We start from the raw sequence: 84,174 nt of genomic DNA, 5'->3' as shown, positions 1-84,174 counted from the left end.
CTCACGCTGGGTGATGTTGTCAGGCGAATTCGCTACGAACATCGAGGACAGATGCTCGTATATGTGTACGAGAGTGCTCTTCAAAAGAAACCTCTATTCGACATTTTACGAGATCTGAACCACCCTGCATAAGGCTAAAAATCGTATCTCGCTACAAGTCTGTCCATTTTCTACCTTACTCGAATGAATTTGCAACACTCAAGTTATTTACTCATCGTTGGAGAGATTAAACGTTTTGAGTTAAAGGAAATCTCTTAATTTTCAGGAAACTCATACGATAGGAGTTAACCGGCATGACATTAAAGCAAACGGAAAGGGAAGCCCCCCTTTATATAAAAGTGCATCCAAGAGATAACATTGCCATCATCGTTAATACGGGCGGGCTGCCTAAAGGGACGAAATTTCCTTGTGGTCTCGAACTGATCAGCAATGTTCCCCAGGGGCATAAAGTAGCGCTGAATGATATTAGTGAAGGTGAACCCATTATTCGTTACGGAGAAATAATTGGCTTCGCTTTAAAAGTGATTGCAAAAGGGAGCTGGGTCGAGGAGTCTCTGGTTCAATTGCCGACCCCGCCCCGTTTGGAGGAGCTGTCTATCGCCAGTCAAGTGCCAAAGCTGCTCCCGCCTCTCGAAGGCTACACGTTTGAGGGATATCGCAACGAGGATGGCAGTGCCGGAACGAAGAATATACTGGGGATTACAACCAGTGTGCAATGTGTTGCCGGTGTGCTGGAATATGCCGTAAAGAAAATCAAAGAAGAGCTTCTGCCCAAATATCCGAATGTCGAAGATGTCGTAGCATTAACACATAGCTATGGCTGCGGGGTGGCAATTAACGCTCCGGATGCCGTGATTCCGATTCGAACCCTGCAAAATCTGGCGCAAAACCCGAACTTCGGCGGGGAGCTTATGGTTGTCGGGTTAGGGTGTGAGAAGCTGGTTCCCGAAAGATTGGTGCCGGACGGAGACATGGGCAAGATTGTGTCCTTACAGCAGCACGCCGGATTTATTCCCATGGTCAAGTCCATTATGGACATGGCTGAAGCCCGGCTGGATAAGCTGAATCGGCGTCAACGTGTCACATGTCCCGCTTCCGATCTTGTAGTCGGTTTACAGTGCGGCGGAAGTGATGCCTTTTCCGGGGTTACCGCGAATCCGGCAGTAGGTTTTGCCGCGGATTTATTAGTACGCGCAGGCGCTACGGTCATGTTTTCAGAGGTAACGGAAGTCAGGGATGCCGTTCATTTATTAACTCCCCGGGCAGTCAATGAGGAGGTCGGCCGGGCCCTGATTCGCGAAATGCAATGGTATGACGAATATTTACAGCGGGGGCAAGCAGACCGGAGCGCCAATCCCTCACCCGGGAATAAAAAGGGCGGGCTTGCCAATGTTGTGGAAAAATCGCTCGGGTCGATTGTTAAATCCGGTACCAGCCCCATTGTTGGTGTTTTATCTCCCGGCGAAAGGGCCGCAGAAAAGGGCTTAATTTTTGCGGCAACACCTGCCAGTGACTTTGTATGCGGAACTTTGCAACTAGCCTCTGGCATCAATTTACAGGTGTTCACTACGGGCAGAGGTACGCCATACGGCTTGGCTGTAGCTCCTGTGATTAAGGTTTCTACCAGAAATTCTTTGGCAGAGCAATGGCATGATCTCATTGATCTGAATGCGGGCCGAATCGCAACCGGAGAAGCGACCATAGAAGACGTGGGTTGGGAATTATTCCACTTCATCCTGGATGTTGCCAGCGGGCGCAAGAAGACATGGGCGGATCATTGGGGGATTCACAACGATTTGGCACTATTTAACCCAGCTCCTGTTACCTGAAAAATAATTCGTGAGAGGAAGAGTGCAGATGGATACAAACTGGATTCGGGGAGTTATCCCGCCAATTGTGACACCGGTAGATGAAAATGAACTTGTGGATGAACAGGGGCTTCGAGGTGTGGTGGAGCATGTTCTTGCCGGAGGGGTACACGGGATTTTATCACTTGGCAGCAATGGAGAGTTTTATGGTCTGGACCGTGAGCAGCAGGAAAGAGCCGTTCGAACGACCATTGAGCAGGTCAACGGCAGAGTTCCCATATACATGGGAATTGGCGCAATTACGACGAAAGAATGTGTGACACTGGCAAGAATGGGGGAGGCCCTGGGGGCACAAGCATTGACGATCCTGCCGCCTATGTTCCTCACGCCTACGGAGGAAGAATTGTACCAGCATTTTCGCAAAATAGCGGAAGCAACACCTCTTCCTGTACTTCTATATAACAATCCGGATCGTGTAGGAAATAATATTTCCGCGAACCTGATTGAAAGATTAGCTGATATCCCAAATCTGGTTGGCGTGAAAGACAGCAGCGGGGACATGACCTTGACTGCAGAATATATACGCAGGACCCGAAGCAAAGACTTTAAAGTAATGGCTGGCAGAGATGTCATGATTTTAGGTTCTTTGGTTTATGGAGCTGTGGGTTGTGTAGCATCAACAGCCAACATCGTGCCGGCTCTCGTAGTAGAAATATATGATAAGTTTATAAATGGAGATTTGCAGGGCGCCCTTGAAGCACAGTTTAAGCTGGCGCCACTCCGGATGGCGTTTAATCTGGCCAGCTTTCCTGTGGTTACGAAAGAAGCTATGAATCTGATTGGTGTGCCCGTAGGTGCTTCAATCCTTCCCAATACGGCTGCTTCTGAGGTGAATCGAGATAAACTGAAAAACATTTTAACAGATATGGGTGCGCTCTGATATTCAATTTTGAACCTTTGGAGGGAAAGTTGATGAAGATAGGATTTATTGGGCTGGGAATTATGGGTAAACCGATGAGTCAAAATTTGATCAAAGCAGGTTATGAACTGGTCGTACTTGAGACCAATAAAGCGGCGGCAGAGCTGGTGGCAGCAGGCGCTTCGGCCGCATCTACACCCAAGCGTGTAGCGGAGCTGACGGATATCGTGATTACCATGCTGCCCAATTCCCCACAGGTGAAAGAGGTTGTGCTTGGCACAGACGGAATTATCGAAGGAGCAAGGCCGGGCACGGTGGTGATCGACATGAGCTCTATTGCTCCTTTGACCAGTCAAGAGATCGCGGCAGCGCTGGCGGAAAAAGGCATTGAAATGCTTGATGCTCCAGTCAGCGGGGGAGAGCCCAAGGCGATTGAAGGTACGCTTTCCGTCATGGTCGGAGGGAAACAGGAAATTTTTGATCAATGTTATGATGTGATGAAGGCCATGGCCGGCTCGGTTGTTCGTACAGGCGATATCGGCGCGGGTAATGTAACGAAGCTTGCGAATCAGATCATTGTGGCTATTAATATTGCGGCGATGTCGGAGGCTTTTGTTTTGGCCAGTAAAATCGGTGTTCAACCGGAGCTCGTATACCAGGCTATTCGCGGGGGGCTTGCAGGCAGCACGGTATTGGATGCGAAAGCGCCGCTTGTCATGGAGCGCAAATTTGATCCCGGTTTCCGGATTAATCTGCATATCAAGGATTTAAGCAATGTTTTGGAAACGTCCCATGAGGTAGGTGTGCCGTTACCGCTGACGGCCAGCGTCATGGAAATGATGCAGGCATTGAAGGTGGATGGCCTTGGAGACTGCGACCACGGCAGCCTGGTTCAATATTATGAAAAACTGGCCAAGGTTGAAGTGAGAAAATAGGTGGATCAAAAGTGATCACAGAGCACCCGGATTGCAATCAGTCTGTACTACACACTGTTGCGGTCCGGGTTTGTTTATTCGTTAAACGATCTTTAAAAGGAATATAATCGTCCACCCGCGTCTCTAAACAACGTTTTATCATCGACGAAACGTGTTTATGTATATTTATCGTCTGGCAAAAGAAATGGTACATACAGGATTTGTATGGACAGGTACATGCGCAAGTGAGAAAATAGTCATCATGATAACTACTCGTGAAAGGAATGAGATGTTTTGATACGATTCGGCATCATCGGAACTAACTGGATTACGGAGCGCTTCATTCAGGGGGCGCTTGAAACCGAGCAGTTCGCTTTGACCGCTGTGTATTCTCGCACTGAAGAGAAAGGCAGAGATTTTGCTGCCCAATACAATCAGCCTGAGGTATTCACGGATTTGCAGGAAATGCTTGAAAAAGGCAGCATTGATGCTGTTTATATTGCAAGCCCGAATTCGCTTCATGCGGAGCAGGCGATCCTGTGCATGAATCATGGCAAGCATGTTCTGTGCGAGAAGCCGATGGCTTCGAATGCGCGCGAGGTGCGGGAGATGATCGCCACAGCGGAGAAGAACAATGTGGTGCTGATGGAAGCTCTCAAATCCACACTCATGCCGAACTTTAAAGTGATACAGGAAAATCTATTCAAGCTTGGCCCGATTCGCCGCTATTTTGCAGGTTACTGTCAGTATTCCTCCCGTTACGATGCTTATAAAGAAGGAAAACTGCTGAATGCGTTCAATCCTCAATTTTCCAACGGTTCATTGATGGACCTGGGCATTTACTGTCTTTATCCAATGGTCACACTGTTCGGAAAGCCTGACTTGGTGAAGGCTACCGGTGTCATGCTGGCTTCCGGTGTGGACGGGGAAGGAAGTCTGGTCATGCGCTACCCGGATATGGAGGGTGTGGTGATGCACTCCAAAATCTCCAACTCCTATCTTCCTGCGGAAATCCAGGGTGAGCTCGGGACGATGGTCATTGACAAGATCAACCAACCGTATGATGTGAAAATTCATTACCGGGACGGCAATGTGGAAGACCTGACCAAACCGCAAATTCATGAGCCGATGTATTATGAAGCTCTGGAGTTCATCGAAATGATCAAGTGTGGTGACCGGGACAGCAAGATCAATTCCCATGCCAGCTCGCTGGCGGTGGCCGAGGTCATGGAGGAAGCGAGACAGCAGATTGGGCTCCGCTTTGCAGCCGACGAGGCATAGGGATATAATAGGGAAAATGTGGAGCAGCAAGGGGCGGAGAGCATGTACAAAACAGTCCAGGTAAAAAACGTTGTCATCGGGGAAGGCGAACCCAAGATATGCGTGCCGATCATGGGGGAGACTCTGTCCAGGCTGATCGAGGAAGCGGAGCAGTTGCGCACGCTTGATCTTGATATCGTGGAGTGGCGTGTCGATTTTTACGAGCATGCGGATGATCTGGAAATGGTGAAGAAAGCGCTGAATGAGTTGCGCGCCAAGCTCGGGGATATTCCGCTGCTGTTTACTTTCCGGACCACCGATGAGGGAGGGCAGCGGTCTATTGCTCCTGCTGACTATGTGGCTTTGAATGAAGCAGCCGCGGCTACGGGGCAGGCAGACTTGATCGATGTGGAATGGTTCAACAAGGAGCAGCACGTGCCCGAACTGGTTGAGGCGGCTCATGCGTCCGGGGTGAAGGTCATTTTGTCCAATCATGATTTTGACAAAACCCCTCCGGCAGAGGAGATCGTATCCAGACTGCGCAGAGCGCAGGAACTGGGCGCGGATATCGTGAAAATGGCAGTCATGCCGGGAAGCACGGCGGATGTCCTCACACTGCTGGAGGCTACGCGCGTCATGCGGGAGCAGCATGCCGATCGTCCGCTCATTACGATGTCCATGACAGGCCGAGGGATGATCAGCCGTCTGGCTGGCGAGCTATTCGGTTCGTCCGTTACCTTTGGCTCGGCTGGCCGTTCGTCCGCTCCGGGGCAGGTTCCGGTCGGCGAGCTGCGGGGCATACTGTCGCTCCTTCATCGGGAGTTGACGAAGGGATAAGATCATTTGAGCGTGTGCCCAATGTGAAGAAGAACCGCATCCCTTCTTCACTCAGTACCGAATATATTGGCGTCTGCCGACAGCAGCGAGCACCGCTCTTTCGTTTGTTTCGGTCTGCAACGGCGCTATCTCCACATTCAGGTTGTTACCCGGGGCGAAACCGGATAAGTAATTGAAATCCGGGTGAATGATCTGATCCGTCAAATAAGCCGAAACGATGCTGCCAGGCCAGCGACGGCTGTTCAGTGTGCGAATAATATGTTCCGCAGTGCGGATGCCTATACCATGCCCGTAATAGGAGTACTCATCAAGCTTGACGACGTTTTCGCCCTTCCATTCAGGCGTCCGGGGTGATACTTCGGGATTTTTGAAATACATGATATCGCCTGGAACCGCCTGGCTGCTGCCTTGGGATTCAATAAGCTGCAAATCGCTGTCATAATGCCAGTCATAGAGCAGCATGTCGGCGAACAAGCGGTTAAACTCGCTCTCATCGATGGAATCCAGCACGGCTTTATAGAGGACTATGACCATGGCGGTGGCGCACTCGAACCCGTATTTCCTGCCTTCTATAAATAGGTTGCGTATCCCTTCAGCAGGGGTAATCTCCGGTCTGATCTGAAATCCGCCTTGGGGAGTGCGTATCCAGTATCGTTCGTTACAGTAAGCGCGCTCAAAGGTGGAGAAAGAGGCGCCGCTGCGGTTTAACGCTTGCGCCGCCGCGACGATTGCGCTGCGCAAGGACGTTTCAAATGAGAATCTTGCCATCTGTATGTTCTGCCCCCGATCCGTTAGTGTGCAGATGTTTTGCTAACATCCTATGTAGGCGGATACCGCGATGTGAGGAAAAGCCGGTTTTTGACGGGGCAGACTTTTTTTAACTCCTGGCGTTTAACTTATTCCGGGTCTCCTTGATGAGCCTTGTCATTTGGGCATAACCTTCTTCATAGATCTGTTTGCCGCGCTGATCCTCGGCATTTGCAGCCTGCTTTTTATACTCCTCCTGACATGACTCAAGGGCGACCAGCAGTGAATTGGATTGAGCAGGCTGGCCGGACTGCAGTTTGTCATCATACAAGTCAAGGTGCAGGCGGCCATTCGATTCCACCTGTGCGAGAAACACATCGCTTAGCTCTACTCCACGTTTGCCCAGTTCGGATTGCAGCCATTTCTTGTCCTTGCTCGCTTCGGATAGTTCCCGCTCCTGGATCTCACCGTCCACTACGATGCTTTGCGGCTCCTTTTCGGGAGCCAGGGCAAGCCCGATCATTTTCGGAGTAAGCGGCTGATTCTCCTTGGTCAGCAAAATGTTGATTTCGCCGCTGTTTTCCATGACGGCAAACTCCACATCTGCCACTTTGAAGGCGCCCTTTCTGCGCAACTGGCTCATAAGCTCATCCATAGTAACGCGTTCTTTTCTAAGATGATCCTCCAGTACCTTTCCATCTTTTATCAGAACGGTTCCGGTTCCATCTACGGTATCTCTGAACTTTTTACTTTTGATTTGAACATATTCGATGACCAGAGAGACGAGACTCCATACAACGAGCGAGATGACGCCAAGATACCAGGTTTCACGGCTTTCAAGCGGAATGTATGCGGCAAGGCTGCCAATCGTAATCCCGGTGATGTATTCGAACAGAGAGAGCTGCGACACCTGCCTTTTCCCGAGCAGCTTGGTCATTACGAACAGTACAACAATGGCAACAAGCGTATGCAAAATGACTAGAGCCCACTGTGGCATAGATGAAGTACCTCCTGTAGATTACCTTGATGTCAAATCTAAGGATATCCATGGGAGGTGAGGTTTAAACGTGTGCTTAGTCGGCTCCAAGCCTTCTTGGAAGTCCTTGTAGTGTGTAAAATTTTATTACGCAGAGCTGCCCAGCTTCACCTGCGGCTTGCCCGCAGAATTCAGGCGGCGTTCAAGTGCTAGGCTGCCAATCGCTCCCGCCATTCCGGCCAGGGCAATGACCGCGGATACCCAGGGCAGGTTGTGCAGTCCCATGTACGTGATGACCACACCACCGAAAAAAGCGCCGCTGGCGTTGCCGAGGTTCAGCACGGAGTGGGTGCTGGTCGTAGCGAGCAAAGGAGCCTCGGACGCCAGGTTCATGATGCGAACCTGCAGTCCAGGCATCATGCCAAACGCGGCGACTCCCCAAATAAAGACGGTGATGATCGCCAGGGCTTTGCTCTGGAGAGCAAAGGTCAACACAGCCAGAATAACGGCCAGTACGCCAAAGTTGACGATCAGGGACGGCATCAGCTTCCAATCGGCCAGTCGTCCGCCAACGATATTCCCAATGGTTACTCCGATGCCGAACAAGACCAGAATCCACGTGATGCTTGCTTCGGCAAAACCGCTGATGTCCATCAGCAGTGGTGTAATGTAGGTAAAGACCGCAAACAGGCTGGCACAGGCAAATGCCCCCGTCAGCAGCATCAGCAGCACCTGCGGATTCACAAGGCTTCGGATTTCCTGGGCAATACTTGTGTGCTGATCCTGTCGCATGACCGGGATAAAGCGTATAATCCCCACAAGGGAGATTAACCCCATAATAACGATAGCAGCGAAAGATGCACGCCACCCTAACTGCTGTCCGATGAATGTGCCAAAAGGGACGCCGATTATGTTGGCGACGGTCAGGCCGGACAAAACCATTGACACTGCCCCGGCCCGTTTCTCTGGACGGACAAGGCGGGCGGCCATCAGAGAACCGACACCGAGAAAAGTGCCGTGAGCAAAGGCCGTTCCTATACGCGCAGCAATCAGAAAGCCGTAATTGGGCGCGATGACAGACAAGGCATTGCCAACAATAAAAATGATCATCAGCAGACATAACAGCTTTTTCTGCGGCACTTTATGGGTGAGGATCGTCAGAACAGGCGCGCCGATAGCAACGCCGATGGCATAACTGGTGATCAGCTGCCCGGCTTGGGGAATCGTCACCCCTAAATCCTGGGCCACATTGGGGAGCAGACCCATAATGACAAATTCAGTCATTCCGATGGCGAAGGCCCCAAGCGTCAGGCACAGCAAAGAGAAGGGAAAGCGCTCTTTTCCCTTTACATTTTGAGGTCTGGTATTCATGGAAGAGTCATTCTCCTATCCTTTTTTTGTATGTATCTGTTGGTTTCTGTTTAGTATAGCATTTGACAGCCCGTCGTGGATAAAGGAAACGTAAAAATTTGAAGAACCTGTGGCGGTTGGACTGCATGCAGGCTGAAATTCGAAAGCTGGGCCAATCAATGATATGATAATTACATAATCGTTTGCCGCCTAATTAGCACGGATAAGATTTTTGTACAGCTATCCGGCACCATGGCACGCGCTTTACAAGCAAAGGAGATTCCGTATGGGTGAACAAGCACAGATAGAACAGTTCAAAAAGATTAAAACCGAGTTAACACGTTTTCTGATGATGTACAAATTTGCGCTCGATGAAATTGAAACCAAAGTGGAAATTCTTAAGGAAGAGTTTCAATCCCTGCATGATTACAGTCCGATTGAGCATACCAAATCCAGATTGAAGTCCCCGGAAAGCATTATGAAAAAAATATACCGGAAAAACAGCGGCTTATCGCTTCATGATATCAAAAAGAACATTAAGGACATTGCCGGTCTCCGCATTACCTGCTCTTTCATTTCGGACATTTACAGGGTCAAGAGCATGCTTGAAAATCAGGATGATCTCACGATTCTGGAAATCAAGGATTACATCCGCTACCCCAAGCCAAACGGGTATAAAAGTCTGCATATGCTGGTGGAGGTTCCGGTGTTTATGTCGGACCGCCAGGAACGGGTGTGCGTAGAAATTCAAATCCGGACCATAGCGATGGATTTCTGGGCCAGTCTTGAGCACAAAATCTTTTACAAATACAATCAGTCCGTTCCGGAGCATCTCCTGCAGGAGCTGAAGGATGCCGCAGACGCCGCAGATGAACTGGACCGCAAAATGGAACGCCTCCATACTGATATCAAAGAGATCAAGGAGAATAACGCGCTGCAGATGGAAGATGAATTCGGCAGTATTCTCGTCAACAACCGACAGTTCAGGCTGCCTGCGGCTTTTCTGGACCTGATCGGTGAAGGGGAGCGGGGGATCAAATGACAGCCAAAGTGGTTCATCATATTACTGAATTAATCGGGGACACTCCCTGCGTTCGGTTGGGCAGGCTGACAGGCCCTGAAGATGCCGAAGTCTACGTCAAGCTGGAAATGTTTAATCCGAGCGGCAGCGTGAAAGACCGGGCGGCTTATAATTTGATCGTTCAGGCGGAGAAGGACGGGCTCCTTCTCCCTGGCGGAACGATCATTGAACCGACAAGCGGCAATACGGGAATCGGGCTCGCCATGAACGCCGCCGCCAAGGGTTACCGGGCGATCCTGGTCATGCCGTCCAATATGACAAAAGAACGGATCAACATCTTGAAGGCCTATGGAGCCGAGGTGGTGCTGACTCCGGCGGAGGAACGCATGCCCGGCGCAATCCGCAAAGCACAGGAGCTGGGTGCGGAAATTGAAGGCAGCTTCATTCCGCAGCAGTTCGAAAATCCGGCCAATCCCGATATTCATCGTACCACGACCGCCCTTGAAATATTGGAGCAGATGGAGGGAAGGCTGGATGTATTCGTGGCCTCATCCGGCACAGGAGGCACAATCACAGGCACCGGCGAGGCGCTGCGTGAACATCTGCCGGAGATCCGGATCGTGGTGGTCGAGCCGCAGGGCTCGCCGGTGTTGTCCGGAGGAAAGCCTGGCCCTCACAAGCTGGTGGGGACAAGTCCCGGCTTTATTCCCGCCATCCTGAACACCGGGGTTTATGATGAAATTGTCCAGGTTGCGGATGAGGATGCGCTTGCGACTGTGCGGGAGCTGGCTGCCAGGGAAGGGATTTTGATCGGTCCCTCCGGCGGTGCTGCCGTATGGACGGCTCTGCAGGAAGCGCGGCGTCTCGGCAAGGGTAAACGGGTGCTGTGCATCGCTCCTGATACTGGCGAGCGATACATAAGCATGGGGATTTTTGGCTGAATATTCCCGATGTAAACGTTTTAATTAATTCATGACAGCCTGCTCTGGTTGGGTGTAAGATAGAATGGATCGTGAATCCATTCTATACTTATCCCAATCGGAGGAGGAACAGATGCACTATGAGAATCATGCCAATTGAGAAGCGGGGGATTTCGGACAGCCGCCTTGTACTGGGATGCATGCCGTTTGGCGGCGGCTGGAATAGTGAGCCTATCACGCAAGAGCATATAAAGGAAGCTGAAAAAGCGGTGGAAGCCGCGCGCTCCATCGGCATTACGATGTTCGACCACGCCAATATCTATACCAGGGGCAAGGCAGAGGAAACGTTCGGGAAGGTTCTGAAAGCGCAGCCAGGGCTGCGGGAGCAGATTGTAATACAATCCAAGTGTGGCATCCGCCTGGCAGAGGGGGATCTGCCGGGCATGTTTGATTTCTCCTACTCGCATATTCTTGAATCGGTAGAAGGGTCCCTCAAACGACTGGGTACCGACTATCTGGACGTACTGCTGCTGCATCGCCCTGATCCGCTGGTGGAACCCGAGGAGGTGGCGGTTGCCTTCACAAAACTGAAGGAATCCGGTAAAGTCCGCCATTTTGGTGTTTCCAATATGAGCGTGGGACAGATTCAGTTTCTGGAGCGCAGTCTGTCCATGCCGCTGGTCGTGAATCAGCTGGAGATGAGCCTGGCGCATCTGCACTTCCTTGACGAAACGGTGCATGTCAACCAGCAGGCCGGCACGGCTGTGCGGTTTGCAGAAGGCTTAATGGAATTTTGCCGCACGAAGGATGTCCAGATTCAGGCCTGGGGACCGCTTGCGCAGGGGCGCTTCTCCGGCAGAGCGCTGCCGGATGAGCCTGAGCATATCGTGCGGACGGCAGAGTTGGTCAAGCGTTTAGCCGAGGAAAAGGGTACGACGCGGGAGGCGATTGTGCTTGCCTGGCTGATGAAGCATCCGGCCTTGATCCAGCCTGTCATCGGCACGGCGAATCCGGAACGTATAACTGCTTGCCAGGATGCGGAGCGTCAGGCAGAGCTGATGACCCGGGAAGAATGGTACACCCTGTACGTCAGTGCAAGAGGGAAAGCCTTGCCATAATGCAGCCTGCTTTGAAACAGGGGGAGCCTTACCTTTGACCTCCTTTTAGACTGTTGTAAGACGCTCCGAGAACGAAGCATTCCTACAATCGCTGTATGGAATGTTTGGCAGCAGGTCTTCATAATGCAAAAAATGAACCCCGAAGCGGCAAAAGTTGCTGCTTACGGGGTTCATTAACGAGGAAGTCAATGATCTGGATGTTATATCAGCTTGGCCCATATACGCCGAATTCATACAGGGAATATCCGTACGGCGTGCCTCTGGCTGTGCCCAGCATCCGGACATAGTGGGCATTGGACGCCTGAAAGTTAATCGTCTCCGTGCCGCCTTGTCCGCTGGTCGTGGAATACACTGTCGTCCAATTGACAGGATTTCCGCTGTCCGTCGATACCTGGATTTGGTAGCTGGCAGCATAGGCAGCTTCCCAGTTCAGAACGACCTTGTTGATGCTGCGTGTGCTTCCCAGATCCACGTACAGCCACTGCGGGTCGATGCCTTCCGTGCTGGCCATAAAGCTTTACCTCCTCTATACAGAACGTTTGTTCTTATTTTTTTATGAGTATACTATATTCCGAAGGAGTATGGAAGCCTGTTGAAGCGGTAATGCATTCCGGGATTATTAACATTCAAGTTTTAGAGACTGACAGGTTGACAATTAGGGTATAGTTTTATATAGATAAAAGTACGACTGGAGCGGCCCAAGCTCCGAAAATTCCGTAATAGGGGGAGAAACAGATGCAGAACAAAGCAGACCGCCTCAAGGCGGCCCGGGTGCCGGAGCGTCCTGAGCTGGATGCGGAGAAGGCGCGCCGCTTGCCTCCCGGACAGACGCTCACCGAGAGCTTTCCCATTCTGCATGAAGGAGCGGTGCCTGAATATGATTTGGCCGCATGGGATTTGCGCATTTTCGGGGAGGTGGAGGAGGAGCGGACGTTTACTTTTGATGAGCTGCAGGTGCTGCCTATAACGCGGACGGTCAGCGACATTCATTGTGTAACCCGCTGGTCCAAGTTCGACACCCCTTGGGAGGGTGTGCGCTTCACGGATTTGATGAAGGAAATTAAGGTAAAACCTGAAGCCAAGTACGTCATGATTCATGCCGATCCGGATTATGAAACCAATCTGAAGCTCGCGGATCTGATGAAGGACGACGTGCTGCTGGCCTGGAACTATGACGGCAAGCCGCTGACCGCCAAGCATGGCTGGCCGCTGCGTCTGGTTGTGCCTGCATTTTATTTCTGGAAAAGCGCCAAATGGATTCGCGGGATCGAATTCATGCAGGAAGACCGACCTGGGTTCTGGGAGCGCAATGGCTTTCATAATACGGCCGATCCATTCAAGGAGCAGCGCTTCTCGTCAGATGAATATTACATGCCTGAAGATGAATGGAAGTATGTTGAGGCGGATTGATGCACGTATGATAAAGCAGACTGATGAAGAAAGGTGATGCCTTAAGGTTAAGGCATCACCTTTTTTTGTGCACGCAGTTTTGCTAAAATGAAAAAGAAATCGATTACATATCTTTTATGGATAACTTGTAGTGAGTGTAAGATCATCACTTTGAGGAGGCGGAGAGATGGGACAGAATGATGGGGAAAAAGTGAAATGGGGCATTATCAGCACCGGCTGGATTGCCGGCAAATTTGCGGATGATTTTGCTCATGTGGCGAATGGGGAGCTGTATGCAGTCGGCTCCAGGTCATTAGAAAGCGCCAGCGAATTTGCGGAGAAGTATCAAATTCCCCAAGCCTATGGCAGCTATGAGGAATTGTTAAGCGATCCTGAAGTGGATGCCGTATATATCGGAACACCTCATCCTTTTCACAAGGAAAATGTGCTGGACGCTCTGAATGCGGGTAAAGCGGTGCTGTGTGAAAAGCCTTTTACGATTAATAGCGGTGAGCTGGAGGAAATGATCAAGCTTGCCAGGGAAAAAAATCTGTTCCTGATGGAGGCCATGTGGACCCGCTACCTGCCGACGATCCGCAAGGTACGGGAATGGCTGGATGCCGGCAAGATTGGTGAGGTGCGCCTGCTGAAAGCCGAGTTCGGTTTCCGATCCGGCTGGAATCCGGAGGGCAGACTGCTGAACCTTGAACTTGGCGGCGGAGCATTGCTGGATGCGGGAATTTACCCGGTATCCTTCGCTTCCATGATCTTTGGTTATCAGCCGGAGGACATTTACAGTAAGGCTCATATTGGCGAGACGGGTGTCGATGAGGAGTTCTCGATCATGCTGTCTTACAGCGGTGGCCGGACGGCGATGCTGAACGGAGCGGTGCGTCTTGGCCTGACCAATGACGCTTATATCCATGGAACCGAGGGTTATATTCGTATTCCGTCCTTCTTGAATTCCAAAACGGCGGAGCTGCATGTCGGCGGCCAAGAGACGGAAACCTTCCAGGATGACAGGGCTTCGACTGGCTATGCCTTTGAGGCGGAGGAGGTAGGCCGCTGCCTGAGCGAAGGCCTTACCGAGAGCCCAACGATTACACTGGAGGAATCGCTGGGCATTATGAGACTGCTGGATACGTGCCGCAGCCAGTGGGGACTTCGTTATCCGGGAGAGAGCTGAATCTGATTTCAACCCAATGCTTTCAAGCTGCGCCTGTCGCAATGGGAAGCAGCCGCCCGACCGGGTTGGACTTGCGGCTGTGAATATGCTGCTGCGCGAAATCAACGGCTCCAAGCGGGTCAGCGATCTTAAATTTAAGCCGGAATTATTGTGAGACAATCGACGGCGGCGTGAAAATAATAGCAAATAACCTGCCACGGGAGATGAGTTCCAAGGGCAGGTTATTTTTATAGATAATTTTCTTTTTTTCTATTTATTATAATATACACCAATGCAAAAATGTTCCCTTATCCCAATGATCTCCTTGGAACTTATCTCCAAATACAAGAGGGAAATATGCATTATTTGGTATATACCAAATATAGGATATAAAATTCATTCGTACGAACATTTCCCCCGTAAACATAAATTAAAAAAACAAAAATAATAATTTATAAAATTCGATAAAATGATAAAAAATAAATTATATCGAATTCGGATTGACTAGTATCCTTTAAATATCTATAATTTCATTATTCGATAAATACATAAATAATTGAGGTGTTGAAATTTATGAAGGCTATCCTTAGCATGATCCCGCAGTTGATACGAGCCTCCTTTGAAAACGACATGCGAACAGTTGAAGCCTGTGCACTCACAATAGTACGAAGACTTAAGAAAGAGGAACCTGCAATAGCAGAAGAAATTGCAAAGGCAATTTCTTATCATGGTGTAGGTGCATCAGTAACAAGGTCTATAGGCATTGATCCTCCTCCGACAGATCGCGATACTTTCATGTCTTTAGCAAGAATCGATGAGCCCGTTCTTGTAGAACCAAGAATTGTGTTAAATGAAGAAAACGAAGAGCTTGTTCATCGATTCATTCGAGAGCGTACATTATCTGAGAAATTGCTTGCTGCAGGAGTAAAGCCACCGACAAGTCTCCTTTTATATGGACCGCCAGGGGTGGGGAAAACCTACTTAACTTCCTTACTTTCTTATAAGCTAAATCTGCCCTTAATAACATTGGACTTGGCATCTTCGATCTCAAGCTATTTAGGGAAGACGGGGCAAAATTTAAAAAAAGTTATTGAATATGCTCAAAACATTCCATCAATTCTTTTTCTGGATGAGTTTGATGCTATAGCCAAACGAAGAGATGATCCCTCTGATTTAGGTGAGTTAAAAAGAATTGTTAATGTCCTTCTTAAGGAGCTCGAGAACTGGCCAAGTCAATCCATAGTTGTGGCTGCTACTAATCACGCGGACATGTTGGACAAAGCTATATGGAGGAGATTTGATAGAGCAATGGAAATAGGTCTTCCTGATTTCGTTGGGCGAACGACACTATGGTCTTACTATTTAGGATCTTATTTAAACACAATGGATGATAACTTTTTAAAAGTTCTTGCCAAAGTAACGGAAGGGCGAAGTGCTGCAGATATTTCTCAATTGTCCGAAAGGATCATAAGGCAAATAATCGTTGATGATATCGAACCAATAGAGGCTGTTATATATCAACTAAAATACGTATCAGAAGATAATAAGTTCAACAGCTTATTTGCAAAAACAGCAAAAGAACTACTTGGCAAAAAAGTTACACAAAAGACTATAGCTAAGTGGCTTGGAATAAGCCCTTCTACCCTTAGCCATCATTTAAATACAAACAAGGAGGAATAATATGTCTGGCGATAACCAACGTTTTTTGCCCATTTTAGGTTATGGTGAGAATCTTATAGAGCCGGTTAGACCTGGATCAGGTGGTGGCGAAGTTAACTATCCAAGAACTTTTGCAGAGGCTAGACAACGAGTTAAGCAACAAGTTTCAAATCTAAGGAACACTATTGACAGGATCCCTCCTGAAAAAAGATTAGAGGAGGTTGTTGTTACATTTAGGTTAAACCATAAGTTCCTTGCAAAGTCTTACACCCCTAACACACTATTTAAAGATATAAATGTTGAAAACATTGGTTCTCGCCGTTGGGTCTATTCTGATGAAAAAGAACAGAAAGAAGTTAGTTACAGCAAGATGCACTTTGTGCGGGCCACCCCTGCCAACCTCATCAGATTAGAAGAATTCTTAGATCAAAGTGAGGTTTCAATAAAAGAAGCTTTTAAGAAGGATATCCAAAAAATAGAAGACATTTCCTTGCTTTCTCCAGATGAAGTCATTGTTGGGTTTGAAGATGATTGGGAGCAAGGTAAGGTAGAAATGGTACTACATCCTTTTGAAAAAGAAACGGAAATTGCAATTGAAAAATTCAAAAAAATACTTACTGATAATGGTGTCCCATTAGAATCGTTAAGAATTAAAAACTACATTAATGGCCCAACGTTTATCAGTGGTAACCTTAATAGAAAAGCTTTAGAAGCCATAAATGATTTTAATCCTTTAAGGACTGCTCATCCAATAAGAATAAGTTCTTTTCCCGAAATGAGAACAATTAGAATTGAACCGAATGCGCCAGAGCCTCCGATGGGAAATGTACGTTCATCTATAAAAGTGGGAATGTTTGATGGTGGTGTGGACACGACTAATCCTTTACTAATGAATCATATTAACGATAATAATGTATTAGATACAGAGCCCTCTGTTGATGGAATAGCACATGGGACGGCTGTGGCCGGATGTATTCTTTACGGTCCACTGAATGCTTACGGGAAAGGTACCCAGGTACCTCAACCACTTGTTTCGGTTGAAAGTTTTCGGGTTCTCCCCTTAAAAGACCCAAATGACTATGAGCTCTATGAAGCAATCGATATAATCGAAAATATTGTACCTTCTAGGCATGACATTGATGTTTATAATCTATCTTTTGGTCCAAATGGAGCAATCCTTGATGATGATATATCTAGGTTTACATATGTACTTGATGACTTAGCATGGAACTATAGAAAACTATTTGTTGTTGCGGTTGGAAATGACGGTGATTTAGAGAAGCCCTTTAATCGCATTCAAGCACCTGCCGATATCGTAAACGGGCTTGGTGTAGGCGCGTATGCTTATGATTTTTCTAGTGGAGAAGTGATTAGAGCCTTATATAGTTCAGTTGGACAAGGGAGAGAAGGGTGTAAGGTGAAACCGGATATTGTTGGTTTTGGTGGCGATGAAAACAGACCAATTCATCTTATTTCTACTACTCATGGACAGAAGCATTTAAGTATGGGAACAAGCTTTTCAACTCCAATAATTTCTGGAATGGCGGGAGAAATTTTAGGGCGATGTGATAGATTCGATCCATTGGTTGCCCGGGCGTTATTGATTCATTCAGCTAATAATCCTAAGGGAGTCTGCGATGAATTGGGTTATGGATATATTGATCAAACGGTGGATCAGATTATAAATTGTTCTGATAAACATGTAACTATTGTTTATAGTAGCTCCATCCTCCCAACAAATTATGCAAAACTTCCAATTCCTTATCCCATAAACGCTAGAGACGCAGGGATGGTTGAGATAAAATACACAATAGCCGTCTTATCTAAAGCAAATCCGCTTCACATTGAGGACTATACCGAATCAGCTATAGAAGATACTTTCTATCCGCATGATAAAAAGTATCGATATACTCTTAATAAAAAGAGTTTTACTAGGCATGTACATGATGATGAAGATGAAATTCAAAACCTTCTCGAAAAGGGTTTTCAAAAAAGTACACTTCCCGTATCGAAAAGCCCACATAGTTATCAAACAGAACTGGCACGACGCGGTGAATTAAAATGGGACACTGTCGTCCAAAGATGGGATAGAATGCGGGCAACATCTCTGGAAAATCCATTTTTAGTTCTTCATGGAATGGGGCGTAACGGTGGAAACGAAAGGATGGATTATGCTGTTATTGCGACTATATCAGCCCCTCGCTATGAAGGGAGCTTATATCAAGATATTCTTAATGAATATAGACAATTACAGCCAGTACAAATGCGTGCAGTTAATGAAATTTTAGTACCAGTTCAATAAACGAAAAAATAACCTTACTCTCCGAAGGTCAGTAAGGTGGTTAATCACATTTATTTCGACTTGAACAGTAAGGGGTAAAAAAAGATCTTAAGATTGGGATAGCTATAAACAAAAGAAAAATATCTTTGTCCAATTATGGCATTTTATCCTATAATCAGACAGAAGGGAGGGCATAAAATGAGTCTTAAAAAAACAGATAACTCCGTAACAAAGAAAACAGTTTCTCCGCCGCCCAGGGCAAGTGAAACAAGGTCTGCAGACAAGCCTACTGTCGCAGCTCCGCCAATTAAGAAATAGAAACTTCATGGGAATCGGTGGATTCTTCGGTGGTGGACTCTTCTGATTCCCTGAATTTCTGATCAGCTTTTTCATACTCTTCAATATCATAAATAATAACATGAACTCCTGAATCAATATCAGTAAATACTTGCGAAATAGGAACTTCATATTTTTCCACTATCATTTTACAATGTTCAATATAAAGAAGTCCAAATGCTATTTTGGTCTCGAAGGGCCTAGCCACCTTCTCTACGGCTCCAATTATGTCAGGAGTAATTGAACCGATTTTTGCTATACCTACAACTTGTTTTTCACTCCCCAGAAATATTTCTTCCCAAACTGATGCAGATTTTGAAAGCCCTGCCTTTCCGACAGACAGGCGTATTAAATTGACGAGGAAGCGTTGAGTTGGATAAAAAACCCATGCATATATACAGGCTATTAGGAAACTTGTTGCTAAACTGATTCCAAAAAACTGTCCAATAAATATTAAGCTCCCTGAAGCTTTAAGTAATCCATCTAATGTCCAAATGGCTTCTTTGAAGAATGACATTATCCATACAGTTGTAATAATAACAGGTATCCAGGCGAGTGCTGCAATAGCAGCAAATTCAGCTGTTGTATGTTTGGCGACAGGATTTACTCCGATAAGTTGAATCCAGAGATATAACATAAATCCAGGAAGAATAAAGACTATCGTGCTCAGCAGGCTCTCCATAAAAACGCCCCTTTCCATCTAGTACCCATTTTATTCTCGGAAGCATCGTTTGTGCAATCCTTATCGTTGCCAAGCCAGCTGGTTTTGAATTATAGACACTTGAATGCATCCACGCTCCTTTAGATATATACCTCACATGATCATTGTTGTTGCAAAAATTATAGGCAATCAGCGTAAACTATGAGGCTAATGGGCAGGGAAAATGCCCAGATAAATTCATATCTGTTCGGCGAGAGAAATGATATTTACTTTACATAAATTAAATAATTTTCCTATTATTAATCTATATATGTTTTGGGGGCAAAAAGTCGAGAACAGGTAAACGCGTCTGTTCTCGACTTTTGTGCCAATCTGAAATCGGAGGAGATTGGCGATTTTTGATTAGTATTTTAAGTAGGGGTATGCTCGAGGCGGCTCCGAGAACGAAGCGATTGGAGGAATGCTTCATTCTCGGAGCGTCTTGTTGCGGGCCCCGTTACCCCTTCACTGCTCCCGCAACCATACCTTTCATAATCTGCTCCTGGAAAATCAGATAAATCACGATGGTAGGAACAACAGCGATTGCCATGGCGGCCATGGTGAGTCCGTAGTCTGTCCCGAAACCGTCGGAGAAGATGGATAGGCTCAGCGGCAGCGTCTTGAGCGCCTGCGAGTTGATGAACACAAGGGCAAAGGCGAACTCGTTCCAGTAACGGAGGAAAGCGAGGATCGCTACCGTCGCCATGCCGGGCACGGATAACGGCAGAATGATGCGTAAGAACAATCCCCAGTAGCCCATGCCGTCGATCAGCGCGGCTTCTTCAACCTCTTTCGGAATGGAGGTCATATAGGCCGCGATGAGGAAGATGGCGAGAGAAAGCTCGAAGGCTGTGTAGGGCAGAATCAGCGCCCAATGCGTATTGAGCATGCCGATGTTTTTCAGCATGATGAACAGCGGGACAAGTGTGCTGTGAATCGGGATGAGCATGCCCAACAGGAAGTAAGCCACGATGGCGCCCTGCAGCCGGAATTTGAAGCGCGACAGGGCGAACGCGCACATCGCCCCGAGGATCAGCGTCAGGAGCATAGCCAATACGGTCACGACGGCGGAATTGATCATGGCCTGCCCCATGCCCGCCAGTTTCCACGCACGGATCATATTGTCGAAGGACGGTGCCTGCGGCAGTGCGAAAGGATGGGTGAAAAATTCCTCATTGGTCTTAAAGGCGCTGATAAAAAGCCAATACAATGGATAAAGGGTCAATAGCGCATAGAATGCCAGCAGGACATTTCGTATCCAAAGCGAAACCGGTTGCCGCTTCCTGCTGCCCCCTTGCCGGGCAATCGGCAGCCCGGAAGTGAGATCAAGTTGTTGTTTCATTAGGCATCAGCTCTCCTTCAGCTTGTTTCGGTTCATCAGAATCTGGCTGAGCAGGATCAGAAGAGCGCTGAGCACAACAATCAATGTGGAAATCGCCGAACCGTAGCCATAGCGATACACGGCGAACGTGCTGTTGTACATATAAGTCGCAAGCAGCTCGGTCGTGTGCGCCGGGCCGCCATGGGTCATGACGAATACCTGGTCGAACGCCTTGAGGCTGCCCGCGATACACATAATCACAGCCACCTTGATCGTATTCCAGATCATCGGCAGCGTAATGTAGAACAGCTTCTTCGGTCCTGTGGCCCCTTCAAGCAGTGCGGCCTCCTCTACCTCGGAGGGCAGATTTTGGATGGCAGCGATAAAAATAATCAGATAAGGACCGATGTTGGCCCAAATGATCGGCACCGAGAGCGCGTACATATTGATGTCCGGATCGGACAGCCAGGGCTGCGCCCAGGACTCCAGGCCCACAGAATTCAGCAGCAGGTTCAAAATGCCGATTTGCGGGTGGTAGATATACTTCCAGATCAGCCCGATGACGACGGTGGACAGCACCATCGGCATGAACACGGCGGAGCGGATGACACGGTAGAACCAGCGGTTGCGGAGCAGCAGCAGCGACAGCACAAGGGCAATTGGAACCTGGCCGAACACCGATGCGCAGACGATGATAATGTTGTTCTTGAACGAGCGCCAGAACAGCGGGTCCTGAATTACCGCAATGTAGTTCGACCAGCCGGCAAACTTGGCAGTACCGATCCCGCTCCAGTCAAAGAAGCCATAGTAGGCTGACCAGATGATAGGGACGATGACAAAAAATCCATAGAGAATAATGGAAGGCACCAGACATAATAAAAGAAAGCCTCTTAAACGCGCGGCGGCAGTGCTCATAACCTCCTCCTCCTTTTTCTGTTTTACCCAATGTGCGGTATTTGGCCGGTCAAGTGCAAGCCGCACCCGGAGGGGTGCGGACCGATTTTTTTGTATTTTCAAAAAAAGGTTACTTGCCTGTAGCGGCTTCTTGAGTGGTTTGCAGCTTCTCCGCCACAGAGGCGGGTTCTCCACCCAGCATAATTTCCTGCAGCCCGTTGTTGACGGCCTCACCGCCGGCAGCGGACAGATACAGATCATATACAGGGCTGAATTGGAGCGTTTTGACCAGATTGAACGCTTCATAGAACAAAGGAGTAACTTTGGATTCATCGATTTCCACATTATACATAACCATGGAATCGCTTTCCGCGATCGCCTTTTGCGCATCCGCATTGCTCAGCTTGTAGAACAGCTCCTTTGCCAGCTTCAGCTTTTCTCCTTCGAGATTGGCGTTAAGCACAAAGCCGCCGCCCGGACCGCCGGTAATGGTGTTGGCCTCGCCGAGACCGTTCGGCATGGCCGGGAATAGCGTAATGCCCACCTTGTTCATTTGCTCCTCGGAGGCGGCAGCGGCCCAGTTGCTGATGGACCAAGCGCCGTTCATAATCATGGCAGCATTGCCCTGGATGAACTGCTGCTCAGCCTGCGTATTATCCAGGCTGTTAGCGCCTTCCGGGAAGGCTCCTGTGTCAACCAGCTGTTTAAAATATTTTAAAGACTCCAGGAACTGCGGATCCGTGAAGGCAGCTCCATTGCCATCCTTGGCTTTCATGAACCAGTCAGTGCCTGTTACACGGTCTGCCAATACGCCGAACAAGGTCGATTGAGCTACCCATGGCGCCTGATTGCCAAGCTCAATTGGCGTAATGCCTGCTGCTTTGAATTTTTCAATGGCTGCCAGCAGTTCTTCCCAGGTAGTAGGGGCTGCAACGCCGTTTTGTTCGAAAAGTTCTTTGTTATAGAAGAGGAAGGAGGTTGCCGACATGGCGACAGGTACGGAATAAGTTTCGCCATCGTAGGTGTAGATATCGGTAGCACCAGGCAGGAATCCGTCAGCCCAATCTTTGTGCTCTTCCAGTACATCGGTGATCGGCTGAATCAGGCTGGCCTTCTGGAACTCATCCGTGAAGCTGCCTGCATAGGTAAGGAAGAGATCCGGCATTTCCTTGGCGGCTGCCACCGTTTGAATCCGTTGACGGTAAGCATCGGTAGGGATAGGCTGCGAATCCACCGTCACATCTGGATGCTCCTGCTGAAATTCGTCGATCAGCCGGCGCATCGTTTGCGCACGAAGATCGTCACCGGAATAGTTGTGCCAGATGGAAAGCGTGATTTTTTCACCGCTGCCGCCGCTACCGGTATTTCCAGCAGTACCTGTGTCACTGCCGCCGCTGCCCCCGCAACCGGCCACGACCAGACACAGTGTAAGTACAGCAATAAGAGCTTTGAACGTTTTTGTCATGTTTTCTTACCTCCATCCGTAAATGTTTCTCCTATAATATAAAAAACTCCCACCTGCAGGTAAGGGGGGAGAGTTAAGGGGAGGGGGGATAAATTTCAGCAGTTGCTGCGGTATTCAGACGGAGTGAGTCCGGTATGGCGTTTAAAAAGCCGGGTGAAATACTTCATGTCCTCATAACCGACGCTTTTGGCGATTTCCTTCACGCGCAGGGAGGTCCCCGACAGCGCGGTCATCGCTCTTTCCATCCGTTCGGCCGTAACAAACTCAATATAGTTTCTTCCAGTCTCGCGTTTGAACAAATCGCTCAGATAATTCGGATGAACATGGATGTGGGCGGCGACTTGCTGCAGCGTGATGTTGTGGACAAGGTTGCCGCGGATAAAAGCGATAGCCTCTTTAATGTACCGGTTGGTGCTGTCAGACCATGTCAGATAAATGTCCATCATTTCCTCCAGATGACGGGTAAGCACTCCCTCGGGATTGGCGAGCAGCGTTTCCAGTGACGGCAGCCGCAGCCCGGCAGCCGGCATTTCAACACCGCTATCCCGGGCGGATCGCTCCAGCCAGCGGTAGCCTGTCATCAGCAGCAGCTGGATATAGGCGTGAAAGGATTCGGGAGTAGCCTGCGGATTGGTCCGAACCGCCGTGCATAATTCCTCAGCAAGCAAGCGCAGGCTGTCCCGTTCCCCGCTCTTGAGCGCTCGTATGAAGCGGGCCTCATCTTCCGGGGAGCGGGCCAAATCGATTCCTTTCCGGCCCTGTATCTGGTCGGACGCCACCAGCTTATTGTCATGGGCGAACCAGCGGTAAGTATGGATCTGCTTGGCCTGGATATAGGAAGAATGGAGCTGGTTCAAGCTTTGAACAACCGGCCCGGCGGAAATGAACAGGCACAAGCCCACCTCCTGCTCGATGTGCTCGGCTGTCTCCAGGAGCCGCTCATTAGGATTCTGAGCTCCGTGGAGATTAATGACAGCCAGCATTTTTTGCCCTTTCCGAAGGCAGACGGAGGGAAGCTGGCTCTTTAACTGCTGCTCCACCGAGGACACCATGCCATCGGTCAGGCTGTCTTGCTGACCGGAGAGCAGCGATATCATCAGCACCTGCAGGGGCGGCAAGGGCTCGTCCAGGAGCTGCTTTATTCCAGGCAGCAGGCTGTTCAGCCTGTGCAGCTCGCCGTTTGCGGGCACGCGGCCGTTCAGCAGCAGGTCTTCGAGCACGCTGATTTGCCGCGGTTTATCGCCCTCCGTCTTGTTGGCGGGACTTTGCCCGGGTCTGTTGAGGATACGGCTGCGCGCTTTTACGGCGGCGTTGATGATTTCCTCAGGACTGCTCGTTTTTAATATATAATCAGCCACTCCATAGCGAATTGCCTGCTGTGTAAATTGAAATTGGTCATGAACGGAGAGGACTACGATCTCGGTCTGCGGATAGGCCTCTTTAATTTCAGCGGTCATGTCCAGGCCATTTTTGCCGGTCATTTGAATGTCGGTAAACACAATCTCGGGCCGCTCGCCCGGGAAGCGGTTGAGCGCTTCTTCCGCAGAGGCGGCAGGCTTGAGTAATGTAAATCCGTGTTCTTTCCAGGGGATTACAGTGCTTAGCCCGTTGCGTATGATGACCTCATCGTCCACAATCAACAACTTCATGCTTCATCTCCTCCAATGCAGGGAATGGTAAACGAAATCCGGGTGCCGCGGCTTTGCTCGCTTTTGATATGAAGGCCCGTATTTTCGGCATAATGCATCGCGAGACGGCTATGCACGTTGCGCAGTCCGTAGCTTCCGCTTCCGGAGCGGGGGTGTCTGCCCATTGATAGAGAAGAACGAAGTTGTTTCAGTACCTTAGGGCTCATGCCTGCCCCGTTATCCTGAACAGTAAATTCCATCCCTCCGCCTGATGCTCTTACTTTGATGCTTATGCGGCCATGCTCCCCGGTTTGCAGCACACCGTGCAGGATTGCGTTTTCGATCAAGGGCTGCAGCAGCAGCTTGAGCATTTTTTGGTGCCTGCAGTCGGGATCGACTTCGAAATCTACTGTAAATTGCTGCGGGTAACGGATGGATTGAATCTGTACATAACTCTCCACATGGGCGATTTCCTGCTGTACCTCGCAGAACTCCTCGCCCTGGTTCAGGCTGAAGCGCAGAAAGCTGCTCAGCGAGTCCACCATCACTGCAATGCTGCTGTCCCTGTTCATCAAGGCCATCCAATGGACGGAGGCAAGCGTGTTGTAAAGAAAGTGAGGATTGATCTGAGCCTGCAGTGCAAGCAAATCAGCTTCCTTTTTGCGGGCCTCATTCTCCTTGACCTGTGCGGTCAGGCGCCGGATGCGGCGGCTTAAGCGGTTATAGCTGATAATAAGCTGGCCAACCTCATCCGTCGAGGGGACGGGAAGCTTATCCTCCAGATTGCCCTGCTTCAGAAATACGGACAGCCGGTGCAGCGGTCTCGTAATGGTGGAGATCAGAAAAAGCAGAATTGCCGCAATGATGAAGGCGGCAGCCGCGATGACCAGGGCGGTCAGACGGAGCAGGTACTGGTTCTCGCTGCTGTACTGTGCGAAAGGAATGACGCCCAGCAGCGTCCAATCCGTATTGGGCATTTTATAATACATCAGGGTCTTCTGGTCACTGCCCTTCCCATAATTCAGGAAGCCGGAGGCCGTCTCCGACAGATTGATGCCGGGGAAGAGTGCGGTCAGTTCCCTCGCCCCGGATACCTGTTCCTGTCCTGCGATGATGCGGTGATTTCCATCCAGCAGCAGCACATATCCATCACCTTCCATACCGGATTGATGAAGATAGCGGGAAATGACTTTCTGGTTCAGGCTGATGGCAAGGAAACCGAGCGGTTGGTACGTGTAGGTGCTGCGGATCGGCCGGGTCAGTGTAATCGTGCTTCTGGCAGCCGCGCCTTCTTCTCCCGAAGGAATGGACCAGAGCTTTTCGGGTGGAGCTTCTTGGGGGAGCCTGCTGTCCTCCGGCAGGACAAATGTGCGTCCCGCAAACTGTTTTGCTGAATAAGATATGACTTCCTTGCTGTCGTCCGGAATGATGCTGATGTTGGCGATGTAATTTTTGGAGAAGACCAGGTTGGTAAGAAAAACGATGATGGAGGTGCGCAGTACGACATTGCCGCGAGAAGCACGCAAATACTGCTGTACATCTTCATCGCCGATCAGGAAAATGGACATGCTTTCGACATCCTTAACCATCAGCTGGAGCTGGGTATCGAGCTGGCGCAGAATATTCATGCCTGTAAGCTTGGCTTTTTCTTCCGAGAGGGAGGATGCGGTAGCGTATGAAAAAAAGCCTAAAGATATAATCGGAATGATCATTGCCAGGATTAATATAAAAGATAGCTTTCTCTTTAATGACCGGCCAAGCCATCTGTTCATTCGACCCCTCCTTTCATCAAACGAAGCAGCAGGATAGATTAACGTTATTAAAATTAACATAAATATTCCCGATATGATTCCGAAAAAAATAATATGTCATGAATAATAACATTATTCTCGTTTTTTTGCAGAGGAACTTGTAAATAAAATATTCGTTGAGGGGGGTATCATGTCTGATTTTCCCATGACACTGGAATAGGCCAATCCTCTCCCTTCATAGGATAGTAGTAGTGTTATCTTATGTGAGGAGGGACCAACATGCAGATTCATGTTGTCCAGGCCAATCAGACGATCTACGGCATTGCTGCAGCATACAGCATCCCTTATGAGGATATCGTTCAAGCAAATGAACTGCCGAACCCGGAACGTCTCGTGGTCGGACAAACTCTGGTGATTCCGATCGCGGGCAGCTATTATTGGGTCCAGCCCGGCGACAGCCTGTGGTCGATTGCCCGGCGGTTTGGTATGACTTATCAGGAGCTGGCACGCGTGAACGGGATTTCTCCAGGCCAGACACTGTCTGCCGGGTTTCGGCTGTACATCCCGCCCCGTTCCAGGGTGAGCGCCGAATTCAACGCTTACGTGGAGCCAAGGGGGGAAGCGGTTGCTCCGGGGCTGGTGGAAGGAGCGCGGGCAGCCGCACCACATTTGACGTATTTGGCACCATTCAGCTTTCAAGCGCTCAGGGACGGAACGTTAAAGGAGCCGCAGCTGAACGATTTTCCGCAGATCGCCCGCGCCAACCGGGTTGTGCTGATGATGGTCATTACGAATCAGGAGAACGACCAGTTCAGCAGTGAGCTTGGACGTATTTTGCTGAACGATATTCCCGTTCAGAACCGGTTTTTGGACAATATCGTGGCTGCCGCCAGCCAATACGGATTTCGGGATATCCATTTCGATTTCGAATTTTTGCGGCCGGCCGACCGGGAGGCATACAATAACTTCTTGCGCAAAGCCAAAACGCGCTTTCAACAGCAGGGCTGGCTGATGTCCACCGCGCTTGCCCCCAAAACCAGCGCCACACAGGCGGGGCGGTGGTATGAAGCTCACGACTACCGGGCACATGGGGAAATTGCCGATTTTGTCGTGATCATGACCTATGAGTGGGGGTACAGCGGTGGTCCGGCCCAGGCCGTGTCCCCAATCGGTCCGGTAAGAAGAGTCATCGAATATGCGCTGACGGAGATGCCTGCCTCCAAAATCATGATGGGGCAAAATTTGTATGGGTACGATTGGACCCTGCCGTTTGTGCAAGGAACTGTGGCGAGGGCGGTCAGCCCGCAGCAGGCGATCGGGATCGCTGCCGACAATAACGTGGCGATTCAATACAGCGAAAGAGCGCAGGCTCCGTTTTTCCGCTATACGAACGGGGAGGGCCGGGAGCATGAGGTGTGGTTTGAAGATGCCCGTTCGATTCAGGCCAAATTCGATTTGGTCAAAGAGTTGGGTCTGCGGGGGATGAGCTATTGGAAGCTGGGCCTGAGCTTTCCGCAAAACTGGCTGCTGATCGAAGACAATTTTGACGTGGTGAAAAGGGGCTGAATCCACCGCTGTATCCGGCAGATGACACTTTGCAGACGATGAGCTCAAGACGGGCACAGCATTCTGTGCTTCGTCTTTTTTTGTACTAATATATTTAAAATAGTGACACAGATTATATCATGTCCTATAATTTAGAGGTGTACGGACGATATAACAGTATTATAAATAAGTAATACAGTGTGCCAGCTTGACGGAAGGAGGAGAGGCTTATCATCTCACTGGAGCATGTCAGCAAAACTTACCGCATGCCAGAAGGTCAGCTGGAAGGGGTGCGGGACGTTTCTCTTCATATTCCGAAGGGAACGATTCACGGCATCATCGGCGTCAGCGGGGCGGGTAAATCCACGTTGCTGCGGATGGTCAATCTTCTGGAACGTCCGGATCAGGGCAAGGTCTTTGTCGGGGAGCAGGAGATGACGGCTCTGTCCGCCCGGCAGCTGCGGGAGTCCCGGCGCTCGATCAGCATGATCTTTCAGCAGTATAATCTTGTGCTGAACCGCACTGTCAGCCGGAACATTTCTATGGCGATGGAGCTTGCCGGGGTGCCAAAGCCGGAGCGGCTCGCACGCATCGAGGAATGTCTGAGATTTGTAGGACTGGAGGATAAGGCGCAGCAGTATCCCTCCCGGCTGAGCGGCGGACAGAAGCAGCGGGTTGCAATTGCAAGAGCTTTGGCCAACGGTCCGAAGGTGCTGCTCTGTGACGAGCCGACTTCAGCGCTGGATCCGCAGACGACCGCGGATATTTTGGAGGTACTGCATCATATAAACCGTTCCTACGGTGTGACCATCCTCATCGTGACCCATGATATGAGCGTCGTGAAGAAGATATGCAGCCGGGTGTCTGTCATGGAGCAGGGACAAATTGTGCGGACGGTAGCAGCGGATGAACTGGAGGCAATAGGCAATGCTTGAGCAGATGATGGCGGATGTCGTGAAGTATCAGTCCGAAATCTGGCAGGCCATCGGCGAAACCTTCGTCATGGTCGGCATTTCAATACTGGCCGCACTGCTCGTAGGTCTTCCGCTGGGGACCGTTTTGTTTTTGTGCAGAAAGGGACAGCCCTATGCGAATCGCCTGCTGTTCACGGTCCTGGACACCTTTGTAAATATTGTCCGCTCATTTCCGTTTCTGCTGCTGGTTGTGTTTTTGATTCCATTTACACGTCTGATCGTCGGAACTGCGCTGGGCACACTGGCTGCGGCCGTGCCTCTGGCTGTGGTGGCAATTGCCTACTACGCGAGACTGGTGGAGCAATCTCTGCTGGACGTTCCGCGCGGCGTGATGGAAGCTGCCTCTTCCATGGGTGCGTCGACGATTCAGATGATCGTGAAATTCCTGTATGTGGAGGCGCGCTCCGGGCTCGTCCTGGGACTGACCACGGCGACGATCAGCTTCATCTCCTATTCCACAGTTATGGGGGTTGTCGGTGGCGGAGGCGTGGGAGACTTTGCCATCCGGTACGGGTATCAGCGCTTTGAGACAGAAATTATGGTATTTACCATCATCATTATGATTATTTTGGTGCAGTCCATCCAATTTGCCGGCAGCGCGCTGTCCAGGCTATTGGATAAACGGTAACCGGGAGACTTGTGCCTGAACTGGAAAAAGATAAACAGATGGGGGTTATTTCATGCGAAATATGAAAAATAAAATGCTGCTGATGCTGCTTGCGGTCATGATGCTGATTGTAGCAGGCTGCGGGCAGCAGTCCGGCCAATCCGGGACTGCAGGAGGGAAGGCCGATCAGGCTGCGGGAGCCAAGGAGGAAACGACGCTGAAGGTAGCGACGCTGATTCCGCCGATGACCGATGTGCTTGAACTGGTGAAGCCGCTGCTCAAAGAGGACGGCATTAACCTGGAGATTGTGGTGCTGTCCGACAACGTGCAGCCGAATACGGCTCTGGCCGGCGGTGAAGTGGACGCTAACTTCTTCCAGCACGTCCCTTACATGGAACAATATAATGAGGCAAACGATTCACAGCTGGTAGGTATACAGCCGATTTACCACGCGATTTACGGCGGGTATTCCAAGCGCTTCAAGAAGATTGAGGACCTGCCGGAAGGCGCGACCCTCGCCATGGCGAATGATCCGTCCAATATCGGTCGTTCGCTGGTCATGTTTGAGAAGAACGGCCTGATTAAACTGAAGGACGGCGCAGGCATCAACGCCACCCAGGCGGATATCGTGGAAAATCCACAGCACTTCAAGTTCAAGGAAGTCGATCTGCTGATGCTGGCCCGTACGCTGGATGATGTCGATCTGGTGGCCATGACCCCCGCTTATGCCGCTCCGCTTGGCCTGACGCCAAAAAAGGATGCGCTGATCAAAGAGGATGTGGACTCCAAGTTTGCAATCACGCTGGTAGCGCGTGAAGATAACAAGGATTCCGACGCCATCCGCAAGCTGGCGGAACGTATGAGCGGTCCGGAAGTGAAGAAGTTTTTCGAGGATAATTACGCCGATATTGCAATTCCGGCATTTTAATTTATAGTGTCCATAAATTACGTCCGCTGCGAAAGGCCTAACCCGGCTTTTGTGGCGGATTTTTTTGATTATGAAATGAATCAGCCAACTTATACAGACAATACAGTGAGATGAAGGAAAATCGAGACCAGGTACATAAGCTCATTTTTAACGTCTATTGCTCAAAAGATACGGTAGTGCTGATTGCCGTCAACGTATCGGCGGACAGCCGGGAAATTACCGTAAGGCAGGGCACAAAATCCTTTGCCTACACGCTGCCCTCACACGCGGCCGTTACATTCACCTGGCAGCCGCAGGACTGAGTAAGATCTGTTGCTCAAGTGGCCTGGAATTCCAACAGACAAGCTCGGATGAGGAAAATCACCATGCCACGCGCAGATGTGAAGGACAAATCGTATGCACCTTGAACATCGAATCGTCAACGTCTGATGAAACAAAAGAATGAAGAATCTTCACTAAAAAAAATTGACAAGATCGAGATATTTTTATATAACTTAAATAGTTATAACCATTATGGTTATATTTAAAAAAAAAAAATTTTGGAGGTAACATGAAAATCACAGATCATTTTATCCCGGTTTTTACCGAACAACTGGATTCGACCGTTACTTATTATGAATCTCTTGCTAATCAGCCTATGGATCGAAGATGGGATATTCCCGAAGCTGGCTTGTCTTTAGCCACAGTATATCCTTACGTCATTGTATCTGGAAGTCCGGAGGCCTTGGAGCCTGCTAGATCACTCCGTGCCGTAGTGTACGTTGATTCCATGAACGAATTGAAGGACGAATTAAAAAAGCAAAATACCCTTATCATTAGGGATCAGCATGGTCCTATTGGCCCAAGCATTTTTGTACAACATCCTGATGGCAGTTTTATTGAATATGTTGAGCCTGCACAGGCTGCTGTTTGACTGGCGTAAATTTAAAAAATGTAAAATAAAGCTGCTCCACGGCATATAGGGAGCAGCTTTATTTTACATTCGATTTTGTCCGTAATTGCTCAACAATCTGAGCCAAGGTAACAGAAGCCAGTTCACGCTCCATTGCCATCTGCGCATGAGAGAATTGTGGTACAAGAACCGATTCAATGTTCATTCCTACAGAGCAATTGGGGTCAGGGTCCTTATGAAAATTGAAAAGCTGATTTCCTTCCACAGATTCGACCGCCCGGAAGATATCCAGTAGGGTTAATCTTTCGGGAGATACTTGAAGGGAGGCCCCCGCAACTCCAGATTTTGTTTCAATATACCCTGCTTTTTTGAGCTGGGCCATGATTCGTCTAATTACAACAGGGTTACTATTGATGCTTCGTGCTATTCGATCGCCTGTACTATATAGCGGATCCAACGTGATCATCGAGAGAATATGGACTGCCATCGAAAAACGACTGCTAATTTGTTTCAACTACTCACCCTCTTTTCTACACAGTATAGTTCCAATTAAATAACAGGTCAATTGACAAACGGTTCAGCTGCCAAACAAGAACTTAAAAGTCAACTCCAGCAATAGATTGCCGGTTCGCCCAGTTATATCAGGCTTGTTTGCCGATTTCATGTTGCGAAAGTTGAGATAATGCGCCATTGAAATTTGGGGTCAACAGCGAATGATTCGTTCTCAGAGCCCCTTCGATGAGCCTGGGGGCCGGAAGGCTGAAAACGTTCTGGCGTGTGACACTTCCGCTGATCAAGCCGGGCATTATCGCGGGCACGGTATTCTCCATTGTGGAATCCTTTGGCGAGGTGTCGATCAGCCTGTTCGTATCCTTACCGGGAAATACAACCGTGCCTGTGCGGATTTTCAGATATATTGACCAGACCTTTGATCCGTCCGGGACGCACGCTGGCGCTGCGGGCCGATATCGATGCGCTGCCGATCCATGAGGAGAATACATTTGAATATGCCTCCACGGTAGAAGGGGTCATGCATGCCTGCGGCCATGACAGCCATGCGGCCATGCTGCTTGGCGCGGCATATATTCTGTCACAGCACCGGGAAGAGCTGCAGGGCGAGGTGCGGTTTATTTTCCAGCATGCCGAGGAACAGATTCCCGGCGGGGCACAGGAGCTTGTGGATGCCGGAGTCATGGAAGGGGTCGACGCCATCTACGGCCTGCACCTGATTTCCTGGCTGGATACCGGCAAGATCGGTCTGCTGTCCGGGCCTGTGATGGCAGGCCACGATGGCTTTGTTATCACAGTAAACGGTTCCGGCGGCCACGCGGCATATCCCCACCAGGTCGTGGACGCGATTGCTGTCGCGGGACAGCTGATCAGCCATCTCCAGCATGTGGTTGCGAGACATACCGATCCGCTGAAAAATGCCGTCCTGTCGATTACGCATATCCATGGCGGCGAAGGCTACAATTCTTTTCCGGAGCAGGTTAAAATGGGCGGCACCTACCGTTCGTTCGATCAGGCGGAGCGGGAGAAGATGCCGGGGCTGATGCGCCGTATTATTGACGGCGTGGCCGCCGCGCACGGTGCCACCTGTGAGCTTGATTACCGTTTCGGCTACCGTCCGCTGTACAATGATCCGCAATTGGTGGAGCTGGCGCGTTCGGCTGCCGCGGAGCATTTTGGCCCCGAGGTAAACGAAGAGATGCTGCCAACGATGGGGGCGGAGGATTTCTCGGCATATCTGCAAAAAGCGCCGGGCGCGTTTATCTACATCGGCTCGCGGAACGTAGCGAAAGAAAGCCATTTTCCGCATCATAATCCCCGTTTTACGGTGGACGAAGATGGGATGGATACAGGCTTGAAGCTGCTTTTACTGCTGGTAGGGAAGTGGCAGGAGCGGTAATACACGATTTTGAATTATGAGTCGGCATTATGCCGGCCATTTAGTTCCCGTTAGGGCATATTTGTTACCTTAAGTATGCTGTATAATAATGGAGGCTAACGCCAAAAAAGCCTTAACGTGTACGTCAATTTACTCTAATCTAACGTTTTCCTTTGCGATCCAAAAGAGAAAGCAAGAAGAAAACTCCCACAGCAATCAAAACAAAATAAAGATATTCAAACCAATTTACTTTATTTAATGTGTCTCTAAACAGACGGTAAATCACTGCAACAATCACGGATGTAATCACACCAATGATCAGTTTTGTAATCTTTTGTTTCATAAGCTATTCTTTGTAACCATCCAACCATATTTCGATGGTGATGGGCTTCCTTTCACATGCTTTGTTCTGTTGCTATATAAATAAGCAGGCCCTAACTTATGTTGGTTTTTACTTTTTATCTAAAAATGTCCATGATTAAAGGATAACATTATTTCCCGTTTATGAAAATTACATTTATATACTCTACTATTGCATTTTGCTTCAAAATAATATAAGCAGAAAAATAGACCGCTGACTCCAACTCAGGAGAGAGCGGTCTATTCACATTATAGGGCTGGCGGCTCATCTGCTTAGCCTTATTCTCTTTCCTTCAGAGCATCGGCTGCCAGCATCTGCAGCACCGTATTGTCCATCGGCGGGTTATGCAATCCTGCCCGCACATCGCGGTAATAGCGCTCCAGCGGCAGCTTTTTGGACAAGCTGGTGCCCCCTACAATCCGCATCGCCAGATCAACGACCTTCAAGGCGTTGTGGGTTACGGTGTATTTAGCTAGGCCCAGTTCGGGACGCATTTCGGGGCGCAGCGCTTCATGGCGGTCCCAGCGGTCTGCCGTTGCATAAAGGAGACAACGTGCTGTCCGCAGTTCGGCTTCCATTTGCCCGATGGACTGCTGCACGAGTGGAAGACCGGCAATCGATCCCTGAATGGAGTTGGGCTTGTAATTTGCAGCAAAATCTACCGCGAAATCCCTTGCCGCCAAAGCAATGCCCATATAGCATGCTGGGATATGCAGGAGCCAGCCGGAGCCTTCGTCCATTCCTTTGCCGGGAATGCGGGCATTGTCAGCCGCAAAGGCCTGGTCGAGCACGACATCATGGCTGCCGGTGCCGCGCATGCCGAGCGTATCCCACGTTTCTTCAATTTTTACCCGGTCGCTGACATACACCAGAAACTCGCTTACGGTATCCTCTTCCGGGAGGTAGGCGGTCACGACAAACCGGTCAAGAACAGGGGAGAGCGTACTGAACGTTTTGCGGCCGGTGATCAGCCAGCCGCCATCGGTGCGGACGGCGGTCGTCTCCGGTCTGCCGCCCCGGCTCGGACTGCCGGATGAAGCCTCGCTGGCAAATACGTTCAGCATGGCGCCCTCTTCTACGACAGCACGGCAGAAGTCGGCGAACAGCGCTTTCGGCCATTTGCCTGACGTTCTCAAGTACAGCATCTGCCCAAGATGCCAACCGACGCCAAGCGCTGTGGAGCCGTCTCCGTAGGCCAATCTTTCCTGTGCCTGAACCATCTCATAGAGCGAGATCTCATCCCCTCCAAAAGCCTTCGGCAAGGTAAGCTTCAAATATCCGGCATTCCGCAAGTCGGCAAAATTTTCAAACGGGAAAGAACCATCACGGTCATGCTGGGCAGCTCTCTCAGCAAACGAGGCGGCCAGTTCATCGATTTTCGCAACCCTCTGCTGTTCAGTCTCGTTCCGTATGTATTGATCACTAAACCGGCTCATATTTGTGATCCACTCCTTCAATGTGTCTGTGGAGGTATCCTGCAGCAACCTCTTATACAACGATTTTACCACAGCAGAGAGATTAATCCCCATAATAAAACTGACTAATCCAGTCCAAGAAGGCGGTTTTATACTGCTCTTTCATTGTTGGTCACGATGTTTTCCGTTATAATCAGCTGTGAAGGTCATGAAGAACATGCCGCTTTCGTACAGCATATCCCGGGCTGAGGTTCGAGGAAATGCTGTGAGGAAGCGTTTTTTTGTTTGTAAAGATTCGAAAAGGAGGAGCGGGGAGTGGCACGATTCGAGCAATACTATGAGGCCTGGTTAAGTAGCCAGCTTGAAATGGAGGTTAACCCCAGAAGGAAGGAGCGGCTTAGCCAAGGTTTAGGGCATGGAACAGTGGAGTTTCTGCGGAAAGTCTGGTTCCCTGCAATAGGAAGCCTGAACCATTTATTCCCGGAATGGGAGGTCAGAGATTTTAGTAACGGGTACCGGTATTTGGACTTGGCGTATATGCCCGGGGATGCCAAAGGAGGAATTGAAATCCAGGGATACGGGCCACATGCCAGGGACCTTGATGTCAGGAGGTTTAAGGATTTATGCCGTCGGCATTGTCTGCTTGCATTGGATGGCTGGACTTTTCTTCCGATTGCCTATCCTTCGATTGTGGAAGAAACAAAGCAGTGCCAGCAACTGGTGCTCGCTTTTATTGGCAGGTTTGTCGCGACGGATGTACCTTCCACTTTAACATGGCTGGAGGCGGAAACTCTTCGATATGCCAGACGTCAGCTTCGGCCATTCACTCCTGGAGAGTTGACTGCGCATTTGAAAGTAACCAACCGGCACGCCAGGCGGATTTTGCAGGGGTTAGTGGAAAAGAAACTGCTTGATAAGGCCAGTGGTTCGCAGCGTATTCGCACCTATCAGCTTCATCTGTAACAAGGATGATTGAAACCGGACTGGAAAGTCCCTATTCGTTAAAAATACGGGGGATTGCCTAATATTGCGGACTGAGATGCATCTATTTGATCAAAATATTACTCTACGGCAGCAATTCGGGGCGAATAAAGGCTATACGGTCCGCAATAGTGGCGTTTTGGGGCGAAGAGCAGCAAATAGGGGCGCTCCAGTCCGTTAAGCTCACGGCAAGCCCCCTTAGTTTCGGTTCCCTCAAGGATCGGTTCCGCCAACCTCTTCAAGTGGTCTGCCGGGTATATCTTCACCATCTTCGAATGCTACTCGCCCGGACGATATCTTACCATCCGTCATGGATACCGGTCAGGCGCATACCAAAGTACCCCTGCACATCTCTTGCCGCCACTTATGCTAAAATAGACAAAACAGGTTTTTTCCCGAAAGGATTCATTAAATATGAGTTTTCAGTTGACCAAACGGGTCATCAAGGAGCTGTGTGGCCGTTTCTCCTACGAACGGGGAGAGGCTTATCAAAGTGCAGGCAGGGTGCGTTTTACAGCAAATCATCCTGACAGACACTTCTATGAAGCTGATGTGCGTGGCACAAGCTTATACCAGGTAACCGTGAATGTGGAGGATGGCGATGTGCACGCGCAGTGTACTTGTCCCTCCTTTGAGTCATATGACCAATATTGCAAACATATTGCCGCTGTGCTGCTGGAAATTCATGACCATGAGCATGACGGCCGCCCGCCGGTCCGCTCCTACGAGTCCGCGTTATTCCCGGAGAACCAGCAGGATCAGCCAGGCCGGATGACAGAGCGTTACACGAGTCGTGAAGCGAGGGACAACAGCCCTTCGGTGGATAAGCGGCTTACAAACAGCGTCCTGAATCTGTTCTCGGACAAGCCGCAGCCCCCGCCGGGCATGCGTCCACTGTTCGAAACGCGGGAGCCGCTGCAGGCGGAGTTTATCTGCAGACCGTTTCCTTACGCCTACCGCAAGTACATGTTCGGCATCGAAATGAAGGTCGGCCCGAAACGGACATATGTCGTACAGAGAATCAGGGAGTTTCTGCACGCCGTCGGTCGGCGCCAAAGCTATGTGTTCTCCAAACACTTTACGTACGATCCGGAACGGCACAGCTTTCCGGACGAATATGATGCCGTCATCCGGCAGCTGCTGGACATTTATCAACATGAACAGATGTACCGCGAGACATCGGGCACTTACACCGGAAGCGCCAAAAGCGTCAGCGGCGACCGCATGCTGCTTGTGCCGCCATCTGTCTGGCCGGCCATACAGCAAGCACTGTCGCGCATCCCTGACGTGCAATTCGAGCATGACGGAACGATGTATCAAGGGGTTGAGATTTCCCATGATCCGCTGCCGCTTCAATTTGATTTCGACCAGTCGGACGGAGAGGGTTATTTGATGAACGTAGATGGCCTGAACGACCTGCTGGTCATGGAGGATTACGGGCTCGCTGTTTGCGAGGGCAAGCTCATGCGGATGAAGCCCGAGCAAGCAGGGAGGCTGGCAGAGCTGAAGCGGATGCTGGAAACCCGTGGCAAGCACCGCCTCAGAATCGCGCCCGAGCAGATGGAGGCCTTCATGGATAAAGTCGTTCCCGGTCTCATGAAGCTTGGCACCGTCCATATTGCCGAAGCTGTAACGGAGCAGGTGGTGCAGGAGCCGTTAAAAGCCAAGCTGTACCTGGACCGTGTCCGGGGCAAGCTGCTGGCTGGACTTGAATTCTGTTATGGCGAAGTCGTTATCAATCCGCTGGAAACGGACAGCCGCAGGCTGAACCCGGGGCGCATCCTGATGCGGGACACGGCGCAGGAGCGCCGCATTCTGGAGCTGCTGGACAGCAGCTCTTTTGCGACGACGGACAGCGGTTATGTCATGGAGGATGAGGATGCGGAATTTGATTTCCTGCACCATGCCGTGCCGCAGCTGGAACGGCTGGTGCAGGTTTATGCGACGACCGCCGTCAAAGTCAGGATCGCTCCCAAGCCCGTGGCACCTAAAATTCGCGTCGATGTGGACGAGCGGACGAACTGGCTGGAATTCAAATTCCATATGGACGGTATTCCTGAATCGGAGATCCGCGCTGTTCTGCAGGTCTTGGAGGAGAAGCGGCGGTATTACCGTTTGCCGAACGGAGCGCTGCTGCCGCTGGAGGGCGAGGAACTGCAGGAGATTGTCCGCTTCATGAATGAAGTGGGAATCCGGAGGAGCGATCTGGAGGAAAACGATATCCGTGTCCCGCTCCTGCGCGGGCTGCATCTTATGGAACAGAACGACAACACAGTCCAACTTCAACTTGGCAGCACGCTGCGGCGTCTGCTGGAGGATATCCGCAATCCTGACAAGCTGGAGTTTCCCGTGCCGGACAGCCTCGCCGGGGTACTGCGGGACTACCAGCGTGTCGGTTACCGCTGGCTGAAGACACTTGCCCACTATAGCTTTGGCGGGGTACTGGCCGACGATATGGGGCTTGGCAAGACATTGCAGAGTATCACGTATATCGTTTCGGTCCTGCCGGAAATCAGGGAGCAGAAGCTTCCGGCTCTGATTGTAGCGCCAGCTTCCCTCATCTACAACTGGGCGAGCGAGCTGCGGAAGTTCGCGCCGGATATCCGGCCCGTGATCGCCGACGGCAGCCGCACGGCCCGCAGCAGCCTGGTGCGCGACGCCTATCGGGCGGATGTGATCATTACTTCGTATCCGCTGCTGCGTATGGATGTGGACCTGTATGCGGAACAGCCGTTCCATTCGCTTATCCTGGATGAAGCGCAATCGTTCAAAAATCATTCCACCCAGACAGCGCACGCGGTGAAGGCGGTACAGGCACGCCACCGTTTTGCCCTGACAGGCACACCGGTGGAGAACCATCTGGAAGAGCTGTGGTCGATTTATAACGTTGTGTTCCCCGAGCTTTTCCAAAGCCGCAAGGATTTCAACGATCTCACTCGCGAACAGATAGCGAAGCGGGTGCGGCCATTTCTGCTGCGCCGCCTGAAGACCGATGTATTAACGGAGCTGCCCGAGAAGATTGAGACGATGCAAACTTCCAGCCTGCTGCCGGATCAGAAGAAGCTGTACACGGCCTATCTGGCGAGACTGCAGCAGGAGACGCTCAAGCATTTGAATGAAGAGGGCTTCCAGAAGAGCCGTATCAAGATCCTTGCCGGTCTTACGCGGCTGCGCCAAATTTGCTGCCACCCGGCGCTGTTCGTAGAGGATTACCGGGGCAGCTCTGCCAAGTTTGAGCAGCTGCTGGACATCATCGAGGAATGCCGCAGTGCGGGCAAACGGGCGCTGATCTTCTCCCAGTTCACCCAAATGCTCGGACTGATCGGCAGAGAGCTTGGCTATCAGGGGGTGTCCCATTTTTATTTGGACGGCCAGACACCAGCCGCTGAGCGTGTCGAGCTGTGCAACAGGTTTAACGCGGGCGAACGCGATATGTTTCTGATCTCGCTGAAGGCGGGGGGCACCGGACTGAATCTGACGGGCGCGGATACGGTTATTTTGTATGACCTGTGGTGGAATCCGGCTGTAGAGCAGCAGGCTGCCGACCGCGCCCACCGGATGGGACAGAAGAACATCGTACAGGTGATCCGCCTGGTCACGCAGGGCACGGTGGAGGATAAAATGTACGAGCTGCAGCAGAGAAAGAAAAATCTGATCGAAGAAGTGATCCGTCCCGGCCAGGAGGAGCTGTCTTCAATGTCTGAGAAAGAAATCCGGGAAATTCTCATGATATAAATATGAAGGCGGGTGAGAAGCGATATGATTAAAAACCTGCTGGTATCAGGATACAGGGCGCACGAGCTGAACATCTACAGCCAGAAGCATGAAGGCATCGCCTATATCCAAAAAGCGCTGACCTCCAAGCTGATTCCACTGGCCGAGGAAGGGCTGGAATGGGTGATTACACCAGGACAGTACGGCGTGGATTTGTGGGCGTGTGAAGCGGTCATTACATTGAAGGAGCAGTACCCTGATCTCAAATGCTCGATTTTGGCGGCACACGCGAATATGGATGAAAAGTGGAAGGATGACCGCAAAGAATATTTTCAGCACATTCTGCGGGGTATCGATTACTTCGGGCTGGTCAGCAAGCAGCCGTATCAGGGCGTATGGCAGTTCAAGGCCAGGGATGCGCTGCTGTTGCGCAAGACCGACGGCATCCTGCTGGTGTATGACGAAGATGCCGGCGAGGGCAGTCCCCGCTTTATGAAGGAAGAGGCCTTGAAGAAGCAGCAGGAGGAAGGCTACGTCTATATGAGCATCAGCTCGGAGGATATCCAGAGCATAGCCGATGAGGAGCGTTTGTATCTGGAATGAAGGTGCGAATAGCAGCCTGATTTTAACATGTTTCCGTGAGAAGTCCCCTTCCTCTAAGCGTACGCTTCCGAAGTAAGTTTTGTTCGAAGTTTACTCGGGAAGCAGCGCCCACAAAACTTTGAGGAGGGGATGAATCTCGGTTAGGCGAAGCCTAGATGCACTGGTCTATGGTATGAGGCGCGCTTTCCTGGTCGAATGATTGTGTGGTATGATAGGAATATATGTTCTCGTTAAGGCGGTGACTCTTCGTGCAAATCACGTATCAATTTCGCCTCTACCCGACCCCCGAACAGGAAGAACGCATGATTCGAACGTTGATCTTGTGCCGGAAGCTGTACAATCGGGCGAAGGAGCAACGGGACACCGTCTACAACCAAGAGGGCAAAACCGTCACCTACGCCATGCAGCAGAATGAATTGCCCGCCTTCAAGAAGGAATTTCCCGAGTATAAAGAAGTTCATTCGCAAGTGCTGCAAGATTGCCTGCGGCGTTTGGATGATGCCTATCAGCGGTTCTTTCGCGGCGATGCGGGTTTTCCTCACTATAAGTCAGCCGACCGATATCTCTCCTTTACATACCCTCAGCCTGGTGCGGTAAGCAAGGCGGTGGAGCAGCTGAAAGTGAAGAACATGATCCGTAACCGCCGACTGTCTAAAAGCATCTCGGATGCCGGATGGCGAAGGTTCATCACGTATCTGTCGTATAAAGCAGCAAGACAGGGGAAGCGACTCGTACAAGTGCCCGCCCACGGCACATCGCAAACCTGTATCTGCGGTGCGGAAGTGCCAAAAACGTTGGCGATCCGGCTTCATGAATGCAAAGCATGCGGACTGGTGCAGGACAGGGACATCGTTCGGCCCAGGTCATTTTGCAGCGGGCTTTGGGCATCGTAGCATGATAGACCGAATACCGTAGGGAGGGTTTGCCCCGAACGGGATGCGTGCCGCAGCGAACGCTTGTGGAGATCCAGTCAGACCTTTCCTGCAGAAAGGCAGCGATCGTTGAAACAAGAAGCCCCCGCCTCTTCAGGTGGTGGGAACATTCACATAATGCAAGAGAGACCTGTTTGAATTTTGGCGACAAAATCCGGACAGGTCTCTTTTTTTGCCTGACTATGCTCTCACTGAAGATCGGAAATTAATCATTAACTTTCACCGGACTCAGACTTGAAGTTAATAATCAAGGTTTGCTGCATGTGCAGTTATTCCCGCACTAATCCTTCCCCGCTACTTACTGTCATCCTTCGTAACCAGCTTGATGGGCACCGGAATGCTGCTTTCAACCTGCTTGCCCTGCAGAATCTCGGCGGCCGTTTGCACCGCCTTTTGGCCGATCAGGTCAAATTGCTGTGCGACTGTGGCGGACAGCTTGCCGTCCTTGACGGCCTGCAGCGCGTCCGCGCTGCCGTCAAAGCCGACCACCAGGATATCTCTGCCCGTAGCCGCGATCGCTTCTACAGCGCCCAGGGCCATTTCATCGTTTTGGGCAAAAACGGCTTGAATATCCGGATTGCCCTGCAGCATATTTTCCATGACGTTCAGGCCCTTCGTCCGGTCGAAATCCGCCGCCTGCTTGGCAACGACCTTCAATTTTGTATCCGCAACGGAGTGGAAGCCCTGGCCGCGTTCCCGCGCGGCGGACGTGCCCGGAATGCCTTCGAGCTCCGCAACGACCGCGCCTTCGCCAAGCTGATCCACAATGTATTCTGCGGCCATTTTACCGCCGCCGACATTGTCTGAAGCGATGAGGGAGGCAACCTCGCCTTTATCCGCGGCCCGATCGATGGTTATGACAGGGATGCCGACCCCGTTGGCGGTTTGTACAGCCGCCGAGATGGCCGATGAATCTGTAGGATTGATGAGCAGAGCATTGACCCCTTGCTGAATCAAATCTTCTACGTCATTGTTTTGCTTGGCCGGATCATTTTGCGCGTCCACCACGATAACCTCAAAGCCCTGTCTGTCGGCTTCCTTCACCACCATATCTTTGAGGTAAACGAAAAACGGGTTATTCAGCGTGGACATGGATAAGCCGATCTTGACATTGCTGAGATCACCAGCAGCCTTGGCTTTTGCCCAAGAAGGGGGCTCAAGCGAGCATCCGGCCAGCAGGAACAGACTTAGCGTGAGCAGCAGAAAAATACTGTATTTTCTCATGTTATCCCCCTTAAGCGGCTTTTTTGCGGTCCATCAGCACGGCGATCACAATCACGATGCCTTTGACGACGAGCTGATAGAATGAAGAAACGCCAAGCAGGTTCAGGCCGTTGTTCAGCGCGCCGATAATGAGCGCTCCGATCAGGGTGCCGACAATCCGGCCCCGTCCTCCGGAAAGGCTGGTGCCGCCAAGCACAACGGCCGCAATGGCATCAAGCTCATAAGAGGTCCCGGCAGTCGGCTGGGCGGAATCGAGTCTTGAGGTGAGAATGGCGCCAGCCAGACCGGCGAGCAGGCCTGCCAGGGAATACACCATGATCTTGACGCGGTGTACCTTGATTCCTGATATGATGGAAGCCCTTTCATTTCCGCCGATGGCATAAGTTTTGCGCCCGAAGGAGGTTTTGTGCAGGACGACCCACAGCAGAGCAAAGGTGAACGCCATGGTGATGGCTGGCACGGGAATTCCAACGAAGTAACCGCGTCCGAACAGCTGGAACATCAGACTGTCGCTGAGCCCCGTGATCGGGTTGCCTTCCGTAAAGACCATAGTCAGTCCGCGGAAAATGGTCATCGTGGCCAATGTGGCGATAAAAGGAGCCATTTTTCCTTTGGTGACCATCAGCCCGTTGACGGCTCCGAGTATAGCCCCGATAACGCACCCGGCCACAATGGCCAGCAGGGGATGGAAGCCGGATACCAGCAAACTTGCCATCAGCGCACTGGATAACGCAAGTGTGGAGCCCACTGACAGATCGATGCCTCCAGTAAGAATCACAAAGGTCATGCCAAATGCGATCAAGGCATTGATAGCCACCTGCCGCAGCAGATTCAAAATATTAAGCGGTTCCAAAAATGCGGGATTTAGTGCGGATACAACGATAATCAAAATAAGCAGACCGAGAAGGGGCCCCGCCTTTTGCAGCATGGAGCTCACGCGGTTTTGGCGGCTGCCGACTTTTACTTCACCTGTAGATACCTGCATATTACTGACCTCCCGTGGCATACGTCATAATTTTTTCCTGGGTTGCCTCATGGCCGGTGACCTCTCCGGCAATCCGTCCTTCATGCACGACGAGAATGCGGTCGCTCATGCCGATGACCTCCGGCAGTTCCGAGGAAACCATAATAATGGCAACGCCCTTCTCGGTAAGCTCGTTCATGAGCTGATAGATTTCCCGCTTCGCGCCTACGTCCACTCCCCGGGTAGGCTCGTCGAGAATCAGCACCTTCGGGCCGATGCCCACCCATTTGGCGATAACCACCTTTTGCTGATTGCCCCCGGACAGATTGCGCACCGGTGTCTCGGAGGACTCCGTTTTGACGGTCAGCCGCGAAATCAGCAGATCGACGTAGTCCTTTTCCTTCCGCTCATTGATGAGACCTTTGTCCTCAAAGCTGAACAAGCTGGGCAGCACCATATTTTCACGTACGGAAAAGTCGAGCACCAGTCCTTCATCCTTGCGGTCCTCGGTAATAAAACCGATGCCCAGCTTAACCGCTTCATATGGATGCTTAATGGTTACCTTTGCACCGTTCAGGCGTATTTCTCCTTCATCCAGCGGGTCAAGGCCGTAAATGGCACGCATCATTTCCGTGCGCCCGGAGCCCATCAGTCCGGAAATGCCCAGAATTTCACCGGCCCGTACAGAGAAGCTGGCCCGGTGAAAGACTCCGCTTCTGGAAGCGTCCTTGACCTCGAACACAATTTCGCCGGGAATGGTGTGCCGCTGCGGAAAACGGTCGGTCAGCTCGCGGCCCACCATCTTTTTCACAACATCATCAAAATGGGTAAGAGAAACCTCACGGGTATCGACGGTGATCCCGTCGCGCATAATGGTGATCCGGTCGCAGATCTCAAATATCTCCTCCATGCGGTGGGAAATATATACGATGGAGACGCCAGTTTTTTTAAGAGAGGCAATGACCTCGAACAGCTTGCGGATTTCCCGTTCCGTAAGGGCGGCCGTCGGTTCGTCCATAATGATCACCTTGGCGTCAGTCATCAGCGCTTTGGCGATTTCAATCATTTGCTGCTGGCCGACGGAGCAGGCTCCGGCAGGCTGGTCGAGCGGAAGGGTGAGGGAGAGCATGCGCATCTGCTCTTGTGCAATCGCTTTCATATTGCGGTTATTCAAAAATCCCCAGCCTGTAGTAATCTCTTTCCCCAGGAACAGATTTTCCAGCACGCTCAAGTCCGGCCAAATATTCAGCTCCTGATGAATAAATGCAATGCCATACTGCTCTGCTGCGGAGGGACTGGAGAAATTCACTTCTTTGCCGTCAATGAAAATGATTCCTTCATCCTTGCGGTGCAGACCGGTAAGAATGTTCATCAATGTGGATTTGCCGGCCCCGTTTTCGCCCATCAGGGCATGGACTTCTCCTTCAAGGAGCTCAAAGTCCACGCCCGACAGCACGCGGTTTGTTCCAAAGGTTTTATGAATCCCCTTCATCCTGATATTCAAGCATGTTCCTCCTTATTTGAGTGGTCATTTAAGGAAAAGCGTCGCCGCTCTGATTCGGGATCAGGTCAGCGGCGAACTGAATTGGGGCGGCTGAATGCCTGGCTGTACCACGGAGCGTACGGCTTGCTGCCAGCCCTCATAATTGCGGTCTCTCAGGGCTGGGTCCATGGCGGGGCTGTAGGAGTCATACATGGTGAGATTGGAAGCGAGTCGGGATAGATCGGACCAGAAGCCTGTGCCAAGCCCTCCCAGGTAGACCGAACCCATGGCTGATAGTTCCGCACAGGTGGAACGGGTCACGGGCGCTCCCAGGATGTCCGCCTGAAACTGCATCAGCCACGAGTTGGCAGATGCGCCACCGTCCGTGCGCAGGCCCCGGAGCGGGATACCGGATTGCTCCTGCATGAAATCAACCGCATCGCGTACCTGATAGACGATGCTTTCCAACGCTGCCCGGATAATGTGGCCTCTGCCGGTCCCGCGGGTCATGCCCGTAATCGCCGCCCTTGCATAAGGGTCCCAATAAGGAGCGCCCATGCCGACAAAGGCAGGAACCAGATAAACACCTTCATTATCCGGCGTCGCATCGACCAGCTGCTGCATTTCTTCAAAGGTGGAGAACAGCCCCAGATTGTCGCGCGTCCATTTGAGCGAGTCGCCTGTTGAGCGGATGACGGCTTCCAGCGCGTAGGTCACCGTTCCGCCTGCTCCCCAGGCGATGGCCGTAACAAGCCCTTCGCCGCCGTCAACCGGCTGCTGTCCCACATTCATCAATACCGAGGTGCCCGTGCCGTAAGTAGCTTTTGCTGTCCCGGTCTCAAAGCAGAGATGTCCGTACAGGGCTCCCTGGGAATCACCGATGATTCCGGAGATAAGCACCTGCTCTTTGAACAGGTCCGTATCCTCTGTGTATCCATACATATCATCCGAGGATTTGACCTGCGGCAGCAGAGAAGCGGGTACGCCGAACAGGCGGGCAAGCTCCTCGTCCCATGAGAGTGTATGGATGTTGAAGAGAGAAGTGCGGCTGGCGTTCGTATAATCGGTTGCGTGTGTTTTGCCTCCCGTGAGCTTCCAGACAAGCCAGCTGTCCATGGTGCCTGCGAGCAATCTTCCTTCGGCAAGCAGATCAGCCGCTCCTTCCGCATGGTCCAGAATCCACCTGAACTTGGCGGCGGAGAAATAAGGGTCGAGCATAAGTCCGGTCTTCGCCCGGACCATCGGCTCATGCCCTTCCTCCTTCAAGCGGGAGCATACTGCGGCTGTTCGCTGGCATTGCCATACGATGGCGTTATATATCGGCTGCCCTGTGGAACGGTCCCAGATCAGCGCCGTTTCGCGCTGGTTCGTGATCGTCAGCGCCGCCAGCGAAGCCGGTTCAACACCGGCCTGCTTGAGAACCGCCTGCGCCGTTTTTTTGACATTGTCGTAGATTTCAAGGGGATCATGCTCGACCCAGCCGGGGCGCGGATAATACTGGCGGTGCTCTATGGAGCTGCGGGCCAGAACCGCACCGTCATGATTGACAAGCAGAGCTTTCGTGCCGGATGTGCTCTGATCAATGGCCAATATAAACTTCGCATTGTCTTTCATTCCGACCCGCCCTTTACTTGTTGATCAGCTCGAGTGCGACCTGCTTGATATTCTCGCTGGTGATTCCATAATGCTGGAATACCTCGGCTGTTTTGCCCGCAATAGCCGGTTCGTCCGGGATACCCAGCACCTTCATGGGCACAGGCTGGTTCTGCACGACAACCTCAGCGACGGCTGCGCCCAGACCGCCGAATATGCTGTGCTCCTCGACAGTAATGATATGTTCCGTTTCACGGGCGGCGGCTATGATCGCAGCCTCATCCAGCGGTTTGATCGTATGCATGTTGAGTACACGGCAGGAGACACCTTCCCGGCTCAACGCTTCTGCGGCGTCCAGGGCGATCCGGACCGTTTCTCCGGCAGCGATGATGGTAAGGTCGGTGCCTTTCTTCATGGTGACGGCTTTGCCGATTTCGAACGAATAGTCATCCGATTCGTACACGTCTTCCACCGGGTTGCGGCCAATCCGGACATACACGCCTCCATTGTAGTTCACCAGCGCTTCAGTCATTTTCTTGGTCTCATGACGGTCGGCGGGAAGCATAACGGCCAGCCCCGGAATCGCTCTGGCCACGGCGATATCCTGTACGGAATGATGGGACATGCCCAGCGCTCCATAGCTGACTCCGCCGCTGATGCCGATCAGCTTCACATTTGTACCGGAGTAGGCAACATCCACCTTAATTTGCTCAATACTGCGCATGCTGAGGAAGCAGGCGGGTGAAGTGACAAACGGTTTTTTGCCGCTGTGTGCCAGTCCTGCCGACATGCCCACGATATTCTGCTCGGCAATTCCCACCTCGACGAACTGCTCGGGCAATGTGTTGGCAAAAGGGGCCATAGCGGCGGAGCCGCGCGAATCGCTGGCCAGCACCATGATGTCACGGTCGTCCTTGGCCAGTTCGAGCAATGTCTCGCAGATCACCTGCCGGTTCGGAATTTTGTTCATGATCTGTGCACCTGCCCTTCTTGACTTAATTGATCTATAGTTGCGCTTAATTCCGCAAGGGCAAGCTCCAGTTGTTCATCATTGGGAACATGGTGATGCCAGGCCGGCACATTTTCAGCAAAGGATACCCCTTTGCCTTTGACAGTGTTGGCTACGATGAGTGTTGGTTTGCCTTCAACTTCGGGTGCAGAGCGGAACGTACGAACCAGCTGCTCCATGTCATTGCCGTCAACGGAGATGACGTTCCAGCCAAAGGCGGCCCATTTGTCCTCCAGCGGCTCCAGCCCCATAACATCTTCGGTTGAACCGCTGATTTGCAGCCCGTTGCGGTCGATGATGCCGACGAGATTATCCAGCTTGTAGTGGGCTCCGGCCATGGCCGCCTCCCAGTTGGAGCCTTCCGCCTGCTCGCCGTCACCCATCAGGCAGAATACGCGGTAGGATTGGCCGTCACGCTTAGCCGCCAGGGCCATGCCTACGGAAATGGGGAGGCCGTGGCCGAGCGCGCCGGTATTCATTTCGATACCGGGAACCTTGTTATTCGGATGCCCGATCAGACGGGTTCCGAACTGGCTGTACGTTTCAAGCTCCTCTTTGGGGAAGAAGCCCAGATCGGCGAGAACGCACCACAGCGACTCCACGGAATGGCCCTTGCTTGCGATAAAGCGGTCGCGGTCGGCCCGCTTGGGGTTGGAGGGATCGATATTCATGACTTCATAGTACAGGGCGGTCAAAATATCCGTATTGCTGAGCGACCCGCCGGTGTGTCCCGTTTTGGCGCGGTGAATGATGGTCAGCAGATCCATGCGGATTTGGGCGGCTTTGATTTTCAATGCTTGAATTTCCATAGTGTCCTCCTTGGAGTTTGTATGGCTGTCTGACTGCTATTGCCAGGCAGGATAAGTTAGATGGCATGTTCAGCAGCTTTTTTGCCAGTCAGGTCAGAGCCTCTCAGCCAGCGCTGGATTTCCTGTTCCGTCGGATCGACGGGGTCTGGTGTCAGTCCCGGAATATAACTGCAGGCTTCGTAAAGAGCAGGAATGACGTTGGCGTGAATGCCTACGGAATGGTGAACGTAAGGGCCTTTCACAAGCTTCTCTTCCCAAAGCGGCCAGTCGTTGACTTCAACCCACACGTAGGAGCCGCGGGTATATGGGCCTTCGATTCCCTTTGCGCGCCCGAGGAACATGGAATATTCGCCATGGTCGCCGTCAAAACGGGCGATCGTCATGCCGCCGCCTTTGATTTGGCCCTCATGCGTTCCCGGTGAATGATCATCGAACAGGAAATGCTTGCGCAGCTTCGGTTTTTGCTCGACAGACAGGGAGACCGGAAAGTTCCCGCAGTGAAAGAGGAGCTCGCCGTTTTCGTTTTCAGGATGGCGCACCGTAATGTCTGCGAAAAAGGTTGGAGCTTCGTTCATGGCCGCAGCCTGCACCATGATGGAAGTAATGGCGCCGTGAATGTCCGTTTCGCAGGTAACAGGGATCTGTTCATCGGTCAGAATCGCATTGGCAAGACAAGGCATGATGGACATGGCGTCCTGCAGGGAGGACCAGCATTGAATGGCGATGGCGGTGCTGCCGGTTTCGCGGGCAAAAGACTTCATGGCCACCTTCAATGCCGCAATTCTTCTCACATCGTCTTCCGTAACTTCGCTGTAATCCAGCTTTTCTTTGATGTAATCGATTGTTTCGAGCAGCTCAGGGCTGTTGCCGGAAGCAATCTTCCTGGATCTAAGCTGAATATCCACAAGGGTGATCGGATGAATCTCGATGCCGAATCTTTCGAGCAGCTCGCCTTCGTTGCACATCATCGTCCAGAAAGAGGCGGGGCGGGGACCAATCTGCAGAATGCGCAGGCTTTTAAATTGGCGCACAACGTTGGCCGCTGCGACAAAATTGGTAAAACCTCTTTCAAACACCGGGTCCTCAACCCGGCTGTTCGTGACATAAGTAAAAGGAACATTGAACCGGCGCAGCACCTTGCCTGTCGCGAACAGTCCGCACTGCGTGTCGCGCAGGCGCATGCCGTCTTCAAGCGGAGCTTCATCGCGCGGTCCCCACAGCAGCACGGGTTTGCCGAGCGCCTTGCCTACACGGGCCACGGTATCCTCCGTACCGAAGTTGCAGTGCGGGAAAAAGACAGCGTCCACTTCTTCATCTTTAAAGCGTTTAACAATCAAATCTGCATTGATGTGATCGTCATAGAGCAGCCCTTCCTGATTGAGGCCTTCCAGATCGACGATGTCGATGTCCATGCCGAAGCTTTCAATCTGCTGGCGGATGGCAACCTTGTACTTGAAAGCATCTTCGGCGCTGAACGTAAAGCGGCGTGTCGGAGCATAACCTAATTTCAATTTTTTCATAAATCATGTCTCCTCTTGGATGAATAAAGTGAGATGACTAAACATAAGGGAGTAGAGTTTAGTTTTTTAAACTAAACTACGTACTTGTTTTGCATTTACGACGCCATCGTATCATCGATATAAAGCGCTGTCAATAAGATGTTTAGTTGTTATTTTACGAAATTAACTAAAATAAACTAAATTAAATTTATTAATTTTCATAAACATTGCAATGATGATAAGTGCGATGTAAACTTCATTTATCCAATGGACAGGGGTGGGAATCTAACTGATTTTCTAAAATAAAGTAATACAACCAAAATCCAAGGATACAGAAGGTGGTTAACATGAATGCCCGCATGATTTCGATTCTGCAGCATTTGCTTGCTGCGGATGCTCCCGTAAAGGGTGAGCATTTGGCCAAACTGATACAGGTCACTTCACGGACCGTCCGCAATGATATCAGGGAACTGGACGAATTTCTGGCCGGACGGGGAGCAACGATTGAGCCTGTAAGGTCCAGAGGTTACGAATTGAAAATTCATGATGATCGTGCGTTCAGGGAGCTGCTGCAGCAGCTGTTTTCGAATCATGAGCCTGCTGATCCGGGCTTGCCGGAATACCGCCAGCTTTATTTGATCAGACGGCTGCTGCTGGCAGGCGGTTATTTAAGGCTTGAAGATTTGGCGGATGAATTGTATGTCAGCAGGTCTACAGTGCAAAACGATTTTCGGGAGGTTAAAAAAACGCTGCAAGCCTATGGGGTAAGCATCGATTCGCGTCCAAATCATGGCATACGTCTGGAAGGCAGTGAGGTGCGGCTTCGTTTTTGCATGTCCGAATTTATTGTGAACCGTTCAGGAAACGGGCCCGGCAGCCGGGAGAACGGATTTGCATCCATCGTTTCCCCGCAAGAAATGACCGTGATCCAGGGGATTATTCTGGAGCAGACGCAGAAGTTCAATCTGGTATTGTCCGATATCGCTTTCAGCAATCTGGTTACCCATATTGCCATCGCCTGCAGGCGTATCCGGGAAGGGAACGGGGTATGCAGCTTTTCGGATGAATTGCAGCATTTTCACGGGATGGAGGAATACGCGGTTTCCCGGCAGATCGTCAGATGGATTGAAAAAGAGCTTAACCTTCCTTTTCCGGAAGCGGAGATTGCCTATATTGCCATGCATCTGGGCGGAACCAGATGGTTTAACGAAATTTCCGCAGTCGGCAAGGAAGAAGCGGATATGGAGAAGCTTATTGACCGGGAAATATATGAGCTGGGAAAAGAGATTATTGAAGAGATTGAGAGAGATTTGAACTTGGGCATAAAAGAGGACCAGGAGCTGTTCATGGGGATTTGTCTGCATCTGAAGCCTGCCCTCAATCGTGTCAGGTACAGCATGAGTATCCGCAATCCGCTGCTGGATCAGGTGAAGACTCATTATCCGCTGGCTTTTCAAGCGGGAGTCATTGCGGCCAAGTTGATTGAGAATAAATTGAACATGATCATCCCCGAAGCTGAAATGGGCTATTTGGCGATTCACATCGGAGCAGCCATGGAAAGGACCCCCGGCAAACAGCGGCCTAAACGCTGTCTGGTGGTATGCACCTCGGGTGTGGGGAGCGCCCGTCTTCTCTATTACAAGCTGAAAAGCAAATTCGGTTCACAGCTGGAGATTGCCGGTACGACCGAGTATTACAAGCTTAAGCAGGTTTCCCTGGAAAATATCGATTTTATGGTCAGCACGGTCCCGATCAGAGAGCCGTTGCCTGTACCTGTTGTGGTCGTTGAAACGCTTCTCGGCGGCGGCGATCTGCACAAGATCAGGAATCTGCTGACAGAAGAAGGGGACGTTACCCTCCGTTATGTGATGGAGGAGCTTGTGTTTTTAAAACAGAGCTTCAATTCCCGTGAAGAGGTCATTTCTTTTCTTGGCGCAAAAATTCACGATTTGGGACTGGTCCAATCCGCTGCGGGTTTTGTGAGCTTGGTGCTGGAAAGGGAGCAAGCCGCCCCGACTTCATACGGGAATCTGGTGGCCATCCCGCATCCCATTACTCCACAGAGCAGCCGTACCGTGTGGGCGATTTGCACGCTTGCGCAGCCCATCGATTGGGCGGGAAAGCCGGTGCAATTCGTTTGTCTGCTCAGCATTAGCAAAAACGGCAGAGACTCTCCCACGGAGATGTATGAACAGTTAATCAGAATCACAGACAGCCCGGATATGATCCGACAGCTGCTGGACTGCGAAAATTTCAGGGAATTTTCGCGGACGATTGTTAAACACAAGCTTTATTGATTTCCTTGCGAAGACATTTCCGTTCACAGCGGAAAAGGAATGAATATATATCCCGGAAAGTATGCGGTACACTGAATCCGTAAATCGAAACAAACGAGGTGGCAGCATGGATGAATATCAGGAAATCATTATGGGCCTTATAACAAACTCTGGCTTCGCGAAAAGCAAAGCCATGGAAGCGATCGGCCATGCGCAAAAGGGACATGCGGAACAAGCAGCGGCATGTTTGGAGGAAAGCAAGAACGAACTTGTGAAAGCGCATAAATTGCAGACTCGTCTTATTCAACAGGAGGCAGGAGGGACGGAGCACAACGTAACACTGCTGATGGTTCATGCGCAGGATCATTTGATGTCGGCTATAACCATCAAGGATTTAGCCGCACATATGATTGAGCTTTATAACAGGATCAGCCAATTTGAACTCAAAGACCAACAGACTGTCAATACCGGGGAGGAATAACGGATGAAGCGAATTACATTGGTGTGTGCAGCGGGGATGTCCACGAGCATGCTGGTTCAGAAAATGCAGAAGGCCGCTCAAAAAGATAGCGTGGATGTGGAAATCAGAGCGATGTCGGAAAGCAATTTTCCTGAATATGCCGACAAAACCGACATTCTGCTGATCGGACCACAGGTAGGATATCTGGAAGACGAATTCAGGCAAAAGTATGAGCCAAAAGGAATCAAGGTCAGTGTCATCAATATAGCCGATTACGGCATGATGAACGGCGAGAAGGTGCTGAACGATGCCTTAAAGCTGTAATTGGGCAGCTTGCGTCACCCCGTTGTTTATTTTAGAAGGCTGGAATGAAGTACAGTAAATTGAAAGCGTTCTCTAAAATAGTTTTACCATAACTCTTAATCAGGAGTTGACCATGATGGCCATTTCAAATAACACGACTAAGAATTTGCAGAAGTTTGCGGGGAAAATTCAGAAAAACCGTTATATGAGCGCGATTTCCAACGGTTTGATGTCCACGCTGCCTTTTCTGATCATCGGCGCGTTTTCGACGCTCTTCTCTGCGCTTGCCTGGGAGCCTTATCAAAATCTGATTGCTCCGATTAAAAGCATTATCGGTCTCGGGTCCACGATGACAACTGGCATTATCTCGCTTTATGCCGTCTTTTTCATCGCCTACAGACTGGCACAATCGTTTGACAAAGACCCGCTGATACCGGCCGCAACGGCCCTGCTATCATTTCTTGTGCTGACACCTGTCGAAACCTTCGATACGGTCCGGGCGCTTCCGTTTCAATGGCTGGGTGCGCAAGGGCTGTTTGTGGCTATGTTCGTCGGACTTCTGGCGGCAAGAATGTATATCTGGGTGGTTGACCGCAACTGGACCATTAAAATGCCGGATGGCGTGCCTCCAACCGTCATTAAAACATTTATGGGGCTGATTCCCGCCGTATTGGTTGTTGTCGTGTTTGTGATCATTGCCGGGGTGTTTATGCAGACCCCTTATGTCACGGTGCACCAATTGATTTACAGCTATCTGCAGGTGCCACTGGAAGGATTGGGAGGCTCGCTCGGAGCGTTGATTATCGCGTTGATCGTCATGCAGCTGCTCTGGATGTTCGGCATTCATGGAGCCATCGTGACCCTGGCCATCGTGAAGCCGATCTGGATGAGTCTTGACCTTGCCAATCTGAATGCTTTCGAAGCCGGCAGCCCGCTTCCGAACATTATTGGTCTGGCCTTCTGGTCGATCTTCGCCAACTATGCGCCGATGCTTGCCTTCGCCCTGCTGTTGACTTTCCTGGCCAAGAGCAAGCAGCTTCGCACGATTGGCAAGCTGGGCCTTCCGGGAACGTTTTTCTCGATTCATGAACCCATGATTTTTGGTATCCCGGTTGTTATGAATCCCATTCTGGCTGTTCCGTTTATCCTTGCTCCGGTCGTCTGCTGCATTATCGGTTATTTCGCAACGACAGTCGGACTTCTGCCTGCGCCGATCGGGATTTATCCACCCTTCGGCACGCCGATCTTCGCATTGGGCATCATTGAAGGCAGCTGGCGGCTCGCCTTTGCGCAGCTGCTGCTGATCCCGGTGTGCATGCTGATCTATTATCCGTTCTTCAGAGCGCTTGACAGACAGGCGCTTGTCAAAGAGCGCGCAGCGGAGGAAGAAGCCCGCCATGAAGGCCGGACGGATACAGAGGCAAGCATGGTGACTTCGTAAAACCAGTGAACCAGCGGAAAACGGTGGAGCAACCTGCCGTTTTCCTTTTTTGAAAAGAAGGGTGGCTAACAGATGATTAAGCTTGATTTATCAGGTGATAGGCGGCATTTTGTCCATGAGGGAAAACCTTTTTTCTATTTGGCAGATACAGTCTGGAGCGCATTTACGAACATCACGCTTGAAGAGTGGGTCTATTATTTGGATTACCGCAGAAGCCAGGGGTTCAATGTCCTGCAGATCAATTTGCTGCAGCAGTGGGATGCGAGCGGCAGCGATCTCGATATCAAGCCGTTTGCGGTCAACCCGGACGGCAGCTTCGACTTTCATGCCCTGAACGAGGCTTATTTCGCCAGAGCGCAGCAGATGGTGCAAATGGCGGTGGATCGAGGCTTCGTGCCTGCTCTGGTATTGCTTTGGTGCAATTATATTCCCGACACCTGGGCAGGGCAGCTGCGTGAGGAGAAAAAAATGCCGCTTGAGGCGGTGGAGCCGTATGTGCGGTATGCTGCCAGCCTATTTTCCAAATTTCATCCGATTTATGTGATCAGCGGTGATACGGATTTTCCATCTGAACGGGCAAAAGAGTATTACCGGACCGCACTCAGCATTGTAAAGGAGATCAGCCGGGAGTGCCTCACTACGCTGCATATCCAGGGTCGGCTGGTTGAACTGCCTGAGGTTTTTGTTAATGATCCGGATTTGGACTTCTATATGTACCAGTCCGGGCATAATTCCGAATTTCAGCACATGTCGTATGAGATGGCGCTTGATTTTTATAACAAACCCGTGACCCGGCCGGTGCTGAACGCGGAGCCATGCTACGAGATGATGGGGTACAGCCGCAGGGTATATGGACGGTATACCCGTTATGATGTCCGCAAAGCGGCCTGGCAGAGTCTGCTATCGGGCGCGGCCGCAGGCATTACTTATGGGGCGCACGGAATATGGAGCTGGCATAAGAAAGGGAAGCGCTTCGGGGTAACGGGGGAAGGCTTCGACGCTCCTTATGACTGGGCGACGGCGCTAAAGTTCGAGGGAGCCTGGGATTACGGCTTTGCCAAATGGCTGTTTGAAATATATGATCTGGCCGGTCTGCAGCCATGGGATATCGTTATGAATGATACACGGGAGATTCGCGCAGCCGCGACCCCGGGATACGAAAAAGCGGCCATATATGTTCCCGTGAACACGGTGTTAAAATTAAACGCCGATCTTACGGATTACGAAATTACCGTTTTCGAGCTGGAAAACAGACGTGTTGCCAAGGCACCGCCGCTATCGCTGCAGGATAACATGACGGTCATCGATATGCATCCTTTTGAAGGAGATGTCCTGTTTATTGCAGTCCATAAATAGGCTCCTTCATCAAAGGTTTTCAAATCCACAGCTAATTGCTGTATAGTACCACCGCTGGGATATGCGGTGGTTTTTCTCCTGCATTAACATCACACGGCTGCAAAAACGTACTAAACAGCACATTGCATTTATATTTTTCAAACCCTGACAGCTTAATGATGGGCACAATATTAAGGGATTATGGTATGTTTTTTAGTGAAATAAACTAAAAAACACTAAAATATCGATCTAAACATTGCAACTTGACGGCAAACAGTATAAACTTCTCTTAACTGTCCGTAACCTTGTAGGAATGGAGAATTTTCTTATGAAAATGGAAGATATAGCTAAGATGGCTAATGTATCCAAGTCAGCCGTCTCGCTTGCTTTTAGCGGGAAACCCGGAATTTCAGCAGATACGCGTGAGCGTATTCTGCAAATTGCCCAGGAAGCGGGATATTTCCCCAAGAGCAGGGCATCAACCAATGCAGCGGTCAGAAACGATAGATCACTGCTGTTTCTGGTCTGCACCAATTCCGGCATCGTGCTTGATAAATATTCGCAGCAGCCTTTTTTCAAGGAACTGATTCAATTTATTGAAGAAAGATGCAGGCAGAGGGGATATGTGCTTATTTTCTCAACGGTGAACATGGAATCCTTTTATAAAGAAATCCAGATGGTTGCCGAAGAAAAGCGCAGCGACGGCGTCATCGTGCTTGGCACCAATTTGACGCGCGAGCAAATCACGTATATTCATGATAACCTTCCAAATCTTCTGGTGCTGGACACTTGTTATGACACGCTGCCCGTGCAATTCGTTGAAATCAATAATGTAATGGGCGCCTATCAGGCGGGCTCCTATCTTTGCGATATCGGGCATACTTCCATCGGTTATATGGCTTCGGATGTCCGTATTCATAATTTTGAGGAACGCAGACGGGGATTTATGGGGGCATTGGCGGAGCGGGGAATTGCCGTAGCGGATGCGGATGTGATTTCAGTATCACCGACGATCTTGACCTCCCAGGAAAGCTTGAAAAAGCAGCTCAGCGCCTATATTGAGCGTGGTCGCCCACTGCCGACTGCCTGGTTTTGCGAATGTGATTATATCGCCATCAGTGCGATGAAAACGATGGCGGAACTGGGGATTCGTGTGCCCCAGGACACCTCGGTTATCGGCTTCGATAATATATCCGAGTCGGTGATTGTGACGCCTGAGCTGACGACCATTCACGTGGAAAAGGAACGAATGGCTATACTGGCAGTGGATCAACTGATTGAAGCTATTGAAAATGGTCCGCAGGTGAAAGCCAAATTTTCCGTTGACACACGTTTTGTGGAACGTAATTCATGCTCTGCCCCAGCTTTGGCGATGCAGGCGGCAGACAACAAGTAAGACAGATTTATACGAAACGGCGCGTCCAAGACTTAAGACAAGACAGCAAGAGGTGAGGAAATGCGTAAATGGTCCAACATCCGCTTTCAGACAAAGCTTTTTGTCGTGTTCATTCTATTGAGCAGTATTCCGGTGCTGCTGATCGGGACGATGGCCTACCGTAAATCCTCCATGATGCTGCAGGCCAGGAACGAGCAGGATCTGAATGTCATTCTGGCCCAGCTTAATACATCGATTGAACGCCAGGTCAGGGATTTTGACCGGTTTACGATGATCCCGTATTATTTGCCGGACATTTTCAGCTTTTTAAATAAGCCCTACTTGGCCAAGGAGCAGTGGGGGAGCGCGGAAATCCAGGCGCAGAGAACGATGGCCCGGCTCATGGGCGCCTATCCTTCCATCAACTCCTCCATCAAGGGGCTGATGATTTACGGCATGAACGGAACTGTCAACGGCTACCGCATAAGCGGGAACACGGTCATTAACCCCAAGGAGAAGGTAGCGGATGAGGATTGGTACCAACAAGCGCTTGCAGAGCGGGGCGGTTTTGTCATTACCGGGGTGAGGGAGATCAACCAGTTTAAGGACGGGTCCTTCCCCGCCCTGATCGGCTCCCGGCTGCTGATGGACGAGAACTATCAACCGCTGGCTGTCATGGCTATCTTCATCAGTCCTGATTTTATCCCCAAATTGGCAGAGACGCTGGAGCTTCCGACCGTTAAAGTAACGGTTCTTGATCAGAATCGGAATATGATTTATGCATCCGATCCTGCCCTTGCGGCCAGACAGCTGTCCATCGGTACGGGCGAGCAGCGGGGCAGCTGGGAGGTGAGTCCGTCTGCGGGTCAGGGGCAGGAGGGATACAGCGGCGTTTTTCTTGAAAGCGTTTACTTGAAGTGGAAGGTATATCTGGGAGTCAATCGTGAGCAGCTGCTGGCGGGCAACCGTTCCATCAGCTATTTTACTTTCCTGGTGGCGGTGGGGGCGGTGATTTGTTCAGCTGCTGTTTCCTGGTTGCTTGCGAGAAGGCTGTCGAGGCCGATCAACCGCTTGATCCGCTCCATGCGCCAGGTTGAGCAGGGCAATTTCAAAGCGCCCGTACCTGTAGGGGAGGACAACGAAATGAGACGCCTGGAAAGCAGCTATCACAGGATGGTCAACCGTCTCGACAAGCTGGTGCAGTCCATCGAGGAGAAGGAACGTCAGAAGCGTAACGCCGAACTTTACGCTTTACGGGCGCGCATACAGCCGCATTTTCTGTATAATACGCTGAATTCCATTCGTATGCTGGCCATACTGCAGCAATCGTCCCATATTGCCAAACTGCTGCAATCGCTGGCGAAGCTGTTGCAGGCGAATATGAAGCTGGACAGCGAACTGGTGACATTGGATGAGGAGATTCGGCTGCTGCAGGATTATGCCGCTTTGATGGATTTGAGATACACCAGTGTTTTTACGGTGGATTGGAATATTCCGCACGAATGCTTACATGTGACCATTCCGCCCATGCTATTGCAGCCGCTGCTGGAAAATGCGATCTTTCACGGAGCCAGAGGGCTGGACCGAACCTTGCATATTTCCGTTGTGGCAAAACCGGACGAGGAGAGCGGAACGCTGTGCATTGAAATAACGGATGATGGCGCAGGCTTTGCCGGCAAAGAAATTTTGCTGTGGGAAGAGAATGCGCATGAGGATAACAAAGAAGGCAGGGTGGGTGAAGAGGGTGCGGCTCATACCAGCACCGATCATAACGGATTGCGCAATGTGCACGAGCGAATTCTGCTCAGGTTTGGCGAGCCGTATGGACTGTCACTGCAGCGAACTGACTCTCTCACGAAAGCTATTGTTAACATACCGCTGAAATCGGCAGCATCAGAGACAAGGGGGAACAGAGATGTGGAATCTGTTGGTCGTTGATGACGAGTCCATTGTGAGAATGGGACTGCGTTACATGCTGGATTGGGAAAGTCTCGGGATCTGCTGGAAGGCTGAGGCGGCCAACGGGGAAGAAGCGCTGCGGATTGTGGAACAAGAGAGCATTCACTTTGTCATGACCGACATCCGCATGCCAGGTATGGACGGGATTGAGCTGGCGCAAAAAATCAGGCACAGGAAGCCGGAGGTCCAAATTATTTTCCTCAGCAGCTATGATACTTTTACCTATGTAAGGGAAGCCCTCCGGCTGGGAGCAGCCGATTATCTGCATAAACCTACCATGGATGAAGACGAAATTGCGGACACGATGCAAAAGGTCATCTCCCGCCTTAAACTGACTTCACATGAGACGCCGCGGCGTACGGAAGAAGAAAAAAACGGACTCTGCTTATCACTGCTGGATCCTTTTACGTTTCCGGCGGAGCCTTTGCAGCTTCTGCCCGAACTGGCGGACGTTTCCTATAAGGAAGGTTATGAACTGGCGATTATCCGCAAAAGATGCGACGCGGTTCAGGAGAATGAAGATGCGGAGCAGCTGCGCTTTCTTTCCATTTTGCACCTCGTCGGCAAGCTGACGGCAAAGGATTGGGGAGGCCTGGTTTTTCACAGAAACCTTCGTGAAATAATCTGGATTGCGCCTGTCCGCCCCCACACCGGGAATGGCGATATGCCAAGTTATCTGAAGGGTATGCGACAGAAGGTGCTTGAGCTGTTGAACGTGCGCCTGATCTTTGCATGCGGTCCTTCTCCCTGCAGGGATATTACCAGCCTGCCTGACGCCTATATGTCCGCGCTTTTGCGTTTTCCCCGCAACGAACAGAGTGACAGCTTTATTGTGCGCAGGGCCAAGGAATATGTGGACCGGCATTTGCTGGAGGATGTCACACTCGCCAGGGTCGGGGAATCCATTCACGTGAGTCCGGGATACCTGAGCAGAATTTTTTTTAAGGAAATCGGTGAAAATTTCAGCGATTACATTATACGCAACAAAATGGACATCGCCCGGAAAATGCTGCGTGAAACGAGCCGCAAGGTGTATGAAATCGCCGCTGATCTCGGGTACAGCAACCCTTATTACTTCAGCAAGCTGTTCAAGGACCGTACGGGACTAACTCCTCTTGAATACCGAAATCAATAAATAGGAGCCAGCATACATTATCGGGCTCAAGTAAAAAAAACGTATGATTTTGCAAAAATCATCTATTGCCGGGACCGGAAGCGTCTGCTGCATCTGCATTCACGTCAAAATCGCATATGAAAAAGCCGATTCGCCCGCTACTTTCCCCAAGCCTTAGTCATTAGAATGAATGATGCAGGAGCTTGAATGACGAGTAAGAGAAAGGGGCGAATCAAGAGTGACGAAGGAACTAGAGAATGCACAGGAAATCGAACGCTGGGGAAGATTTGAACTGTCCCTCCCCGGCCTGCAGGATGGTAACCCTTTTACGGATGTGTCGTTTGCAGCGCGCTTTCGTCAAGGACACCGGATTGTTGAGGCAGACGGATTTTATGACGGGGAAGGCTGTTACCGTGTACGCTTTATGCCGGATACCTTGGGGAAATGGTCTTATGAAACGGTCAGTAATATTCCTGAGTTAAATCTGGTTCAGGGCATGTTCACATGTGTTGACCCTTCAGCAGAAAATCACGGCCCCGTTGGCGTGGATCGTGAAGTCCATTTCGCTTATGCCGACGGCAAACCCTTTTTTCCTTTTGGAACGACGAGTTATGTATGGAACCACCAGGATGAAGAGCTGCAGGAGCTCACCCTGCGCAGTTTGGCGGAAGCGGGTGCTTTTAATAAAATTCGAATGTGTGTTTTTCCGAAGCATTATGACTACAATTTGAACGAACCGGAACTGTACCCGTTTGCAGGGTCTCTTGAAGAGGGCTGGGATTTCACGGTATTCGATCCCGCCTACTGGAAGCATCTTGAACGCCGGATTGAAAATCTGCAGCAGCTTGGCATCGAAGCCGACCTCATCCTTTTCCATCCCTATGACCGCTGGGGATTCGCGGAGATGAGCCCGGAGACGGACGATTTTTATCTTCGTTATGCCATTGCCCGTCTCTCGGCGTTTCGCAATATCTGGTGGTCGTTGGCCAATGAGTTCGATCTGATGAAGGCCAAAACGATGCGAGACTGGGACCGCTTCTTCAAAATCATTCAGGAGCGCGATCCTTACGGTCATCTCCGGTCTATTCACAACTGGCACCATCCGGGCATCCATTACCGCAGCAACCTGCATTGGTATGACCATGGCAAGCCCTGGGTTACACATGCAAGCATTCAGCATCATGATCTTCATTTTGTTGAGGAATGGCAGGAGACCTACCGAAAACCCATTGTTGTGGACGAATGCCGCTATGAGGGCAATCTCAATCACGGATGGGGCAACATCACGGCCGAGCGGATGGTGGAATGCTTTTGGCAGGGTATGTTGAACGGCGGTTATGTGACGCATGGGGAAACTTTTCTGCATGAAAACAATATCATCTGGTGGTCACATGGAGGAACACTGCACGGAGAAAGCCCGTCCAGAATCCGATTCCTCCGCCAAATCATCGAAGCCGGGCCGCAGCTGGACCGCCTGAAGACGGATTTTCACTGGGATATAGCTGCGGGAGGAGTAGATGGCGAATATTATCTCGCCTATTTCGGCTCAAGCCGTCCGGGATTCCGCATGCTGCCGCTGCCGGAGGGCATCACATTTGCCATTGAATTGATCGATACATGGAACATGACGATGACTCCGCTGCCGGGGACCTATGAAGGAAATTGCCGTGTGCAATTGCCGGGCAAGCCTTATCAGGCACTGCGCATTCAAGCTATCAACCAACAAACGTAGGGGGACTTACAAGATGAAAAAATGGGTTGCATTGCTGGCTAGTGTTCTGCTTGTGGTTACAAGTGCGGTGGGATGTTCTTCGGATGCAGGGCAGCAAAGCCAGGATAGCTCATCCTCCTCCGGAAGCCTCAAGGTCAGCATTTCCTTCTGGACGCTGAACACGGGGTGGGCATGGCTGCAGTCGGCGGTTGAAGATTTTGAAAGCGCTAACCCGGATATTGATGTGGAGCTTACTCAGTATGAGGTGGACCCGTTCAAGGAAAACCTCAAGGTGGCTGCAAGCTCGAAGACACTGCCGGATATGTGGTTTACGTGGGGCGGCACGCTGGGCTCCTTTTACCCGGAAAATGGCATGACCATGGATTTGACTCAGGTGGCGAAGGATCACAAATGGCCGGACAAATACAATCAAACCGCTATTGATATGTCCACCTATGACGGAAAAATTTCCGGCATTCCGCTGCACTTGAATGTACTGGGTATGTGGTACCCGAAAGAGCTGTATCAAAAGCTGAATTTGCAGGCACCTTCAACATTTGCCGAATTTGAGTCCCAACTGCAAACGCTCAAGGATAATGGGGTTACCCCTCTGGCCTTTGGCAGTAAAGGCGGTTGGCATACGATGCGTCTGACCGAGCAGCTGCTGGAGCATTATGCCGGTCCGGAGCTGCATGACAAGCTGAACAATCTGGAGGCATCATGGAACGATCCGGCAGTCGTTAAAGCGTTTGAAAAAATTAAAGAATATACGGACAAGGGTTACTTCCCGATGGGGTACTCGTCACTGGATCCAAGTGAAGCCGAAATGCTGTTTTACCAGCAATCGGGGGCCATTATTAATGAGGGAACCTGGTTTGACGGCAATATTGCTGAAAATGGCTTTGACCCGGCACAATTCGATGTCTTCAAATTCCCGACAGAACAAACGCCGGCACGCGCATCCGTGTTCGTTGAAATGCTGCAGCTCAACGGTGCGTCCGACCCTGCGAAGCAGGAAGCGGCTATCAAGCTCGGCGAGTATTTAACAAGCGTTGATGTGGTCAATAAATATATCGATGATTACGGTTCACCGGCCACGCTGGGCTTCACTGTCTCGGACAAAACACCTCATATTCAGCCGCTGCTTGACAGTGCGAAGGATGGCGGTTTCCTAATCACTGACCAGGCTCTGCCGCAGGAGGTCGTGCAGAAGCTGTTCGAAGCACAGGATAAAGTGGCACTGAATGAGTGGACCCCGCAGCAGGCTGCTGAAAATATGGAGAATGCCGTATCTGCATACAAAAGCAAACAGAAGTGAGGAGAATGGAATGACAACCAGAATGCTTAAACCGTGGCTGTTCCTGCTGCCTGCTTTAATCATTTACTTAACGGTTATATTTGTGCCGGCGGTATACACCTTTTTTCTCAGCTTTTTTAGCTGGAACGGAGTTGCGCCCCAGAAGGAGTTTGTAGGTTTAGGCAACTATGCGGAATTGTTCACGCAGGATACTGTATTCATGAGAGCGCTGAAAAACAATCTGTTCTGGATGATCGGTTCGCTGACACTGATCATGGGAGCAGGGCTGGGGCTTGCGCTGCTGCTGAACAAAAAGCTGAAGGGGCGGATCTTTTTCCGCGGCGTATTCTACTTTCCGTATGTATTGTCTGGGATTGTTGTGGCCACCGGCTGGACCTGGCTCTACAACCCGACACAGGGATTTGTAAATAAAATGCTGGCATTGCTGGGACTGGAGAGCTGGCAGCACGCCTGGCTGGCAGAGCCGGATATTGCGCTGTACGCGGTATTTGTGGCGGCCATGTGGCAGGGCATCGGACAGCCCATGGTGCTTTTTCTGGCAGGGCTGCAGAGCATTCCACAGGACCCGTATGAAGCGGCTTTGATCGACGGAGCGAAACCGTATCAGTCATTTCTGTATATCACGCTGCCGCTGCTGCGCGAAACGTTTGTCATCGTGATCGCCACGACGCTGATCGCTTCCATGAAGGTGTATGACATTATTTACGGCATGACCGGCGGCGGCCCGGCCGAAAGCACCCAGGTGCTCTCGTCATGGATGTACGCCCAGACCTTCAAGTTTGCGAATATCGGAATGGGTTCGGCCATTGCCTTCATTCTAGTATTGGTTTCCATGACCATCATCATTCCTTATGTGTATTACACAACGAAGAAATCCCATGTATAACGTGCAGAAAGAGAGTGATGCAGCATGGAGGAGTTGAGAGTTCATCCGGCAGTAACAGTGCTGCGGTATGTATTCCTGATTATTTTGGCGGCCATTTTTTTGATCCCGGTCCTGTTTATCGCCTTCACGGCGCTGAAATCAAGAGCGGATCTGATGACAAGCCCGTTTTACGCGCTGCCTGAAAAATTTCAATGGGATAACTTTCTGAAGGCGTGGGACCAGGGAAAAATGAGCATGTATATGAGAAATACGCTGTTCATCTGTCTCGTCAAGGTGCCCTTGGGCATTCTGATCGAAGCGCTCGCGGCGTTTGCCCTGACCCGGCTGAATTTTAAATGGAGCAATTCGTTGTTTGCCTTTTTCCTGATTGGCATGATGATCCCGATGCAGGCCACACTGGTGCCGTTGAATATATTTCTGAACAAAACGCATCTTGTCAGCACGTATCCCGGAATCTTTCTCGTGTATGTCGGCTTCGGCATTCCGTTTGGCATTCTGATCCTGCGCGGTTTCTTCCGTACCATTCCGAAGGAGCTCGACGAATCCGCCTTGATTGACGGCTGTGGGGATATGGGGAAATTTTTCAGGATTATATTGCCTTTGTCTATGCCTGCCATCGCCACGCTAGTTATCTTTGACTTTATGGCGACCTGGAACGAGTTTTTGATGGCGCAGATTTTTATCACCAAGGATACGATGAAGACCATAACCACTGGGCTGCTTGCCTTTAAAGGCGAGCATTCAACCGATTACACGCTGCTGAACGCCGGTGTGCTGATCTCCATTATTCCCACATTGTGTGTCTATCTGCTGTTCCAGAAATACTTTGTTTCCGGTCTGGCTGGGTCGGTTAAGGGTTGAGCACTTCTTTCGTATGTTGTGGAGGCGCTCCGAGAACGAAGCATTCCTGCAATCGCTGTTGACCCTCCGGGCCAAAGGCGAACGCTGCCGCTTTTCCGGAATTGCTTCGTCCTCTCCGCTGCTCCGTGCGTACCTCTGATCCTTTCAGATTTCCGCAAAAACTCAGGTTTTCGAGCCGATCGTGCGCCCGCCGGAAATCTAACGGGTGTAGCAGCTGCTATTTTACGAAAAAAGACCTTTTTCAATTTCTAACGGACGTGACCAACGTTATTTGTCTTAATCTAGGCGAAAATGCCCTGGTTAAGCGAAATAGGCGCCATGGCAACCGCTATAATTTGAAATCAACGTTTTTGGAGCCAATAGCGTTTGTGGCACCCGTTAGAGGCATCCGTTGGAATAGTTTTGTGCTTAGAAAATTACCATTTAAATTCGAGCCAGTTTGCTTTTGTTAGAAACCCATTTATGTCACAGCTCCTCATGTTTTTCTAGTCCGATTACTTATCCGTCTCCGCCTCAAAAATCTGATCCTTCGGGTAGCTGGCATTCAAATGCTTCCAACCGGCCGCTGCAATAAACAACAAGCCAATGACGATTAGGATGTAAGGCCAAATCGACCAGCCGGTATGCAGTTCAATGAATTCATAGCTGCTTCTGGTAGCAATGGCAAGCATGCCGATCAGCAGATACTTAATACAGAGCAGCAGTACACCCGAAAAGGTAACGAGACAGCCAAATATGAATTTTTTCATGATCCAATAACTCCTTTATCCTCCATTGATGTTCCATGTAAGAACCCCTGTTATTAGTATTCCTTCCATAATACCGTATTTTCCCTGATTGCTCACCTGCCACCGACGGATAACCGCCAGCCGGTATATAAATTTCCGGAATGGGAACACTAGTTCTCATACGGCAATACAACAAATAAGGAGGCACAAGTGAATGAACTGGACTATCGAAACGGTGGCTGCCTTTTTTACGGAGATCGGTTTTCCTGCTGCTGTCTGCCTGATTTTGCTGAGATATGTGCTGTGGACCATTGGCAGCAGGCTGGATCGGCTGGATGCTTCGGTCAGGCAGTTAACACGTATTCTGAAGCGTGCGGAGCAGGAGCAGAAGCAGGAGAAGAGCGGCAGAACACGAACACGGGCTGGAAAAATTTAAGGAAAAATACGGCATAAATCATCATTGCCCCCGCACCCGGGTAAAGGTATGATAGGAGTAGGTTCTATGCTGTCTGTAAACGGCGGCTGGTTACTACAGAAAAGGGGTGCTGTGCTCATGATGACACCAATCAGAGTTAAGAATGTAAATGACATCGAAAAAATCAACAAAATCGTATCCAACTATACGTATGACATCTGGATCCACAGCAAGAGCGGCATGGCCGACGCCAAATCGATCCTGGGCATGTATGTCCTGAAGCTGGATGAACCTTTGACGCTGGTCGTGCCGGACAATGTGAATCCGAAAAAGCTGTTCAAGGAGCTTGAGGAGTTCATTCAATTTGAAAATGAATAAGCTGTATGAAGCGGCGGGGCAGTCAGCGCCGCTTTTAATTTGCCGTGTGCATCAGATTCACACATACATAACAGAAGCAAGGCGGAAAGACAGATTTTCATCCTAACGGAAAATTCATGAAAACGTTTACTGTCATCAGGGAGGAATAACAACCGTGCAGAGTGCATCCAAGGGGATCAAAAGGATTACCGTATTTTCAATCACATGGCCTATTTTTGTAGAGTCCTTGTTTCATATCATGATGGGTACAGTCGATACCTTTATGCTGAGCCATATTTCCGACAATGTCGTCTCGGCCGTCGGCATATCGCGGCAGCTAATTGAGTTTTGTATTATTATGTTCAACCTGCTGGGCCTGGGCGTCGGTGTCATTATTGCCCAGCTTCTCGGGGGAAAAAAAGAGCTGCAGGCGAGTCAGGTTACCGCGTCGGCGATCACGGTAAACCTGATTGCAGGGCTTGTGATCAGTACCCTTTTTATTGTATTTCATAATGTGCTGCTGTCCTTTTATCATCCGACACCGGAAGTCAGCAGGCATGCGGAAATCTATATGCAGCTGGCAGGCGGATCGCTGTTTCTGGAGGCTGTCATTTTAACGATCGGTCCTGTTGTCCGTGCCCATGGCTACACGCGGGATACGATGACCGTGGGCATTGGCATGAATATCATCCACATCGTGGGCAACGCTCTGCTCATTTACGGCTTCTTTGGGCTCCCTGAGCTGGGTGTGCTGGGGGCAGGCATTTCCACGCTGGTCAGCCGCCTGATCGCGTGTGTCTGGATTTTTGCGTTGCTGTATAAACGGATCGGTGTACCTATCAAACTGAAATATTATGTTCAAATGCGGTGGTTGGAGCTTCGCGCCATGCTGACCATCGGTGTGCCTGCCGGACTGGAGTGGATGTCTTATCATCTCAGCCAGATGGTGGTGACCCGAATTGTAACCTCCATGGGGGATATCCCGCTCGCGACCCATATTTATGTGAATTCCATCGTTTATTATTTCATGATTTTCGGACTCGCGATCGGAGACGGAACGGAGATTGTGGTCGCCCGCATGATCGGGGCCAAGGAGCAGGAGAAGGCCTATTACCAGCTGCTGCGCAGCTTGAAATGGGCGTTTATCATCACCATTGGTGTCATTGTGCCTGTGTCTTATTTTGGCGACCATGTGATGTCCATCTTTACGAATAATCCGGTCATCATTGCAACAGGGGCCAGTGTGCTGCTGTTCTGTATCTTCCTGGAGCCGGGAAGAGTGTTCAATCATGTGGTCATCAACTCGCTGCGCGCGGCCGGCGATGTGCGTTTTCCGCTTATGATGGCCGGCATTTCCATGTGGGGCATCAAGGTTCCGCTGGCTTATCTGCTGGGCATCTACTTCAATATGGGCTTGATCGGGGTATGGATCGCCCATGCGGCGGACGAGTGGGTGCGGGGCGTATTCCATTATTTCCGCTGGACGGGACGCAAGTGGCAGGGCAAAACGCTGCTTCCTCCCCAGGAAAGGGTTCAGGAGTCGATGTAAAGGCTGCCTGTTGAATCACGTGGGTAAGCGGTATGCTTTAATAGGGGAGGCCATGAAAGTGGTTTCCCTACTTTAATTTAAATGGTTATACTTTTTATTCAACACGTTTACGGATTTCAAATAAATCGTTCGGGGTTACATTAAAATAAACACATAGCTTGGTAATTAAGGAAGCAGGTATACGTTTATTTTCCATATCTTTATTATGAATTAAATCCATAATAGTTGTTCTTCTGTGATCAATATCTTCAGAAAGCTTTAATGTAGACACATCATGTTTTTCAATTATTTCTCCAAGCTTGCAATATAAAACCCACTCATTATAATCCACCGAAAAAACCTCCAAATATCTTTTAAAGAATGATTGCACACTAAACGTTCAGTGTGATAAGATGGGTTATATGATTGAACGTTAAACGAACAATGAATTATATCGCTCAAACAAAGGAAAGAGTACATATTTCCTTAGCTTTGCTATTGCCATTTTAACAATTTATTAAGGAGGAAGATACCTAATGTCCAAAAAAGCCAATGAGATAGCTATCATTGACATTATACGGATGAATCAAGTTTGGCACTCAGAAGGGGAAGCCAGCGAAAAGAAATTGCATTATTACCACATAACTGATGCTCTAAATCGAAAATGGCAAACTATTGGCTTGAATGTCTCAGACGCAATTCAAGTGTTCGAAAATGGTAACGATGATAATTGGACTCGTATTATCGAGTTAGCGCCATATAATCCTGATCTTTCTACCAATGACCTAATCAATATGCTCAAAATCTGATAGCGTTTTTGAGTCCGAAGAAAGCTGCATAAGGTTGGTTATGACTTGAAGAGAGAGGCCTACGCGCATGCGCATAGGCCAACTCGATTTTATGCCCCAACTATCACACGAGCAGCCCGACCATTTTCAAGCCGTACAGAATCCCATCCTCGTCTACGGGCCGTGTTACATATTTGGCCGCAGCCTTGGCTTCGGGCACGCCGTTGCCCATAGCGACGCTGTTGGTGATCATGGTCAGCATTTGCACATCGTTCAGGGCATCCCCGAAGCAGTATTGATGCTCAGGCGCGATCCCCAGCTTTTCCGTAATTTTGCGGATGCCGATGGCCTTGGAGCCTCCGGAGGGCACAACGTCCACGGAATAAGGATGCCAGCGCACAAAATCGAAGGCTGTGAAGACCTCTTCATAGAATGCTTCCTCCTCGGCCTGGCACATGAGCAGCGACTGGTAAATTTCCCGTCCGTGGTAATAGAGCGGATCATGCTCGGGCACATACTTCAGCTTAAAGGTGTTCATGCTTTTTGCCACAAATTCATCATTGGGCACGCTTGCTCTCATCGCTTCGTTGCCCATATAAACCACGGCGTGGTCATGCCGCAGGGCAAGCTCTGTCATGTTGTGAAGAGCTTCCTTGTCCAGCGGGTGTGAATAAATCAATTCACCTTTCAGAACAACATACGAACCGTTGTAACAGACATATGTATCAATCCCGAGCCTGTCACGAATCTCCTTACTCATGAAAGGCGCCCGTCCGGTCGCAATGGCGACCTCATGGCCTAGCTCCTTCAGCTCTCTTACGGCCTGCTCGGCACTGGCGGGCAGCTCCTTGTTATGGTCCAGTAAAGTACCGTCGATATCAAAGAAAATAATGCTTTTTTCCGGCATGTTCAAAGCACCTGACTTTCCGATTGTAATGTCGTAGAAATTAGCTTGCTTGCTCTATTATAGCAAAGATATGTTCCATAAAGAGCCATTAAGGGGGCTTGCGCCACTATCCGTGTAGTTTAAGGGGGGAATGGTAGACAGGACACCGCCGATCCGCGAGACGATCTTCCATATAAGGAGCGCGGGTATGATGGGTACGAGCGGAGGCTAGTCTAGGAAGAGGAGGTTATGCATTCATGGACAATCAGGAGATTATTCGCTGCCGCGATCATCGTCCTTTTGAACTGCCGGAAGGCCCATGGGTCATGAAGCAGGTGTGGAATAAAGTGCTGCTGGCGCATTGGCCGATCAGGCAGGAGGAGCTGCTGTCCCGAATTCCGGAAGGACTGAAGCTGGATTTATGGGAGGGGGAGGCGTGGTTGAGCCTGATTCCTTTTTATATAACCGGGCTAAGAGTGCGTGGGACCCCTCCATTACCTTGGCTCAGCAGGTTTGCGGAGCTTAATGTCCGGACGTATGTAACCTGCGGAGGCAAACCCGGAATCTTCTTCTTCAGCTTGGACGCCGAACGGCGGCTTGCTGTGGAAACGGCACGGCTGCTGCATCTTCCTTATATGTATGCCCGGATGTCTGTCGGAAGAGAAAATGAATGGATAGAATATCGCAGCGAGCGCAGGGACAGGCGGGGGCGTCCGGCTGTCTTTGAAGTCATGTACCGCCCTGCGACCGAGGAAAAATTCACTGCGCAGCCAGGCACGCTGCTGTACTGGCTGACAGAACGTTACCGCCTGTATGCCGCCGACGGTGCGGGAAAGCAGTATGCCGGGGATATTCACCATATACCATGGGAGCTGCAGGAGGCGGAATCGAACATCGGCAGGAACATGATGGCCGAGGCGTATGGCATCCATCTGCCCAACCAGCAGCCTGCGCTGATTTCATTTGCCGAACGGCAGGAGACCCTCTTTTGGCCCATCCACCGACTTTAAGTGCGAGTTCAAAAAGTCAGGTTTTCAGCACCGAGAAGGTTGGATGAAGCCGGGACTGAGGAGCGGAGCGTACTTGGGGTACGTGAGCACCGGAAGGTCCGGCTGAATTCAAGATTCGATGTCGAGTCCGCTTCTTGATTTACTTCGTGATCAAAAGATGACTTTTTGAACAACCTCTTTAAGTAAAAAGCAGGCCCCTCCCGCTTAAAGCAGAGGGGCCTGCCATGTTAATCGATCATTATAACTTCCCACTCATTCTGAGCGTTTTGCTTAAAATAAAGGTTGTTGCTGAAATCCCTGATCCCGAAAACATCATCTCTGGAGGTGCCGGACACCGGAACAAGGATTCTGCCGTCTTCCTCAATGGCCTGGCCCACCTTGTCAAACCGATAGTTCATCGGTTCCTCCAGCACATTTCTGAAATCCGCGCGATCCTCCGTGGCATGATTGGGAAATATTTTTTCATAGCTTGCCTCATCCGGTTTAGTGACAGCGGTAAGGAATGATTGCAGCGCGGTTTTGAGTCTGTCATCGATCAGAGGATCGTCCACGCTATTCCAGTCAATGAATAGCCCACTTTTAAACAGATCGGGATTGGTGCCATCAGCATTTCCAGCAGGCTCCTTGCCGGAGTTGGAATCTTGGACAGGCTCCTTACCGTTGTCTTGGGCAGGCTTCTCACCTGCAGGCGCAGAGGGTTCCTCGGTGCTTGGCGTTTCTTGCCCAGCCGGTGGAACAGGCTCCGCAGCATTTTTCGTATTGCCGGAGCAGGCAGCCATGAAGGCAAGGATGACGACGGTAAACAGAAAAAATATCCGTTTGTTCATTTCTTCCTCCTTGTCTTTCTTCTGATATTAGGAAGCTTACTCCAAGTAGTATATGCTTCCTAATATCTTAAACTTAACCTGCATGAGGAAGTTAAAGCAAATCCATGTGTCCTGGCACAGATCACAGTTGAAAAAAATGATTGAACGGTAAGGTCAGTCCGGTCCCTGCATTTTATTCATCTTTTAAAGTGGAGAGGACAAATACGGTGTTCGTACGGATGACCGAGTGCTTGTTCTTGAGCGTGTCGGTAATGAATTGCTCAAGCGATTGGATATCCGGCAGGGATACCTTCAGCAGATAATCGTATTCGCCTGCCGTGTGGTGGCATTCCAGCACATACTCGGACTCGATGATTTTCGTTCTGAATTGATGGGTTTCTTCGTTTCCCTGAATAACTACGAATATGTATGCGAGACAGTGCTGACCCAGTGTATGGCGGTTCAGTTTGACGGTAAAGCGGTCGATGACGCCGCTGCTCTCCAGCTTGCGGATACGCTCGGCCACAGCAGGCACGGACAGGTGGATGGTCTTGCTGATTTCCGAGCTGGTCATGCGGCTGTTTTGCTGAAGCATTTCGAGAATGCGTTGATCAGTAGCATCCATAGGTTGATGCACCCCCGTATTTTTAAGTTCATTATATCTGCTTGTTTACATGATTCAACGAATTACACAATTGTCTTAAATGTTAACATAAAAGGTGAGGTTGAGTTAAATTTTTTAGTTCAGTCCGGTGCGAATGATGCTCCAACTTAAGATTCTAAGGTGTATCCATTCTAACGCTAAAAGAAGCCTGCGTTTCTCCAACTGTTCTGTTGTTCTACTGTTCTGTGTCCCGCCTAACCGATCCGTCAGCAACCTAACCGATCCTGCAAAACCCAGGCGCATCAACGAATAGCTCATCCCGTGGCGGATTGCACGATTGCCCGCCGCATAAGGGTTTCCTTAAGATAGCAGCAAGTATATAGGTGAGCAATCCACCACAGTAGCATTCACGAAAGGGGGCAGGAAAAGATGGCTGAACTGTCGGAGCAAGCCGGGCCGGAGCAGGCGTACGCAGGCTCTTCCGTCAAAATCAGAAACCGTTACGCGCAAAATATCCGCAAGCATTGGATGCTGTATGTTATGATCATGCCCGGAATCCTGTTTTATATCGTATTTAAGTATGTCCCGCTCGCGGGAAGCGTCATCGCTTTTCAGGACTATCAAATATTCAAGGGTATTCTGAACAGTCCCTGGGTAGGGCTCGATAACTTCAAATTCATATTCACGTATCAGGACTTTTACCAGGTTTTGCGCAACACCGCTTTGATAGCGCTTTATCAGCTAGTCATCGGGTTTCCGGCGCCGATCCTGCTGGCGCTTCTATTTAATGAAGTGAGGCTGATGCTCGCAAAGCGGGTTCTGCAGAGCCTCTTCTATCTTCCCCATTTTCTGTCATGGGTCGTCGTTGGCGGTATTGTGTTCGAGGTGCTGGCCTCCGGCGGGATTCTGAACACCGTTCGCAGCTGGTTCGGGTTCGAGCCAGTTCTGTATATGCAGCAAGAGCGGTATTTTCGTTCGATTGTCGTAATATCCTCGATCTGGAAGGAGGTCGGCTGGGGAACGATCATTTATCTGGCCGCGCTCAGCGGCATCGATCCGACCGAATATGAAGCGGCTGTCGTCGACGGAGCGAACCGCTGGAAGCAGACTTTGTACATTACACTGCCGGCCCTGTTCCCTACAGCACTCATTTTGTTCCTGTTGAACATTGGAAACTTCCTGGAGCTTGGCTTTGATCAGATCTACAATTTGCTGACACCTATGACCTATTCCGTTGGGGATATTATCGAGACCTATGTGTACCGCTCTGGGGTGCTGCAGGGACAATACAGTGTGACAACAGCCATTGGGGTATTTCAGTCGGTCATCGGCTTCATTTTGCTCTGGATCTTTAATCGGCTGGCGAAAAAGTCGGGAGAGGGGCTGTGGTGATGAAACGGACTGCCGGAGAAAAAGGCTTTCAGATTGTCAACTATGTGATTCTTGCCGCCGCCGCATTAACTATGATCATTCCGCTGCTGCACCTGCTGGCTGTCTCGTTCAGCTCTCCGGTTGCCGCCGATTCCAAGGCTGTCTTCCTGCTGCCGGTCGAATTTACGACCGCTTCATGGGAGCACATTTTGCAGGATGGCGGGCTGTGGCGTTCATTCGGAATTACAGTTTTTATTGCCGTGGCCGGCACGGCGCTCAGCATGCTGTTTTCGGTGCTGACGGCGTTCCCTCTGTCCCGTAAGGAGTTCCTGCTGCGCAGGCCTGTCATGCTGGCCATCGTCATAACGATGATCTTCAATGCGCCGATGATTCCTTTTTTCCTGACTGTACGGGAGCTTGGTATGATGAACTCTTTATGGTCGCTCATTATTCCCGGGGTGATTGGCACCTTCAACATGATTATTTTGCGTACCTTTTTCATGGGGCTGCCCAAGGAGCTTGACGACTCGGCGCGCATCGACGGCTGCAATGATTTCCGCATTTTGTTCCAGATTTACCTGCCGCTCTCGAAGCCTGTGCTGGCAACGGTCAGCCTGTTTTACGCCGTCGGTTACTGGAATACTTTCCAGCGTGCGGTGCTGTTTCTCCGCGATCCGGGGCTGTGGCCCCTGCAGATGAAGCTGAGGGCTTACCTGACGAGCCCGGAGGAGCTGGCACAGGTCAATCTCCTTCTGGGGGATTACGACTACAATACAACGACGCTCAAAGCGGCTACCATTATTTTTGCAAGCGTTCCCATTATTCTGGTGTACCCTTATTTGCAGAAGTATTTTGTGAAAGGTGCGCTGCTTGGTTCCTTAAAGGAATGAGCGATAGTCAGGACTTGGACTGATCATGGATCAACATTATAAGGGGGATTCAAATGATACGGAAGCTACGGAAGACAACGTGGAGAAAATGGGGTGTGCTGCTGCTGGCCATGGCCGTACTTGGCGGATGCGGCGGCGGAGCAGGTGGGAACGGAAGCGGTGAACCGCAGACAAGTGCCGAAAATCCCGGCGCAGTGAAGGTCAAAGTGTTCAAGAGCCATATGGGTATAGGAACGATTCCTGGTCCCGGCGACCCTCACGTAAAGTACGTTGCTGAGAAAACCGGCGTGGAATACGAGCTGATGACGACACCTCCCGGCTCTGAGCCGGCGGAGTATCTGAACGTGATGATCGCCTCGGGCGAGCTGCCGGACATTCTCCGCCCCATCGGCGGAGTGGAGCAGACGCTCATTCAGCAGGGGGGTGCGCTGCCGCTGGACGATCTGCTGCCGAAGTATGCGCCGCATGTCTGGAACAGCATACCTGAGGAGGCATGGAATATCGTGCGTTCGGCTTCGGAGGACGGGAAAATCTACTATGTGCCCAAGGTGTTTCTTGTGCCAGAGCGGGCCCCGCTCATCCGCAAGGACTGGATCGACAAGGTCGGCATGAAGATGCCGGAGACTGTGGAGGACTACGTGGAGCTGCTGAAGGCATTCCGCGACAAGGACCCGAACGGCAACGGCAAGCAGGATGAGCTGCCGACGAGCGGGCGGGAGTTCGGACGCTGGATGGACCATTTATTCGCCATCTACGGGGTGGCTATGTGGGAAGGATATCCCGAGTGGGACATCTATGACGGCAAAATCCAGTACGCGGGCGTTACCGAAAATATGAGAGAAGCGATTAAATTCATACGAATGCTGTATGAGGAGAAGCTGCTGGACAATGAGACTTTTTTGAACAAAGGCGAGGTATGGCAGGCCAAGATCAATAACAATCTGGTGGGAAGCTGGTACCACCTGCCCGCCAACGTCCGCGACCGCTATAATGCGATCCTGACCCAGGCGCCGGACGCTTATATTGAGGCGATGCCGATTCCGAAGGCGGAAGGCTTTGATGGTTTTGTCACCCAGAAAAGCATGGGCGAGCCGGAATGGATGATTCCGGCGTTGGCGGAGCAAAACGCGCCCAATGCCCTGAAGCTGCTCGATTTCTTCTATGATCCGGCCAATGAAGAATTTGTCCGCTACGGGATCGAAGGGCAGCATTATGTGGTGAAGGATGGTGAGAAGGTCATTCTGCCTCCTGCTGACGACAGGCCACTGGCACTGGGAATGAAAAATTTCACCACCGCCGAGGACATGGATAAGCGCATTGATGAAACCTTTCCGAAGGAGCAGCGGCAAATGGTGAAGGATATGTTCGTTGTCAGCACCGCCGATGCGCGCCGGATTGCGGGCGACGGTCTCCCTGCCGCCGTGTATGACGGTTTCCCGGATATTCAGTCCCATAAGCTGTTCCAGGAATATTTGACGAAAATCGTGATCGGCGAGCTGCCGATTGAGGCATTTGACGAATATGTGGCGAAATGGAAAGCGTCGGGCGGCGATCAGGTCACGGAGCGTGTGCAGGCCTGGTACGACAAGGTGAAAAAATAAGTAAGGAAAGAAGTCGGATTTACCGGGTCGTAACGAAGGAAGGCGAGCAGTATAATAACGTTATACTGCATAAATAAGGTGGGAGACAGCTATGGCCCGGTCTTTTGTCCAATGGTTGAAAGGCAGTCTTGCCAACACTCAGACCCGGCTGCTGGTGGTGCTGACGGCGGCGGTGTTCCTCATCATTACCGCAGTGGGGGTGGCGGCGTATTATACGTCCAAGGCCGTGCTGCAGGAGGAACTGAGCGAGCCGCAGCACCAGCTTTTGCGCATCGGCATGAATTCCATCGATGAGTACATCCGGGAGGGCGACCAGCTCGCGGTCAAAATTGCATTAAACAATGAGGTGTACCAGTTTTTGACCAGCGCGAATCAGGCATCGTACAGAAACATTACGGAACTGGTGCAGTTTCTGAATACGATGGTCAACAGCACAGCCTATATTAAAAGCGCTTACATTTATGATGTGAAGCGGGAGAGCATCGTGGCGTTTCCGCAGGGCTTCAGCTCCAGCAAGGCCAATTTCGCCGATTCTCTGTGGACGGACGGTATAAAAGAAGATTTCGGAGACCGGATGATGCTGGTCAAGAAAAGAAATGTACCGTCAGGGGCCGCAGCAGCAGGATCAGAAATTACGCTGTTCCGCAAAATGATGATCCAGGGTGAGTTAAAGGGCATCATTGCGGTCAATTTCAAGCCTGGGCAGCTGTTCTCGCATATACTCTTGCCTTCTGTATCCCATTTGGATAGCCGCCGTTTTGTGCTGGATTCGTCAGGCGGGACGCTGTATGAGCTGGGAACCTTCGATTTTGGACCGGGAGCGGCGCAGGCTGCCGTGAAGCAATTGAACGGAGCGCGGCTCGGCGACTTCGATCACGGGGGGAGGAGACTGCTCGCCACCCAGATCGAATCGCCGGTAACAGGCTGGCGTTACTTGTCCGTCGTATCGCAGAACAGCCTGCTATCCAATACCCGCAAAATCCGCGATGCGGTCATTGCGGTATCGATTGCGGCACTGCTGACGGGCGCGGTGGCTATCGCCTATTACAATGCCACGGCCTTCAGGCCTGTCCGCCGGATGAGAGACCTGTTCAGCAATTACGACTCCCGGCGGGTCAGTGCGGATCTGAAGGATTTGGAGCGTGTCACCGGGGAACTGCTGACAGATCATGCCCAGCTGTTGGTCCGTCTGCGGCAGACGATGCCGGAGGCGGCTTCCAAGCTGCTCGCAGACATTTATACAGGCAATATCACGGGGCCAAGGGATATCAGCGGGAAGTGGAGCCGTTATTTTAAGGACTGGACTGGTTCACAGCTAATTGTTGTCATGGTGTCCATCGATGATTATGCGGCCTGGAGCAGACGTTTTGCCCCGTCTGACCATTCGCTGCTGAAATTTGCTGTCATTAATATTATCACGGAGCTGTTCGCGCAGGGCTGGCTTGTTCTGGCCTCCGATCTGGGCCGAGATCGGATGGCGGTACTGCTGCAGCCGCCGGCCACCGACGCTTCGGACAGCGCGCAAAACGTGCTTGCCATGGCTACAGAGGAGATTTTCCGCCTGCTGAAGTTTCAGGTGTCGGCAGGCATCAGCATCTGCAGCGGCGGGCCCGGAAGTCTGCGGCAGGCGATGTTTGACGCGGAATCTGCTCTGGGCTATCGGCTGTACAGGAGCTATGGGCAGGTGATCCATTTCCGCGAGGTGCCGGGGGATTGCCTTAAGGCGAAGCGGCCGCCTGAAGGTGAATTACAGGCCAGGCTGGCGGAGGCCGTCGAGGCGGGCAGCGGAGAGCGGGCTTTGGTGGTGCTGGATAAGCTGGTTAGCCAGATCCGGGAGGACGAGTGGCAGCCGGCGGTGGCGGTGCATTATCTGGAATCGCTGTATGCGGTGCTGAAGCGGCTGCGGCAGGGAAGGGAAGCCGAAAGAGACGGTGAAGGCGAAGCGCCTTTTTTCTGTACAATGCAGCTGGACGCCGCCGCCGGGTATTTGTGGGGACAGGCGAAGGAGCTTGCTGCCTGCTACGGCAGAGTGAAAGAAAGCAAGGATTTCATCCTCTGCCGGCAGATGATCGATTATATGAACCAGCATCTGGACGATCCGATAGGTGTGCAGGAGATTGCGGGCCATACGGGCATCAGCGTCAGCCTGGCCAGCCAGCTGTTCAAGCAGGAAATGAATGAGACGATACACGGCTACTTTACGAGATTGCGGATGGAGCGGGCATGCGAGCTGCTGATTCAGACGGATTACAAAATATCGGAAATTGCCACGATGGTCGGCTATCAGCATGAGAACAGCTTTATCCGCGTGTACCGCAAATATAAGGATATTACGCCGGGCAAATACAGGGAAATGATGCGCGGCCGCAAGGAAGCACTGCCGGATTGAACGGCGCGCTCTTGCGGTTGCTGTATCTGGAAAAGGAGGTTGTATGTGTAGTGGACAGAAAGCGGATTGTTGAGCGGCATCATCCGGTACTGACACGGCTTGAACCCCTGTCGCCGTTATCCGTCGGCAATGGAGAGTTTGCGTTCAGCGCCGATTTTACGGGACTGCAGACGTTGCCGGAGCTGTATGAGGTGCCGCTTGGGACACAGTCGAACTGGGGCTGGCATTACAGCGGAGGACATCATGTGTATGGCGAACAGGATGTGGAGTACCAGCAATATGAAACCCACGGACGCAAGGTAGGATATCCGATGAAACCAGGGGGCAGGGAGGACGCTTATCACTGGCTGCGCCAAAATCCGCACCGGCTTCAGCTGGGACGCATCTGCTTCCGTCTGCTGCATCCTGACGGGCGGGAAATGGAGGCTTTAGAAGTGGTTCCGCTCAGGCAAGAGCTGAATTTGTGGACAGGAACACTGTACAGCAGCTTTTCGGTCGGAGGGGTCGAGGTTCACGTGACGACAGCCTGCCACCCGCAGCGGGACTGTTTGGGGGTACGGGTGGAGTCGGAGCTGATACGGGAAGGGCGGCTGCACATATTCATGCGCTTCCCGGCACCGGATATGACACATCGCAGCTGGTCCAAGTCGGTGTTCCCCGACTGGGGGAATGACGGTAGGCACAGTACGCGTCTGATGGGAAGCTCCGTCAATTCGGCCCGGCTGGAGCGCACGATGGATGAGGATGGCTACAGCGTACTGTGGGAATGGTCGGCGGGGCAGCTTGAGCAGACTGGTGCGCATGAATTTACGCTGCGTCCTGATTCGAGCGGGACTGTGTTTGAATTTGCGGCGGCTTTTGGACTTGAGGAGCCGCGCACGGAGCCGATGGAGCAGATTTTGGCCGCCAGTGCCGCCCATTGGGAAGCGTTCTGGCGCATCGGGGCCGCTGTCAGCTTCGAGGGTAGCACGGACCCACGGGCCGTTGAGCTGGAACGGCGGGTCGTGCTGTCCCAGTACCTGTGCGCGCTGCACAGCGCAGGCTCTCTGCCGCCGCAGGAGACCGGCCTCATGTACAACAGTTGGTTCGGCAAGCTGCACCTGGAGATGCACTGGTGGCATGCGGCCCATTTCCCGTTGTGGGGGCGGGCGGAGCTGCTGCGTAAAAGCATGGATTGGTATCTGTCCATACTGCCCCGCGCCCGCGAGCTGGCGCGCTCGCAGGGTTATGAAGGCGCGCGCTGGCCGAAGATGGTCGGTCATGACGGCAGGCAGACACCTTCGTCTGTAGCCCCGGCCCTGATCTGGCAGCAGCCGCACCCGATGGCGCTAGCGGAATTGTGTTATCTGGCTGAGCCCGGGCGTGAGCTGCTGGAACGGTATCAGGCCATCGTCTTTGAAGCGGCGGATTTCATGGTGTCCTACGCCCACTGGGATGAAGCGCGGCAGGCTTATGTGCTGGGGCCACCACTTATCCCCGCCCAGGAGAATCATGCGATGGAGCTGAGCATGAACCCGTCTTATGAGCTTGAATATTGGCGGTTTGGGCTGGACATCGCCGTGAAATGGGCGGAGCGGCTGGGCGTTCCCGCTGATCCGGCGTGGGCTCGCGTGGCGGACGGCGTAGCGAAGCCGAGGCAGGAGGAAGGCGTATATTTGGCGCATGAGAACTGCCCGGACACGTTTACAGCTAAGAACCATGACCATCCGTCCATGGTGGGAGCACTCGGGTTGCTGCCGGGGACACTCATCGACCGCGACATAATGAGAAATACGCTGCTCAAGGTCAAGGAGTGCTGGGATTGGGACTCAGCTTGGGGCTGGGACTTTCCGATGTGTGCAATGACGGCGGCCCGGTTGGGCGAAAGAAAGCTGGCTGTGGATTTCCTGCTGATGGATGCGGTGAAAAATACGTATTTGCCGAATGGACACAATTACCAGCGGCCTGGGCTGTGGGCGTATCTGCCGGGCAACGGCGGTCTGCTGACGGCGGTGGCTATGATGGCGGCTGGCTGGGCGTCCGGTGAAGAGAGGGATTGTCCGGGTTTTCCGGCGGACGGCTGGTCGGTGCAGTGGGAAGGGCTGCAGCCCTGGTTATGACCACGCCAGATGGGTGTGCTGAAATTTACCGAAAGCACCACTTGGCTGACGCTCAGAAGAAAACTTCAGTTAAGCGAAGTCTCTTTCAGGCTAAGTGGTCCCTTTCAGGTAAGTGATCTGTCTGAGGCTAATATGTCGGTAGACGTCTTTCTATACTGGACTTCGGGAGCGGAAAAGCGATGGGAAAAGGAAAAGTATGGCCCGCGGAATGGAAGCTGTACAAGGACCGTGTCACCGGACTGCCTGTCCGGCAGCTTACGGATTACAAGGCGCACAGCCATCATTTGTATTTTACGGAAAACGGCTGGTATGACGGAGAGAAGCGTGTGCTGTTCGTATCGGACCGCGATAACACCACCAACCTGTTCAGTATCCATCTGGACAGCGGGCAGATTATCCAACTGACGGACTATGCGGATAACGATCAGCTGGATGCCTGTCTGTCCCCGGATGGTAGTCTGGCGTTTGTCAGAGTGAGGGGAGAAGTGGTGCGGTTGGATCTGGCCACCCTGGAGGAGCGAACGATGTATGAGTGCCCGCCAGGATTTCAAATCGGGAATATAAGCTGTACAGCAGACGGCAGGTCTGTGATCACCTGCATTCAGGAGGATCTGTCGCACAGGCTCGACCTGGACCTTGGCAACGGCTACGTAGGGCACCGTGAGCTGATGGAGGCGGGACCAGTCAGCCGGATCATCGAGATTCCCGCTGACATTGGCAGCGCCCGCACAGTGTATGAGGAGCGCTGCTTCATTACCCATATCAACGCATCGCCGACAGAGCCCTGGCTGCTGACCTTTTGTCATGAGGGGCCGTGGCATCTGGTTGATCATCGGATCTGGGGATTGGATCTGCGTACAGGCTGCGCCTGGAAAGTACGGGAGCGGCTGGAGCCCGGCGAAAAGGTGGGGCATGAGTTCTTTTTCCCGGACGGGCAGCGGATCGGTTATCACGGGTTTCGGCTGGATGGCACCAACTTCTACGGCAGCATTCGTTATGACAACACCGGCATGGAAGAGACGGATTTCCCCTTCGATACGTGGCATGCCCATCAGGATGGGGGATCGCAGGCGGTGGTGGACGGTAAGGGCCATATCAAGACACTGAGCCTGTGGCGGAAAAAGGAGGATGGTGCATATGACGGGCCGCGCGTGCTGTGTGAGCTGCGGTGCAGCTTTCATTCACAGAAGGTGCATGCCCATCCCCGCTTTAGTCCGCAAGGGGACCGGATTCTGTTCACCAGCGACCGGACGGGATATGCCAATGTGTATTTGATGGATATCCCGGAGGAGATTGATACGCTGCCTTTACAGGGCGAATAATCCGTGAAGGGCGCTTCGCAGTTTAAAGACGGAAATATGCGAAATAGGGAGAAAAACGAAGGGAGGATGAAGGCATGACGGTTGTGCCCGAAACGAATATCAGGCCGTGGTCTGTAAAAATCGCGGATACACTTCTTTCCGAATGCATTGATGGCAGCCATCCGAAGATCGCCAACAAATGGGGGTATGTGGCAGGTATGACGCTGCTGGCCCTGGAGCGTACATCGAAATGGAGTGGTGACCCGAAATACTCCGAGCTAGTCAAGCGGCATATTGACGGACTGATTGTAGCCGATGGCACCATCCCTACTTATACGCTGGAAGACTATAACCTGGATATGATCAATGAAGGCAAGAATCTGTTTCCGCTCTGGGCGCGGACCGGTGAAGCGAAGTACGAGCGGGCCATTCAACTGCTGCGCACCCAGCTCAAAGGGCAGCCGCGCACAAGTGAAGGCGGATTCTGGCACAAAAAAATTTACCCATTCCAGATGTGGCTGGACGGCATCTACATGGCCTCGCCGTTTCTGGCCGAATACGCGAAGACGTTCGATGATCCGGCCGGTTTTGACGAGGCGGCGCGCCAGATTCTGCTCATCGAACAGAAAACCCGTAATCCGCAGAACGGGCTGCTGCATCACGCCTGGGATGAGAGCCGTGAGCAGCGCTGGTGCGACAAAACCACCGGCCGCTCCTTCCACGTCTGGGGGCGGGCCATGGGCTGGTATGCCATGGCGATTGTCGATGCGGTGGAGCATTTTCCGGTAGATCATCCGCAGCGCGGGCAGATCATGGGCATTTTTGAGAGAATGGCCAATGCTCTTGCCCGGGTGCAGGATCAGGAAAGTGGTGTGTGGTATCAGGTGATGGACTGCAACGGACGGCAGGGCAATTATCTGGAGGCCTCCGCCTCCTGTATGCTGACCTATGCCTTGGCCAAAGGGTTGCGGCTGAAATATTTGGCCGAGCTGGACCGCAGTGTGGTGGAGCGGGCCTATGCAGGAATTCTACAGCAATTTGCCAGCGAGGATGAAGCGGGTGTCCACCTGCACCGTATCTGTCACGGAGCCGGACTTGGCGGGAAAAAGTACCGGGATGGCTCGTACGAGTACTATATCAGCGAGCAGGTGGTCAGCGACGCTCAGATGGGCGTGGCTCCGTTCCTGCTGGCAAGTATTGAGATGGAGCGGTTGAACATGGAGAGGCTGAACGACACGGAACAGGTGAGGTGAACCGGAATGGTTGCTGCACATCCGTGAAGGCCAGACCAAGAAAGAGGGAACTGGCAGCAAGCAGCCGATGAAATGGTATCCTGTTGCGTTTTTACTCATTCTACTGAATTTTCTGGCTAAAATAGAAGATCGGTTCTGGCTTCCTGCTGTCCAAACGTACTATAATAAGCTAAACCGTTTATTTCCAGCCATGTAAGTGGCGGAAACGGGACCTAAACCACAGGGAAAGGATGCGTGTCTATGGAAAAGGACCGGACCGGTATAGTGCCAGGACAGCATTGGAAGGTGGGAGAGCCCGGGGATGGCCGGGAAAGCGATGTCATAACGAACATCCATATGGAGACTGGAGAAGCGGACCGCGCGGGAACCGGCGAGCAGCATGCCCGGGCATTTTTCCAGGAGGAAAGTGAGCTACAGACCGGACTAAGGGATATCTTGCCAAGGTATGTGGACATGAAGAGGTATACCTCACGGGAAACCAAGGAAAAACGCCGTGCAAAACGGTGAATAGATAGCAGAGTAACAATGAAAGAATCTACAAGCAGCGCATGATAAGCGGCTGCTTTCAGGAGCGGGGATGTCCAGGCATCTTCGCTCTTTTTTTTCACTGTTTCAAACTCATTTAAAAGAGGTATGTGTAAATCAAATACACATGCCTTTTTTGCCATCCTCATGTTCAGTTGTCCGGATTATAAAACAAATTTTCATACATATGCATTAACAGGGTGGCATTTTTTACACATAAAAAGATAGGAGGAGCGAGTATGCCGAAACCATGGATGCTTCAGGAATCTACATATGAGGAGCAACAGCAGGCCGCCTTGAAGAGGTATGAGGCCAGAAGCGGAGAGCGGAAGAAGACTGCCATGCGTATGCAGGCGAGCAACCCTGTGGAGGCGGCCTCACCGGATAGAATTGCAGTCCGGGAGGCAGCCATAGACCCGCGAGACGGACTTGGGCTGGAGCGGGTCATCGGCAATGACGACCTGTTCCCCGTGTCTTATCTTGAGGGGGGCCTGCAGGCGTCCAAATCCGTCTGCAGAATTGAAGTCAGGGATCATATCGGCAGAGTCATCGGTTACGGCACAGGCTTTCTGGTGTCTCCATGCCTGCTGCTTACCAATAATCATGTGCTGCCCCATGAGGATGCCGCGCTGTATAGCGTCGCTCAGCTCAACTATGAGCTGGATTTGAATTTCAAGCAGCGCCAGATGAAGAGCTTCAATTTT

The 84,174-nt window shown here is 51.2% G+C and carries 73 protein-coding genes and 2 pseudogenes (1 of these 75 running past the window's edge); 50 read left to right on the top strand and 25 right to left on the bottom strand.

Translation table 11 applies throughout. The features are described from left to right. Positions 1 to 293: 293 nt before the first annotated feature. From garD to aroD, 5 genes are all read left to right on the top strand, one after another. Complete coding sequence (gene garD, locus ACE41H_RS12955; protein ID WP_375355676.1) at positions 294 to 1,829, top strand: galactarate dehydratase; 1,536 nt, start codon at positions 294 to 296, stop codon at positions 1,827 to 1,829. Between the two features lie 28 nt (positions 1,830 to 1,857). Continuing rightward, positions 1,858 to 2,748 carry a 4-hydroxy-tetrahydrodipicolinate synthase gene (gene dapA / locus ACE41H_RS12950; protein WP_375355675.1) on the top strand — a complete coding sequence of 297 codons (891 nt, stop codon included), beginning with the start codon at positions 1,858 to 1,860 and terminating at the stop codon, positions 2,746 to 2,748. Positions 2,749 to 2,780: 32 nt separating this feature from the next. After that, positions 2,781 to 3,662, top strand: coding sequence for a 2-hydroxy-3-oxopropionate reductase (garR, locus tag ACE41H_RS12945; RefSeq protein WP_375355674.1), 882 nt, complete (start codon positions 2,781 to 2,783; stop codon positions 3,660 to 3,662). A 276-nt stretch (positions 3,663 to 3,938) separates the two neighbouring features. Next, positions 3,939 to 4,922: a Gfo/Idh/MocA family protein gene (locus ACE41H_RS12940; RefSeq protein WP_375355692.1), complete on the top strand. Its 984-nt coding sequence runs from the start codon at positions 3,939 to 3,941 to the stop codon at positions 4,920 to 4,922. A gap of 42 nt (positions 4,923 to 4,964) precedes the next feature. Next, complete coding sequence (gene aroD, locus ACE41H_RS12935) at positions 4,965 to 5,738, top strand: type I 3-dehydroquinate dehydratase (protein ID WP_375355673.1); 774 nt, start codon at positions 4,965 to 4,967, stop codon at positions 5,736 to 5,738. 51 nt (positions 5,739 to 5,789) lie between these two features. Here aroD and ACE41H_RS12930 read toward each other — a convergent pair whose 3' ends face one another. From ACE41H_RS12930 to ACE41H_RS12920, 3 genes are all read right to left on the bottom strand, one after another. Continuing rightward, positions 5,790 to 6,506, bottom strand: coding sequence for a protein-glutamine gamma-glutamyltransferase (locus ACE41H_RS12930; RefSeq protein ID WP_375355672.1), 717 nt, complete (start codon positions 6,504 to 6,506; stop codon positions 5,790 to 5,792). A 109-nt stretch (positions 6,507 to 6,615) separates the two neighbouring features. Further along, a complete protein-coding gene (locus ACE41H_RS12925) occupies positions 6,616 to 7,482 on the bottom strand; it encodes a DUF421 domain-containing protein (protein WP_375355671.1) in 867 nt (288 codons plus the stop codon). A gap of 126 nt (positions 7,483 to 7,608) precedes the next feature. Continuing rightward, entirely contained in the window at positions 7,609 to 8,832 is a 1,224-nt protein-coding gene (locus tag ACE41H_RS12920; protein WP_375355670.1) for an MFS transporter, read from the bottom strand. A gap of 265 nt (positions 8,833 to 9,097) precedes the next feature. On the opposite strand from ACE41H_RS12920, the gene ACE41H_RS12915 reads away from it, so the two are divergent. The 3 genes from ACE41H_RS12915 to ACE41H_RS12905 all read left to right on the top strand — a co-directional run bounded on the left by ACE41H_RS12915 (position 9,098) and on the right by ACE41H_RS12905 (position 11,870). Next, positions 9,098 to 9,853, top strand: coding sequence for a GTP pyrophosphokinase (locus ACE41H_RS12915; protein WP_375355669.1), 756 nt, complete (start codon positions 9,098 to 9,100; stop codon positions 9,851 to 9,853). Further along, the gene (gene cysK, locus ACE41H_RS12910; protein WP_375355668.1) at positions 9,850 to 10,773 is read left to right on the top strand and encodes a cysteine synthase A; all 924 of its coding nucleotides are present in this window, start codon (positions 9,850 to 9,852) and stop codon (positions 10,771 to 10,773) included. The genes ACE41H_RS12915 and cysK overlap by 4 nt, the downstream gene beginning before the upstream one ends. A gap of 119 nt (positions 10,774 to 10,892) precedes the next feature. After that, positions 10,893 to 11,870, top strand: a complete 978-nt coding sequence (locus tag ACE41H_RS12905; RefSeq protein WP_375355667.1) for an aldo/keto reductase — start codon at positions 10,893 to 10,895, stop codon at positions 11,868 to 11,870. 205 nt (positions 11,871 to 12,075) lie between these two features. Here the strand turns inward: ACE41H_RS12905 and ACE41H_RS12900 are convergent, their stop codons facing one another. Then, complete coding sequence (locus ACE41H_RS12900) at positions 12,076 to 12,381, bottom strand: discoidin domain-containing protein (protein WP_375355666.1); 306 nt, start codon at positions 12,379 to 12,381, stop codon at positions 12,076 to 12,078. 224 nt (positions 12,382 to 12,605) lie between these two features. Here ACE41H_RS12900 and ACE41H_RS12895 point away from each other — a divergent pair, with 224 nt between their 5' ends. The 4 genes from ACE41H_RS12895 (at position 12,606) to ACE41H_RS12880 (ending at position 18,385) form a co-directional block, all read left to right on the top strand. Beyond that, complete coding sequence (locus ACE41H_RS12895; protein WP_375355665.1) at positions 12,606 to 13,280, top strand: sulfite oxidase-like oxidoreductase; 675 nt, start codon at positions 12,606 to 12,608, stop codon at positions 13,278 to 13,280. A 166-nt stretch (positions 13,281 to 13,446) separates the two neighbouring features. Next, positions 13,447 to 14,445 (top strand): Gfo/Idh/MocA family protein, encoded by a 999-nt coding sequence (locus ACE41H_RS12890; protein WP_375355664.1) that lies wholly within the window; start codon positions 13,447 to 13,449, stop codon positions 14,443 to 14,445. A 552-nt stretch (positions 14,446 to 14,997) separates the two neighbouring features. Continuing rightward, complete coding sequence (locus tag ACE41H_RS12885; RefSeq protein ID WP_375355663.1) at positions 14,998 to 16,104, top strand: AAA family ATPase; 1,107 nt, start codon at positions 14,998 to 15,000, stop codon at positions 16,102 to 16,104. A 1-nt stretch (position 16,105) separates the two neighbouring features. Beyond that, entirely contained in the window at positions 16,106 to 18,385 is a 2,280-nt protein-coding gene (locus tag ACE41H_RS12880; RefSeq protein ID WP_375355662.1) for a S8 family peptidase, read from the top strand. A 286-nt stretch (positions 18,386 to 18,671) separates the two neighbouring features. Here the strand turns inward: ACE41H_RS12880 and ACE41H_RS12875 are convergent, their stop codons facing one another. From ACE41H_RS12875 to ACE41H_RS12850, 6 genes are all read right to left on the bottom strand, one after another. After that, positions 18,672 to 19,382 (bottom strand): hypothetical protein, encoded by a 711-nt coding sequence (locus tag ACE41H_RS12875; RefSeq protein ID WP_375355661.1) that lies wholly within the window; start codon positions 19,380 to 19,382, stop codon positions 18,672 to 18,674. 475 nt (positions 19,383 to 19,857) lie between these two features. Further along, positions 19,858 to 20,742 carry a carbohydrate ABC transporter permease gene (locus ACE41H_RS12870; protein WP_375355660.1) on the bottom strand — a complete coding sequence of 295 codons (885 nt, stop codon included), beginning with the start codon at positions 20,740 to 20,742 and terminating at the stop codon, positions 19,858 to 19,860. A 6-nt stretch (positions 20,743 to 20,748) separates the two neighbouring features. Then, the gene (locus tag ACE41H_RS12865) at positions 20,749 to 21,636 is read right to left on the bottom strand and encodes a carbohydrate ABC transporter permease (RefSeq protein WP_375355659.1); all 888 of its coding nucleotides are present in this window, start codon (positions 21,634 to 21,636) and stop codon (positions 20,749 to 20,751) included. A gap of 109 nt (positions 21,637 to 21,745) precedes the next feature. Next, entirely contained in the window at positions 21,746 to 23,080 is a 1,335-nt protein-coding gene (locus tag ACE41H_RS12860; protein ID WP_375355658.1) for an extracellular solute-binding protein, read from the bottom strand. Positions 23,081 to 23,175: 95 nt separating this feature from the next. Next, positions 23,176 to 24,729 carry a helix-turn-helix domain-containing protein gene (locus tag ACE41H_RS12855; protein WP_375355657.1) on the bottom strand — a complete coding sequence of 518 codons (1,554 nt, stop codon included), beginning with the start codon at positions 24,727 to 24,729 and terminating at the stop codon, positions 23,176 to 23,178. Then, positions 24,726 to 26,480 (bottom strand): cache domain-containing sensor histidine kinase, encoded by a 1,755-nt coding sequence (locus ACE41H_RS12850; protein WP_375355656.1) that lies wholly within the window; start codon positions 26,478 to 26,480, stop codon positions 24,726 to 24,728. Before ACE41H_RS12850 ends, ACE41H_RS12855 begins: the two co-directional genes overlap by 4 nt. Positions 26,481 to 26,738: 258 nt before the next feature. Between ACE41H_RS12850 and ACE41H_RS12845 the strand changes: the two genes are divergently transcribed. The 6 genes from ACE41H_RS12845 (at position 26,739) to ACE41H_RS12820 (ending at position 31,426) form a co-directional block, all read left to right on the top strand. Then, entirely contained in the window at positions 26,739 to 28,025 is a 1,287-nt protein-coding gene (locus ACE41H_RS12845; RefSeq protein WP_375355655.1) for a LysM peptidoglycan-binding domain-containing protein, read from the top strand. A 209-nt stretch (positions 28,026 to 28,234) separates the two neighbouring features. Next, positions 28,235 to 28,939 carry a methionine ABC transporter ATP-binding protein gene (locus ACE41H_RS12840; RefSeq protein WP_375355691.1) on the top strand — a complete coding sequence of 235 codons (705 nt, stop codon included), beginning with the start codon at positions 28,235 to 28,237 and terminating at the stop codon, positions 28,937 to 28,939. After that, a complete protein-coding gene (locus ACE41H_RS12835) occupies positions 28,932 to 29,606 on the top strand; it encodes a methionine ABC transporter permease (protein ID WP_375355654.1) in 675 nt (224 codons plus the stop codon). Before ACE41H_RS12840 ends, ACE41H_RS12835 begins: the two co-directional genes overlap by 8 nt. 61 nt (positions 29,607 to 29,667) lie before the next feature. Beyond that, a complete protein-coding gene (locus ACE41H_RS12830; RefSeq protein WP_375355690.1) occupies positions 29,668 to 30,513 on the top strand; it encodes a MetQ/NlpA family ABC transporter substrate-binding protein in 846 nt (281 codons plus the stop codon). Positions 30,514 to 30,623: 110 nt separating this feature from the next. Then, positions 30,624 to 30,815: a glycoside hydrolase family 30 beta sandwich domain-containing protein gene (locus ACE41H_RS12825; protein ID WP_375355653.1), complete on the top strand. Its 192-nt coding sequence runs from the start codon at positions 30,624 to 30,626 to the stop codon at positions 30,813 to 30,815. A gap of 248 nt (positions 30,816 to 31,063) precedes the next feature. Further along, positions 31,064 to 31,426 (top strand): VOC family protein, encoded by a 363-nt coding sequence (locus ACE41H_RS12820; protein WP_375355652.1) that lies wholly within the window; start codon positions 31,064 to 31,066, stop codon positions 31,424 to 31,426. Between the two features lie 58 nt (positions 31,427 to 31,484). On the opposite strand, the gene ACE41H_RS12815 is transcribed toward ACE41H_RS12820, so the two are convergent. Next, positions 31,485 to 31,919: an Rrf2 family transcriptional regulator gene (locus tag ACE41H_RS12815; protein ID WP_375355651.1), complete on the bottom strand. Its 435-nt coding sequence runs from the start codon at positions 31,917 to 31,919 to the stop codon at positions 31,485 to 31,487. Positions 31,920 to 32,128: 209 nt separating this feature from the next. On the opposite strand from ACE41H_RS12815, the pseudogene ACE41H_RS12810 reads away from it, so the two are divergent. Both ACE41H_RS12810 and ACE41H_RS12805 read left to right on the top strand, forming a co-directional pair. Next, positions 32,129 to 32,344: pseudogene (locus tag ACE41H_RS12810) on the top strand (ABC transporter permease); the annotation flags it as partial. Then, on the top strand, positions 32,322 to 33,314 hold the full coding sequence (locus ACE41H_RS12805; protein WP_375355650.1) for an amidohydrolase: 993 nt from the start codon (positions 32,322 to 32,324) through the stop codon (positions 33,312 to 33,314). The pseudogene ACE41H_RS12810 and the gene ACE41H_RS12805, both read left to right, overlap by 23 nt. A gap of 139 nt (positions 33,315 to 33,453) precedes the next feature. On the opposite strand, the gene ACE41H_RS12800 is transcribed toward ACE41H_RS12805, so the two are convergent. Together ACE41H_RS12800 and ACE41H_RS12795 are read right to left on the bottom strand one after the other, a co-directional pair. Next, on the bottom strand, positions 33,454 to 33,636 hold the full coding sequence (locus ACE41H_RS12800) for a hypothetical protein (protein WP_375355649.1): 183 nt from the start codon (positions 33,634 to 33,636) through the stop codon (positions 33,454 to 33,456). Positions 33,637 to 33,932: 296 nt separating this feature from the next. Beyond that, positions 33,933 to 35,090: an acyl-CoA dehydrogenase family protein gene (locus ACE41H_RS12795; RefSeq protein WP_375355648.1), complete on the bottom strand. Its 1,158-nt coding sequence runs from the start codon at positions 35,088 to 35,090 to the stop codon at positions 33,933 to 33,935. Between the two features lie 294 nt (positions 35,091 to 35,384). Here ACE41H_RS12795 and ACE41H_RS12790 point away from each other — a divergent pair, with 294 nt between their 5' ends. From ACE41H_RS12790 to ACE41H_RS12775, 4 genes are all read left to right on the top strand, one after another. After that, on the top strand, positions 35,385 to 36,032 hold the full coding sequence (locus ACE41H_RS12790) for a transcriptional regulator (protein ID WP_375355647.1): 648 nt from the start codon (positions 35,385 to 35,387) through the stop codon (positions 36,030 to 36,032). Between the two features lie 432 nt (positions 36,033 to 36,464). Next, positions 36,465 to 39,785, top strand: coding sequence for a DEAD/DEAH box helicase (locus tag ACE41H_RS12785; protein WP_375355646.1), 3,321 nt, complete (start codon positions 36,465 to 36,467; stop codon positions 39,783 to 39,785). 24 nt (positions 39,786 to 39,809) lie between these two features. Then, on the top strand, positions 39,810 to 40,367 hold the full coding sequence (locus ACE41H_RS12780; protein ID WP_375355645.1) for an SLOG family protein: 558 nt from the start codon (positions 39,810 to 39,812) through the stop codon (positions 40,365 to 40,367). 248 nt (positions 40,368 to 40,615) lie between these two features. After that, positions 40,616 to 41,260 carry an RNA-guided endonuclease InsQ/TnpB family protein gene (locus tag ACE41H_RS12775; RefSeq protein WP_375355644.1) on the top strand — a complete coding sequence of 215 codons (645 nt, stop codon included), beginning with the start codon at positions 40,616 to 40,618 and terminating at the stop codon, positions 41,258 to 41,260. Positions 41,261 to 41,593: 333 nt separating this feature from the next. Here ACE41H_RS12775 and rbsB read toward each other — a convergent pair whose 3' ends face one another. From rbsB to ACE41H_RS12740, 7 genes are read right to left on the bottom strand one after another with little or no spacing between them, the layout of a single operon-like run. Further along, the gene (gene rbsB, locus ACE41H_RS12770; protein WP_375355643.1) at positions 41,594 to 42,523 is read right to left on the bottom strand and encodes a ribose ABC transporter substrate-binding protein RbsB; all 930 of its coding nucleotides are present in this window, start codon (positions 42,521 to 42,523) and stop codon (positions 41,594 to 41,596) included. Between the two features lie 10 nt (positions 42,524 to 42,533). Further along, complete coding sequence (gene rbsC / locus ACE41H_RS12765; RefSeq protein WP_375355689.1) at positions 42,534 to 43,451, bottom strand: ribose ABC transporter permease RbsC; 918 nt, start codon at positions 43,449 to 43,451, stop codon at positions 42,534 to 42,536. Between the two features lie 58 nt (positions 43,452 to 43,509). Continuing rightward, complete coding sequence (locus ACE41H_RS12760; protein WP_375355642.1) at positions 43,510 to 44,991, bottom strand: sugar ABC transporter ATP-binding protein; 1,482 nt, start codon at positions 44,989 to 44,991, stop codon at positions 43,510 to 43,512. Positions 44,992 to 45,051: 60 nt separating this feature from the next. Next, positions 45,052 to 46,584 (bottom strand): glycerol kinase GlpK, encoded by a 1,533-nt coding sequence (gene glpK / locus ACE41H_RS12755; protein WP_375355641.1) that lies wholly within the window; start codon positions 46,582 to 46,584, stop codon positions 45,052 to 45,054. A 13-nt stretch (positions 46,585 to 46,597) separates the two neighbouring features. Next, on the bottom strand, positions 46,598 to 47,533 hold the full coding sequence (locus tag ACE41H_RS12750) for a transketolase family protein (RefSeq protein WP_375355640.1): 936 nt from the start codon (positions 47,531 to 47,533) through the stop codon (positions 46,598 to 46,600). Further along, entirely contained in the window at positions 47,530 to 48,381 is an 852-nt protein-coding gene (locus ACE41H_RS12745) for a transketolase (RefSeq protein WP_375355639.1), read from the bottom strand. The genes ACE41H_RS12750 and ACE41H_RS12745 overlap by 4 nt, the downstream gene beginning before the upstream one ends. A 56-nt stretch (positions 48,382 to 48,437) precedes the next feature. After that, positions 48,438 to 49,901, bottom strand: coding sequence for an L-fucose/L-arabinose isomerase family protein (locus ACE41H_RS12740; protein WP_375355638.1), 1,464 nt, complete (start codon positions 49,899 to 49,901; stop codon positions 48,438 to 48,440). 326 nt (positions 49,902 to 50,227) lie between these two features. Between ACE41H_RS12740 and ACE41H_RS12735 the strand changes: the two genes are divergently transcribed. The 12 genes from ACE41H_RS12735 to ACE41H_RS12680 all read left to right on the top strand — a co-directional run bounded on the left by ACE41H_RS12735 (position 50,228) and on the right by ACE41H_RS12680 (position 64,919). Continuing rightward, the gene (locus ACE41H_RS12735) at positions 50,228 to 52,177 is read left to right on the top strand and encodes a BglG family transcription antiterminator (protein ID WP_375355637.1); all 1,950 of its coding nucleotides are present in this window, start codon (positions 50,228 to 50,230) and stop codon (positions 52,175 to 52,177) included. A 106-nt stretch (positions 52,178 to 52,283) separates the two neighbouring features. Continuing rightward, positions 52,284 to 52,637 (top strand): PTS sugar transporter subunit IIA, encoded by a 354-nt coding sequence (locus tag ACE41H_RS12730; RefSeq protein ID WP_375355636.1) that lies wholly within the window; start codon positions 52,284 to 52,286, stop codon positions 52,635 to 52,637. Between the two features lie 3 nt (positions 52,638 to 52,640). After that, on the top strand, positions 52,641 to 52,940 hold the full coding sequence (locus ACE41H_RS12725; protein ID WP_375355635.1) for a PTS sugar transporter subunit IIB: 300 nt from the start codon (positions 52,641 to 52,643) through the stop codon (positions 52,938 to 52,940). 115 nt (positions 52,941 to 53,055) lie between these two features. Next, a complete protein-coding gene (locus tag ACE41H_RS12720) occupies positions 53,056 to 54,360 on the top strand; it encodes a PTS sugar transporter subunit IIC (protein ID WP_375355688.1) in 1,305 nt (434 codons plus the stop codon). 72 nt (positions 54,361 to 54,432) lie between these two features. Then, entirely contained in the window at positions 54,433 to 55,716 is a 1,284-nt protein-coding gene (locus ACE41H_RS12715; RefSeq protein ID WP_375355634.1) for a glycoside hydrolase family 140 protein, read from the top strand. A 307-nt stretch (positions 55,717 to 56,023) separates the two neighbouring features. Continuing rightward, the gene (locus ACE41H_RS12710; protein WP_375355633.1) at positions 56,024 to 57,091 is read left to right on the top strand and encodes a LacI family DNA-binding transcriptional regulator; all 1,068 of its coding nucleotides are present in this window, start codon (positions 56,024 to 56,026) and stop codon (positions 57,089 to 57,091) included. 60 nt (positions 57,092 to 57,151) lie between these two features. Beyond that, positions 57,152 to 59,008, top strand: coding sequence for a cache domain-containing sensor histidine kinase (locus tag ACE41H_RS12705; RefSeq protein ID WP_375355632.1), 1,857 nt, complete (start codon positions 57,152 to 57,154; stop codon positions 59,006 to 59,008). Beyond that, positions 58,986 to 60,164: a response regulator gene (locus ACE41H_RS12700; protein WP_375355631.1), complete on the top strand. Its 1,179-nt coding sequence runs from the start codon at positions 58,986 to 58,988 to the stop codon at positions 60,162 to 60,164. The genes ACE41H_RS12705 and ACE41H_RS12700 overlap by 23 nt, the downstream gene beginning before the upstream one ends. Positions 60,165 to 60,381: 217 nt before the next feature. After that, positions 60,382 to 61,875: a DUF5605 domain-containing protein gene (locus ACE41H_RS12695; RefSeq protein WP_375355630.1), complete on the top strand. Its 1,494-nt coding sequence runs from the start codon at positions 60,382 to 60,384 to the stop codon at positions 61,873 to 61,875. A 13-nt stretch (positions 61,876 to 61,888) separates the two neighbouring features. After that, positions 61,889 to 63,172: an ABC transporter substrate-binding protein gene (locus tag ACE41H_RS12690; RefSeq protein ID WP_375355629.1), complete on the top strand. Its 1,284-nt coding sequence runs from the start codon at positions 61,889 to 61,891 to the stop codon at positions 63,170 to 63,172. 10 nt (positions 63,173 to 63,182) lie between these two features. After that, positions 63,183 to 64,058, top strand: a complete 876-nt coding sequence (locus tag ACE41H_RS12685; RefSeq protein ID WP_375355628.1) for a carbohydrate ABC transporter permease — start codon at positions 63,183 to 63,185, stop codon at positions 64,056 to 64,058. Between the two features lie 24 nt (positions 64,059 to 64,082). Beyond that, positions 64,083 to 64,919 carry a carbohydrate ABC transporter permease gene (locus ACE41H_RS12680; protein ID WP_375355627.1) on the top strand — a complete coding sequence of 279 codons (837 nt, stop codon included), beginning with the start codon at positions 64,083 to 64,085 and terminating at the stop codon, positions 64,917 to 64,919. Between the two features lie 494 nt (positions 64,920 to 65,413). Here ACE41H_RS12680 and ACE41H_RS12675 read toward each other — a convergent pair whose 3' ends face one another. After that, a complete protein-coding gene (locus ACE41H_RS12675) occupies positions 65,414 to 65,668 on the bottom strand; it encodes a hypothetical protein (RefSeq protein WP_375355626.1) in 255 nt (84 codons plus the stop codon). A 193-nt stretch (positions 65,669 to 65,861) separates the two neighbouring features. On the opposite strand from ACE41H_RS12675, the gene ACE41H_RS12670 reads away from it, so the two are divergent. From ACE41H_RS12670 to ACE41H_RS12660, 3 genes are all read left to right on the top strand, one after another. Then, positions 65,862 to 66,083, top strand: coding sequence for a hypothetical protein (locus ACE41H_RS12670; protein WP_375355625.1), 222 nt, complete (start codon positions 65,862 to 65,864; stop codon positions 66,081 to 66,083). A gap of 117 nt (positions 66,084 to 66,200) precedes the next feature. Continuing rightward, the gene (locus ACE41H_RS12665; protein WP_375355624.1) at positions 66,201 to 66,440 is read left to right on the top strand and encodes an HPr family phosphocarrier protein; all 240 of its coding nucleotides are present in this window, start codon (positions 66,201 to 66,203) and stop codon (positions 66,438 to 66,440) included. A 154-nt stretch (positions 66,441 to 66,594) separates the two neighbouring features. Continuing rightward, entirely contained in the window at positions 66,595 to 67,968 is a 1,374-nt protein-coding gene (locus ACE41H_RS12660) for an MATE family efflux transporter (RefSeq protein ID WP_375355623.1), read from the top strand. A 94-nt stretch (positions 67,969 to 68,062) separates the two neighbouring features. Here ACE41H_RS12660 and ACE41H_RS12655 read toward each other — a convergent pair whose 3' ends face one another. Then, positions 68,063 to 68,299, bottom strand: coding sequence for a helix-turn-helix domain-containing protein (locus ACE41H_RS12655; protein ID WP_375355622.1), 237 nt, complete (start codon positions 68,297 to 68,299; stop codon positions 68,063 to 68,065). Positions 68,300 to 68,483: 184 nt separating this feature from the next. On the opposite strand from ACE41H_RS12655, the pseudogene ACE41H_RS12650 reads away from it, so the two are divergent. After that, positions 68,484 to 68,753: pseudogene (locus ACE41H_RS12650) on the top strand (hypothetical protein); the annotation flags it as partial. A 106-nt stretch (positions 68,754 to 68,859) separates the two neighbouring features. On the opposite strand, the gene ACE41H_RS12645 reads toward ACE41H_RS12650, so the two are convergent. Further along, complete coding sequence (locus tag ACE41H_RS12645) at positions 68,860 to 69,642, bottom strand: Cof-type HAD-IIB family hydrolase (protein ID WP_375355621.1); 783 nt, start codon at positions 69,640 to 69,642, stop codon at positions 68,860 to 68,862. A 236-nt stretch (positions 69,643 to 69,878) separates the two neighbouring features. Here ACE41H_RS12645 and ACE41H_RS12640 point away from each other — a divergent pair, with 236 nt between their 5' ends. Continuing rightward, entirely contained in the window at positions 69,879 to 70,631 is a 753-nt protein-coding gene (locus tag ACE41H_RS12640; RefSeq protein WP_375355620.1) for a YqjF family protein, read from the top strand. A 227-nt stretch (positions 70,632 to 70,858) separates the two neighbouring features. On the opposite strand, the gene ACE41H_RS12635 is transcribed toward ACE41H_RS12640, so the two are convergent. Together ACE41H_RS12635 and ACE41H_RS12630 are read right to left on the bottom strand one after the other, a co-directional pair. Next, the gene (locus ACE41H_RS12635) at positions 70,859 to 71,458 is read right to left on the bottom strand and encodes a hypothetical protein (RefSeq protein ID WP_375355619.1); all 600 of its coding nucleotides are present in this window, start codon (positions 71,456 to 71,458) and stop codon (positions 70,859 to 70,861) included. 172 nt (positions 71,459 to 71,630) lie between these two features. Beyond that, complete coding sequence (locus ACE41H_RS12630; protein WP_375355618.1) at positions 71,631 to 72,062, bottom strand: Lrp/AsnC family transcriptional regulator; 432 nt, start codon at positions 72,060 to 72,062, stop codon at positions 71,631 to 71,633. 408 nt (positions 72,063 to 72,470) lie between these two features. Between ACE41H_RS12630 and ACE41H_RS12625 the strand changes: the two genes are divergently transcribed. From ACE41H_RS12625 to ACE41H_RS12585, 9 genes are all read left to right on the top strand, one after another. Continuing rightward, positions 72,471 to 73,433, top strand: a complete 963-nt coding sequence (locus tag ACE41H_RS12625) for an ABC transporter permease (protein ID WP_375355617.1) — start codon at positions 72,471 to 72,473, stop codon at positions 73,431 to 73,433. Beyond that, a complete protein-coding gene (locus ACE41H_RS12620) occupies positions 73,433 to 74,302 on the top strand; it encodes a carbohydrate ABC transporter permease (RefSeq protein ID WP_375355687.1) in 870 nt (289 codons plus the stop codon). The genes ACE41H_RS12625 and ACE41H_RS12620 overlap by 1 nt, the downstream gene beginning before the upstream one ends. A gap of 53 nt (positions 74,303 to 74,355) precedes the next feature. Continuing rightward, positions 74,356 to 75,903, top strand: a complete 1,548-nt coding sequence (locus tag ACE41H_RS12615) for an extracellular solute-binding protein (protein ID WP_375355616.1) — start codon at positions 74,356 to 74,358, stop codon at positions 75,901 to 75,903. Between the two features lie 91 nt (positions 75,904 to 75,994). Beyond that, entirely contained in the window at positions 75,995 to 78,292 is a 2,298-nt protein-coding gene (locus tag ACE41H_RS12610) for a helix-turn-helix domain-containing protein (RefSeq protein ID WP_375355615.1), read from the top strand. A 50-nt stretch (positions 78,293 to 78,342) separates the two neighbouring features. Further along, a complete protein-coding gene (locus ACE41H_RS12605; protein WP_375355614.1) occupies positions 78,343 to 80,391 on the top strand; it encodes a glycoside hydrolase family 65 in 2,049 nt (682 codons plus the stop codon). Positions 80,392 to 80,570: 179 nt separating this feature from the next. Then, a complete protein-coding gene (locus tag ACE41H_RS12600) occupies positions 80,571 to 81,713 on the top strand; it encodes an oligogalacturonate lyase family protein (protein WP_375355613.1) in 1,143 nt (380 codons plus the stop codon). Positions 81,714 to 81,787: 74 nt separating this feature from the next. Continuing rightward, positions 81,788 to 82,945: a glycoside hydrolase family 88/105 protein gene (locus tag ACE41H_RS12595; protein ID WP_375355612.1), complete on the top strand. Its 1,158-nt coding sequence runs from the start codon at positions 81,788 to 81,790 to the stop codon at positions 82,943 to 82,945. 240 nt (positions 82,946 to 83,185) lie between these two features. After that, positions 83,186 to 83,452, top strand: a complete 267-nt coding sequence (locus tag ACE41H_RS12590; protein ID WP_375355611.1) for a hypothetical protein — start codon at positions 83,186 to 83,188, stop codon at positions 83,450 to 83,452. Positions 83,453 to 83,709: 257 nt separating this feature from the next. After that, positions 83,710 to 84,174, top strand: partial view of a DNA/RNA non-specific endonuclease gene (locus tag ACE41H_RS12585; RefSeq protein WP_375355610.1) — the beginning only. It continues 1,314 nt past the right edge of the window; 465 of the gene's 1,779 nt are visible here — the first part of the coding sequence; its start codon is at positions 83,710 to 83,712; its stop codon lies beyond the right edge, outside the window.

Origin of the sequence: Paenibacillus enshidis, assembly GCF_042136365.1 — a bacterium.
Classification (GTDB): Bacteria; Bacillota; Bacilli; order Paenibacillales; family Paenibacillaceae; genus Paenibacillus; species Paenibacillus enshidis.
The sequence above is the reverse complement of the archived record's forward strand: the minus strand, read 5'-3'. Positions and strand labels throughout refer to the sequence as shown.

What these genes read in the sequence shown, in the direction of transcription:
- ACE41H_RS12920 (WP_375355670.1), bottom strand. Translation starts at nt 8,832, where the DNA reads ATGAATACCAGACCTCAAAATGTAAAGGGAAAAGAGCGCTTTCCCTTC.
- ACE41H_RS12890 (WP_375355664.1), top strand. Translation starts at nt 13,447, where the DNA reads ATGGGACAGAATGATGGGGAAAAAGTGAAATGGGGCATTATCAGCACC.
- ACE41H_RS12885 (WP_375355663.1), top strand. Translation starts at nt 14,998, where the DNA reads ATGAAGGCTATCCTTAGCATGATCCCGCAGTTGATACGAGCCTCCTTT.
- ACE41H_RS12715 (WP_375355634.1), top strand. Translation starts at nt 54,433, where the DNA reads ATGATTAAGCTTGATTTATCAGGTGATAGGCGGCATTTTGTCCATGAG.
- ACE41H_RS12590 (WP_375355611.1), top strand. Translation starts at nt 83,186, where the DNA reads ATGGAAAAGGACCGGACCGGTATAGTGCCAGGACAGCATTGGAAGGTG.
- aroD (WP_375355673.1), top strand. Translation starts at nt 4,965, where the DNA reads ATGTACAAAACAGTCCAGGTAAAAAACGTTGTCATCGGGGAAGGCGAA.
- ACE41H_RS12795 (WP_375355648.1), bottom strand. Translation starts at nt 35,090, where the DNA reads ATGAGCCGGTTTAGTGATCAATACATACGGAACGAGACTGAACAGCAG.
- ACE41H_RS12870 (WP_375355660.1), bottom strand. Translation starts at nt 20,742, where the DNA reads ATGAAACAACAACTTGATCTCACTTCCGGGCTGCCGATTGCCCGGCAA.
- ACE41H_RS12925 (WP_375355671.1), bottom strand. Translation starts at nt 7,482, where the DNA reads ATGCCACAGTGGGCTCTAGTCATTTTGCATACGCTTGTTGCCATTGTT.
- ACE41H_RS12730 (WP_375355636.1), top strand. Translation starts at nt 52,284, where the DNA reads ATGGATGAATATCAGGAAATCATTATGGGCCTTATAACAAACTCTGGC.
- rbsB (WP_375355643.1), bottom strand. Translation starts at nt 42,523, where the DNA reads ATGAGAAAATACAGTATTTTTCTGCTGCTCACGCTAAGTCTGTTCCTG.
- ACE41H_RS12630 (WP_375355618.1), bottom strand. Translation starts at nt 72,062, where the DNA reads ATGGATGCTACTGATCAACGCATTCTCGAAATGCTTCAGCAAAACAGC.
- ACE41H_RS12700 (WP_375355631.1), top strand. Translation starts at nt 58,986, where the DNA reads ATGTGGAATCTGTTGGTCGTTGATGACGAGTCCATTGTGAGAATGGGA.
- ACE41H_RS12720 (WP_375355688.1), top strand. Translation starts at nt 53,056, where the DNA reads ATGGCCATTTCAAATAACACGACTAAGAATTTGCAGAAGTTTGCGGGG.
- cysK (WP_375355668.1), top strand. Translation starts at nt 9,850, where the DNA reads ATGACAGCCAAAGTGGTTCATCATATTACTGAATTAATCGGGGACACT.
- ACE41H_RS12905 (WP_375355667.1), top strand. Translation starts at nt 10,893, where the DNA reads ATGAGAATCATGCCAATTGAGAAGCGGGGGATTTCGGACAGCCGCCTT.
- ACE41H_RS12875 (WP_375355661.1), bottom strand. Translation starts at nt 19,382, where the DNA reads ATGGAGAGCCTGCTGAGCACGATAGTCTTTATTCTTCCTGGATTTATG.
- ACE41H_RS12820 (WP_375355652.1), top strand. Translation starts at nt 31,064, where the DNA reads ATGAAAATCACAGATCATTTTATCCCGGTTTTTACCGAACAACTGGAT.
- ACE41H_RS12880 (WP_375355662.1), top strand. Translation starts at nt 16,106, where the DNA reads ATGTCTGGCGATAACCAACGTTTTTTGCCCATTTTAGGTTATGGTGAG.
- ACE41H_RS12845 (WP_375355655.1), top strand. Translation starts at nt 26,739, where the DNA reads ATGCAGATTCATGTTGTCCAGGCCAATCAGACGATCTACGGCATTGCT.
- ACE41H_RS12745 (WP_375355639.1), bottom strand. Translation starts at nt 48,381, where the DNA reads ATGGAAATTCAAGCATTGAAAATCAAAGCCGCCCAAATCCGCATGGAT.
- ACE41H_RS12800 (WP_375355649.1), bottom strand. Translation starts at nt 33,636, where the DNA reads ATGAAACAAAAGATTACAAAACTGATCATTGGTGTGATTACATCCGTG.
- ACE41H_RS12740 (WP_375355638.1), bottom strand. Translation starts at nt 49,901, where the DNA reads ATGAAAAAATTGAAATTAGGTTATGCTCCGACACGCCGCTTTACGTTC.
- ACE41H_RS12645 (WP_375355621.1), bottom strand. Translation starts at nt 69,642, where the DNA reads ATGCCGGAAAAAAGCATTATTTTCTTTGATATCGACGGTACTTTACTG.
- ACE41H_RS12930 (WP_375355672.1), bottom strand. Translation starts at nt 6,506, where the DNA reads ATGGCAAGATTCTCATTTGAAACGTCCTTGCGCAGCGCAATCGTCGCG.
- ACE41H_RS12615 (WP_375355616.1), top strand. Translation starts at nt 74,356, where the DNA reads ATGATACGGAAGCTACGGAAGACAACGTGGAGAAAATGGGGTGTGCTG.
- ACE41H_RS12705 (WP_375355632.1), top strand. Translation starts at nt 57,152, where the DNA reads ATGCGTAAATGGTCCAACATCCGCTTTCAGACAAAGCTTTTTGTCGTG.
- garD (WP_375355676.1), top strand. Translation starts at nt 294, where the DNA reads ATGACATTAAAGCAAACGGAAAGGGAAGCCCCCCTTTATATAAAAGTG.
- ACE41H_RS12915 (WP_375355669.1), top strand. Translation starts at nt 9,098, where the DNA reads ATGGGTGAACAAGCACAGATAGAACAGTTCAAAAAGATTAAAACCGAG.
- ACE41H_RS12750 (WP_375355640.1), bottom strand. Translation starts at nt 47,533, where the DNA reads ATGAACAAAATTCCGAACCGGCAGGTGATCTGCGAGACATTGCTCGAA.
- ACE41H_RS12595 (WP_375355612.1), top strand. Translation starts at nt 81,788, where the DNA reads ATGACGGTTGTGCCCGAAACGAATATCAGGCCGTGGTCTGTAAAAATC.
- ACE41H_RS12620 (WP_375355687.1), top strand. Translation starts at nt 73,433, where the DNA reads ATGAAACGGACTGCCGGAGAAAAAGGCTTTCAGATTGTCAACTATGTG.
- ACE41H_RS12780 (WP_375355645.1), top strand. Translation starts at nt 39,810, where the DNA reads ATGATTAAAAACCTGCTGGTATCAGGATACAGGGCGCACGAGCTGAAC.
- ACE41H_RS12625 (WP_375355617.1), top strand. Translation starts at nt 72,471, where the DNA reads ATGGCTGAACTGTCGGAGCAAGCCGGGCCGGAGCAGGCGTACGCAGGC.
- ACE41H_RS12610 (WP_375355615.1), top strand. Translation starts at nt 75,995, where the DNA reads ATGGCCCGGTCTTTTGTCCAATGGTTGAAAGGCAGTCTTGCCAACACT.
- ACE41H_RS12710 (WP_375355633.1), top strand. Translation starts at nt 56,024, where the DNA reads ATGAAAATGGAAGATATAGCTAAGATGGCTAATGTATCCAAGTCAGCC.
- garR (WP_375355674.1), top strand. Translation starts at nt 2,781, where the DNA reads ATGAAGATAGGATTTATTGGGCTGGGAATTATGGGTAAACCGATGAGT.
- ACE41H_RS12830 (WP_375355690.1), top strand. Translation starts at nt 29,668, where the DNA reads ATGAAAAATAAAATGCTGCTGATGCTGCTTGCGGTCATGATGCTGATT.
- rbsC (WP_375355689.1), bottom strand. Translation starts at nt 43,451, where the DNA reads ATGCTGCAAAAGGCGGGGCCCCTTCTCGGTCTGCTTATTTTGATTATC.
- ACE41H_RS12855 (WP_375355657.1), bottom strand. Translation starts at nt 24,729, where the DNA reads ATGAAGTTGTTGATTGTGGACGATGAGGTCATCATACGCAACGGGCTA.
- ACE41H_RS12900 (WP_375355666.1), bottom strand. Translation starts at nt 12,381, where the DNA reads ATGGCCAGCACGGAAGGCATCGACCCGCAGTGGCTGTACGTGGATCTG.
- ACE41H_RS12640 (WP_375355620.1), top strand. Translation starts at nt 69,879, where the DNA reads ATGGACAATCAGGAGATTATTCGCTGCCGCGATCATCGTCCTTTTGAA.
- ACE41H_RS12895 (WP_375355665.1), top strand. Translation starts at nt 12,606, where the DNA reads ATGCAGAACAAAGCAGACCGCCTCAAGGCGGCCCGGGTGCCGGAGCGT.
- ACE41H_RS12865 (WP_375355659.1), bottom strand. Translation starts at nt 21,636, where the DNA reads ATGAGCACTGCCGCCGCGCGTTTAAGAGGCTTTCTTTTATTATGTCTG.
- ACE41H_RS12825 (WP_375355653.1), top strand. Translation starts at nt 30,624, where the DNA reads ATGAAGGAAAATCGAGACCAGGTACATAAGCTCATTTTTAACGTCTAT.
- ACE41H_RS12725 (WP_375355635.1), top strand. Translation starts at nt 52,641, where the DNA reads ATGAAGCGAATTACATTGGTGTGTGCAGCGGGGATGTCCACGAGCATG.
- ACE41H_RS12675 (WP_375355626.1), bottom strand. Translation starts at nt 65,668, where the DNA reads ATGAAAAAATTCATATTTGGCTGTCTCGTTACCTTTTCGGGTGTACTG.
- ACE41H_RS12860 (WP_375355658.1), bottom strand. Translation starts at nt 23,080, where the DNA reads ATGACAAAAACGTTCAAAGCTCTTATTGCTGTACTTACACTGTGTCTG.
- ACE41H_RS12785 (WP_375355646.1), top strand. Translation starts at nt 36,465, where the DNA reads ATGAGTTTTCAGTTGACCAAACGGGTCATCAAGGAGCTGTGTGGCCGT.
- ACE41H_RS12735 (WP_375355637.1), top strand. Translation starts at nt 50,228, where the DNA reads ATGAATGCCCGCATGATTTCGATTCTGCAGCATTTGCTTGCTGCGGAT.
- ACE41H_RS12635 (WP_375355619.1), bottom strand. Translation starts at nt 71,458, where the DNA reads ATGAACAAACGGATATTTTTTCTGTTTACCGTCGTCATCCTTGCCTTC.
- dapA (WP_375355675.1), top strand. Translation starts at nt 1,858, where the DNA reads ATGGATACAAACTGGATTCGGGGAGTTATCCCGCCAATTGTGACACCG.
- glpK (WP_375355641.1), bottom strand. Translation starts at nt 46,584, where the DNA reads ATGAAAGACAATGCGAAGTTTATATTGGCCATTGATCAGAGCACATCC.
- ACE41H_RS12665 (WP_375355624.1), top strand. Translation starts at nt 66,201, where the DNA reads ATGATGACACCAATCAGAGTTAAGAATGTAAATGACATCGAAAAAATC.
- ACE41H_RS12600 (WP_375355613.1), top strand. Translation starts at nt 80,571, where the DNA reads ATGGGAAAAGGAAAAGTATGGCCCGCGGAATGGAAGCTGTACAAGGAC.
- ACE41H_RS12835 (WP_375355654.1), top strand. Translation starts at nt 28,932, where the DNA reads ATGCTTGAGCAGATGATGGCGGATGTCGTGAAGTATCAGTCCGAAATC.
- ACE41H_RS12690 (WP_375355629.1), top strand. Translation starts at nt 61,889, where the DNA reads ATGAAAAAATGGGTTGCATTGCTGGCTAGTGTTCTGCTTGTGGTTACA.
- ACE41H_RS12685 (WP_375355628.1), top strand. Translation starts at nt 63,183, where the DNA reads ATGACAACCAGAATGCTTAAACCGTGGCTGTTCCTGCTGCCTGCTTTA.
- ACE41H_RS12680 (WP_375355627.1), top strand. Translation starts at nt 64,083, where the DNA reads ATGGAGGAGTTGAGAGTTCATCCGGCAGTAACAGTGCTGCGGTATGTA.
- ACE41H_RS12670 (WP_375355625.1), top strand. Translation starts at nt 65,862, where the DNA reads ATGAACTGGACTATCGAAACGGTGGCTGCCTTTTTTACGGAGATCGGT.
- ACE41H_RS12850 (WP_375355656.1), bottom strand. Translation starts at nt 26,480, where the DNA reads ATGAACAGATGGCTTGGCCGGTCATTAAAGAGAAAGCTATCTTTTATA.